The 114,964-nt window shown below is 74.4% G+C and carries 102 protein-coding genes, 1 tRNA gene, 1 pseudogene and 1 riboswitch (2 of these 105 only partly in view); of the genes and pseudogenes, 44 read left to right on the top strand and 60 right to left on the bottom strand.

From position 1 onward, the window contains the following. Positions 1-1,811: the 5' portion of a diguanylate cyclase gene (locus tag ACFP6A_RS04115; RefSeq protein WP_379601766.1), read on the bottom strand. It extends 184 nt beyond the left edge of the window; the window shows 1,811 of its 1,995 coding nt (coding positions 1-1,811); it begins with the start codon at positions 1,809-1,811; the stop codon falls past the left edge of the window. 55 nt (positions 1,812-1,866) lie between these two features. On the opposite strand from ACFP6A_RS04115, the gene ACFP6A_RS04110 reads away from it, so the two are divergent. Further along, the gene (locus ACFP6A_RS04110) at positions 1,867-2,487 is read left to right on the top strand and encodes a 5-formyltetrahydrofolate cyclo-ligase (RefSeq protein WP_379601764.1); all 621 of its coding nucleotides are present in this window, start codon (positions 1,867-1,869) and stop codon (positions 2,485-2,487) included. Here ACFP6A_RS04110 and ACFP6A_RS04105 read toward each other — a convergent pair. Next, complete coding sequence (locus ACFP6A_RS04105) at positions 2,456-5,119, bottom strand: penicillin acylase family protein (RefSeq protein ID WP_379601763.1); 2,664 nt, start codon at positions 5,117-5,119, stop codon at positions 2,456-2,458. The two genes, ACFP6A_RS04110 and ACFP6A_RS04105, sit on opposite strands and share 32 nt — an antisense overlap. Positions 5,120-5,280: 161 nt before the next feature. Here ACFP6A_RS04105 and ACFP6A_RS04100 point away from each other — a divergent pair. Next, positions 5,281-5,454 (top strand): annotated as a pseudogene (locus ACFP6A_RS04100) (FmdB family zinc ribbon protein); the annotation flags it as partial. Positions 5,455-5,468: 14 nt separating this feature from the next. On the opposite strand, the gene ACFP6A_RS04095 reads toward ACFP6A_RS04100, so the two are convergent. Beyond that, positions 5,469-5,780 carry a hypothetical protein gene (locus ACFP6A_RS04095; RefSeq protein WP_379602183.1) on the bottom strand — a complete coding sequence of 104 codons (312 nt, stop codon included), beginning with the start codon at positions 5,778-5,780 and terminating at the stop codon, positions 5,469-5,471. On the opposite strand from ACFP6A_RS04095, the gene ACFP6A_RS04090 reads away from it, so the two are divergent. The 3 genes from ACFP6A_RS04090 (at position 5,779) to mscL (ending at position 7,722) form a co-directional block, all read left to right on the top strand. Beyond that, positions 5,779-6,615: an S-methyl-5'-thioadenosine phosphorylase gene (locus tag ACFP6A_RS04090; protein WP_379601761.1), complete on the top strand. Its 837-nt coding sequence runs from the start codon at positions 5,779-5,781 to the stop codon at positions 6,613-6,615. The two genes, ACFP6A_RS04095 and ACFP6A_RS04090, sit on opposite strands and share 2 nt — an antisense overlap. A 7-nt stretch (positions 6,616-6,622) precedes the next feature. Further along, positions 6,623-7,276 (top strand): SAF domain-containing protein, encoded by a 654-nt coding sequence (locus ACFP6A_RS04085; RefSeq protein WP_379601760.1) that lies wholly within the window; start codon positions 6,623-6,625, stop codon positions 7,274-7,276. 62 nt (positions 7,277-7,338) lie between these two features. Then, the gene (gene mscL, locus ACFP6A_RS04080; RefSeq protein ID WP_379601758.1) at positions 7,339-7,722 is read left to right on the top strand and encodes a large conductance mechanosensitive channel protein MscL; all 384 of its coding nucleotides are present in this window, start codon (positions 7,339-7,341) and stop codon (positions 7,720-7,722) included. 15 nt (positions 7,723-7,737) lie between these two features. Here mscL and ACFP6A_RS04075 read toward each other — a convergent pair whose 3' ends face one another. Beyond that, positions 7,738-7,893 (bottom strand): hypothetical protein, encoded by a 156-nt coding sequence (locus ACFP6A_RS04075; RefSeq protein ID WP_379601756.1) that lies wholly within the window; start codon positions 7,891-7,893, stop codon positions 7,738-7,740. A gap of 61 nt (positions 7,894-7,954) precedes the next feature. After that, complete coding sequence (locus tag ACFP6A_RS04070; protein ID WP_379601755.1) at positions 7,955-11,596, bottom strand: DUF4011 domain-containing protein; 3,642 nt, start codon at positions 11,594-11,596, stop codon at positions 7,955-7,957. A 132-nt stretch (positions 11,597-11,728) separates the two neighbouring features. Between ACFP6A_RS04070 and ACFP6A_RS04065 the strand changes: the two genes are divergently transcribed. Further along, positions 11,729-11,801 (top strand) — tRNA-Arg (locus ACFP6A_RS04065). 97 nt (positions 11,802-11,898) lie between these two features. Here the strand turns inward: ACFP6A_RS04065 and ACFP6A_RS04060 are convergent. The 8 genes from ACFP6A_RS04060 to ACFP6A_RS04025 all read right to left on the bottom strand — a co-directional run bounded on the left by ACFP6A_RS04060 (position 11,899) and on the right by ACFP6A_RS04025 (position 20,637). Then, entirely contained in the window at positions 11,899-12,015 is a 117-nt protein-coding gene (locus tag ACFP6A_RS04060) for a MetS family NSS transporter small subunit (protein ID WP_379601754.1), read from the bottom strand. 3 nt (positions 12,016-12,018) lie between these two features. Next, positions 12,019-13,548, bottom strand: coding sequence for a sodium-dependent transporter (locus ACFP6A_RS04055; protein ID WP_379601752.1), 1,530 nt, complete (start codon positions 13,546-13,548; stop codon positions 12,019-12,021). Between the two features lie 118 nt (positions 13,549-13,666). Then, positions 13,667-15,040, bottom strand: coding sequence for an S-layer homology domain-containing protein (locus ACFP6A_RS04050; protein ID WP_379602156.1), 1,374 nt, complete (start codon positions 15,038-15,040; stop codon positions 13,667-13,669). Between the two features lie 329 nt (positions 15,041-15,369). Then, a complete protein-coding gene (rocD, locus tag ACFP6A_RS04045) occupies positions 15,370-16,587 on the bottom strand; it encodes an ornithine--oxo-acid transaminase (RefSeq protein WP_379601751.1) in 1,218 nt (405 codons plus the stop codon). Between the two features lie 18 nt (positions 16,588-16,605). Further along, entirely contained in the window at positions 16,606-17,781 is a 1,176-nt protein-coding gene (locus ACFP6A_RS04040) for an amidohydrolase (RefSeq protein WP_379601750.1), read from the bottom strand. A gap of 176 nt (positions 17,782-17,957) precedes the next feature. After that, entirely contained in the window at positions 17,958-19,043 is a 1,086-nt protein-coding gene (locus ACFP6A_RS04035) for an NAD(P)/FAD-dependent oxidoreductase (protein ID WP_379601748.1), read from the bottom strand. Next, on the bottom strand, positions 19,040-19,564 hold the full coding sequence (locus ACFP6A_RS04030; RefSeq protein ID WP_379601747.1) for an isoprenylcysteine carboxyl methyltransferase family protein: 525 nt from the start codon (positions 19,562-19,564) through the stop codon (positions 19,040-19,042). The genes ACFP6A_RS04035 and ACFP6A_RS04030 overlap by 4 nt, the downstream gene beginning before the upstream one ends. Further along, on the bottom strand, positions 19,561-20,637 hold the full coding sequence (locus ACFP6A_RS04025) for a type III polyketide synthase (protein WP_379601745.1): 1,077 nt from the start codon (positions 20,635-20,637) through the stop codon (positions 19,561-19,563). The genes ACFP6A_RS04030 and ACFP6A_RS04025 overlap by 4 nt, the downstream gene beginning before the upstream one ends. Before the next feature lie 70 nt (positions 20,638-20,707). Here ACFP6A_RS04025 and ACFP6A_RS04020 point away from each other — a divergent pair, with 70 nt between their 5' ends. Continuing rightward, positions 20,708-21,511: an alpha/beta hydrolase family esterase gene (locus tag ACFP6A_RS04020; protein WP_379601744.1), complete on the top strand. Its 804-nt coding sequence runs from the start codon at positions 20,708-20,710 to the stop codon at positions 21,509-21,511. Positions 21,512-21,603: 92 nt separating this feature from the next. On the opposite strand, the gene ACFP6A_RS04015 is transcribed toward ACFP6A_RS04020, so the two are convergent. Beyond that, positions 21,604-22,605 carry a Ku protein gene (locus tag ACFP6A_RS04015; RefSeq protein ID WP_379601742.1) on the bottom strand — a complete coding sequence of 334 codons (1,002 nt, stop codon included), beginning with the start codon at positions 22,603-22,605 and terminating at the stop codon, positions 21,604-21,606. A 62-nt stretch (positions 22,606-22,667) separates the two neighbouring features. On the opposite strand from ACFP6A_RS04015, the gene ligD (ACFP6A_RS04010) reads away from it, so the two are divergent. Together ligD (ACFP6A_RS04010) and ligD (ACFP6A_RS04005) are read left to right on the top strand one after the other, a co-directional pair. Beyond that, positions 22,668-23,600 (top strand): non-homologous end-joining DNA ligase, encoded by a 933-nt coding sequence (ligD, locus tag ACFP6A_RS04010; protein ID WP_379602155.1) that lies wholly within the window; start codon positions 22,668-22,670, stop codon positions 23,598-23,600. After that, positions 23,597-24,502, top strand: coding sequence for a non-homologous end-joining DNA ligase (ligD, locus tag ACFP6A_RS04005; protein WP_379601741.1), 906 nt, complete (start codon positions 23,597-23,599; stop codon positions 24,500-24,502). The genes ligD (ACFP6A_RS04010) and ligD (ACFP6A_RS04005) overlap by 4 nt, the downstream gene beginning before the upstream one ends. Here ligD (ACFP6A_RS04005) and ACFP6A_RS04000 read toward each other — a convergent pair. The 7 genes from ACFP6A_RS04000 to ACFP6A_RS03970 all read right to left on the bottom strand — a co-directional run bounded on the left by ACFP6A_RS04000 (position 24,466) and on the right by ACFP6A_RS03970 (position 31,598). Further along, positions 24,466-24,789 (bottom strand): hypothetical protein, encoded by a 324-nt coding sequence (locus ACFP6A_RS04000; protein ID WP_379601739.1) that lies wholly within the window; start codon positions 24,787-24,789, stop codon positions 24,466-24,468. The two genes, ligD (ACFP6A_RS04005) and ACFP6A_RS04000, sit on opposite strands and share 37 nt — an antisense overlap. Continuing rightward, positions 24,786-25,733, bottom strand: coding sequence for a universal stress protein (locus tag ACFP6A_RS03995; RefSeq protein ID WP_379601737.1), 948 nt, complete (start codon positions 25,731-25,733; stop codon positions 24,786-24,788). The genes ACFP6A_RS04000 and ACFP6A_RS03995 overlap by 4 nt, the downstream gene beginning before the upstream one ends. 102 nt (positions 25,734-25,835) lie before the next feature. After that, positions 25,836-27,671 carry a gamma-glutamyltransferase family protein gene (locus ACFP6A_RS03990; protein WP_379601735.1) on the bottom strand — a complete coding sequence of 612 codons (1,836 nt, stop codon included), beginning with the start codon at positions 27,669-27,671 and terminating at the stop codon, positions 25,836-25,838. A gap of 197 nt (positions 27,672-27,868) precedes the next feature. Further along, entirely contained in the window at positions 27,869-28,369 is a 501-nt protein-coding gene (locus ACFP6A_RS03985) for an HNH endonuclease (RefSeq protein WP_379601734.1), read from the bottom strand. 137 nt (positions 28,370-28,506) lie between these two features. Then, positions 28,507-29,313: a C40 family peptidase gene (locus tag ACFP6A_RS03980; RefSeq protein WP_379601732.1), complete on the bottom strand. Its 807-nt coding sequence runs from the start codon at positions 29,311-29,313 to the stop codon at positions 28,507-28,509. Between the two features lie 42 nt (positions 29,314-29,355). Beyond that, a riboswitch (cyclic di-AMP (ydaO/yuaA leader) is annotated at positions 29,356-29,501 on the bottom strand. 314 nt (positions 29,502-29,815) lie between these two features. Then, on the bottom strand, positions 29,816-30,910 hold the full coding sequence (locus ACFP6A_RS03975) for a hypothetical protein (RefSeq protein ID WP_379601730.1): 1,095 nt from the start codon (positions 30,908-30,910) through the stop codon (positions 29,816-29,818). Then, positions 30,897-31,598 (bottom strand): metal-dependent transcriptional regulator, encoded by a 702-nt coding sequence (locus ACFP6A_RS03970; protein WP_379601728.1) that lies wholly within the window; start codon positions 31,596-31,598, stop codon positions 30,897-30,899. The genes ACFP6A_RS03975 and ACFP6A_RS03970 overlap by 14 nt, the downstream gene beginning before the upstream one ends. A 75-nt stretch (positions 31,599-31,673) precedes the next feature. Between ACFP6A_RS03970 and ACFP6A_RS03965 the strand changes: the two genes are divergently transcribed. Then, positions 31,674-32,411 (top strand): hypothetical protein, encoded by a 738-nt coding sequence (locus tag ACFP6A_RS03965; protein ID WP_379601726.1) that lies wholly within the window; start codon positions 31,674-31,676, stop codon positions 32,409-32,411. Positions 32,412-32,821: 410 nt separating this feature from the next. Here ACFP6A_RS03965 and ACFP6A_RS03960 read toward each other — a convergent pair whose 3' ends face one another. The 3 genes from ACFP6A_RS03960 to pdxH form a co-directional block, all read right to left on the bottom strand. Then, positions 32,822-34,087, bottom strand: a complete 1,266-nt coding sequence (locus ACFP6A_RS03960) for an MFS transporter (RefSeq protein ID WP_379601724.1) — start codon at positions 34,085-34,087, stop codon at positions 32,822-32,824. A gap of 295 nt (positions 34,088-34,382) precedes the next feature. Next, positions 34,383-35,513 carry a VIT1/CCC1 transporter family protein gene (locus ACFP6A_RS03955; protein ID WP_379601722.1) on the bottom strand — a complete coding sequence of 377 codons (1,131 nt, stop codon included), beginning with the start codon at positions 35,511-35,513 and terminating at the stop codon, positions 34,383-34,385. Positions 35,514-35,621: 108 nt separating this feature from the next. Beyond that, entirely contained in the window at positions 35,622-36,320 is a 699-nt protein-coding gene (gene pdxH / locus ACFP6A_RS03950) for a pyridoxamine 5'-phosphate oxidase (RefSeq protein ID WP_379601720.1), read from the bottom strand. Positions 36,321-36,384: 64 nt separating this feature from the next. Here pdxH and ACFP6A_RS03945 point away from each other — a divergent pair, with 64 nt between their 5' ends. The 3 genes from ACFP6A_RS03945 to ACFP6A_RS03935 are packed head-to-tail and all read left to right on the top strand — an operon-like array spanning position 36,385 to position 39,889. Beyond that, entirely contained in the window at positions 36,385-37,509 is a 1,125-nt protein-coding gene (locus tag ACFP6A_RS03945) for a citrate synthase 2 (RefSeq protein WP_379601718.1), read from the top strand. Continuing rightward, a complete protein-coding gene (gene serC, locus ACFP6A_RS03940) occupies positions 37,506-38,666 on the top strand; it encodes a phosphoserine transaminase (RefSeq protein ID WP_379601716.1) in 1,161 nt (386 codons plus the stop codon). The genes ACFP6A_RS03945 and serC overlap by 4 nt, the downstream gene beginning before the upstream one ends. Then, positions 38,633-39,889 (top strand): MFS transporter, encoded by a 1,257-nt coding sequence (locus ACFP6A_RS03935; RefSeq protein ID WP_379601714.1) that lies wholly within the window; start codon positions 38,633-38,635, stop codon positions 39,887-39,889. The genes serC and ACFP6A_RS03935 overlap by 34 nt, the downstream gene beginning before the upstream one ends. On the opposite strand, the gene ACFP6A_RS03930 is transcribed toward ACFP6A_RS03935, so the two are convergent. The 4 genes from ACFP6A_RS03930 to ACFP6A_RS03915 all read right to left on the bottom strand — a co-directional run bounded on the left by ACFP6A_RS03930 (position 39,831) and on the right by ACFP6A_RS03915 (position 44,919). Continuing rightward, complete coding sequence (locus tag ACFP6A_RS03930; RefSeq protein WP_379601712.1) at positions 39,831-41,024, bottom strand: methyltransferase; 1,194 nt, start codon at positions 41,022-41,024, stop codon at positions 39,831-39,833. The two genes, ACFP6A_RS03935 and ACFP6A_RS03930, sit on opposite strands and share 59 nt — an antisense overlap. A 224-nt stretch (positions 41,025-41,248) precedes the next feature. Beyond that, positions 41,249-42,583, bottom strand: a complete 1,335-nt coding sequence (locus ACFP6A_RS03925) for an MFS transporter (RefSeq protein ID WP_379601710.1) — start codon at positions 42,581-42,583, stop codon at positions 41,249-41,251. Further along, a complete protein-coding gene (locus ACFP6A_RS03920; protein ID WP_379601708.1) occupies positions 42,580-43,032 on the bottom strand; it encodes a MarR family winged helix-turn-helix transcriptional regulator in 453 nt (150 codons plus the stop codon). Before ACFP6A_RS03920 ends, ACFP6A_RS03925 begins: the two co-directional genes overlap by 4 nt. A gap of 408 nt (positions 43,033-43,440) precedes the next feature. Further along, positions 43,441-44,919, bottom strand: a complete 1,479-nt coding sequence (locus ACFP6A_RS03915; RefSeq protein WP_379601706.1) for an NCS2 family permease — start codon at positions 44,917-44,919, stop codon at positions 43,441-43,443. Positions 44,920-45,017: 98 nt separating this feature from the next. Here ACFP6A_RS03915 and ACFP6A_RS03910 point away from each other — a divergent pair, with 98 nt between their 5' ends. The 3 genes from ACFP6A_RS03910 (at position 45,018) to ACFP6A_RS03900 (ending at position 47,408) form a co-directional block, all read left to right on the top strand. After that, positions 45,018-46,466 (top strand): FAD-dependent oxidoreductase, encoded by a 1,449-nt coding sequence (locus tag ACFP6A_RS03910; RefSeq protein WP_379601704.1) that lies wholly within the window; start codon positions 45,018-45,020, stop codon positions 46,464-46,466. Positions 46,467-46,686: 220 nt separating this feature from the next. Next, positions 46,687-47,001 (top strand): DUF2530 domain-containing protein, encoded by a 315-nt coding sequence (locus tag ACFP6A_RS03905; RefSeq protein ID WP_379601703.1) that lies wholly within the window; start codon positions 46,687-46,689, stop codon positions 46,999-47,001. A 71-nt stretch (positions 47,002-47,072) separates the two neighbouring features. Then, the gene (locus ACFP6A_RS03900) at positions 47,073-47,408 is read left to right on the top strand and encodes a hypothetical protein (RefSeq protein ID WP_379601701.1); all 336 of its coding nucleotides are present in this window, start codon (positions 47,073-47,075) and stop codon (positions 47,406-47,408) included. Positions 47,409-47,458: 50 nt separating this feature from the next. On the opposite strand, the gene ACFP6A_RS03895 is transcribed toward ACFP6A_RS03900, so the two are convergent. From ACFP6A_RS03895 to ACFP6A_RS03875, 5 genes are all read right to left on the bottom strand, one after another. Continuing rightward, the gene (locus ACFP6A_RS03895) at positions 47,459-47,902 is read right to left on the bottom strand and encodes a DUF5956 family protein (protein WP_379601699.1); all 444 of its coding nucleotides are present in this window, start codon (positions 47,900-47,902) and stop codon (positions 47,459-47,461) included. A 6-nt stretch (positions 47,903-47,908) separates the two neighbouring features. Continuing rightward, entirely contained in the window at positions 47,909-50,890 is a 2,982-nt protein-coding gene (locus tag ACFP6A_RS03890) for a sacsin N-terminal ATP-binding-like domain-containing protein (protein WP_379601697.1), read from the bottom strand. A gap of 5 nt (positions 50,891-50,895) precedes the next feature. Beyond that, positions 50,896-51,723 (bottom strand): DUF3027 domain-containing protein, encoded by an 828-nt coding sequence (locus ACFP6A_RS03885; protein WP_379601695.1) that lies wholly within the window; start codon positions 51,721-51,723, stop codon positions 50,896-50,898. Further along, positions 51,723-52,106, bottom strand: a complete 384-nt coding sequence (locus ACFP6A_RS03880) for a cold-shock protein (protein ID WP_379601693.1) — start codon at positions 52,104-52,106, stop codon at positions 51,723-51,725. The genes ACFP6A_RS03885 and ACFP6A_RS03880 overlap by 1 nt, the downstream gene beginning before the upstream one ends. 87 nt (positions 52,107-52,193) lie before the next feature. Beyond that, the gene (locus ACFP6A_RS03875; protein ID WP_379601691.1) at positions 52,194-52,820 is read right to left on the bottom strand and encodes an HAD family hydrolase; all 627 of its coding nucleotides are present in this window, start codon (positions 52,818-52,820) and stop codon (positions 52,194-52,196) included. A 189-nt stretch (positions 52,821-53,009) separates the two neighbouring features. Between ACFP6A_RS03875 and ACFP6A_RS03870 the strand changes: the two genes are divergently transcribed. Continuing rightward, complete coding sequence (locus ACFP6A_RS03870; protein WP_379601689.1) at positions 53,010-56,006, top strand: S8 family peptidase; 2,997 nt, start codon at positions 53,010-53,012, stop codon at positions 56,004-56,006. Positions 56,007-56,121: 115 nt separating this feature from the next. Here ACFP6A_RS03870 and ACFP6A_RS03865 read toward each other — a convergent pair whose 3' ends face one another. Further along, positions 56,122-57,006 (bottom strand): LLM class flavin-dependent oxidoreductase, encoded by an 885-nt coding sequence (locus ACFP6A_RS03865; protein WP_379601688.1) that lies wholly within the window; start codon positions 57,004-57,006, stop codon positions 56,122-56,124. A 39-nt stretch (positions 57,007-57,045) separates the two neighbouring features. Between ACFP6A_RS03865 and ACFP6A_RS03860 the strand changes: the two genes are divergently transcribed. The 10 genes from ACFP6A_RS03860 (at position 57,046) to ACFP6A_RS03815 (ending at position 69,565) form a co-directional block, all read left to right on the top strand. Next, complete coding sequence (locus ACFP6A_RS03860; RefSeq protein ID WP_379601686.1) at positions 57,046-59,430, top strand: helicase-associated domain-containing protein; 2,385 nt, start codon at positions 57,046-57,048, stop codon at positions 59,428-59,430. A 9-nt stretch (positions 59,431-59,439) separates the two neighbouring features. Next, on the top strand, positions 59,440-60,078 hold the full coding sequence (locus ACFP6A_RS03855; protein ID WP_379601684.1) for a hypothetical protein: 639 nt from the start codon (positions 59,440-59,442) through the stop codon (positions 60,076-60,078). 108 nt (positions 60,079-60,186) lie between these two features. After that, positions 60,187-61,839: a DNA repair helicase XPB gene (locus tag ACFP6A_RS03850; protein WP_379601682.1), complete on the top strand. Its 1,653-nt coding sequence runs from the start codon at positions 60,187-60,189 to the stop codon at positions 61,837-61,839. Between the two features lie 407 nt (positions 61,840-62,246). After that, entirely contained in the window at positions 62,247-62,480 is a 234-nt protein-coding gene (locus ACFP6A_RS03845) for a pentapeptide repeat-containing protein (protein WP_379601680.1), read from the top strand. Between the two features lie 172 nt (positions 62,481-62,652). Beyond that, entirely contained in the window at positions 62,653-64,980 is a 2,328-nt protein-coding gene (locus ACFP6A_RS03840) for a putative bifunctional diguanylate cyclase/phosphodiesterase (protein WP_379601678.1), read from the top strand. A 70-nt stretch (positions 64,981-65,050) separates the two neighbouring features. Continuing rightward, positions 65,051-65,776, top strand: coding sequence for a response regulator transcription factor (locus ACFP6A_RS03835; protein ID WP_379601676.1), 726 nt, complete (start codon positions 65,051-65,053; stop codon positions 65,774-65,776). Continuing rightward, positions 65,776-67,242, top strand: coding sequence for an ATP-binding protein (locus ACFP6A_RS03830; RefSeq protein WP_379601674.1), 1,467 nt, complete (start codon positions 65,776-65,778; stop codon positions 67,240-67,242). Before ACFP6A_RS03835 ends, ACFP6A_RS03830 begins: the two co-directional genes overlap by 1 nt. Positions 67,243-67,294: 52 nt before the next feature. Then, positions 67,295-68,515, top strand: coding sequence for a S1C family serine protease (locus ACFP6A_RS03825; protein ID WP_379601673.1), 1,221 nt, complete (start codon positions 67,295-67,297; stop codon positions 68,513-68,515). 18 nt (positions 68,516-68,533) lie between these two features. Then, positions 68,534-69,202, top strand: coding sequence for a metal-dependent phosphohydrolase (locus ACFP6A_RS03820; protein ID WP_379601672.1), 669 nt, complete (start codon positions 68,534-68,536; stop codon positions 69,200-69,202). A gap of 72 nt (positions 69,203-69,274) precedes the next feature. Next, the gene (locus ACFP6A_RS03815) at positions 69,275-69,565 is read left to right on the top strand and encodes a WXG100 family type VII secretion target (protein ID WP_379601670.1); all 291 of its coding nucleotides are present in this window, start codon (positions 69,275-69,277) and stop codon (positions 69,563-69,565) included. A gap of 104 nt (positions 69,566-69,669) precedes the next feature. On the opposite strand, the gene ACFP6A_RS03810 is transcribed toward ACFP6A_RS03815, so the two are convergent. The 11 genes from ACFP6A_RS03810 to ACFP6A_RS03760 form a co-directional block, all read right to left on the bottom strand. Beyond that, positions 69,670-70,377 (bottom strand): PIG-L family deacetylase, encoded by a 708-nt coding sequence (locus ACFP6A_RS03810; protein WP_379601669.1) that lies wholly within the window; start codon positions 70,375-70,377, stop codon positions 69,670-69,672. Then, on the bottom strand, positions 70,377-71,054 hold the full coding sequence (locus ACFP6A_RS03805; protein ID WP_379601667.1) for an ArsR/SmtB family transcription factor: 678 nt from the start codon (positions 71,052-71,054) through the stop codon (positions 70,377-70,379). The genes ACFP6A_RS03810 and ACFP6A_RS03805 overlap by 1 nt, the downstream gene beginning before the upstream one ends. After that, the gene (locus ACFP6A_RS03800) at positions 71,047-72,336 is read right to left on the bottom strand and encodes an MFS transporter (protein ID WP_379601665.1); all 1,290 of its coding nucleotides are present in this window, start codon (positions 72,334-72,336) and stop codon (positions 71,047-71,049) included. Before ACFP6A_RS03800 ends, ACFP6A_RS03805 begins: the two co-directional genes overlap by 8 nt. 77 nt (positions 72,337-72,413) lie before the next feature. Next, entirely contained in the window at positions 72,414-72,755 is a 342-nt protein-coding gene (locus ACFP6A_RS03795; protein ID WP_379601663.1) for a transposase, read from the bottom strand. A 550-nt stretch (positions 72,756-73,305) separates the two neighbouring features. Further along, complete coding sequence (locus ACFP6A_RS03790) at positions 73,306-74,082, bottom strand: SRPBCC family protein (protein WP_379601662.1); 777 nt, start codon at positions 74,080-74,082, stop codon at positions 73,306-73,308. 4 nt (positions 74,083-74,086) lie between these two features. Then, positions 74,087-74,950, bottom strand: a complete 864-nt coding sequence (locus ACFP6A_RS03785; protein WP_379601661.1) for an FAD binding domain-containing protein — start codon at positions 74,948-74,950, stop codon at positions 74,087-74,089. Next, the gene (locus ACFP6A_RS03780) at positions 74,947-77,451 is read right to left on the bottom strand and encodes a xanthine dehydrogenase family protein molybdopterin-binding subunit (protein WP_379601660.1); all 2,505 of its coding nucleotides are present in this window, start codon (positions 77,449-77,451) and stop codon (positions 74,947-74,949) included. The genes ACFP6A_RS03785 and ACFP6A_RS03780 overlap by 4 nt, the downstream gene beginning before the upstream one ends. After that, positions 77,448-77,945, bottom strand: coding sequence for a (2Fe-2S)-binding protein (locus ACFP6A_RS03775; protein ID WP_379601658.1), 498 nt, complete (start codon positions 77,943-77,945; stop codon positions 77,448-77,450). Before ACFP6A_RS03775 ends, ACFP6A_RS03780 begins: the two co-directional genes overlap by 4 nt. A gap of 130 nt (positions 77,946-78,075) precedes the next feature. Beyond that, positions 78,076-79,206: an XdhC family protein gene (locus tag ACFP6A_RS03770; RefSeq protein ID WP_379601657.1), complete on the bottom strand. Its 1,131-nt coding sequence runs from the start codon at positions 79,204-79,206 to the stop codon at positions 78,076-78,078. Beyond that, complete coding sequence (locus ACFP6A_RS03765) at positions 79,199-80,305, bottom strand: VWA domain-containing protein (protein WP_379601656.1); 1,107 nt, start codon at positions 80,303-80,305, stop codon at positions 79,199-79,201. Before ACFP6A_RS03765 ends, ACFP6A_RS03770 begins: the two co-directional genes overlap by 8 nt. 8 nt (positions 80,306-80,313) lie before the next feature. Next, positions 80,314-81,207 (bottom strand): AAA family ATPase, encoded by an 894-nt coding sequence (locus tag ACFP6A_RS03760; protein ID WP_379601654.1) that lies wholly within the window; start codon positions 81,205-81,207, stop codon positions 80,314-80,316. Positions 81,208-81,304: 97 nt separating this feature from the next. Between ACFP6A_RS03760 and moaA the strand changes: the two genes are divergently transcribed. Continuing rightward, positions 81,305-82,372: a GTP 3',8-cyclase MoaA gene (gene moaA, locus ACFP6A_RS03755; protein ID WP_379602153.1), complete on the top strand. Its 1,068-nt coding sequence runs from the start codon at positions 81,305-81,307 to the stop codon at positions 82,370-82,372. A gap of 31 nt (positions 82,373-82,403) precedes the next feature. Continuing rightward, the gene (locus ACFP6A_RS03750) at positions 82,404-82,652 is read left to right on the top strand and encodes a MoaD/ThiS family protein (protein ID WP_379601653.1); all 249 of its coding nucleotides are present in this window, start codon (positions 82,404-82,406) and stop codon (positions 82,650-82,652) included. Between the two features lie 30 nt (positions 82,653-82,682). On the opposite strand, the gene ACFP6A_RS03745 is transcribed toward ACFP6A_RS03750, so the two are convergent. The 3 genes from ACFP6A_RS03745 to ACFP6A_RS03735 form a co-directional block, all read right to left on the bottom strand. Continuing rightward, positions 82,683-83,096, bottom strand: coding sequence for a molybdenum cofactor biosynthesis protein MoaE (locus ACFP6A_RS03745; RefSeq protein ID WP_379602151.1), 414 nt, complete (start codon positions 83,094-83,096; stop codon positions 82,683-82,685). Between the two features lie 100 nt (positions 83,097-83,196). Beyond that, positions 83,197-85,419 (bottom strand): glycogen debranching N-terminal domain-containing protein, encoded by a 2,223-nt coding sequence (locus ACFP6A_RS03740; RefSeq protein ID WP_379601652.1) that lies wholly within the window; start codon positions 85,417-85,419, stop codon positions 83,197-83,199. A 1-nt stretch (position 85,420) separates the two neighbouring features. Next, positions 85,421-86,596, bottom strand: a complete 1,176-nt coding sequence (locus ACFP6A_RS03735) for a glycosyltransferase family 4 protein (protein ID WP_379601650.1) — start codon at positions 86,594-86,596, stop codon at positions 85,421-85,423. Positions 86,597-86,826: 230 nt separating this feature from the next. On the opposite strand from ACFP6A_RS03735, the gene ACFP6A_RS03730 reads away from it, so the two are divergent. Together ACFP6A_RS03730 and ACFP6A_RS03725 are read left to right on the top strand one after the other, a co-directional pair. Next, positions 86,827-88,197, top strand: coding sequence for a hypothetical protein (locus ACFP6A_RS03730; RefSeq protein ID WP_379601649.1), 1,371 nt, complete (start codon positions 86,827-86,829; stop codon positions 88,195-88,197). Positions 88,198-88,207: 10 nt separating this feature from the next. Further along, the gene (locus ACFP6A_RS03725; protein ID WP_379601648.1) at positions 88,208-89,305 is read left to right on the top strand and encodes a hypothetical protein; all 1,098 of its coding nucleotides are present in this window, start codon (positions 88,208-88,210) and stop codon (positions 89,303-89,305) included. A 90-nt stretch (positions 89,306-89,395) separates the two neighbouring features. On the opposite strand, the gene ACFP6A_RS03720 is transcribed toward ACFP6A_RS03725, so the two are convergent. The 3 genes from ACFP6A_RS03720 to groL all read right to left on the bottom strand — a co-directional run bounded on the left by ACFP6A_RS03720 (position 89,396) and on the right by groL (position 92,441). Then, positions 89,396-89,977 (bottom strand): NTP transferase domain-containing protein, encoded by a 582-nt coding sequence (locus ACFP6A_RS03720; RefSeq protein WP_379601646.1) that lies wholly within the window; start codon positions 89,975-89,977, stop codon positions 89,396-89,398. Further along, positions 89,974-90,741, bottom strand: coding sequence for a DUF4031 domain-containing protein (locus tag ACFP6A_RS03715; RefSeq protein ID WP_379601645.1), 768 nt, complete (start codon positions 90,739-90,741; stop codon positions 89,974-89,976). The genes ACFP6A_RS03720 and ACFP6A_RS03715 overlap by 4 nt, the downstream gene beginning before the upstream one ends. 77 nt (positions 90,742-90,818) lie before the next feature. Further along, the gene (gene groL, locus ACFP6A_RS03710) at positions 90,819-92,441 is read right to left on the bottom strand and encodes a chaperonin GroEL (RefSeq protein WP_379601644.1); all 1,623 of its coding nucleotides are present in this window, start codon (positions 92,439-92,441) and stop codon (positions 90,819-90,821) included. A gap of 330 nt (positions 92,442-92,771) precedes the next feature. Between groL and ACFP6A_RS03705 the strand changes: the two genes are divergently transcribed. Next, on the top strand, positions 92,772-93,215 hold the full coding sequence (locus ACFP6A_RS03705; protein WP_379601642.1) for a hypothetical protein: 444 nt from the start codon (positions 92,772-92,774) through the stop codon (positions 93,213-93,215). Here the strand turns inward: ACFP6A_RS03705 and ACFP6A_RS03700 are convergent. Both ACFP6A_RS03700 and ACFP6A_RS03695 read right to left on the bottom strand, forming a co-directional pair. Next, positions 93,154-93,810, bottom strand: coding sequence for a LytR C-terminal domain-containing protein (locus tag ACFP6A_RS03700; protein ID WP_379601640.1), 657 nt, complete (start codon positions 93,808-93,810; stop codon positions 93,154-93,156). The two genes, ACFP6A_RS03705 and ACFP6A_RS03700, sit on opposite strands and share 62 nt — an antisense overlap. A gap of 19 nt (positions 93,811-93,829) precedes the next feature. Continuing rightward, positions 93,830-94,114 (bottom strand): DUF3263 domain-containing protein, encoded by a 285-nt coding sequence (locus ACFP6A_RS03695; RefSeq protein ID WP_379601639.1) that lies wholly within the window; start codon positions 94,112-94,114, stop codon positions 93,830-93,832. A 208-nt stretch (positions 94,115-94,322) separates the two neighbouring features. Between ACFP6A_RS03695 and ACFP6A_RS03690 the strand changes: the two genes are divergently transcribed. Beyond that, positions 94,323-95,012 (top strand): uracil-DNA glycosylase, encoded by a 690-nt coding sequence (locus ACFP6A_RS03690; protein ID WP_379601638.1) that lies wholly within the window; start codon positions 94,323-94,325, stop codon positions 95,010-95,012. Positions 95,013-95,319: 307 nt separating this feature from the next. On the opposite strand, the gene ACFP6A_RS03685 is transcribed toward ACFP6A_RS03690, so the two are convergent. Continuing rightward, positions 95,320-96,540 (bottom strand): amidohydrolase, encoded by a 1,221-nt coding sequence (locus ACFP6A_RS03685; RefSeq protein WP_379601637.1) that lies wholly within the window; start codon positions 96,538-96,540, stop codon positions 95,320-95,322. 123 nt (positions 96,541-96,663) lie between these two features. On the opposite strand from ACFP6A_RS03685, the gene ACFP6A_RS03680 reads away from it, so the two are divergent. Further along, positions 96,664-98,058: a threonine/serine exporter ThrE family protein gene (locus ACFP6A_RS03680; RefSeq protein WP_379601635.1), complete on the top strand. Its 1,395-nt coding sequence runs from the start codon at positions 96,664-96,666 to the stop codon at positions 98,056-98,058. Between the two features lie 30 nt (positions 98,059-98,088). Continuing rightward, positions 98,089-98,946, top strand: coding sequence for an SGNH/GDSL hydrolase family protein (locus tag ACFP6A_RS03675; RefSeq protein ID WP_379602150.1), 858 nt, complete (start codon positions 98,089-98,091; stop codon positions 98,944-98,946). Between the two features lie 608 nt (positions 98,947-99,554). On the opposite strand, the gene ACFP6A_RS03670 is transcribed toward ACFP6A_RS03675, so the two are convergent. Both ACFP6A_RS03670 and ACFP6A_RS03665 read right to left on the bottom strand, forming a co-directional pair. Next, positions 99,555-100,943 carry a DNA polymerase IV gene (locus ACFP6A_RS03670; RefSeq protein WP_379601633.1) on the bottom strand — a complete coding sequence of 463 codons (1,389 nt, stop codon included), beginning with the start codon at positions 100,941-100,943 and terminating at the stop codon, positions 99,555-99,557. Continuing rightward, on the bottom strand, positions 100,943-102,697 hold the full coding sequence (locus ACFP6A_RS03665) for an alpha/beta hydrolase (RefSeq protein ID WP_379601631.1): 1,755 nt from the start codon (positions 102,695-102,697) through the stop codon (positions 100,943-100,945). Before ACFP6A_RS03665 ends, ACFP6A_RS03670 begins: the two co-directional genes overlap by 1 nt. Before the next feature lie 193 nt (positions 102,698-102,890). Between ACFP6A_RS03665 and ACFP6A_RS03660 the strand changes: the two genes are divergently transcribed. The 5 genes from ACFP6A_RS03660 (at position 102,891) to ACFP6A_RS03640 (ending at position 107,428) form a co-directional block, all read left to right on the top strand. Continuing rightward, complete coding sequence (locus tag ACFP6A_RS03660) at positions 102,891-104,072, top strand: acyl-CoA dehydrogenase family protein (protein WP_379601629.1); 1,182 nt, start codon at positions 102,891-102,893, stop codon at positions 104,070-104,072. Next, positions 104,072-104,830, top strand: coding sequence for an SDR family NAD(P)-dependent oxidoreductase (locus ACFP6A_RS03655; RefSeq protein WP_379601628.1), 759 nt, complete (start codon positions 104,072-104,074; stop codon positions 104,828-104,830). Before ACFP6A_RS03660 ends, ACFP6A_RS03655 begins: the two co-directional genes overlap by 1 nt. Further along, positions 104,827-105,261 (top strand): fluoride efflux transporter FluC, encoded by a 435-nt coding sequence (locus ACFP6A_RS03650; protein WP_379602148.1) that lies wholly within the window; start codon positions 104,827-104,829, stop codon positions 105,259-105,261. Before ACFP6A_RS03655 ends, ACFP6A_RS03650 begins: the two co-directional genes overlap by 4 nt. Next, positions 105,258-105,632, top strand: a complete 375-nt coding sequence (locus ACFP6A_RS03645) for a fluoride efflux transporter FluC (protein ID WP_379601626.1) — start codon at positions 105,258-105,260, stop codon at positions 105,630-105,632. The genes ACFP6A_RS03650 and ACFP6A_RS03645 overlap by 4 nt, the downstream gene beginning before the upstream one ends. A gap of 353 nt (positions 105,633-105,985) precedes the next feature. Further along, positions 105,986-107,428: a dicarboxylate/amino acid:cation symporter gene (locus ACFP6A_RS03640; RefSeq protein WP_379601624.1), complete on the top strand. Its 1,443-nt coding sequence runs from the start codon at positions 105,986-105,988 to the stop codon at positions 107,426-107,428. A 102-nt stretch (positions 107,429-107,530) separates the two neighbouring features. Here ACFP6A_RS03640 and ACFP6A_RS03635 read toward each other — a convergent pair whose 3' ends face one another. Further along, positions 107,531-108,148 carry a LysE/ArgO family amino acid transporter gene (locus ACFP6A_RS03635; protein WP_379601623.1) on the bottom strand — a complete coding sequence of 206 codons (618 nt, stop codon included), beginning with the start codon at positions 108,146-108,148 and terminating at the stop codon, positions 107,531-107,533. Positions 108,149-108,302: 154 nt separating this feature from the next. Between ACFP6A_RS03635 and ACFP6A_RS03630 the strand changes: the two genes are divergently transcribed. Both ACFP6A_RS03630 and ACFP6A_RS03625 read left to right on the top strand, forming a co-directional pair. Then, complete coding sequence (locus tag ACFP6A_RS03630) at positions 108,303-108,767, top strand: DUF4383 domain-containing protein (protein ID WP_379601621.1); 465 nt, start codon at positions 108,303-108,305, stop codon at positions 108,765-108,767. Between the two features lie 37 nt (positions 108,768-108,804). Then, positions 108,805-109,581, top strand: coding sequence for a YqjF family protein (locus tag ACFP6A_RS03625; RefSeq protein ID WP_379601620.1), 777 nt, complete (start codon positions 108,805-108,807; stop codon positions 109,579-109,581). Here the strand turns inward: ACFP6A_RS03625 and ACFP6A_RS03620 are convergent. The 3 genes from ACFP6A_RS03620 to ACFP6A_RS03610 all read right to left on the bottom strand — a co-directional run bounded on the left by ACFP6A_RS03620 (position 109,568) and on the right by ACFP6A_RS03610 (position 112,890). After that, positions 109,568-111,064, bottom strand: coding sequence for a PP2C family protein-serine/threonine phosphatase (locus ACFP6A_RS03620; protein ID WP_379601619.1), 1,497 nt, complete (start codon positions 111,062-111,064; stop codon positions 109,568-109,570). The genes ACFP6A_RS03625 and ACFP6A_RS03620 overlap by 14 nt on opposite strands. Next, positions 111,064-111,780, bottom strand: a complete 717-nt coding sequence (locus ACFP6A_RS03615) for a GAF and ANTAR domain-containing protein (protein ID WP_379601617.1) — start codon at positions 111,778-111,780, stop codon at positions 111,064-111,066. Before ACFP6A_RS03615 ends, ACFP6A_RS03620 begins: the two co-directional genes overlap by 1 nt. 219 nt (positions 111,781-111,999) lie before the next feature. Continuing rightward, on the bottom strand, positions 112,000-112,890 hold the full coding sequence (locus ACFP6A_RS03610; RefSeq protein WP_379601616.1) for an amino acid-binding protein: 891 nt from the start codon (positions 112,888-112,890) through the stop codon (positions 112,000-112,002). Positions 112,891-113,137: 247 nt separating this feature from the next. On the opposite strand from ACFP6A_RS03610, the gene ACFP6A_RS03605 reads away from it, so the two are divergent. After that, a complete protein-coding gene (locus ACFP6A_RS03605) occupies positions 113,138-113,464 on the top strand; it encodes a hypothetical protein (RefSeq protein ID WP_379601615.1) in 327 nt (108 codons plus the stop codon). Further along, positions 113,461-114,964, top strand: partial view of a DNA/RNA non-specific endonuclease gene (locus ACFP6A_RS03600; protein WP_379601614.1) — the 5' portion only. It continues 74 nt past the right edge of the window; only the first 1,504 of its 1,578 coding nucleotides appear in the window; it begins with the start codon at positions 113,461-113,463; the stop codon falls past the right edge of the window. The genes ACFP6A_RS03605 and ACFP6A_RS03600 overlap by 4 nt, the downstream gene beginning before the upstream one ends.

The following is a 114,964-nucleotide window of genomic DNA, read 5'->3' as shown; positions in this document are numbered from 1 at the left end:
GGCTCTCGGCGCACCGCCTCGACGACGCGCCGGGCGACCTCCGTGGCGCCGGCGGCGGCGGTCTCGGGGAGCAGCACGACGAACTCCTCGCCGCCATAGCGGGCGACGGTGTCGACCTCGCGGACCAGGCCGCGCAGCCGATCGGCGAGGGCGCGCAGCACCCGGTCGCCGACCGCGTGGCCCCACGTGTCGTTGACGGTCTTGAAGTGGTCGAGGTCGACCGTGAGCACGGACAGCGGACGGCCGAAGCGGGTGGCCCGCTCGACCTCCCGGGTCAGGGTGTCGGTGAGCGAGCGCGCGTTCGCCAACCCGGTGAGCGGGTCGGTGACGGACATCCGCGCGGTCTCCTCGTGCACGATGACGTTGTGCACGGCGGTCCCGGCCGGGCGGACCAGCGAGCGGGCGGCGGCCAGCTGGTCCTCCTCCAGCCGGCGGCGACCGGCCAGGACGATGACACCGAGGACGACGCACCCCTCCCCGGGAGCGGCCTCGTGCAGCAGCGGCAGCGCGACGACGCTCGTGCCCGGCGCGGAGCGGTCGGTGACCTCGGCCGCCGCGGCAACGGCGCGGGCGGCCACCTCTCGCAGCCGGTCCCGGGTCTGCGGGCTGTGCACCTCCAGGTCGACGACGGCACGCTCGACCAGCCGGACGCCGCCGGCGGGCGCGCCGCCGACGGGCACCGCCGGCTCGGTGACGTAGACGACGCAGGTGTCGGCGCCGGCCTCGGTGGCGGCCGCCTCGGCGACGGTCTGCAGCAGCCCGCCGAGGTCGTGGGTGCGCGCCAGCGCCTCCCCGAACCGCTCGAGGGTCTCGGCGAGCGCGGCGCGACCCTCGTCGGCGTCGGCCAGCGAGCGCTCGAGGGCGTCGGCCATCGCGTTGACGGCGGCCCCGAGCCGGCCCACCTCGTCGTGCCCGCGCACGGTGCTGCGGGTGGACAGGTCGCCGTGCCCGAGCCGGTCCACGGTGGCGGTGAGCTCCTCGAGCGGCGCGGTGAGCCGTCGGGCGACGAGCCAGGTCCCGGCGAGGGCGAGCGCGGCGGCCAGCAGGAGCAGCACCGGCACGGCGCGGGAGAGGAACGACGCGCGCGGCGCCTCCACCGCGACGACGGTGCCGCCGACCGCCGGGGCACCGGCCGCGACCGCCCAGCGCAGGTCGTCGGTCGACCCGACCCGGAGGCCGGACGCCGGGGGGTCAGGCACGGACGCCGCGAGCCGGTCGAGCTGCAGGCCGGTGCTGCCGAGGCCGGCGACGTCCGCGGCGACGACCCGGCCGTCGGCGACCAGGACGAGCCCGGCCGGTAGTCCGAGCCGCCCGCGCAGCTGCTGCACTGCCTCGTCGTCGACGGTGACCGCGGCCACGGCCCACCCGACGAGCCGGCCCTGGCCGTCGCGGACCGGCACCGTCTCCACCTGCCGGTCCGCGGGGGTGCTGCCCTGGGAGCAGGAGGCGCCGCGCAGACCGGCCAGGTCGGCGTCCCCGGTGGCGGCCAGGACGGTGCCGTCGGCGTCGAGCAGGCCGGCGGAGACCCCCTCGAGCGAGCCCACCGCCGCCTGCGCCGCCGACGGCGGGACGTCGTCGCCGGCGGCGAGCCGCGGGGCGGCGTCCAGGGCCAGCGAGCGGGCGGCCAGCCCGAGCGTGGTGCACTGGCGGGTCAGGGTCGCGGTCGCCGCTCGGGCCGTCGCCTCGAGCCGCTCGGTGGAGGCGTCCGCCGCCACGCGGGGGACCAGGACACCGACGACGACGCCGGCGGCGGCCAGCGGGAGGAGCACGGTGACGGTGAGCACCACCGCCAGCCGGACGCGCAGCGACACGGCGCTCCTCCCTCGCTCCTGGGGCAGGATCCGCATCGTAGGCGGGAGGACGGGCGTGGACACGAAGGCGGCACTGCGGGCGCAGGTGCGTCACCGGCGGGCGGCCCGCCCGGACGACGAGCGGGACCGGGCGGCCGAGCGGCTCGCTGCCGTGGTCACGGCGGTGCCGGCGGTGCGCGCCGCCCGCCGGGTGGCCTGCTACCGCTCGCGGCCGGCCGAGCCCGGCACCGGGCCGCTGCTGCGGGCACTGCACGCCGCCGGTGCCGTCGTCCTGCTGCCGGTCGTCACCGGGCCCGGGCGGCCGCTGGACTGGGCGGTGGACGACGGCGCCGACGTCCCCGGACCTCTCGGGCTGAGCCAGCCGGCCGGTCCGCGGCTGGGGCCGCGGGCCGTGGCCGGGTGCGACGTGCTCGTCGTCCCGGCCCTGGCCGTGGACCGCTCCGGCGCCCGGCTGGGGCAGGGCGGCGGCTACTACGACCGCACGCTGGCCCGGTTGGGACCAGGCCGCCCACCGGTCGTCGCGCTCGTCCACGACGACGAGCTGCTGGCCGCCGGCGAGGTGCCGGCCGGTCCGCACGACGTCCCGGTGGACGCCGCGGCGACGCCGTCCGGCTGGGTACCGCTCGCCGGCTGGGCCGCGCGGGCTACGGCCCGCCGTCCCGGGGCCGCAGGGTGAGCTCGTGCTCGGCCGCGGCGCGCACAGCGTCCGGGCTGAACGCCCAGGGGAGCTGCTCGCCGTCCGCCCACAGGTCGAGCTGGTCGGTGTAGTGGCCGGACCAGGGGTGCCCGCTGACACCGGTGAGGTCGATCCACGTCGAGCGGTCGAGGTCACCCAGGTCGACCACCATCCGCATCGAGGGCACCCAGGTCACGCGGTAGTCCTCGGCGGAGGCGTCCCAGCCGGTGGCGTTGACGATGGAGCTGCCACCGCCGAGCTGGACGGGATCAGGGTTGAAGAGGTCGCGGACCGGGCCGGGGACGGCCGACCCGCCGAGCGGGTTGTGCTGCAGCTGCAGCGTGTGCAGCCGGCCCCACTGCCACTCCTCGGGGTCCTTGCCGAGCCGGGCGGTCAGCTCGGCACGGGCGGCGTGCAGGGACTGCTCGATGATCGTGTCCCGGTTCTCCAGGATGGTCGGGGTGGTCTGGTCGTCCCACCAGGTGCTGTCCCGCTCCTGCAGAAGGGCGCCGACGACCTCGAACCAGCGGTCGCCGCCGTCGGGCCGGACGCCGCCGGGCAGCTCGTCGGCGAACGTGCGCTCGAGGAGCTGGCGCCAGACAGCGTTGAAGTAGGCGGCCGCGGCGGAGTCGGCGTCCTGGGAGTAGTCCCAGTCCCGCAGCAGGTCGACCGCCTCGCGGGTGAAGTTGCGCTGCTCGACGCTCATCGAGTCGCTGACCGGCAGCGTGGCGGCGAGCAGCGCGGGCACCAGGACCGGCGCGAAGCCGTTCCGGGTGTCCAGCTGCAGGGCCTGCATGTCGGTGACGCCGAGGCGGCGTCCGGAGCCGATCGCCTCCTCGATCGCCGCACGGATCCGCTGGGAGCGGTAGCCGTAGGCCCAGTCGTCGGTGAGGTGGTACGGGTACTCGGGGCCGACGACGGCCTGGTTGGCCGTGACGATGAAGCCCTCAGGCGGGTTGAGCACCGAGGGCAGCTCGTCGAAGGGGATGTAGCCGGTCCAGTCCCACGAGCTGTCCCAGCCGGGGCGCGGCCACGTGCCGTCGGCCTTGCCGAGCTCGCTGCCGGAGGGCCGGATCGGGATCCGCCCGGGCGCCTGGTAGCCGATGTTGCCCTCGGTGTCGGCGTACACGAGGTTCTGCGACGGCACCTCGAAGAGCTCTGCGGCGGCGCGGAACTCCTCCCAGGTGGTCGCGGCGTTGAGGGCGAACACCGCCTGGGCGGTGCGACCGGGCTCCAGCGCGGTCCACTGCAGCGCCACCTCGAAACCGGTGCCCTGCACCGGGGAGTCCTCCGGCAGCGGGGCACGGGTGCCGAGCGCCGCGACGTCCTGCAGGACGTCGGAGATGATCGGGCCGTGCCCGGTCGAGCGCACCTCGAGCTCGACGTCGTCCGCACCCGCCACCTTGATGACCTCGGTGCGGGTCTGCACGGGCAGCTGCTGGCCGTCTCGCAGGTAGGTGTCACCGGCCACCCGCTCCAGCCAGAAGTCGGTGACGTCGGGGCCGAGGTTGGTGAAGCCCCAGGCGATCTCGGCGGTGTGCCCGATGATCACACCGGGCAGGCCGGAGAACGAGTAGCCCGAGACGTCGAACGGGCACTGCTCGTCGACCTGGGTGCAGTGCAGGCCGACCTGGTACCAGGTGCTCGGCACACTCGGCCCCAGGTGCGGGTCGTTCGCCAGCAGCGGGGCGCCGGTCTCGGTGTGCTCACCGGAGACGACCCACGAGTTCGAGCCGATGCCGTCGCCGGTGCCGACCAGCGCCGGGACGGCGTCCAGGGCCTCGGAGGCGGCCTGCAGGGCCGGCTGGGCGGCGGCGAGCGCGGCGGCCTGGGCGGCGGCCGTGTCCGCCCGGGCCGCCGGACCGGTGGCCGCGGCGTCGTCGTCGGCATCGTCGTCGTCGGCATCGTCGTCGGCGACACCGGCGTCCGGCAGGATCGGGGCGTGCCGGTCGGTCGGGTACGGCGGCCACAGCTCCTCGACCCTGGCGACGTCCCCGATCGCTCCGAAGGCGAGAGCCCGGCCCATCTCGTCGTCGTAGTTGCCGCGCAGGTCCCAGGCCATCGCCTTGAGCCAGGCCAGGGAGTCCACGACGTCCCACTCCTCGACGCGGGGCAGGTCGACCTGGGCGCCGAGCACCGTGTACTCGACCGACAGCTCACTGGGCGACCGGTCGCGCAGGTAGGCGTTCACGCCGTCCGCGTAGGCCTGCAGGTAGCGGCGGGAGTCCGGGTCGAGCAGCGCCTCCTCCTGCTCGGCGACGTGCCGCCAGCCGAGCGTGCGGATCACCCGGTCGGCGGCGAGCGCGTCCGGGTTGGCGCCGACGAGCTCGGACAGCCGCCCGGCGGTGATGTGCCGTCGCAGGTCCATCTCGAAGAACCGGTCCTGCGCGTGCACGTAGCCCTGCCCGGCGAAGAGGTCCTCGGCGGTGTCGGCGTAGACGTGCGGGACGCCGTTGGCGTCCCGCAGCACGGTCACCTCGCGGTCGAGGCCGCTGACGTCGGCCTCCCCCGACCACGACGGCAGCGGCCGGCGCACCATGACGACCACGGTGACGAGGGAGACGACGAGGACGACGGCGAGCACGGCGGCGACGACGACGCCGACGGTGCGCAGGGAGCGAGCACGGGCCACGCCGCGAGAGTAGCCACCGCGGCCGACCGTCCCGGGGCGGACGCGCGGCGGAGGGCGGCGGGGGCACGGCGGACGGGTAGCGGACGCGTGGCGGACCGGTGGCGGACGCGGCACCTTCGGCGCAGGCGCTAGACTTGGCACTCTCGCCCTTGGAGTGCCAGATGCGGGGGCGCCGTCCTGCCAGGAGGTCCATCGTGCCGACCTACGCGTACGCGTGCACCGACTGCGAGCACCGGTTCGAGGTGCGCCAGTCGTTCTCCGACCCCGCGCTCACCGAGTGCCCCGAGTGCGCGGGCACCGTGCGCAAGCTGTTCAACACCGTGGGCATCGTGTTCAAGGGCTCCGGGTTCTACGCGACCGACTCGCGCGCCGACCGGACCTCCACTGGTGGCGGCGGCTCCCGGAACGGCTCCTCGAACGGGAACGGCTCCTCGGCTGAGGCGAAGTCCGGGTCGGGGGCATCGTCGTCCGGGGCGTCGTCGTCGTCCGGGGCCTCGTCGTCCGGGGCGTCGTCGTCCGGCTCGGCCGCCTGACCACCCCCGGCGGCCCACCGCTCGTCCCACCGCTCTCCACAACCGGCGCGGCCCGTCCCCGCGTCGTCCACAGCGCGGGTGGGCGCGCCCTTGGGCGGTCCTGCCGCGGCGCTACCGTCCGGGTCCATGACGGAACCTCGCGCGGACGTCGGCGTCATCGGCGGCTCCGGCTTCTACTCCTTTCTCGACGACGCCCGCCCCGTCGAGGTGACGACCCCGTTCGGTGAGCCCGCCGAGCAGCCGGTCGTGGGCACCCTCGCGGGCCGGGCGGTGGCGTTCCTGCCCCGGCACGGCCGGGACCACCGGCTGCCGCCGCACCTCGTCAACTACCGGGCGAACCTGTGGGCGCTGCGCGCGGTCGGGGTCCGCCAGGTCCTCGCGCCGAGCGCCGTCGGGTCGCTGCGCCCGGAGCTCGGTCCGGGGACCGTCGTCGTCCCGGACCAGGTCGTGGACCGCACCCACGGCCGGGCGGCCACGATCTACGACGCCCCGGGCACCGTCGTGCACGCCCCGATGGCGGACCCGTACTGCCCGGTCGGACGGCGCGCCGTGCTCGACGCCGGCGCCCACGACCAGGAGACGGGGCCGCAGCCGCCGCTGGACGTCGTGGACGGCGGCACCCTCGTCGTCGTCAACGGTCCACGGTTCTCCACCCGAGCGGAGTCCCGCTGGCACGCGGCGGCGGGGTGGTCGGTCGTCGGTATGACCGGGATGCCCGAGGCGGCCGTCGCCCGCGAGCTCGCGATGTGCTTCACCACCGTCTCCCTCGTCACGGACCTGGACGCCGGCGTCGAGCAGGGCGAGGGCGTCACCCACGCCGAGGTGCTCGAGGTGTTCGGGCGCAACGTCGAACGGCTCAAGCACCTCGTCGCCGCGGCGATCGCCCGGCTGCCCGGCCCGGAGGCCGACTGCACCTGCCGGCACGCGCTGGACGGCCAGCCGCTCCCCTTCGACCTGCCCTGACAGCGCGGTGCGTGCCCTGCGCGTCGCGCTGCGCCGTCCCCGGGGGCGTCGGCTGCCGCCTCGTCGCACCGCCCGCGCCCGGCGGCTCGTCGCCGGGCTCCTGCTGGCCGCCGCGGTCGCGGTCGGTGTCGATGCGCTGGCACCGTCCGCGGACCCGGGCGAACCGGTGGCCGCGACGACCCGGGACCTGCCCGCCGGGCACGTGCTCGCCGCCGCCGACGTGACCACCGTCCGGCTGCCGGCGGCCGCGGTGCCGACCGGGGCGCTGGCGCCCGGCCGGGCGCAGGGCGCCCGGCTCAGCGCCGCCGTGCGTGCCGGCGAGGTGCTCACCGACGCACGGGTACGTGCCCCGGGGCTGCTCACCGGTGCCCCGCCCGGCAGCTGGGCGGTGCCGGTGCGGGTCGAGGGCGAGGCCCTCGCCCTGGTCTCCCCCGGTGACCCGGTCGCCGTGCTGGCCGGGGCCGACCTCACCGCACCGGAGGCCCACGGTGAGGTGATCGTCGAGGACGCGACGGTGCTGCACGTCCCGGTGGCGGACAGCGGCCTGCTGGGGGCGGAGGACACCGGCCGCACCGTCGTCCTGGCCCTGGACCGCGCGGAGGCGACACGGGTGGCCGCCACTGCGGGACGACGTCCGCTGCTGCTCGCCGTGCTCCCCTAGCGTGAGCACCGGCGCCACCGACCGCGGTGGTCCGTCACCAGGGTCACCAGGAAGGAGCGGTCATGCTCAAGGGTTTCAAGGACTTCCTGCTGCGCGGCAACGTCGTCGACCTCGCCGTCGCGGTCGTCGTCGGGGCCTCCTTCGGCGCCGTCGTCAGCGCATTCGCCGACGACTTCATCGGCGGACTGATCGCGGCGCTCGGCGGCGTCCCGGACGTCAGCGACGTGGGCTGGGGCCCGGTCGTCATCGGCACGACGATCACCGCCCTGATCAACTTCGTGATCGTCGCGGCGGTGGTCTACTTCGCGGTCGTCGTCCCGGTGAACCGGCTCATGGAGCGCCGGCGGCGCGGCGAGGAGCCCGAGGTCCAGGCGCCGCCGGAGGACGTCCTGCTGCTCCGGGAGATCCGGGACCTGCTGCGCGCGCGCCAGGGCGACGCACCCTGACCTCTCATCAGTGCGTCACCAGTGCGGCGGCCGCTCCCGCAGGATCCGGTCGTCGTCCTCGGGGTCGGGGGGCTCACCCCAACCCTCGTCCCGGTCGTCGTCGGCACGCTCCGGCAACACCGGCTCGTCGCCCTCGCCGCCCCCACCCCCACCCCCCTCCTCGGTGATCATGCAATCCCGCCACCCTCCGCCTGCCCGCCCTCGGTGATCAGCCGACATCCCCTCGTCGTGATCATGCAATCCCGCCACCCTCGGTGCCGAGCACCCGGTCCACCTGGGCCTCGGGGTCGGTGAACAGACCCACGGCGCCCACCCGCACGACCCGCCAGCCGAACCGGCGCAGCTGGTCCGGCAGCAGCAGGTGACGGACGACGAGGGCGTCGCTGAGGGCCTCCTCCGGTACGTCGGCCGGGTGCAGGTCGGTGACCACCGCGGTCGGCCGCTCGCCGTCGGCGTCGACGACCAGGTCCGGGACGCCGCCGGGCCCGACCCGGGCGTCGTGGCCGCGGGCGGCGAGCCGGTCGGCGAGATCGGCGAGCAGAGGGTCGGCGAGCAGAGGGTCGGCGAGCCGGTGCCCGGCTGCCGCCGCCCCGTCGTCCGGCGCCTCTGACGCCTCCAGCGCCTCGAGCAGCGACCGCAGGCCCCGCGCGCCCGGCGTCCGGAGCCGGTCGGGGTCCAGGTCGGCGGCGGTGAGACAGGAGACGACGGTCAGGTGCCGCCGGGCCCGGCTGGCGACGACGGCGAGCCGCCGGTCACCACCGTCGGCGTCCAACCGGCCGAACCGGTGCAGCACCCGCCCGTGCGGCGTCCGGGCGAACCCGACGCTCAGCACGACCGAGTCCCGGACGGCGTCCTCGCAGCGGTCGGTGTCGGTGACGACGAACGGCTCCCAGGTCTGCGCGGCCAGCCAACGGGCGACGTCCGGGTGGTCGGGCAGGTCGGCGCGCAGGGCGTCCGCGACACGCCGGGCGTGCCGCGGGCCGAGGGTCAGCACGGCAAGGGACTCCTGCGGCCGGGTCCGGGCGTGCTCGAGCACGAGCGCGACGACGCGGTCGACCTCGGCCTGGACGCTCTCCACCCCGCCGTCGGCGTCCGGGGACCCCACGCCGTCCGGCACGAGCACGAGGTCCGCGGACGCCAGCCGCGGCGGCGCCGGGACCCGCGCCGTCGCCGGGACGTCCCCTCCGCGGGGGCGGACGGCGTCCGCGACCCGGACGACGGCGGCCGGCATCCGGTGCTGGTGGCGCAGCCGGTGGGTCGGCAGGACGTCGACGAGCAGGTCCAGGACGCCAGGTCGCGGTGGGGCGTCCGCCGCCGACGCCCCGGTGCGGCTCGGGTTCTCCCCGGCGACGACCACCGGCGTCGGCGGCAGTCCGGCGGGGTCGCCGAGGACGACGACCTGCGGCGCCCGGGCCAGGGCGAGCACGGCCTCGGCGGTCCCGACCCGGTGCCCACCGGCGAGGACGACGACGTCGAACCGGGCGTCGGCGCCGACCTCCTGGGGCAGGGCCATCGGGGTCGTGGCCACGACGGGTGCAGCACCGGCGACGGCGACGGCGTCGCGCACCGAGCGGACCACGGCGCCCTGCCGCCGCAGCTCCGCCGACCGGACGGCCTCCAGCGCCGCTGCGTGCGCGGCCGCGTCGGCGGCGGCCAGGTCCGGGTCACCGGCGAGCAGCAGCTGCAGCAGCGACCGCCACCAGGCCAGGTCGAGCTCGGCAGCCACGGTCTGCGCGGGGACGGCGCGGGCGATGAGGTCGGCGACCAGGGCGTCCAGGCCGAGGTCCCCCAGAGCGTCCAGGGCGGCGGTGCGCCGCGCCACCAGCGGCACGTCGCCGGCGTCGGCGGCGAGGCGCTCGAGACGGCGCTGCAGGTCACCGAGCGGGACGTCGAGCAGCCGCCCGCCCTCCTCGGTCCCGGCCAGGACGGTCTCCAGCCGGCGCAGCTGCTCGACGACGGCGGCATGGACGGCGTCCACCTCGGCGAGCCCGAACGGCACCCGGGGCCAGCCGCCGCCGCGGGAGGCCCGCTGCCACTGCTCGCGCTGGGCCTGGGCGGCGACGAGCGCCGCATGCAGGTCGGGCACGGCGACGCCGGGCCGGACCAGCTCACGGGCCTGCTTCTCCCAGCGCCGCCGCTGCAGGACGCCCATCTGGACGCCGTGCTCGGCGCGCCACCGGGACGACGCGGTCGCGGCCACCATCTGGGTGACCGGCCGCTCGTAGACGGCGGGAGTGAACAGGTCCAGGGTGTCCCGGACGCCGAGCAGCAGCTCCAGCTGGTCGCTCCAGGCGCCGACGCTGCCGGCCGGGGCCAGCCCGGCGTCCGCGGCGACCCGGTCCATCGCCGCGCGCAGGGCGGGCAGCCGCTGCTCGGCGAGGTCCCGGACGACGGTCAGGACCTGCTCGGCCTCGGCGTCGTCGGTGAGCCGGGCGCCGTACCAGGGGCTGCTGCGGGCGGACCGCTCGAAGACACCCAGGTCGGCGGCCTCCCGCAGGGCTGCGGCCGCCCGCGCCCGGGCCGGCCCGTCGAGGCGACGCAGCACAGGCTCCTGGAGCTGGACGGTGGTCCGCGGCGCCGGCCGGCGCGCGGTGAGGGCGGTCAGCTCGTGCAGGGCCTGCAGGGCGCTGACCCCCCACGGGTCCCGTCGTGCGTGCAGGGCCTGGTGCTGGCGGCGCAGCAGGGCCATCGGGTCCCCGGCGTGACCGCTGCGCGGCTCCTCCGGGACGCCGGACGCCGGCGGTGGGGCGACGTCGCCGGGGACCTGGACGATGTCCTGGAGACCGACCGCGGCGAGCCGGGCCACGACGTCGGCGAGCTCGGCCCGCTGCGCGGCGACGAGCAGCACCCGCCGCCGGCCGACGGCCAGCGCGGCCAGCAGACCGGCCAGCAGCTGGGTGGCACCGGTGCCCGGCGGCGTCTCCACCCGCACCGACCGCCCCGAGACGACGGCCTGCAGGACGGCGCGCTGGTCGGCGTCCAGGGGCAGGGCGCGGACGTCGTCCGTGCCGTCGGCGACCCGAGGGCCGCGGGACCTCGCCGCGGCGGCCAGCCGGCTGCGGGCCTCGGTGTCGCCGGCGAGCGCGGCGACGACGTCGTGGCCGGCCAGTCCCGGCGCCAGTCGGTCGAGCTCGGCGACGAGGGCGGGGGCCAGGTCGACGAACGTGCCGACGACGAGCCGCTGCCGCACGACCAGGCCCGGCAGGCCGCCGGCGACGTCGGCGAGCCGGTCGAACGCCGGGGTGGGGTCGAAACCGGGCCCGCGGGTGGCCAGGGACTCCAGCTCGCGCGGGTCCAGCGGGTGACCGGCCGCGGCGAGCAGCCGGACGAGCGCCGGGTTCGTGCGCACGGGTCCGCCGAGGGAGAGGTCGTAGTCGCTCTGCCCCACCCCGCGGGGTCGCAGGGTGAGCGGCCGCAGGAGGACGGGTCCGGTCACGGTGTCGTCCCCGTCGCGCCAGCTGACCATGCCGACGGCGAGGTGCGCGGCGCGCAGCCCGTGCTCGTCGGCCAGGGCGGTCGCGGCCAGTCGGACGGCGCGGGCCCGGCGGCGCGCGTCGGACAGCGCGGCCGGCTCGCGGAACAGGCTCGACAGCAGCGTCGGGCGACCGGCGAGAAACCCCGCCAGCCCGGAGGGGTGCGCGCTGCCCAGGTCCAGCGTGCCGTCGGGCAGGTCGCGGTAACGGGTCAGCGGGTCCGTGCCGCCGACGGCAGCAAGGTCGGCCCGCCACGAGGCGACCGCGCCCGCCAGCCCGGCGACCGCGCCCGCCAGCCCGGTGACCGCGCCCGCCTGCCCGGCGGCAGGCGCCCGGTCGGCGGCGGGAGTCACCGCCGGCTGCGGCGCGGCGGCCTGGGTCGGCTGCGGGCTGTCGGGCACGCGGCAACGCTAACCGGCGCGGCGCCGTCCCGGCCCACCACCACGTCGTGCAGGCATGCCGTGGCCCGGGGCAGCGGGTCTGCGAAGATGTCGCCGCCACCAGGCTCCCGGCCCACAACGACGGCCGGGCACGCCCCCGTAGCTCAGGGGATAGAGCAACGGTTTCCTAAACCGTGTGTCGCAGGTTCGAATCCTGCCGGGGGCACGGTCGCTCCGTCGACGCTGGGCCAGCGTGCCCCGTGGCGCACCGGTTCGCCGCCGGCGCCGGTCGCAGAACACGCCCCGACCAGCGGCCGGAGCCGTCACGTGCCGCCGCCGTCCCGTCTGGACGCCCGCCAGTAGTGCACCGCAGCAACGGCGAACCCACCCCAGAGCAGCACCGCCCCGATCAGGAGCATCACGATCGCGGACCCGTCCACGGCTCAGCCCTCCAACCTCATCTCGCGGTCCTTGCGGATCTGGCTGAGCAGCAGCGCGATGACCAGGGTGAGCGCCACCACACCCCAGCCCACGACCAGCAGCCCACTCGCCGGGTAACCGGCGTACGGCTCGTTGACCTCGGTCCAGACGTTGTAGACCGTCATGAAACCGAGGAGCACCGGGGTGATCACAGACAGGGACACCGTCCACCACGCCCCCACCCGGATGTACGAGATCTCATTGACGTGCCGGCGCAGCGCGGCGAGCTCGCGGCCCACCCAGGCCACGAGGACCACCTCGAGCAGCCCGGACACCACCAGACCGAAGTTGTTGAGGAAGCGGTCGGCGGTGTCGAGGTAGAACAGCCCGCCGCGCGTGGTGTAGACGAGGCTGACGACGAAGGCGGCGCCGCACAGGATGTTCACCGCCGCCGTCCGGGACAGGTGGAACTTCTCCCGGACCGCCGCGATGCCGGGCTCGAGGATGGACACCATCGAGGACAGACCGGCGAAGAACAAGGTCAGGAAGAACACGATCCCGATGAGGCTGTTGAGGCCCGGAAGCGTGTTGATGATCTGAGGGAAGGCGATGAACGCCAACCCCACACCCCCGCTACCCGCGACGTCGGTAACCGCCGAGCCGGACGCTACGGCGAGGAAGCCGAGGACCGAGAACACGCCGATGGCGGCGAGGAACTCGAAGCTCGAGTTGGCCAGACCCACGACGAACGCGCTGTTCGTCAGATCGGTGCGCCGTGGCAGGTAGCTCGCGTACGCGATCATGATCGAGAACGCGATGCTCATGGAGAAGAACACCTGACCGTACGCGGCGATCCACACGCCCGGGTCGGCCAGCGCCCCGAAGTCCGGAGTGAAGAGCACGTTGAGGCCCTCGCCTGCCCCCTCGAGGGTGACACCGCGGATCACGAGCACGAGCAGCAGGACGACGAGGAGCGGCATGAGCACGCGGGACGCCCGTTCGATCCCGCGCCGCACGCCACCTCGCAGGATCGTGTAGATCATCGCCCAGGCGATGAGCACGGGCACCAGGACCGCCAGCACCGGGCCACCGACCTGCCAGAACCCCTCTGGCGCCCCACCCTCGGAGGTCTGCAGGAAGTCACCGATGAAGAACGCGCCCGTGTCCTCGCCCCACTGCTGGCCGACCGAGTACCACACGAACGCGAGGCACCAGCCGAGGATGACCACGTAGTAGGTGGCGATGAAGAACGCGACCGCGACCTGCCACCAGCCGAGCCACTCCCACCCGCGACGCACCTGTCGGAAGGCGTGCGGTGCGCTGGACCGGTGCAGGTGCCCGAGGGCGTACTCCAGGATGAGGATCGGTAGCGCCGCCGTGAGGATGGCGACGAAGTACGGGATGAGGAATGCGCCGCCACCGTTCTCGTACACGACGTACGGGAACCGCCAGATGTTGCCCAGGCCGATGGCCGACCCCATGGCGGCCAGCAGGAAGCCGACCTTTGTCGCCCACTGGTCCCGGCCCACGACCTCCGTCTGAGACGTCGCCATGGGTTAACCGTGGTCCGCCGCCGCCGTCAGGTCAACGACCCGGGTGCCATGACCCAGGTGCCGTCCTGCCGCCGGCGTCGTCCGACGGCGTCCGGGTCGGCGGCGTCCGGGCCGGCGGTCAGCCGATCGAGGCCCGGTAGAGGAACGCCGCCATCTGGCCCCGCGTCACCGGGTCCTCCCCCTGGAAGACCGTCCCGTCACCGGACCCGGTGGTGATCCCGCTGGCGGCCAGCCACACGACGTCCTCGTACCAGTTGCTCGTGGGCGGGACGTCGGCGAACACGACCGTCGGCGTGGCAGTCACGTAGTCGTCCTGCGCTCCGAGCGCCCGGTGCAGGAACGCCGCCATCTGGTGACGGGTCACCGTGCCGCGCGGGTCGAAGGCACTGCCGTCCCCGACTCCACGGCTGATGCCCTGCTCGGCGAGCCAGCCGATCTCGGTAGCGAACGGGTGGTCCAGGGGGACGTCGGTGAACCGCTGCTCGGTGGACGCCGGGTACCAGGACGGGCGGGCGTGCCGGTACAGGAACGCGGCCATCTCAGCGCGGGTGATGGTGTCCGTGACCCCGAACGAGCCGTCGGCCCGGCCCTCGGTGATCTTCTGGTCGGCCAGCCACTCGATCTCGGTGAAGAAGGAGTGGTGCTGCGGCACGTCCCAGAACCGCAACCGGACCGGCGCCGGGCAGCGCTCGAGGTTCGGCGCGGTGTACGGGGGCGCGAGCTGACCCTCGACCGCGACGCACGGTCCGTAGTCGGTGGCGGCGACCCGGCCGGTCCAGAACGAGGTGCGCTGCATCGCGCCGGCCCAGCTCAGCGACACGTGCACGTGGTCGGTGTGCGGACTGGAGCCGGTGTAGGCCAGCAGCCCCTGGTCGGCCTTGTACGACGACCAGGTCTGGCGGTTCCAGATCACGTACATGACGCCGAGCCGGCGGGCGTTCCAGCCCGGCTTGCCGTCGGGGCCGTCGGCCATGAGCCAGGCGACGAACTCGTCCGCGGCCGCCTTGTGCGCAGGGTTGTTGACGTCGAGCGCCCAGTCCCAGGCCCGGCCCTCCTTGTGCTCGCTGCGGCCGCCCTGCTCGCAGGCGCGGGCGATACCACTGGAGCGGCCCTGGCCGTAGTGGGCCAGGACGACCTCGGACAGCGCGACCGTGCCGGGCTTGGGCGTCGGGTCGCAGCTGACCTGGCCCAGGTAGGGGCTGTAGTCCTCCACCGCCGCCGGGACCGGGTACGCGGACACCGGGCCGGTCGCCGGGGGTGAGGTGGGCTCCGGCGGGACGACCGGGTCCACGGGGTCCGTCGGGTCGACGTCCGTGGGGTCAGCCGCCGTCACCGGTCCGGACGACGTCACCGGGCCGGACGACGTCAGCGGGCCAGCGGTGACGGCCGCGGCCGGACCGCTCAGCAGACCGAGGGCAACCCCGGCCAGCGCGGCGCCGGACACGCAGCGGCGAAGCCAGCTGCCGGGGGCGGCGGGGCGGGAGCGAGACATCTGCGGCACGAGGAGTCCTTCGACGACCGACGGAACCCTCCGTGCATCGGCCGTTGCCCGCGGTGCCTTGAGCCCTCAACACCCAGCGCCAAGCCCCCCTCCCCCAGCGCCCCCTCTTCACCCCCAGCCGCCCACTCTTCCCCCCCAGCGTCACCCCCAGCGCAGAATGCTGGGTTGTAGACGCAACACGCCGCGAGACGCGGGCGAAATCCAGCATTTTGCGAGGGGCCGGGCGCGGGCCGGCGGGCGAGGGGCCGGCGCGAGGGGCCGGCGCGAGGGGCTGGCGCGAGGGGCTGGCGCGCGCGAGCGCAGCGGCACCTCGGCTGGGCTCAGCCGCGCGGCCGCAGCTCCTCGATGGTCTCCGCGAGCGCGTCGAGCCCGCGATCCAGGTCGGCCTGGTCGATGACGAGCGGCGGGGCGATCCGCACCGTCCACTCGTGGGTCTCCTTGACGAGCACGCCGCGAGCCTGCATCGCCTCGGACACCTGCCGCGCCCGGCCGGCCTCGGGCCGCAGCTGGACACCGGCCCACAGCCCGATGCTGCGCACCTCGGCCACGGCGTCCGCGGGGAGCTCCTTGAGTCGCTGGGCGAGGTGCTCGCCGAGCACTCGGGAGCGCTCCTGCAGCTCGCCGGTGCGCAGCATCGCGACGACCTCGCGTCCGATCGCGGTGGCGAGCGGGTTGCCGCCGAAGGTGGACCCATGGGTGCCGGGTGCGAACAGCCCGAGCACCTCCTCGTCGGCGACCACCGCCGACAGCGGCACGATGCCACCGCCCAGCGCCTTGCCGAGGATGTACACGTCCGGGACGACGCCCTCGTGCTCCACGGCGAACGTCGTCCCGGTGCGGCCCAGGCCGGACTGGATCTCGTCGGCGACCAGCAGGACGTTCTCCCGCGTGCACAGCTCACGCAGTCCCGACAGGTACCCCGTCGGGGGGATGACGACACCGGCCTCCCCCTGCACGGGCTCGATGAGCACGGCGACCGTCGTGTCGTCGACGGCCTGCTCCATCGCGGCGAGGTCGCCGTACGGCACGACCCGGAACCCGGGGGTGTACGGGCCGTAGTCCTCGCGGGCGGACTCGTCGGTCGAGAACGACACGATCGTGACCGTGCGCCCGTGGAAGTTGTCGGACGCCACGACGATGGTCGCCTCGTCGTGGGGCACGCCCTTGACCCGGTAGCCCCACTTCCGGGCGGCCTTGATCGCCGTCTCGACGGCCTCGGCGCCGGTGTTCATCGGCAGCACCATGTCCTTGCCGCACAGCTGCGCGAGATCCCGGCAGAACGGGCCGAACGTCTCGTGGTCGAACGCCCGGCTGACGAGGGTGACCCGGTCGAGCTGCTCGTGGGCCACCCGGAGCAGGCGCGGGTGGCGGTGGCCGAAGTTCATCGCCGAGTACGCCGAGAGGAAGTCGAGGTAGCGGCGTCCGTCGACGTCGGTGACCCAGGCCCCGGAGGCCTCCGAGATCACCACGGGCAGCGGGTGGTAGTTGTGGGCGCTCCAGCGCTCGGACATCGACCGAAGGTCGTCGGTACGGGTCATCTCCGGTGCGGACCTCTCTCAGCTCGTGGGGTCGGGGTCGTGCAGGACGCCGGGGTCGCCGGCGACGGCGAGGGCGGTGAGCGCGAGGGCACCGGCCGACTGCAGCAGGGTCTCATCCGCCTGCGGGGTGACACAGTGCGCGGCGAACTCGTGCTGGTGGTTGACCGCCGGCCAGGAGTGGACGGCGACGTAGGCGTGCAGACCGGGCAGCCGCTGGCTGACGTTGCCGAAGTCGGTGGACCCGCCGAGGCCGTCGCCCTGCGGGTCCGGGGTGTACGGCCGGCCAAGAGCCGCGCAGGCGTCGGTGAACGCGCCGACCAGGCCCGCGTGGGGTCGCAGCGGCAGGTAGGTGTGCCCGACCGGGGTGATCTCGACGGACGTCCCGGTCGCGGTCGCCGCGCCCTGCAGGCAGGCCCGGACCCGCTCGCGCAGGTCGGCCAGGTCGTCCGGCGTCCGGGCACGCAGGTAGAACAGCCCCTCGGTGCGCTCCGGGACGACGTTCGGGGCGTCGCCGCCGTGGGTGATGATCCCGTGCACCTGCTGCTGGGGGCGCAGGTGCTGGCGCAGCATCGCGACGGCCTGGTAGCCGGCGACGAGGCCGTCCAAGGCGTTGCGGCCCTGCTCGGGGGCGGCGCTGGCGTGTGACGCGCGGCCGGTGTAGACCACCTGCCACTCCTCGATGCCGAGGCTGCGCGGACCGTACTCGTCGTACGGGGTCGGGTGCACCATGAGCGCCGCGTCGGCGTCGTCGAACGCACCCGCGTCCAGCAGGTCCACCTTGCCGCCGAACCTCTCCTCGGCGGGGGTGCCGAGCACGGTCACCCGCAGCCCGGCGGCCTCCGCCAGCGGCGCCAGGACGAGTCCGGCACCGACCGCGGCCGCCGCGATGACGTTGTGGCCGCAGGCGTGTCCGACCTCGGGCAGGGCGTCGTACTCGGCGCACAGGACGACGTGGGTGTCGCCGGAGCCGAAGCGGGCGGCGAAGGCGGTGGGCAGTCCGTAGGCGCCGCGCTCGACCTCGATCCCGGCCTGCTCGAGGACGCCCGCGCACCGGTCCATGGCGCGGTGCTCCTCGTGGGCCAGCTCCGGGTCGGCGGCGATCGCGTGGGAGAGGCCGACGACGGTGTGACGGTGCTGCTCGAGGGTGTCGGCCACCTGCCGCAGAAGGCCCTCGTCGACCGGGGATGCGCTCACATGGTGGACATTAGACGCCTTCCTGCCGGTGCAGGCGCCGCCCCGCCCGGGTGGCGGGATTGCATGATCACGGCGGGGGTGAGGGGTGGCGGGATTGCATGATCACGGGGAAGTCGTGGGTGAGGGTGGCGGGATTGCATGATCACGGGGAAGTCGTGGGTGAGGGTGGCGGGGGGTCAGGTGGCGAGGGTGTCGACGGCGGCGGCGAACAGGCGCGGCGCCCTGGCCGCGGCCGGGACCAGGGCCCGGCGCGCCGGGGCGGCCCGGGTCGCGGTCACCAGGGCGCCGGTCAGCCAGCGGTAGGAGCGGGTGACCTCGCGCCACGCCGCCTCGTAGTCCTGCGGCCGGCCGGCGGCCACGGCGGCCACCGCCGCCTCCGCGGACGCCAGCCCTACCCGCAGCCCCTCCCCGGTCAGCGCGTCGACGTAGCCCGCGGCGTCCCCGACGAGCAGCACCCGCCCGGCGACCCGGCCGCGCACCCGCCGGCGCAGCGGCCCGGCGCCCCGCACGGACGTCGTCCACGCTGCCCCGGCGAGCCGGTCGGCCAGCGCCGGGAACGCGGTCAGCGCGCTCGCGTGGTCCGTCCCACGGGGGCCCAGGACGGCGACCCCGACCTCCCCTGCCGCGACCGGGGTCACGTACGCCTCGGCGTCCGCGGACCAGTGCACCTCGACGTGGTCGGTCCAGGGCCGGACGGCGACGTGCCGCCGGACGCCGTAGCGCCGCCCGTCCGTCCCGGCGTCCAGGCCGAGGCGCCGCCGCAGCACCGAGTGCAGCCCGTCGCAGGCCAGCGCCCACCGGGCCTCCACCGTCCCGCCGGCACCGGAGCCGGCGGGGCGGGTGCCAGCAGCGACCACGACCCGCACCCGCGCGCCGTCCTGCTGGACGTCGTCCACTCGGCCGGTCAGCACGGTGACGCCCACCTCGTCGGCGCGGCGCCGCAGCGCGGCGTGCAGCGTGGTCCGACGCACCCCGCGCCCCGGTCCGGCCCGGAACCGGTGGGCCGCGCTCGTCACGCCGTCCGGGCCGACGTACCGGATCCCCACGAACGGCGCGCCGCCGACGTCCCGGTCGACGTCCACGCCGAGGTCGGCGAGCGCGCGCAGGGTGCCGGGCATGAGCCCCTCCCCGCACGCCTTGTCGACCGGGCCGGTCCGCTGCTCGACCACGACGCTGCGCAGCCCGCGCCGGGCGGCTGCGACCGCAGCGGCGAGCCCGACCGGGCCTCCGCCGACGACGACGAGGTCCCAGCGTCCGGTCACCGGGACGCCTGGGCCAGGGCGCGCTCCTCCACCGGGATGCGGACCCCGAGCAGCAGCGCCGCGTTGAGCGCCGTGAACACCACCGCGGTGAGCCAGGCGGTGTGCACCAGCGGTAGGGCGAGGATCTCCAGGGCGACCGCGAGGTAGTTGGGATGACGCAGCCAGCGGTACGGGCCCCGGGTCACCAGCGGCTCACCGGGCAGGACGACGACACGCGTGGTCCAGCGTCTCCCCAGGGCGGCGACGCACCACCACCGCAGCGCGTGCGCGGCGAGGAGGACGGCGAGCGCGGGCCAGGCGAGCCAGGGCAGGAACGGCCGGTCCAGCAGGACCACCTCGACCAGGCAGGCCACGAGGAAGGCGGTGTGCAGCAGCACCATCACCGGGTAGTGCCCGGCGCCGTGCTCGACCCCGCCACGGTCGACGGCCCACCGCAGGTGCCGCCGGGCGACGGCAAGCTCGGCGACGCGGGCGGCGACCACGAGGGCGACGAGGACGGCGAACCACGCCTCGCTGCTCACGGGCCCTCCCAGCGCAGCAGCACGAGCTCGGCGCAGAAGCCGGGGCCCATCGCGAGCAGGACCCCGGCGGAGCCCGGTGGAGGCGGTTCGTCGGCGAGGGTCGCCGCGAGCACGTGCAGCACCGAGGACGACGACAGGTTGCCGACCTCGGCGAGGGACTGCCAGGCCGGCCGCAGTGCGTCGTCCGGGAGGTGCAGGGACGCCTGCACGGCCTGGAGCACCTTCGGCCCGCCCGGGTGCGAGATCCACCGTGCCACGTCGGCGGTCTCCAGGCCGGCGTCGGCGAGGAACGCCTTCATGTCCTCGGCCAGGTGGGCCTCGACGACGTCCGCGACGCTGGCGGCCAGCACGATCCGGAAGCCGGTGCCGCCGACGTCCCAGCCCATGACGTCCTCGGTGTCGGGGTAGAACCGGCTGCGGGTGGCGACCACCTGGGGGGCGGCCTCGAGCCCGAGCCGGCGGGCGCGGTCCTCCCCGACCAGGACGACGGCGGCGGCGCCGTCACCGAACAGCCCGCTGGCGACGAGGTTGGCCGTCGAGGTGTCGTCGCGCTGCACGGTGAGCGAGCACAGCTCGACGCTGAGCAGCACGGCGACGCCGTCCGGGTCGCCGCGCAGGTGGTCGTGCAGGCGGGCGATCCCCGCGGCGCCGGCGACGCAGCCGAGGCCGAAGACCGGGATGCGCTTGACGTCGTGGCGCAGCCCGAGCCGGGTGACCAGACGGGCCTCCAGCGACGGCGCGGCGATGCCGGTGACGCTCGTGGCCAGGACGACGTCCACGTCCCGGGCGCTCAGCCCCGCGGCCTCGAGTGCGACCGAGATGGCCTGGGCGCCGAGGTCGGTGCCGACGGCGATGAACACGTCGTTGGCCTCGCCGAACCCGCTGAGGGTCCGGTAGCGCTCCAGCGGCATCGCCAGGTGCCGGTGGTGGACGCCGGCCGAGGAGTGCAGCCGCTCCAGCAGGGCGCGCCTGTCCCCGGTGGGGGTGACGAGCCCGGCGAACAGCGCGGTGATGTCCTCCTGGGCGTACCGGTGCTCCGGCAGGACGGGGGCCACCGCGGCGATCCGGGTCACGTCGGCATCCTCACCCACCCGGTGGCGCCCCGCTACCGGCAGCACCGGACCGGTGCCGCATCCTGGTGCGGTGAGCACCCCGCTCAGCCGCCGCCGGCTGCTGCCCCGCGCCGCTGCGGCCGCCGTGGCGCTCGCGGTGGTCGTGCTGGCAGGGGCCGAGGTCGTCGGCGGCGCGCCCGCCGAGTCGACCTCGGCGCCGGCTCCGGTCCTGCAGCCGGACCCGCTGATCCCGGCGGTGCCGGACGCCGAGCGCCCGCTGCTCGTCGTCCCCGCCGACGAGCCGGTGCGTGAGCGCGTGGTGCTGGCCCTGCACGGGTACACGGCCGGTCCCGAGCAGCTGCGCCGCGACCTCGACGCGGACGAGTGGGCCCAGGAGCTCGACGCCACCGTGGTGTACCCGACGGGTCTGGGTCGGCGCACGTCCTGGAACGCCGGCGGCTGCTGCGGGTCGGCCGCGCGCTCCGGTGTCGACGACGTCGGCTTCCTCGCCCGGACGCTGACCCGGCTGCGCGCCGAGGGCGCCTCCCAGGTCGCGGTCGTCGGCTACTCCAACGGCGGCATGCTCGCCTACCGCCTCGCCTGCGAGCGGCCCGAGCTCGTCGACGCCATCGCCGTCGTCAACGCGACCATCACGACGTCGACCTGCGACGGGGCGTTCGAGGCGCTGCACCTGCACGGGGAGCTGGACCGTTCGGTCCCGGTCCAGGGCGCGGACGTCGTCCCGCACCTGTTCACCGGCTTCCGCCCGCTCGTCGACCTGCCGGACGTCGCCCCGCACGCGGACCTCGACGTCCGGGTCCTGCCCGGCGTCGGGCACGAGATCGCCCCCGAGGTCCACGGCATCGTCACCACCTGGCTCCGCGCCCACCTCTGACCGATCTCTGCCCGCCTCTGACCGATCTCTGGAGACTTTCCGGGGTCTCGACCGGGCCGGAGACCCCGGAAGGCCTCCAGAGATCGCGGGGGTCAGGCGGTCTTGCGGGGCGCCTTCTTGGCCGGCGCCTTCGTCGTGGCCGCCTTCTTGGCCGGCGCCTGCTTCGTGGCCGCCTTCTTGGCCGGCGCCTTCTTGGCCGGTGCCTTCTTCGTGGCCGCCTTCTTGGCCGGCGCCTTCTTCGCCGCCGACTTTCGCGCGGCAGCCTTCGCCGCCGGCGGCTCCTCCGCGGCCGGCTCGGCGTCACCACCACGCCCGGCCCGGGCCCGTTCGACGCTGCGCTGCAGGGCAGTGAGCAGGTCGACGACCTGCCCGCCGGCGCCCTCCTCCTCGACCTCGGCCTGGGGACGGCGCACCTCGCCGGCACCCACCTTGGCCTCGATGAGCTCGCGCAGCGCCTCGGCGTACTGGTCGGAGAACTGCTCCGGCTGGAAGTCTCCGGCGAGGGACTCCACGAGCGACGCCGCCATCTTCAGCTCCTGGGGCCGCAGCTCGACGTCGGACTCGAGGATCTCGAAGTCCGCGGCCCGCACCTCGTCCGGCCACAGCATGGTCTGCAGGCAGATGACGTTGTCCCGGACCCGCAGCACCGCCAGCGTCTCGCGCTGGCGCAGCGCCACCTTGACCACGGCCATCCGGTCGGTCTCCACCAGCGCCTCACGCAGCAGCGCGTAGGGCTTGAGGGCCGACTTCTCCGGCTCCAGGTAGTAGGTCTTGGCGAACAGGATCGGGTCCACCTGCTCTGCCGGCACGAACTCGACGACGTCGATCTCGCGGCTGGTCTTCAGCGGCAGCTGGGCGAAGTCCTCGTCGGTCAGCGTGACGAGCTCGCCGTCGTCCGTCTCGTACCCCTTGGCGATCTCGCCGTAGGGCACCTCCTCGCCGTCCAGGCTGCACACCCGCTTGTAGCGGATCCGGCCGCCGTCCACGACGTGCACCTGGTGGAACGTGATGTCCTTCTCCCCGGTCGCCGCGTACAGCCGCACCGGCACGTTGACGAGGCCGAACGAGACCGCACCCTTCCAGATCGCCCTCACGACGCGACACCTCTCATCCGGCCGATGATCTCCCTGCCCGGCAGGATGGCCCCGTGCAGCCCATGCTCGCCACTCCGAGCCCCGAACCCGGCCGGCTGCCGACCGGCGCCGACTGGGTGTTCGAGGTGAAGTGGGACGGGATCCGGGTCCTCGCGGACGCCTCGGACGGCGACCTGCGGCTGCTCAGCCGCACCGGCCGACCGGTGACGGCCGCGTTCCCCGAGCTGGCGTGCCTGGCCGAGCTGCCCGACGTCCTGCTCGACGGCGAGGTCGTCGCCCTGGACGACGCCGGCCGGCCCTCCTTCCCCGCGCTGCAGGAGCGGATCCACGTCCGGGACGCCGCCCGCGCCCGCCGGCTCGCCCGCACCCGACCGGTCAGCTACGTCGTCTTCGACGTCCTGCGGCTCTACGGGGTGGACCTCACCGGCCGGCCGCTGACCGAGCGACGTGCGACCCTCGAGCGGCTGCCCCTGCCGGACGGCCCGGTGCAGCTGTCCCCGCTCTACGAGGACGGCCCGGCGCTGCTCGCCGCCACCCGCGAGCAGGGACTCGAGGGCGTCGTCGCCAAGCGGCGCACCTCGGTGTACGAACCGGGGCGGCGCAGCCCGCACTGGGTGAAGGTGCCCCACCGCCCGACCCGGACCGTCGTCGTCGGCGGCTGGCGGCCGCAGACCGACACCACCCGGACCGTCGGCGCGCTGCTCGTCGGCGCACCGGACGCCGGCGGCGCCCTGCGCTACCTCGGGCGGGTCGGCAGCGGCATCGGGCGCACCGCCCAGCGCGACCTCGCCGAGCGCCTCTCCCCGCTGGCCCGGGCGGACTGCCCGTTCGCGGACCCGGTGCCACGGGTGGACGCCGCGGGGGCCACCTGGTGCGAGCCGGTGCTCGCCGTCGAGGTGGTGCACCTCGGCTGGACGACGGCCGGCCGGCTGCGCCAGCCGGCCTACCTCGGCGTGCGCACCGACGCCGAGGCCGACCCCGTGGAGGAGCGGTGAACCCGGCGGCCGACGAGGTCACCCACGTCGAGGTCGGCGGGCGCCGGCTACGGCTGACGAACCTGCAGAAGGTGCTCTACCCGGCCACCGGGACGACGAAGGCCGAGGTGATCGACTACCTGGTGCGGGTCAGCGGGCCGCTGCTGGCCCAGCTCCACGAGCGGCCGGTGACCCGGATCCGGTGGCCGCACGGCGTCGGCGACCCCCAGCGGTTCTTCGAGAAGAACGTGCCGGCCGGGACGCCGTCCTGGGTCCGGACCGTGCGCGTCGCGGCGTCCGACGGGTTCATCGAGTACCCGCTCGTCGAGGACGTCGCGACCCTGGCCTGGCTCGGCAACCTCTCCGCCCTCGAGCTGCACACCCCGCAGTGGACGGTCGGTCGACGCGGCGCGGTGCGCCACCCCGACCGCCTCGTCGTCGACCTGGACCCCGGGGAGGGAGCCGGCCTGGAGCAGTGCGCGGCGGTCGCGCACCTGGTCGCCGAGCGCCTCGCCGACGACGGGCTGGAGGCGGTGCCGGTGACCAGCGGGGGCAAGGGCCTGCAGCTGTACGCGCCGCTGGCCGCCACGGACGCGGCGGACGCCGTGCGTGGCTACGCCGAGCGGCTCGCCCGGGGACTCGCCCGCGACCACAAGGACCTCGTCACCGCGACGATGACGAAGTCGCTGCGCCGCGGCAAGGTGCTGCTCGACTGGAGCCAGAACACCGCGGCGAAGACGACCATCACGCCGTACTCGCTGCGCGGCCGGGACCGACCCACGGTGGCGGCCCCCCGACGGTGGGACGAGATCGGTCCGGGGCTGCGCCAGCTGACCTACGACGAGGTGCTCGACCGGCTCGCGACCGAGGGCGACCTGATGGAGCCCTACTCCCGCTCCCACCCCGGGCCCCAGCTGCCCTGATCCTCGCCCTCGCCGAGGCCGCCGGTGTCCCGGACCTCCTCGCGCGCCTCGCGCACCTCGCGTGAGGTGTCCTCGGCCCGGTCGCTCGCGTCGGGCGGATTCTGCGGCACCTCGGGCGCCGGCTCGTGGGGGTGACCGGCCGGGTCGACCTGCTCGGCGGTGGCCTCCGCCGACGGGTCGCCGGCACCGATGGTGCCGCCGGCCACGGTGGCCGGGTCGGCGATGCCGGCGCCGGGCTCCTCGCCGGGGGTCGCCTGCCCGAGGTCCCTGCGCTGCGGTTCACTCATACCGCAGGCCTACCCGCGTCCCCGTCGGCCCGCAAGCCGGCGTCGTCCGGCTCACGGTGCGGGACGACGAGCACCGGGCCCTGGGCGTGCTGGAGGACCGCTTGGCTCACCGAGCCCAGGAGCATCCCGGTGAACCCGCCGTGCCCGCGGGCCCCGACCGCGACGAGCCCCGCGGTCGCCGACGCGTCGGTCAGCGCCCGGGCCGGAGAGTCGTGCTCGACCGCGGTCGTCACCTCCAGGCCGGGGTGGTTCGCCCGGACGGCGTCCGCGTCGGCGGCCAGCTCGGCCCGCACCTCCGCGATCAGGGGGTCGGGGTCCAGCGCGGTCGGCACCCACGCCAGCGTCGGGACGGCGAGCGGGACGGCGGCGAGCAGGCGCAGCGGCCAGCCGCGGCGCTCGGCGAACGCTGCTGCGACGTCCGCGGCCCGGGCGGCGGCCGGTGAGCCGTCGACGCCGACGACCACGCCGGACCGCTCCTGGACGCCGGCCTCGTCGTCCACGGAGCGTGGCAACGGGACGACCACGGTCGGGCAGGCGGCGTGGGCGGGCAGCGCGCTGGACACCCCGCCGAGGAGCCGACGGGCGAACCCGCCGCGGCCCCGCTTGCCGATGACCGCGAGACCGGCACCCTCGGATGCGTCGACGAGGACGCCGGCGGCGTCGCCGTAGACGACGTCGGTGCGCACCGGCGGCGCCTGCGGGTGGGCCGCGACCCGCCGGGCGGCGTCCGCGCACGTCGCCTCGGCGGCGGCCCGGACCGACTCGTCGTCGATGAGCGGCGTGGTGATCTCCCCGGCGATGCCCGCGGTGACCGGGATCGTGTACGCGCAGACGAGGTGCAGCGACCAGCCGAGCCGGACCGCCTCCTCCACCGCCCAGTCCAGGGCGTAGTTGCCCGCCTCGGAGCCGTCGACACCGACCAGCACGACCTGCGCGTCCGTCATGCGGTCAGTCTGTCGGTCCGCCCCGTCGCCGGTCCAGGGCCCCAGCTCGGCACTCCCCGCCGCGGCCCCGGCGCCCCTCACGGCACGCCCGCACGCCGTAGGTCAGCGGCCCACGGCGTACCCCTGGGCGCCCCGGGGGTTGGCAGCCGCCCGCAGCCACCCGCCGTCCCGGGCGACGGCCGACAACCGCCCCAGCGACCAGCCGTCGACGGCCTGCACGTCGTGCCCGCGGCGGGCGAGCTCGTCGAGCACCGGGCGGGGCACGCGGTCCTCGACGGTGAGCCTTGCCGGGAAGGTCTGCCGCGGGAAGAACGAGGACGGCATGTGGTCGTGGTGGAACATCGGGGCGTCCACGGCCGCCTGCAGGCCGGTCCACACCGGCTCGCCGCGCCGCCGCGACGCCTCGGCGGCGTGCACCATCCGCAGCAGCAGCACGAGACTCCACTGGTCCTGCTGGTCGCCGCCGGGGGTGCCGAAGGCGATCCACGGCTCGCCGTCGCGCAGGGCCAGGGACGGCGACAGGGTGGTCCGCGGCCGGACGCCGGGAGCGAGGGTCGTCGGCAGGCCCTCGGTGAGCCAGAACATCTGCGCCCGGGTCCCCAGCGGGAAGCCGAGGTCGGGCACGACCGGGGAGGACTGCAGCCACGCGCCGCTCGGGGTGGCGGCGACCATGTTCCCCCACCGGTCGACGACGTCGACGTGGCAGGTGTCCCCGGCTGTGCGACCGTCGCGACGGACGGTCGGCTCGCCGACCGAGGCGTCCCGGGTGCCGCCGAGGCCCTCGAGGGGGACGTCGGGCAGCCGGGGGGTCCGCCCGTCCGGGGACCCGGGGCGCAGCTCCCGGTCGGCGCGGGCCGGGTCGATGAGCCGGCGCCGCTCGGCGGCGTAGTCCTGCGACAGCAGGGTGGCGAGCGGGACGTCGACGTGCTCGGGGTCGCCGTACCAGGCCTCACGGTCGGCGAACGCCAGCTTGGAGGCCTCGGTGGTGAGGTGGATCCAGTCCGGGTCGTCGTCCGCCAGGTCCCCGTCCGGGCCGGCGAGGTCGAGTCCGTCGAGGATGTGCAGTGCCTGCAGCATCACCGGCCCCTGGCCCCAGGGACCGGTCTTGAGCACCTCCACGTCGCGGTAGCGGCCCGACAGCGGCTCCTCGACGGTCGGCTGCCAGCGGGCCAGGTCGTCGGCGCTCAGCAGCCCGCCGTGCCGCCGTCCCGAGGTGTCCAGCCAGGTCGTCGTCCGGGCGAAGGTGTCGACCGCCTCGGCGACGAAGCCGCGGTACCAGACGTCGCGGGCGGCCTCGATCTGGGCGTCCCGGTCACTCGAGGCGGCCTCGGCCTCGGTGAGCACGCGCTCGTAGGTGTCCGCGAGCCGGGTGAGCCGCCACCGGGACCAGGGCGCCGGGGCCCGGCCGCCGTCCAGGTAGGTCTGGGCGGACGTCGTCCACTCGTCGGTGAACAGCGCCGAGACCGCGTCGATCGTGCGGGAGACCCGCGGCAGCACCGGCGCCCCGTGCCGGGCGTAGCCGATGGCCGGCTCCAGGACGTCGCGCAGCCGCCAGGTCCCCCAGCGCTGCAGCATCAGGGTCCAGGCCCCGAAGGCCCCCGGGACGGTGGCGGCGAGCAGGCCGGTGCCCGGCACGGCGTCCAGGCCCAGGTCGGCGAACGCCTGCAGCGTCGCGGCCTGCGGGGACGGGCCCTGCCCGCAGACGACGTGCGCGCGCTGGTCCGTACCGCTCCACAGGACGATCGGCAGGTCGCCGGCGGGGCCGTTGAGGTGGGGCTCGACGACCTGCAGGACGAAGCCCGCGGCCGCGGCGGCGTCGAAGGCGTTGCCGCCGCGCTCCAGCACCCCCATCCCGGTCTGCGACGCCAGCCAGTGGGTGGAGGCCACCATGCCGAAGGTGCCGGCGAGCTCAGGACGGGTCAGCGGGACGTCAGCCATGACGCCACTGTGCCCGACCACTCCTCCTCCCCCAGCACCCCACCCCCCCCCCCCCCCCCCCCACCGTGATCATGCAATCCCGCCACCCTCGCGCCCCCTCCGCCCTCCGCAGAATGCTGGGTTGGTGGCGCGACACGCCGGGGAACGCGTGCCCGATCCAGCATTCTGTGGCGAAGGGGCGAAGAGGAGCGTCGAGGTCAGGCGGCGGCGGGTAGGTAGTCCACCCACAACGGGTGGAGCGGCTCGGCGTGCCGGAGGGTCCAGGCGGGGCCGTGCGGCGGGCGCGGGACGACGTGCAGGGTCCAGCCGAGCTCCTCCGGCGTCCGGTTGCCCTTGACGTTGTTGCACCGCACGCAGCAGGCCACGAGGTTCTCCCAGGAGTCCGGCCCGCCCCGGCTGCGCGGCAGCACGTGGTCGACGGTGGTCGCCGGCCCACGGCAGTAGGCGCAGCGCTGCGCGTCACGGCGCAGCACGCCCTGGCGCGACACCGGCATCGTCCGGGCTCGTGGCACCCGGACGTAGCGGGACAGCAGGATCACCGACGGCCGGTCCAGGACGACGGAGCTCGAGCGGACGCCGGGGCCGTCCGTCGCGAGCACGACCGCCTTCCCGGTGAGGACGAGGACGATCGCCCGCCGCAGGGACACCACGGCGAGTGGCTCGAAGCCCGCATTGAGGACGAGCGTGCGGGGGCGCACAGGGGCAGGGTACGGCCCGTCCGGCCCGCCGGCCCAGCACCCTGAGTCATCGACCCGTCGCCGGAAGGCGGCCACGAACGCCATCGGCCCGGCACCGCGGCGTGCGGTACCGGGCCGACGGCTCGGACGACGACGGATCAGTGCGTGTAGGTCACGAAGATCGGGTTGAACCAGATGCTGCGCTTCTGCACGGTCTTGCCACTGCGCGGGGCGTCGTACATCATCCCGCCGCCGGCGTAGATGCCGATGTGGCCGCTGCCGCTCCAGACCAGGTCGCCGGGACGGGCCTCGCTGGCCGAGATCCGGCGTCCGCCGGAACCCTGGCCACCGGACGTGCGGGGCAGGGAGATGCCCGCCTGGCCGTACACGTACTGGGTGTAGCCGGAGCAGTCGAAGCCGGACGGCGAGGCGCCGCCGTAGCTGTACGGCGTGCCGACGTAGCGGGCAGCGATCGCGAGGATCGCGCTGTTGGAACCCGAGGCGGAGGTGACTGGTGCAGCAGCGGACGCGGACCCCTCCGACGACCCGGACGACGAGCTGCCGGTCGACTCGCGCGTGGTGCTGCGGGACGCCGTCTGGCGACGCTGCTCGTCCTGCACGGCGGGCTCGGGCTCCGGCGGCGGTGGCGGCGGCGCTTCGGCCGTGCTGACGTGCGGCAGCTTGATACGCAGCTCGGAGTCGTCGGCAGCGGCGACGACCTGGACGGCGGCAGCAGCCGGGGCGGCCTTCTCACCAGCCTGCTCGGGCACGGCCGCGACGGCCTCGGTCGTGCCGGCGTCCGGTCGACCCGCGGTGTCGGTGCCGGTGGTGGCACCGGCGGCCGGCAGGCCCATGGTGACGACGAGCCCACTGGAGGCGGCAAGAACGGCAGACCGGCGGCCCATCGTCGCCGCGTTCGCGCTGACCGCCTCGGACAGCGTCGACAGCGGGGTCTTCGGACGCACCTCAGCGCGGTAGCGCCCACGGGGACGTGTGCTCACAGTTGCAGTGCCTCTCCCACGCCTACGAGGTGAGCTGTCGGGTTCGGGTGGGAAAGTCACCCGGCCGCTCGTGCGGCTTCACCCCGAGGGACCCATGGGTCCCGGGAAACGTGTGGTTCCCCCGCCCCTGCCTGCGGTGTCGTTCTGGACCTCCGTCGGTGGCAGGGCTCGGCGTTCCGACGTCGGGCTCCGGGGAGGGGGTCCCGGAAGCGAGGGCGACAGTAGCGAGCCGCCCTGGCAATGTCACGTCCAGGTCACGACGCCGTCCGGCCCTGACCGCTGACCCGTCTGGACCAGCCCAGGACCAGCGAAAACGGGCTCCCGTGTCGGGCCAAGCCTTGGTCAAGAGATGGTCACGGCGTCCGGCTCACTGCCCGAAATTGTCACTCACCGCACTAAGACACCACGCAACGTGTTGTGAGCATCATCACATCACGTGGACGCGGTTGAGCGGCAGGCCGGCTGCTCATCCCGCCAGCACGTCGTCCAGGACGGCGGTGACCTCCCGGCGCAGACGGTCCAGCACCGTCGTCGGACGGATCGGCTGCCCCGCCACCACAGTGAGGACCCCGGCCAGACCGGGCAGCGCCTCGGGCCGCCGCTCGCCGCCGTCGACGTCGGCCACGTCGGCCAGCACGAGGTTCCGGTCCTCCCCGGCCCCGTCCTCCCACGGGCGTCCCATGCGCTCCAGGGTCTCCGCCCACGCGGCCTGGACGTCGTCCGGACCGGGGACGCCGAAGAAGTGGCCGACCGGGGCGCTGTGCCGCAGGGCGACCACCGGCGACGACGCGAAGGCGGCGGCCAGCGTCATCCGGTCGGCCAGGTTCTCCAGCACCTCACCGGGCAGGACCGTGACCACCCCGCAAGCCCGGTCGCACCCGGCGTCGCCGGGGTCGGGCCGGCCATGTCCAGGACGCAGCGCGCACTGGCGCAGACCCGCAGCAACGCGGGCGTGCCACCGGTCGAGGTACGCCCGCCACTGCTCCGGCGGGACGGGGCCGGAGTCCTCGCCCGGTCGCATCGCCAGGACCCGCTCCGCCGCGGACCGCCGGTGCCTCGGCATCGGGCAGTCCTCGGTGCCCCACATCGTCCCGGTCACGTGGTCCCGAAGGCGGGGCGGGTCGGCGGCGTGGCCGAGCACCGACTCCCACGCCAGCACGGGCAGGTACTCGGCCATGAGGTGCAGGACGAGGACGACGAACGCGGTCTCCTGGCGGGACCAGTGGGTCTCCAGCACCTCGAGCATGAGCCCGTACAGCGGGACCAACGACGCGAGCGACCCACGGTCGGGGTCGTCGTAGGTGTCGGGGAACCGCATCGCCCGGACCTGCGCGGCCAGGTCGGCCGGCACGCCGTCCACCTCGTCGAAGCCGACCGCGTCGAGCTGGACCAGCCGCGCGCCGGCCCGGCACAGGGCCAGCGCCCGGCGGCGCTGGGCACCGCTGAGCTGCTCGACGCTGCGCAGAGCCTCGCCGAGCTCGGCGAACCGGGCGTCGTCGATCAGCGAGCGCAGGACGGCGGCCAGGTCCTCGGCGCAGTCCGGCTCGTCAGCGGGTGTCACCGGGGACCACGAAGACGTGCGCGGCGACCGGACCGGGCAGGGTGAGGGCGCCGCCGACGAGCACCTGCCCGCCGTCGCCCGCGCGCACGACGACCCGGCCGCCCGGGCGCACACCGCCGACGGCGAGGCGGTGCATCAGCTCGGGGTCGGTCTGCAGCGGTTCGCCCAGCCGCCGCACCACGACGTCCACCGGCTCCCCGCCGGCCCGCCGGGCGGCGTCCGCCAGGGTCGTCAGCGCAGCCACCGGCTGCGCCCCGGACGCGCCGGGGTGGCCGAGCTCGTCCAGGCCGGGGATCGGGTTGCCGTAGGGCGACTCGGCCGGGGAGCCGATCATGGCGAGGATCTTGCGCTCGACCCGCTCGCTCATGACGTGCTCCCAGCGGCAGGCCTCCTCGTGGACGTACTCCCACTCCAGGCCGATGACGTCGACGAGCAGCCGCTCGGCGAGCCGGTGCTTGCGCATCACCCGGGTGGCCTTGCGGCGGCCCTCCTCGGTCAGCTCGAGGTGCCGGTCACCGGCGACGACGACGAGGCCGTCACGCTCCATTCGGGCGACGGTCTGGGAGACGGTGGGGCCGCTCTGCTGCAGGCGCTCGGCGATCCGGGCGCGCAGCGGGACGATGCCCTCCTCCTCCAGCTCGTAGATCGTGCGGAGGTACATCTCCGTGGTGTCGATGAGGTCGCTCACCGTGCTCCGTCCTTCGTCCCGGCCCGGTCCGCCGGACCCGAGCACACGGTAGCCCGGACCGCTACCGTCACGGGCATGCCCGATCTCGTCGTCCCCGCTCGGTTCAACGGTCCGCCCGCCTCGGCAAACGGCGGCTGGTCGGCCGGGGCACTGGCGGCGCTGCTGCTGCCGCCGGAGGCGTCCGCTCGCCCGGTGTCGGTCCGCTTGCACCGGCCACCGCCGCTCGACGTCCCGATGAGCGTCGAGGTCGCGGACGACGCGGCCACCGCCCGGATCGACGGCGACGTCGTCCTGACCGCGGCCGTCGCGACCGAGGAGGCGCTGGGTCCCGACCTGCCGGCGGTCGACCTGGAGACGGCGACCGCGGCGACGGTCCGGTACGCGGGCCGGCAGGACCACCCGTTCCCGACCTGCTTCGTGTGCGGCACGCAGCGCCCCGACGGGTTGCGGCTCGAGCCGGGCCACCTGCTGTTCCGGGAGGAGATGACCGCCTGCCCGTGGACGCCGCCGGAGGACCTGGACGCCGGGGACGGACGCGTCGCGCTGCCGGTCGTCTGGGCCGCGCTGGACTGCCCGGGTGGGTGGTCGGCAGACCTCGTCGGGCGGCCGATGGTGCTCGGCACGATCACTGCCGCCGTCCCGGAGCGGCCCCGGGTAGGCGAGCCGTGCGTCGTCGTCGGGACCGTCCTGGGGCGATCCGGACGCCGCACGCTCACGGCCACCGCCCTGCGCCGGGCCGCGGACGGCGCGCTGCTGGCCCGGGCCGCCCACATCTGGGTCGAGGTCGACCCGACCGCCTTCTCCGCCCCGTGAACCCCTCTCCTCGTGATCATGCAATCCCGCCACCCTGCACGGCGCACCGGCCCGCCCCCCAACCTTTCGTGATCATGCAATCCCGCCACCCTGCGCGACCCGCCGACCCCACCCCCACCCCCTCGTGATCATGCAATCCCGCCACCTGCACGACCCGCCGCCGCTCCCGAAAAGTGCTGGCTTGGCGGCACGACACGCCAGTAGGCCGGTGCCGGCGGCAGCACTCTGTGACCACCGCAACGACCACTCGTCCACCCGGGTGGCGGGATTGCATGATCACGAAAAGGGGGTGGGGGTGGCGGGATTGCATGATCACGAGCAGGGCGGGCGGGGGTGGCGGGATTGCATGATCACGAAAAGGGGGTGGGGGCGGTGCGCCTGGTGCTGCTGGGGTGGGCCGAGACCAGGGGTCAGGGCTCGGGGTGGCGGGCGTCGTAACGACGGAAGCGCGGGTTGCGGCGAGCGAGCCAGCCGATCCCGAGGACACAGACGACCCCGCCCGCAACCGCCGCCATACCCTCGCCAACCGCCTGCGCCACCCCGCTCGTCGCGAGCTCGCCCAGTCGCGGCCCGCCGGCGACGACGACCACGAACACCCCCTGGAGCCGCCCCCGCATCGCGTCGGGCGTGGCCGACTGGAGGATCGTCTGCCGGTACACCGCACTGACCGCGTCCGACGCGCCGGCCAGCACGAGGAACCCCAGCCCCGCAGCGAGGGCCCACGTCCCCGGCCCGACCACCTCCGCGAGCAGGACGACGACCCCGAACCCGATGATCGAGGTCCCCCAGGCCGTGATCGCCCACAGCACCGCCAGGCCCTGCCGGTTCACCCGTCCCAGTGGCCCGGACAGCACACCGGCCAGCCCCGACCCGACGGCGATCGCGCCGGACAGCAGGCCCACGGTCGTCGGACCGGCCCCGAACGCCCCGATGGCCACCGCGGGGAACAGCGCCCGGGGGAACGAGGAGACCATCGCCAGGACGTCGACGACGAAGGTCATCCGGACGTTCGGCTGAGTGCGTAGGTAGCGCAGCCCTTCGACGACCGAGGAGAACCCGGCGCGGCGGACGCCGCCCTGCGGGGGCAACGACGGCAGCCGCACGAGTGCCCACAGCGCAGCGAGGTAGGTGAGCACGTCGACCGAGTAGGCGACGCCGTAGCCCAGCTGCCCGACGAGGACGCCGGCGAGCACCGGGCCGAGGGTGAACCCCACCGGGAAGACAGCTGCCTGCAGGGCGTTCGCGGCGGGGAGCAGACGCAGTGGGAGCAGCCGCGGCAGGATCGCGGCCCGAGCCGGTTGGACGACGGCGAACGCGGCGCTGTGCAGGGACGTCAGCAGGTACAGCACCCACACCTGCTCCAGCCCCGCCCACGCCTGTCCCGCGGTGGCGAGGGAGACCACCCACAACGCCACGGACGCGCCCAGGGCCACCGTGCGACGGTCGTAGGCGTCGACGATCGCCCCGCCGTACAGACCGAGGACGACGAGGGGGACGAGCGCGAACAGGCCGACGAGCCCGACGGCGAGGGTGGAGCCGGTCAGGTCGTACACCTGCAGGCCGAGCGCTGTGATCGCCAGCTGCTGGCCCACGTTCGCCAGCGCGTTGCCGACGAGCAGCCGCCGGTAGTCGGCGCTGACCCGCAGCGGGGTCAGGTCGGCGAACAGGCGCGGCACTCGCCAGATTGTGGTCCCGCCTGGACAGGGAACAGCCCGCGGGCTCCCTCCTCACCGAGGAGGACGCCGCACTGGACGAGGTGCGGCACCCGCGGGCTGCGGTGACTGCCGTGGACTCGCCGGCCGCCACGAGCGGGCCGGAGGACCGGGGGCAGTCCGTCCGAAGTGCTTCGGGCGGCTAGCTGGCAGCCACCTCACGCGTCCGTCTGTCACTCACTGGTCGGACCACCTCCTTTCCCGTGTACCGCAGACGCTACGTCGTCGCGGCGGCTCGTGGCCAGCCCCTTTTCGCCACTCAGATGACGGTCACGCCGAACACGGTGCCGAACAGGTACGTCGCGCCGGCGGCCAGTGCGCCGACCGTCATCTGGCGCAGGACGCCGCGCACCACCGGCCGGCCGGTGAGCCGGGCCATCCCGCCACCGACCACGGCCAGCGCCAGCAGAGCCATCCCGATCGCGAGTCCGAGGGCGAGACCGCCACCGGTGAAGAGGTAGGGGATGACGACCACGATCGCACCGAGGGAGAAGAAGAGGAAGCTCCACAGCGCCGCCCGCCACGGCGAGCCCAAGTCGTCCGGGTCGAGCCCCAGCTCCTCGCGGGCCATCGTCTCGAGAGCGACGTCCTTGTCCGACATCACCTGCTCGGCGACCTCGCGTGCCGTCTCCGGGTCGATCCCCTTGGCCTCGTAGATCAGCTGCAGCTCACGCTTCTCGTCCTCGGGGTGCGCCTCGATCTCCTGGCGCTCGATCTCGAGCTCGCGCTCGAACGCCTCGCGCTGGTTCTGCATCGAGATGAACTCCCCGGCCCCCATCGAGAACGCGCCGGCCAACCACCCGGCGAGCCCGGCCAGCAGCACCACCTGCTGGTCGACGGCCGCGCCGGCGAAGCCCATCACCAGGGCGGTGTTGCTGACCAGTCCGTCGTTGACCCCGAAGATCGCCGCCCGCAGGGTCCCGGACTTGTCGGCCCGGTGCCACCCCTCGGAGACGGGAGGGGACGACGTCCCGCCCCTGGCCTCCGCCATCAGCCCCTGCAGCGCCCGGGCGTGCCCGGCTTCGTCCTCCAGCATGGACGGCGGCGCCTCGGGCTCGTCGGCGTACTCGTCGGCGGCATCGCGCTCGCCCTGCTCCACGATCGGCAGGATCACGTCCGTGGACTCCGCCCGGGCCCGAGCGAGCAGCTCACGGGTGCGCTGGGAGGGGCGGAAGGCCGCACGATCGGGCGCCGTACCGCCGTGCTCGACCATCTTGGCCGCCCAGAAGGCGGCGTGCTTCTCCTCGATCGCCGCCAGCTCCTCGAGCACCTCGCGGCGCCGGCCCTGGCTGAGCTCGGCGAGCCCGCGGTACAGCGCGGCGGCGTCCCACTCCGCGGCCAGGTAGCCCGCGTACCGGTCGAGGTCGGCCTGGATGGGCCTGGTGCTCATGGTCCCTCCTTCGTCAGGTCGAGGCCATTGTCCTCCCTGTCACCGGGGCGCTGAGCGCCGATCGGGTGTGGTGCCCCCGGTCAGGGCCGCACGGTGAGGGCTGCACGGTCACGGCTGCAGCCGCTGCACCCTCCACGCCGCCGGGTCGTCGAGCGGCGCAGGCACCCCGTCCACGGCAGCGAACCGGACCCGGTCGTGCAGCCGGTCGGCGTGCCCGACCCAGAGCTCGACCTCGACCGGGTGCACCCGGTACCCGCCCCAGAACGGCGGCAGCGGGACGTCGTCCGAGCCCTCGAAGCGAGCGGTCACCGCAGCGACGGCGGCGTCCAGCTCGGCCCGGGACCCGATCGGCTCGGACTGCCGGGACGCCCACGCCCCCAGCTGCGAGGCCCGCGGGCGCGAGGCGAAGTACGCGGCCGCCTGCTCGCGGGGGACGACGGACACCGGTCCGCGCACCCGCACCTGCCGGAACATCGCGTGCCACAGCAGCACGAGCGCCGCCCGTGGACGGTGCTCCAGGTGGCGGGCCTTGGCCGAACGCAGGTTCGTGAAGAACGTCAGCCCGTCGGCGTCCATCCCCTTGAGCAGGACGGTGCGAGCGTCGGGGTCGCCGGCGGCGTCCACCGTCGCGAGCACCATCGCGCCGGGCTCGGTGACCCGCTGGTCGGCGGCCGCCTCGGCGTACCACTGCTCGAGCACGGCGAGCGGGCCGGCGGCACGCAGCGCCTCGACGGCGGCGTCGTCCAGGCCCTCCCCGGTGTAGAGCACCCGGGCCGCCGGGTCGACGACCGGTCGCACGGCGTCCATACCGGCGAGAGTAGGACCGCGCTCCCCCGGCGGCGGCCGCGGGCCCGCCTGGCACCATGACGGCATGACCGACACCACGTTCGTCCCCGGCCTGGAGGGCGTCGTGGCCTTCGAGACGCGCATCGCCGAGCCCGACAAGGACGGCGGGTCGCTGCGGTACCGGGGCGTCGACATCACCGACCTGGTCGGCCGGGTCTCCTTCGGCAACGTCTGGGGCCTGCTCGTCGACAACCGGTTCAACCCTGGCCTGCCGCCGGCCGAGCCGTTCCCGCTGCCGGTGCACACCGGCGACGTGCGGGTCGACGTGCAGTCGGCGCTGGCCCAGCTCGCCCCGGTGTGGGGCTTCCGCCCGCTGCTCGACATCGACGTCGAGCAGGCCCGCGAGGACCTCGCCCGCGCCTCGGTGATGGCGCTGAGCTTCATCGCCCAGTCGGCCCGCGGTCAGGAGCTGCCGATGGTCCCGCAGCGGGAGGTGGACCGGGCCTCGACGATCGTCGAGCGGTTCATGATCCGCTGGCGCGGCGAGCCCGACCCCCGCCACGTCGAGGCCGTCGACGCGTACTGGGTCTCCGCCGCCGAGCACGGGATGAACGCCTCGACGTTCACCGCCCGGGTCATCGCCTCGACCGGGGCGGACGTCGCCGCCTGCCTGTCCGGGGCGGTCGGGGCGATGAGCGGACCGCTGCACGGCGGAGCGCCGTCCCGGGTGCTGCACATGCTCGAGGCGGTCGAACGGTCTGGGGACGCCGGCGCCTACGTGCGGGCGGTGCTGGACGGCGGTCAGCGGCTGATGGGCTTCGGGCACCGCGTCTACCGGGCCGAGGACCCGCGGGCCCGGGTGCTGCGGGACACCGCCCGACGTCTCGGGGCTCCCCGCTACGAGGTGGCCCGCGCGCTGGAGGAGGCGGCCCTCGCCGAGCTGCACGCCCGCCGCCCGGACCGGGTGCTGGCGACGAACGTCGAGTTCTGGGCCGCCGTCGTCCTGGACTTCGCCGAGGTCCCGCCGGCCATGTTCACGCCGATGTTCACCTGCGCCCGGACGGCAGGCTGGGCCGCGCACGTGCTGGAGCAGAAGGCGACGGGCCGTCTCGTACGTCCGTCCGCCCGCTACGTCGGGCCCGGTCCGCGCCGTCCGGAACAGGTCGACGGCTGGTCCGACAACCTGTCCCCGGCGCACCGCACCGCATGAGCGCCGTGCCCCCGACCGGCGCCGTCCCGGACATCCGGATCCCGGCCGACCTGCTGCCCACCGACGGACGGTTCGGCTCCGGGCCCTCGAAGGTGCGCCCCGAGCAGGTCCGCGCGCTCGCCGCTGCCGCCACCGACTTGCTCGGCACCTCCCACCGGCAGGCTCCGGTGCGCTCCCTGGTCCGCCGAGTCCGCCGCGGCCTGGCCGAGCTGCTCGGTGCACCTGAGGACTACGAGGTCGTCCTCGGCAACGGCGGCGCCACCGCGTTCTGGGACGTCGCCGCGCTCGGTCTGGTCCGCGAACGCTCCCAGCACGTCGTCCACGGGGAGTTCTCGGCCAAGTTCGCCGCGGTGACGGCCGCAGCGCCGTTCCTGGCCGAGCCGTCCGTCGTCCGCGCCGACCCGGGCAGCCTGGCCCTGCCCCACGCGCAGGACGGGGTCGACGTCCACGCCCTGGTGCACAACGAGACGAGCACCGGGGTGATGGCCCCCGTGCACCGGGTGCCGGGCACCGCCCCGGCGGCGGACGGCGGACCGCTGGTCGTCGTGGACGCCACCTCCGCGGCCGGCGGCCTACCGGTGGACCTCGCCGAGTGCGACGTCTACTACCTCGCCCCGCAGAAGGTGCTCGGCTCGGACGGCGGGCTGTGGCTCGCGCTGCTCTCCCCGGCCGCCGTCGAGCGCGCCGGTGAGCTGGCCGCGACCGGACGGTGGGTGCCGACGTCGCTGTCGCTCACCGCGGCGCTGGACAGCTCCCGCCGGGACGAGACCGTGAACACCCCGGCGATCGCGACGCTCGTCATGGCCGCCGAGCAGCTCGACTGGCTGCTCGGGCGGGGCGGGCTGGCGTGGGCGACGGCCCGGACGGCGGACTCGGCCTCGCGGCTCTACGGCTGGGCGCAGGCCCGGGAGTGGGCGACGCCGTTCGTCGCCGACCCGGCGGCCCGCTCGCACGTCGTGGGCACGATCGACCTCGACCCCTCGGTCGACGCAGCGACGGTGTCCGCGGTGCTGCGCGCCCACGGCGTCGTCGACACCGAGCCGTACCGGCGGCTGGGCCGCAACCAGCTGCGGATCGCGATGTTCCCGGCGATCGACCCGGACGACGTGACGGCGCTGACCCGGTGCGTCGACCACGTCGTCGAGAGGCTGCTCTGAGCGCCGGGGCGGGTCGGCTGACGCTGCGGCGCGACGGCCTGACCTGGACCCTCTACGGCTGGCTCGGCACCTGGGGCTGGTTCGTGTTCGGCTTCAGCCCCGCGGTGCCGCTGCTGCGGGCCGAGCAGGGCACGAGCCGGTCGGTGGCCGCGCTGCACGGCACGATGCTGGCCCTGGGTGCGGTCCTGGCCGGCTGGTTCGGGGTGGCGCTGACCAGGCGGTTCGGCCGCCGGGCAGTCATCTCCGGGGGTGCGCTGACCCTCGCCCTCGGCGTCCTGCTGCTCGTCTCCGGCGGTGGGCTGGAGGTGACGCTGCCCGGCGCCCTGCTCGCCGGCACCGGCGGGTCCACCGCGCTCAACGCGACCTCCCCGGCGCTGGCCGACCACCACGGTCCGGCAGGGGCGGCCGCCATCTCCGAGGCCAACGCCGGCGCGGCGCTCGTCGGTGTGCTGGCGCCGCTCGCGCTCGGCGCCTCGGTGGCCGCAGGGCTCGGCTGGCGGCCGGCCGTCGGAGTCGCCGCCGCGCTCGGCGTCGCGGCCTTCCTCGCCGTCCGCCGCCTGCCCCCGGACCCGGCCCTCGACCGCCCGGGCCCAGCCCCCGACCGCCCGGACCAGGCCCTCGACCGCTCGGGCCCGCCCGCGCCGCCGGCCGGGACCCCCCGGCTGGGGCTGCGGTTCTGGAGCCTGGTCGGCGTCCTCGCCCTCGGCGTCGGAGTCGAGTTCTCGACCACGTTCTGGGCCGGGGACCTGCTCCAGGTGCGGCTCGGTGCGGCGCCCGGCACGGCCGCCGCGGCGGTCACCGGCTTCGTCGCCGGGATGGCCGTCGGCCGGCTGCTGGCGGGCCGGCTCGCGCTGCGCTTCTCACCTGCCCGTCTCCTGCTCGCCGGCCTGCTCACCGCCGGCGCGGGCTGGCTCGTGCTGTGGACGGCGCCCACCGTGCCGGCGGCCGTCGTCGGGCTCGTCGTCGCCGGCGGCGGGGTGGCGCTGCTGTTCCCGCTGTCCGTGTCGCTGGTGATGGCGGCCAGCGGAGGGCGGCCCGACCTGGGGTCGGCGGCCGGGTCGGTGGGCGCCGGGGTCGCCATCGGGTCCGCCCCGTTCGCGCTGGGTGCGCTGGCGGACGCCGTCGGACCGCACCAGGGCTTCCTCCTGGTGCCGGTGCTGCTGCTCAGCGCGGCAGCGCTGCTGCTGACGGCGGTAGGCGCAGGCCGGCGAGCTCGGGTGTGAGCATCCGGGCCAGCGCCGGGACGACGTCCCACTGCTCGACGAGGTCGGTGTACTCCCGGACGACGTCGGGGCCGGGTGGGGCACCGGTGCGCACCGCCCGGATCATCGCGTTGCGGGGGGTGTGCCGGGAGTCGATGAACTCCACGACGTCGACGCGGTAGCCGACCATCCGCAGGAGCAGGGCCCGTAGGGCGTCGGTCAGCACGTCGGCGAACCGCTCGCGCAGGATCGGCTGGCGGGTCAGCGCCCCGTAGGGGTGGGGGGCTGCGCCGAGCTGGCGGTGCAGGTCGCGGTGGCAGCAGGGGGCGGCCAGCACGACCGGCGCCCGCCAGCGCACGGCACGTGCCAGCGCCTCGTCGGTGGCGGTGTCGCAGGCGTGCAGGGCCAGGACGACGTCGACACCGCCCAGGCCGGGGTCCGCCTGCGCGATCGTGCCGGGGACGAACGACAGGCCGTCCAGCCCGACAGCGGCGGCGCGCTCGGCCGACCGGGCGACGAGGTCCTCGCGCAGCTCGACCCCGACGGTGCGCACGCCGCCCCGTCTGTTGGACAGGTAGCGGTGGGCCGCCATCGTCAGGTACGCGTTGCCGCAGCCGAGGTCGACGACCCGCAGCGGGGCGGCGTCCAGCCGGCGCACGACCGGCTCCAGCAGCCGGAGGAAGGCGTCGACCTGGCGACGTTTGTCGGCGTCCGCCCCGAGCACGGTGAACAGCGGGTCGTCCGGTTCGATGAGTCGCGGCTTGATCCGGTCGTGGGCGTGCAGCGCGGACGGCGCGACGGTGCGGCGGCTCGTCGCCGCCCGGTGCACCTGCGCCTCCCCCTTCTTCGTCACCCGGATCTGGAGGGTCTGCTCGAGGGTCTCCACGTGCCAGTTGCCGAACGGCTCGGTGAGCAGGACGTCGACCGCGCCGGCGACGTCCGCCGGCTCGAGGTTTCGGGTGGTCGCGCCGGTCTCGGTGTGCTCGACGACCTGCAGACGCCGACCCGCCTTGAGGTCCACCGGTCGCAGCTCGACCCGCCGCCAGCGCGGCCGGGCCCCGCGCCGGCGCCCGGCCCCCACGGCGCGGACGAGCCGGTCGACGTCGGTCAGCGCGGCCCGCACCTCGGCGAGGGCCTCGGGCAGCGGGGTCGGCATGAGGTCATCGTCCCAGCCTCACCACCGTCCACCCCTCCCCCCACCCCTCGGTGATCATGCAATCCCGCCACCCCGCGCCCGCACCCACCCGTGAGCGGTCCAGCGTCCCTCGTTCGTGATCATGCAATCCCGCCACCCTGCGCGTGCCACAGAGTGCTGGATTCAGCTCACTCCTGCCGGCGTGTCGCGCCACCAACCCAGCACTCTGCGCGGACGGCGGAGCGTCAGGCGGCGCTGGCGGCGTCCCGGGACTGCTGCGCGGCGAGCTCGCTGCGGGCCGCCGCGCGGTCCCGCGGCGCCGCTCCCACCTGAACGAACAGCCGCGGCCGATCGTCCCGCCGGTACCGGACGACGACCTGGTGCGTCCGCAGCAGGTAGGCGACGGCCACGCCGGCGACGGCCAGGGAGACCAGGCCGCCGACCGCGATGGTCCACCGGGCGCCGAAGACCTCACCGACCCAGCCGACGATCGGCGCGCCGACAGGAGTGCCGCCCATGAAAATGGCCATGTAGAGCGCCATCACCCGCCCGCGCATCTCCGGCGCGGTACTCATCTGGACGGTGGCGTTGGCTGCGGTCATGAGGGTGAGCGAGGCCAGGCCGACCGGGATGAGGGACAGCGCGAACAGCTCGTAGGTAGGCATGACGGACGCCGCGGTGGCGGCGACGCCGAAGGCTGCGGTGGCCCCGACGACGAGCCGGAGACGGGGACGCTCCCGGCGGGCGGCGATCAGCGCACCAGCGAGTGACCCGATGGCCATGATCGAGCCGAGCAGGCCGTAACCGCCGGCGTCCTTGTCGAACTCCAGCCGAGCCATCAGAGCAGTCGTCAGCTGGAAGTTGAGGCCGAACGTGCCCACCATGCCGACGATGAACATGATCAGCATGATGTCCGGGCGACCGCGCACGTAGCGGAGACCCTCCCGGATGGCACCGCGGCCCTTGGACGCGCGCTCCATCGGGAAGAGCTCTGCCGGACGCATGAGCATCAAGGCGACCACGGTGGCGGCGAACGAGACGGCGTTGATGAGGAACACGGGGCCGGTGCTGCCGAGGGCGGCGATGAGGGCGCCGGCCAGGGCCGGACCGATGAGACGGCCGGCATGGAACGAGGCGCTGTTGAGCCCCACAGCGTTGGGCAGCATCTCCTTCGGCACCATGGCGGCGACGAAGGTCTGGCGGGCGGGGGAGTCGATGGCCGACGTGACACCGAGCAGGGTGGCGAGCACGTACACGTGCCACAGCTGAGCTGTGTCGGTGATGACGAGCAGGCCGAGCAGCAAGCCCCACAGGCCCATCAGCGCCTGCGTGGCCATGAGCAGACGACGTTGCGGCAGACGGTCGGCGAGCAGTCCGGCGACCGGGCTCAGCAGCAGCATCGGGAGGAACTGCAGTCCGGTCGTGATGCCGACTGCGACCCCAGAGTTCTGGGTCAGCACGGTGAGCACCAGCCAGTCCTGGGCGACGCGCTGCATCCAGGTGCCGGTGTTCGACACGATGGCCCCGCTGGCCCACAGCCGGTAGTTGTAGACGTGCAGGGAGCGGAAGGTGGGACTCACCGGGCCACCACCTCGCGCAGCACGAGCGCCGCGCGGGCGAGGACCTCACGGTCCTCGGCACTGAGCTCGGCAAGCCGCCGGGTCAGCCAAGCGTCCCTGCGCTTGCGGGTCTCGGCCACCTCGCGGGCACCGGCCTCACTGATCGAGATGAGCACCTGGCGGCCGTCGTCCGGATGGTCCGTGCGCTCCACCAGGCCGGCGTCGACGAGAACGTTGAGGGTGCGAGTCATCGACGGAGGCTGCACGTTCTCGTGAGCGGCGAGCTCCCGGGGTGTCATCGGCCCGTGCTTGTCGAGGACGGAAAGTACGGCGTACTGACCGTCGCTGATCGCCTCGCTGCTCTTCTCCTGGCGCAGCCGGCGCACCGAGCGCATGAGCGCGACGCGCAGGTCGGCCGCCAGCGGCGCAGGACGGCACTGGCTCGCGGAGGGCATGGGGGCGGACGGCATGCCGTTAGCATAACTCATTACTCCGGCTAACGAAAATGCCAGGCCTCAGTGGTTGTGCCCTCCCATCGCCCCTCCCCTCCCCCTCCCCTCCCCTCCTCGTGATCATGCAGTCCCGCCACCCGGGCGTCGGGCTGGCGCGAGGCAGGTACGGCCTCACGTCACATGACCGCCGTCCCGGACGGCCCGAACGACCGAGGTGCCCGCCGGGCGCTCAGATCCTCAGCCCCACGAGCAGAGCGCCGAGCAGAGCGCCGAGTCCGTCACAGCGGCATCGGCGTGCGTGCCACCACCGCAGCACTTTGCGCGCCCGGCGTGCGGGGGTGGCGGGATTGCATGATCACGGGGACGACGGGGGCTGGGGGTGGCGGAATTGCATGATCACGGGGACGACGGCGAGGTGGGTCGGGGTCACGCGACGCCGAGGGCCTGCTTCACGGGGTCGATGGCGAAGTAGAGGACGAACAGCGCGGCCACGGCCCACATCAGAGGGTGCACCTGGCAGGCCCGGCCGCGCGCCACCTTGAGCACGACGTACGCGACAAAACCCGCACCGATGCCCGCGGTGATCGAGTACGTGAAGGGCATGAGCACGATGGTGAGGAACGCCGGGAGCGCGATCTCGAAGTCGTCCCAGTCGATCCCCTTGACCTGGGTCATCATGAGGAACCCGACGACGACGAGGGCCGGGGTCGCCGCTTCGTAGGGGACGATCGCGACGGCCGGGGCGAGGAACGTCGCCAGCAGGAACGCGACGCCGGTGACGACGGACGCCAGCCCGGTGCGGGCACCCTCCCCGACGCCGGTCGCGGACTCGATGTAGCTCGTGTTGCTCGACACGCCGGCGGCACCGCCGGCAGCCGCGGCGACGGAGTCGACGACGAGGATCCGCCGAGCGTTGGGCGGGTTGCCGTCCGCGTCGAGCAGGTCCCCCTCCTTGCCGATGGCCACCATCGTGCCCATCGTGTCGAAGAAGTCGGCAAGCATGAGGGTGAAGACGAGCAGGACGACGCTGACGATGCCGATCTTCTCGATCGACCCGAGCAGGCTGAACTGACCGAGCAGACCGAAGTTCGGCGTCGACACCCACTGCTCGGGCGGCGCGGGCACGTTGAGGCCCCACGCACGCGGGTTGCGGACCTCACCGTCCGCACCGATCTGCGGACCGAGGTTCGCGACGGTCTCGACGAGGACGGCGAGGGCGGTCGCAGCGACGATGCCGCCGAGGATGGCGCCCTTCATCCCGCGGGCCATCATGACGACGATGAGCAGCAGGCCGACGACGAACACCACCGTCGGCCAGCCCGCGAGGAACCCGCCGATGCCGAGCTCGACCGGGGTGGGCCCAGCCGGCTTGCGGACGAAGCCGGCGTCGAAGAGACCGATGATCGTGATGAACAGCCCGATGCCGACGCTGATCGCCGTCTTCAGCTGAGCGGGCACCGCCCGGAACACCGCCTCGCGGAACCCGGTCAGGACCAGGACGAGGATGATGAGGCCCTCGAGGACGACGAGCCCCATCGCGTCCGCCCAGGTCATCTCCGGCAGTCCGGCGATCCCGAACGCCACGAACGCGTTGAGCCCCAGGCCCGCGGCCAGGGCCAGGGGGTAGTTCGCGACAAGCCCCATGAGGATGGACATCAGCCCGGCGACGAGGGCCGTGGCCGCCGCGATCATCTCGAGGTTGGGGCCGTCGCCGCCACCGAGGAAGCCGCCGCTGCCGTCCGGAACCGTGCCGAGGATGAGCGGGTTGAGCACGATGATGTAGGCCATCGTGAAGAAGGTCGCCAGCCCGCCGCGGATCTCGCGGCCCACGGTGGAGCCACGCTCGGTGATCCGGAAGAACCGGTCGACGGCGGACGGGGTGCCGGAGGAGGTCTGCGTCGCCACGGGTGCGCATGGTGCCAGACACCCGCCAGTCGAGCGTGGTCCATGGAAGCTACCGGGTGAGACCGAGGTGCTTGGCGCGCGTACGGTGCGACGGGGAGATGACCGGGCGCACCCGGATGGGCGAGGATGCCAGCGTGACGGTTAGGCGCGACCTCGTGGTCCAGCCCGCGGATAGTCCCCTGCGGGTGGCGATCGTTGGCGCGGGGCCAGCCGGGATCTACGCGGCCCAGGCGCTGGCCGAGCAGGACGCCGTCCCTGTTGCAGTCGACATCATCGACCGCTTGCCGACGCCCTTCGGGCTGGTGCGGTACGGCATCGCCCCCGACCACCTGAAGATGAGGGGTCTGCGGAGCACGCTGCAGCGCGCCCTCGAACACCCGCGGGTACGGTTCCTCGGCAATGTCGAGGTCGGCGTCGCCCTCCCCTTGGCACAGCTCCGCGCTCATGTTGACGCGGTGATCTACGCATACGGCGCCGCCGACGCCGGACGGCTCGGTATCGAGGGGGAGGAGCTGCCCGGGAGCCTGACCGCCCTTGACCTCGTGTCCTGGTACTGCGGACATCCCGACGCCGACCGCGCCACCGTGGAGGAGGCACTGTCCCACGCTCGTTCGGTGGCGGTCATTGGCGTGGGCAACGTCGCCCTGGACGTCGCCCGGGTGCTCGCGAGGGCACCCGAGGAGCTTCAGCCCACCGAGATGCCGCAGCATGTTCTTGAAGCGCTCGCGGACGCGCCGGTCGAGCAGGTCACCGTCGTCGGACGACGGGGTCCGGCCATGGCCAGCTTCAGCACCCCGGAACTGCGCGAGCTCGGCCAGCTGCGGTCCGCGGTCGTACTGGTGGACCCTCGCGACCTGGAACTGGTGGGGGCGGCGGAGGAGCGCGCCGCCGCCGAGTCGGCCGTGGCCCGTAACCTGGCGGTACTGCGCAGCTGGGTCGAGCACGAGCCTTCCCCGGGAACCGTCCGGCTGAACCTGCGTTTCCGCTGGCGGCCGGTACGCATCCTCGGACCCCACAGGGTGCGTGCGGTGGAGCTGGAGCGGACGGCCTCGGACGCTGACGGACAGACGGTGGGCACCGGCGAGCTTGAGCTGCTGCCCGCCGACCTGGTGGTCCAGTCGATCGGTTACCGCGGGACCTCCCTGCCGGGTCTGCCCGTCGACGAGCGCACGGGGACGGTGGCCCACACCGCGGGGCGGGTGCTGCGCGACGGACGGCCCTCGCCCGGCGAGTACGTGGCGGGCTGGATCAAGCGGGGCCCGACCGGGGTGGTCGGCACCAACAAGCACGACGCAAAGGAGACTGTCTCGAGCCTCCTTGAAGATGCCGCCGCCGGAGCGCTTGGATCGCGCCGGCAACCGGAGGACCTGCTCGCTGTGCTGATGAGGCAGGGCCTGCACCCCGTCCTGCTCGAGGACTGGAGGGCCATCGACGCAGCCGAGGAAGCCCTCGGCGCCACCCACGGGCGCGACCGGACGACGCTGCACGACCGCAACGCGCTCCTCGCCGCGGCCCGGCTTGCGGCGGCCAGCAGGGAAGAAGCCTGACTGTCCCTGGGCGGGGTGGTCGGGACGTTCTTCACAGCAGATGCCCCTGTTCCGGCAGCGCTGGTTCTGGAACGCACACGCCCGTGCCATGGGCCTCGACGCGGAGTCACGCTCGATCGTGGTGCGGTCCGCGACCGGTTGACGACGACGAGCGCGGCCACCGCGCCGCACACTGCGCCGACGCCGTTCGCCTGTCCATCCGCTGCTGGCCTCCGTCGCGGTGCCGGTCGCCATCGCCGGCGCCTACACTGCGCCGGTGCGGTTCTACCTGCGACCCGAGGAACGCCACCCGGACCCCGAGCCGCTGCACACGGACGACCGCAAGGCGGTCCTCGTCGGCACCGTCATCTGGCTCCTCGGCCTGGCCGCCACGCTGATCCAGCGCGAGGACCTCGCCGCGGCGGGCCGGTCCTGGTGGGTGTGGACCTGCGCAGCGGGCGCCGGCCTGGGACTGCTTGGCCTCTCCTATCTGCACCACCGCGAGCTGCGCGGCCGGCACAAGGACGATGCCGGCCGCCCAACACGCGCCAGCTGAGAGGCGCTCGACATGTCGGAGAGAACCAGCCCGCGACCCACCGGGGCCGTGCTGGGTGAGGGTGTGAGCCGATGCGCGTAGTTCCCGTGGCGGACGCCGACGTCGTCGGTGTCGCGAGCGAGCCGGTGTACCGAGTGCGGGTGTGGACGCCCGGCGGGCGCCCCGGTGCGGCGTGGATGGTGGACGAGTACGACGTGCACGAGGCGGACGACGTTCTCTCGGTGCTGTCCTGGGCCAGGAGCAAGAGTCACGACGGCAGCTTCGAGGTGTTTGTGCCGTGCACCGAACGTGCTCGCGCTCGAGACGGGCACTGGGAGGACGTCAAGACGTTCGTCCGCGTGTTCGGCCAGCCGGCCGACGAGGGCGGAACAACAGAGGTCGTGCTCCTCCACGCCGACGAGGACTGACTGTCCAGGCGTCCCACAGCAGCGGCGGCTGCGGGATTGAGGGTGCACGGTTACCTGAGAATGCTCGCCAGCACGCGTTCTAGGCAGATCCTGGTGTCTCTCGGTAGTCGCGCCTCGGGGCAGTCTGCCTCCATAGCGGCGTACACCCTGGACCAGAACGCCTCTGCACTCAAACCGCCGGGCCCCCGCACAGCCCACACCGTGCTGCGAGGAGGGGGTGGGACGTCAGCGGCAGCAAGGAACTGCGCGATGTCATCGTCGATCGACTCCTGGTCCAGAGGACCACGGGGGCACTGGTAACGGACCACGCCCTCCCGAGAGACGACGTCTGTCCTTACGTCGGGGACGTCGTGACGGCGAAGGGGCCCAGCCCACTGCGGCCCGGCAAGCCAGGCAATCAGAGCACCCCACCCTGACTCCGGGAGGGGGATCGCCGTCCCCTCGTCGACTGGCGGATTTGCGCTGATCCGCTGCCATCGTTCGTCGTCAACCATGACGGCTCACCCGAATGCCTCCTCCGCGGCGACCGCGGCGGCCCGGTCCGGTGCCGTCAGCACCTCCTCGACGGCCTGCCGCCGCCCCCAGCGCCCGGCTGCCTGCGCCAGGCCACGGGCCAGCCCGGCCAGGGTGGTGGCGTGGACGACGGCGTCCGGACCGCTCCCGTCCACCCACCACTCGACCGGCTCGCCGTCCACGCTGAGGTCCTCGTGCTCGCACCAGGACGGCGGCGCCTGCGCCAGCAGCAGCCGCACTCCCGCAGGGACGTCGCCGGCACCGTCGTCGGGGCACTCGCCGTCGACGCGGCCGCGGGCCCGCTCGGACGCCAGGTCGAGGTCGAGCAGGTCGGCCAGGGCGGTCGCGGTCCCCGCGGGGGCGGGCAGCAGGGGCCCGAGGTCCGTGCGCTGCCACCACATCGGTGCGTCGGCGACGGCGACGTCGCCCGCCGCGGCGGTGACGGCGGCGCCGTCGGCCTGCGGGACGCGCAACCGGGACGGCGGCTCAAGGTCGCCGATCGCGCCGTCCGCCGCGGCACGGGCGAGAACCGCCAGGACGTCGAGCACGGTCCCCGCGGACGCGTCCCGCTCGACCAGGGCTGCGAGCATCCGGGCCCAGCCGTCGGCGTCCAGGTCGCCCAGGTCGCGGACGAGCCCGAGGGCGCGGCGGGTGCCCGGGTCGAGTCCCTGGGCCAGCTCGGGGGCGGGTGGTAGCGCGGCGGCCACCGCGCTGTCGGCGTCCGGGTCGGCGTGCCCGGCCAGGCCGAGACGACGGCGCAGCCACCACGCGGTGTACGCCGGCACCCGGGCGGTCGACCCGTCGGGCCGGCGGACGACGACGGGGTCGACGAGGGCCGCCCGCAGGTCGGGTGAGGCGGCCAGGTGCCGTAGGGCGTCGGCCCAGGCGTCCTCGCGGACGAGGTCGAGGTCCCGGACGGCGAGCACCTCCTCGGCGCTGCCCGGTCCGACGTCCTGGGCCCAGCGGTCGGCGTCGTCGAGGTCGGCGAGCGCGTCCGGCAGGTCCTCGAGGTCCACCTGGCCGACCCGCAGCAGCGGCAGCGAGCCGGCGACACCGACCGCCTCGAGCACCTCGGCGCCCCACCGGCGCAGCGTCTCCGCCGAGACCTCCAGGACGTCGTCGGGGTGGAGCAGACCGGCGACGGTCGACCCGGGCAGGACGAGCGCGCCGGCCGGCGCCGGCTCGCCGTCCGCCGCGGGCAGCGGCAAGTCAGCCAGCCAGTCCGGCCACGGCCCGGCCGACCCGTCGCGCACCGCGGCTGCGACGAGGGACAGCGCGGCCTCGGTGGCCGCCCCGTCCTCGTCGTCCGCGACCGCGCGGGCAACTGCCGGGTCCTCCAGCACCGCGACCGGCCCGACGGCTCGGGCGCCGAGCCGCTCCAGCAGCCCGGCGGCCTGCTCGTCGGCGACGACGTCGGGGTGGACGACGCGCAGCCCCGCGGCGGACAGCCCGGCCAGCGCCTCACCTGCCACCCCGGGACCGGGCAGCAGCAGACCCCGGACGCCGCGGACCACCCGGCCGTCGGCGAGGGGGACGGGCAGGGCGGCCAGCGCCTCACGGGCCGCCGGGTCGGCGGCCAGGTGCGCCAGGGCCGCGTACCGTCGGCGCCACGCTGCGGGGTCGGGGTCGGCGGGCAGCTGGTCGACGAGGTCGGCCAGGGCGATCCGCGGCACGCCGAGCGCGGCGATCGCCGGGCCCGCGGCTCGGGGGGCGCGCACGAGCCCGGCGAGGACCTGACCGAGGACCCGCAGCACCTGCTCGTCGTCCCCGGCCGGTGCCTCGAGGGCCACGGCGTCCCGGGGGCGCACGAGCGCCCCGTCCTCGACCGTGCGCAGCACCGCCGCAGTGGGCAGCAGGGCGAGGACCTGCTCGCGTAGAGCGGCGTCGAGACGGCCGGCGGGCAACCCGGTGGGCACGAGCCGGAGCACGTCGGCGCCGGCTGCGGCCTGCTCGCGCAGCAGGTCGGTGTAGGCGGCGGCGCACGCGGCGACGAGGGCCTCGCTGGCAGGGCCGTCCGCGACGTGCCGGCGGGTGTGCTCGAGCGGGAAGGTGGCGACGAGCAGAGCCGGCCACGCCATCGGCTCGTCGGTGGGGGTGGGGGCGTGCAGGACGGCGGGGACGGTCGTGGCCGGGTCACGGGGCAGGGCCCAGGTGATGCTCCAGCCGGTGCGCGAACGCTCCTCGGTGGGCCGGTCGGCGAGCAGCTCCGGGTCGTGGGATCCGCTGCGCCGCAACGTGATCCAGCGCGCGGAAGGGTCGGTGATCGTGCGAGCCGGCTGGCCGGGGACGTCGACGACGACCTCGCTGAGCGCAGGTAGCGCCAAGAGCAGCGGGTCGTCGACCTCGGCGAGCAGCCGCTCGACGAGGTCGCGGGCGGCGCCGTCGCGCAGCGGGAGCAGGACGGCGGTGTCGTACCCGGCGGGGGCGGATCCGTCGGCCTCGAACGGCAGCCGCAGCGCGGGCACGTGCCCGTCCCGGCGCTCCATCTCGACGGCCAGGCCCGGCACGTCGGCGGCGGCCTCGCGCAGCAGCGCCCGGGTGTCGCCGCGGGAGAACCGGACGCCGCGCCCGTGGGAGACGACCACCGGCTCGTCGGTGACCGCGAGGACGGCGGCGAAGCCGACGCCGAAACGGCCCACGTCGGGGACGTCACCGCGCTTGGCGGAGGCGCGCAGCGAGGCGAGGGCCCGGACGCCGGCCGCGTCCAGCGGGGCGCCGGTGTTGGCGGCGACGAGGGTGGCGCCGTCCGGGCCTTCGGCGAGCCGGAGCAGCAACCGGCCGGGCGCCGCGGCCCGGGCCGCGGCGTCCGCGGCGTTCTGGGCGAGCTCGACGACGAGCCGGTCCCGGTAGCCGCCGAGGGCCAGCTCCTCCTCGGCGTTGGCGTCCTCACGGAACCGGTCGGGGGCGGCCCGCCAGCCGGCCAGCACGCGCTCGCGCAGGACGGCCGTGCCGAACGGGTCCCCGGCCACGGCGCTCAGCGCGGGACGACGACCGCGACGTGCCCTGTCTCGTCGAGGATCGGTTCCGGTAGCGGGTCGACGTTGCGCTCGACGTCGGTCTCGGAGTGGGCGCCGCAGCCGTGGTCGTAGGACACGACCAGGCCGTCGGACGGGGACCACTCGTTGGCGCACACCCCGAACACCTGGCGCAGCGCGCCGGGCAGCTGAAGGTAGAACCCGCAGGTCAGGCACGGCTCGTCGGCACCCGGCAGCCGCCGGTCGGCACGCTCGGACCGCCGCCCCCGGCCCTCCGCGGTCACCGGGACCGGACGGGGACCGTGGTCGACGGAGGCGTACCACCGCTGCGCGGCCTGGTCGCGGCCCTCCCGGGAGAGCACCCGGCGCCGGCCGAGCCCGAGCTCCCACAGGGCGACCTGGTCGACGTCCTCGTTACCGGTGGCCTCGAACCCGGGCTCCAGCCGCTCGTCGTCCTCCCGGTAGGGCAGGACGTCGCCGTGGCCGACGTCGCCGGGGGCCAGCCGCTCGGACCACGGCACCCACGGCGGGGGCAGCAACGCGTCGTCGCCGGGCAGCAGCGCGGCCTCGGCGACGGTGGCCACCCGGGCGCGCGCCGCACGGGCCACGGTGACCGACCACACCCAGCCGCGGTAGCCGCGGGCGGTGCTGGCGAACCGGTGGGTGACGAGCCGGTCGCCGTCAGCGGTGACGCCGAGGTGCTCGCCGACCGTCCCCGGGTCGGCGATCTCCTCGGCCGCCGCACGGGCGAGGTCAACGGCCGCCGCGCACACGGCGTCCGGGGCCTTGCTGCGGGGGCGGGTCGTCGTCCGGGGGGCGGCGGGCACTAGGCCTCCAGGTCGTCGGCGACGGCGCGCAGCACGGAGGCCACCTTGGCGGCCTGGCGGCGGTCGGGGTAGCGACCGCGGCGCAGACCGTTGCCGATGCTGTCGAGCAGTCTGATGAGGTCCTCCACGATGACGCCGAGGTCCTCGGCCGGCTTGCGGTGGGCGGCGGCGACGGACGGCGTGGGGTCCATGACGCGCACGGAGAGGGCCTGCTTGCCCTTGCGCCCGTCGGCGACGCCGAAGTCGATCCGGGTCCCCGGCTTAAGCGTGGTCGTGCCGGCGGGCAGCGCGGACGTGTGGAGGAAGACCTCCTCGCCGTCGTCCGTCTGCGCGAAGCCGAAGCCGCGTTCGGCGTCGAACCACTTCACCTTGCCAGTGGGCACTTGTGCGACCTCGTCGTCCTCGTCAGGGCTGAGCACCCCGCGGGACTCGCGGGGCGGGTACCAGGCTAACGCCCGGCGCGCAGGTCCTCAGGCGCGCAGTGCGGCCTGGTGGCCGGCCAGCCAGGTGGGGAACGCCCGCAGGTCGGCGAGCAGGACGTCGGGGTGCTCGGCCCGCAGCTCGGCGGCCGTGTGCGGACCGGTGGCGACGGCGACCGCCACGGCGCCCGCGGTGCGGGCCGCGACGACGTCCCCCGGGTGGTCGCCGACGTACCCGGTCGCACCGCGAGCCGCCAGCACCTCCCCCTTGGCGCCGGCGAACCGGCCGCCGACCGCCTCGTCGACGAGACCGGCCAGCCCGGTGTCGGCGAGCACCTTCTCCAGTGCGGGCTGGATCTTGGCGCTGACGACGAGGGTGCGGCCGCCGGCGTCCCGGACGGCGGCGAGGGCCTCGGTGGCGCCGGGGAGGACGGTCACCGGCGGGGCGTCGGGCAGGTCGTGGCGGCGCCGGTACTCCGCGGCGAGGGCCGGGACGTCCTGGCCGGGCGCGAGGTCGGCCAGGGTGGTCTCCAGCGGCACCCCGATGTACCGCCACACCTGGTGGGCGCTGACCTCGATCCCGGCGTCAGCGAGGGTGGAGGCCAGGCAGGAGACGATCCGCTCCCGGGAGTCGACGAGGGTCATGTCGAGGTCGAACCCGACGACGGGAGCGTGCACCGGCCCACCCTACGCGTGTCCGGTTTCGTTGGTTTCGGGTTGGTAACAACTTGACGGTCCGGGATACCGGAGGTTGCCCGGCTATTGACGTGCCCTGCGTCGCGGGCTGGGATGTCGGCCGGTGCGTCTGTCTCGGGTTCCGACGCTCGGCGCGCCGATCGAACCAGTCCCTCTCAAGGAGGCACGTCCGTGTCGAGTTCCCGCTGGGCGAGGGCGCGCAAGCGCAGCCTCGCCGCCGTCGCGGGTGCCGGGATGGTGGCAGCGACCCTGTCCACCGCCGGCGCCGCGACCGCCGCACCGCCACAACCCACCGACGACCGGCTTGAGGCGCCGGCCTCGACCACCGACTTCAAGACCGGTCGCTACGTCGTCGTGATGAAGGACCGCCCGGTCATCGGATACCAGGGTGGGATTCCCGGATACGAGGCCACCAAGCCAGCTGCCGGGGAGAAGCTCGACGCTGACAGCCCTGCGGCCAACCGCTACCGAGGGCTCCTCAAGGCCAACCAGGACAAGGCGCTCCAGCGGGCGGGGGGCCCCGCCGTCCTGTACCGGTACACGAACGCGATCAGCGGATTCGCGGCGGATCTCACCGGAGAGCAGGCCGAGGCCCTGGCGAAGGACCCGGGCGTCCTGTCGGTGAGCGAGAACGAGCTCATGCAGCCCGACACGAGCATCTCCCCCGACTTCCTGGGCCTGACCGGCGAGGAGGGCACGTGGGCGAAGCTCGGTGGCACGTCCGACCTCAAGAAGGGAGCCGGTTCCGGCGTCATCGTCGGAGTCGTCGACACCGGCATCCGCCCGGAGAACCCGTCCTTCGCCGACAACGGGATGCCTCGCCCGAAGGGCTGGAGCGGGGAGTGCGAGACCGGGCCGGACTTTCCGGCCTCGAGCTGCACCAACAAGCTCGTCGGCGCCCGCTACTACGTCGACGGCTTCGGGACTGCCCGGCTGGCCGAGTACGAGAACATGTCGCCTCTAGACAACGACGGTCATGGCAGTCACACGGCCGGCACTGCAGCGGGCAACTACGGCGTCGAGGCTGTCATCCCCGGAGTCGCCACGGAGACCATCTCGGGCATGGCACCCGCGGCGCACGTGGCCGCCTACAAGGTGTGCTGGGACGACAACAGCGGAGGCGGCGGCTGCGCGACAGCAGACAGCGTCGCGGCCATCGACCAGGCGGTCGCCGACGGAGTGGACGTCCTGAACTTCTCCATCTCCGGGACCACGAGCAACTACCTCGCCCCAGTCGAGCTCGCCTTCATGTTCGCCGCCGACGCCGGCGTGTTCGTCGCCGCCTCCTCCGGCAACAGCGGCCCAGGGGCCTCCACGACAAACCACCCGTCACCGTGGCTCACCACGGTTGCCGCGTCGACACACGCGATCCGCGAGCAGACGCTCGTCACCGGAGACGGCTCGCGGTACATCGGCGCCTCCATCACCGAGCCGCTGGAGACCAGCACGCCGATGGTGCTCGCCGAGGACATCCCGGCGGAGGGCGCGACGTCCGAGGACGCGGCGCTCTGCTTCCCCGGCACCCTCGACCCGACCGCCGCCGCAGACAAGATCGTCGTCTGTGACCGGGGCGTCAGCGCACGCGTGGAGAAGAGCGCCGTCGTGGCCGACGCCGGGGGCGTCGGCATGGTGCTGGTGAACGTCACCGAGGGTTCGCTGGACACGGACCTGCACTCCGTGCCGACCGTGCACCTGTCCCACGAGTACCGGGACGCGCTGCGCGCCTACGTGAGGGACGCAGAGTCGCCGACCGGCCAGATCCTGCCCACGAACGAGGGCACGACCACGCAGGTGCCCGAGGTGGCCGGGTTCTCCTCCCGCGGCCCGTCGCTCGGGGCCGGTGGCGACATCCTCAAGCCGGACATCTCCGCCCCAGGCGTCGGCGTCCTTGCCGCGTACAGTCCGCGCTCCGAGGGGCGGAACTTCGACTTCCTCTCCGGGACGTCGATGTCGTCGCCGCACATCGCGGGCCTGGCAGCCCTGGTCAAGCAGGCGAACCCCAAGTGGTCTCCCATGGAGATCAAGTCGGCCATGATGACGACTGCGCGCGACCACGCCTCCGAGGCCAGCAACGACCTGTTCGCCTCCGGCGCCGGGTTCGTCGAGCCTCGCCGGTTCCTTAACCCGGGCCTGGTGTACGACACCGACCAGAGCGACTGGTGGGACTTCCTGGCCGGTCAGGGTGTCACCTACTCCGACGGCACTCCGGTGTCCGACAACCCGATCGACGCCTCGGACCTCAACCAGGCCTCGATCGCCATCGGCTCGCTCGCCGGCAGCCAGACGGTGACGCGCACGGTCACGAACGTCGCACCGAAGGGCAAGGGCGGCCTGGCCACCTACACAGCCAAGGTGTCCGGGATGGACGGTATCGACGTCACGGTGACCCCGTCGACCCTCCAGCTGCGGCCGGGCGAGTCGGCGGACTTCACGGTGACGTTCCGCACGGACGGTGCCGCACTCAACCAGTACGCCAAGGGGTACCTCACGTGGACAGGCGCCACCGGCGACGTCCGCAGCCCGATCGCAGTCCGTCCGGTTGCTGCGGCGACCCCGGGCTCGGTGAACGTCCCGGTCGACGCCGACACGGTCGACCTCGAGGTCACCCCCGGCTACACGGGCACGCTCACCACGCAGGTGCTCGGGCTCGCCGCGGGTTCCGTCACCGAGGGCACGGCCCTCAACACGAGCGGCGCCGACTTCGACCCGACCGACGAGCGCAACCACCACCAGGACCTCAGCGTCCCGGCGGGAACGTTCGCCACGCGGATCGAGCTGCAAGCGAACGATCCCCAGAACGACGACCTGGACATGTTCGTCGAGCGCAAGTCGGACGGCGTCATCGTCGCGGCAGCGGCGACCGGTGCGGCGAACGAGGTGGCGACGGTGACTCTGCCTGAGGGTGAGTACACCTTGCACGTTCAGGCGTGGGCGGTGGCGGACGCCGCCGAGTCGACGACCTTCGGCATCCGAACCTTCAACGTGCCCACAACCGACAACGGCACGCTGGTCTTCGACCCCGCCACCCAGAACGTCACCCAGGGTGTGCCGACGACGTTCAGCGGCACGCTGAACACGGACCGCACCACGCCCTACTTCGGGTTCGTGGTCTTCCGCGACGGGAATGGGGCGCAGGCCGGCGGGCTGACCTTCGTGTCGGTCGGCTGACGCAGCACCGCACGACGACGGGCCCCGCCGGTTCTCCGGCGGGGCCCGTCGCACGTCTGAGGTCGCACGTCTGAGTGCCGTCACCGGCCCGGTCCGTCACGTCCACTGCCCCGGCTCAGTCGGCGCGCAGGGCCGGCAGCCGGCCGGCCACCTCCTCGAGCACGGCCTCGCTGCCGGCGTAGACGCCCTCACCTCGCGGCCAGTGGGTGACGACGTCGGTGAAGCCGAGCTCAGCGGCCCGCCCGACGGCGTCCTCGAACGCGCCGACCGACTCCAGCGCGTACCCGCCGGCGTCCAGCGACAGGTAGCGGTCGACCTCCGCAGGGTCCCGGCCCGCGGCGCCGAGCACGTCCTCGAACCTGCGCACCAGCCCGGCCACGCCGTCCCACCAGCCGGCAGCCCCCTCGGCACCGCCCTGCTCAGCGCCCGTGGTGGCCCAGCCCTGGCCGAAGCGGGCCGCGACCCGCATCGCCCGCGGACCGTTGGCGGCGACGACGAACGGCAACCGCGGCTGCTGCACGCAGCCGGGGGCCATCCGCGCCGCCACGGCCGTGTACCGGTCCCCCCGGTAGGTGGTGCTGGGCGCGGTGAGCAGTCGGTCGAGCAGGTCGACGAACTCGGCGAGTCGGTCCACCCGCTCGCGGGGCGCCAGCACCGGCCTCCCGAGCACCTCGGCGTCGAACCCGGTCCCGCCGGCACCGACCCCGAGGGTGAACCGGCCGTCGGACAGGTCGTCGAGGGTCATCAGCTCCTTGGCGAACGGCACCGGGTGCCGGTAGTTCGGCGAGGCGACCCACGTGCCGAGCCGGATCCGCTCGGTGACGAGCGCGGCCGCGGCCAGCACCGGCACCGCGGCGAACCACGGCTCGTCGGCGAGCGAGCGCCAGGCCAGGTGGTCGTAGGTCCACGCGTGGTCGAAGCCGAGTTGCTCGGCGCCCCGCCAGCGGTCGGCGTCCACCCGCCACCGGCCCTGGGGCAGGACGACGATCCCGATCCGCACGGACGGGGACGCTACGCCAGGGCGCGTACCGTGGTGCGGATGCCTGCCGCCCGCGCTCCCCGCAGCCTCGCGGACGACCTGCGGTCCCGGGACGACGACGCCCTGGCCGAGCTATTGCGCACCCGGCCGGACCTGGCCACCCCGCCCCCGGCGGACCTGTCGTCGCTGGCGGCGCGGGCCTCGACCCGTTCCAGCGTCCAGCGGGCCGTCGACCGGCTCGACCGACCCGCCCTGCAGGTGCTCGAGGTGCTGACGGTCCTCGACGAGCCGGTGGCCCTGGCCGACCTGGCCCGCGCCTGCGGCGCCCCGCGGGCGGTCGTGGCCCGGCAGGTGCACCGGCTGCGGGGCCAGGCCCTGGTGTGGGGTCCGGACGGCGCGCTGCGCGTCGTCCGGACGGTCGAGGAGGTCCTCGGCCCGGGGGTCGCGGGTCTGGGCCCCCGTCTGAGCGACCTGCTCGCCGTCCGCACCTCCGGCCGGCTCGCCGAGCTGGCCGAGGACGTCGGTCTCGTCCCGGCCGGTGACGCGGCGACGGACCTGGCCGCGGTGGTCGCCCGGCTGGCCGACCCGGCGGCCGTCGCCGCACTCCTGCAGGACGCCCCCGCCGCGGCCCGTGACCTGCTCGCCCACCTCGCACCCGGTCCGCCGGTCGGCAGCGTCGAGCACGCCCAGCGCCAGGTCCGCGCCGCCACCGCGCACAGCGCCGTCGACTGGCTGCTCGCCCGGGGGCTGCTCGTCGCGGTCGGCGCCGACCGGGTGGTCCTGCCGCGCGAGGTCGCGGTGGCGCTGCGCGGCGGTCGGGTCATCGACGGCGTCGACGAGCAGCCGCCACCGGTGAGCACGACGCAGCGACGCCCGGACCTCGTGGACTCCGCCGCGACCGGTCAGGCCGTCGAGGCGGTCCGGCTCACCGAGCACCTGCTCGAGGTGCTGGGCGCCTCCCCGGCACCGCAGCTGCGGGCCGGCGGGCTCGGCGTCCGGTCGCTGCGCCGGGTCGCCGACGAGCTCGGCATCGACGTCGACCAGGCCGCCTTCGTCGTCGAGACCGCCTGGGCGGCGGGCCTGCTGGCCTCGGACGGCGAGCTGGACCCGGCCTGGGCGCCGACCCCGGCGTACGACACCTGGCGGGCCCTGGGCACCGCCGGGCGCTGGGCTGGGCTGGCCACCGCCTGGCGGGCCACCTCCCGGACGCCCTCGCTCGTCGGCAGCCGGGACGGCCGGGACGCCGTCCGGGCCGCACTGTCCCCGGACCTGGACCGGCCCGCCGCGGTCGCCGTCCGCCGGGACGTGCTCACCGAGCTGGCCGCGCTGGCACCCGGGCACGCCCCGACCGAGGACGGGCTCGCCGAACGGCTGGCGTGGCGGGCGCCCCGACGCAGCGGCGGCACCGTCCGGCAGCTGCTGGCCGCCACCCTGCGGGAGGCGGCGTGGCTCGGTGTGACCGGCCTGGGCGCCCTCGCCACCGCGGGACGGGCCCTGGCCGAGGGCGGGGACGCCGAGCAGGTCGCCGCCGCACTCGAGGCCGCGCTGCCCGAGCCGGTCGACCACGTGCTGCTGCAGGCGGACCTCACCGCCGTGGCCCCCGGCCCGCTCGAGCCCGGGCTCGCCGCCGAGCTCGCCCTCGTCGCGGACGTCGACAGTCGCGGCGGGGCGACGGTCTACCGGTTCAGTGCCGCGTCGGTGCGTCGTGCCCTGGACGCCGGGCGGGGCGCCGAGGAGGTCCTCGACCTGCTCGCGAGCCGATCCCGGACGCCGGTCCCCCAGCCGCTGGAGTACCTGGTCCGCGACGTCGCCCAACGGCACGGCCGGATCCGGGTCGGCGCGGCCAGCGCGTACCTGCGCACGGACGACGAGCACGTCCTGGCCGAGGTGCTCGCCGACCGCAGGACGGCGCCGTTGCGGCTGCGGCGGCTCGCGCCGACCGTGCTGGCCGCCCAGGCGGACCCGACGACCGTGCTGGAGACGCTGCGCGGCATCGGGCTGGCCCCGACGGCCGAGGGACCCGGCGGGGACGTCGTGCTGCACCGGCCGGACGTGCACCGCACCCCGCCGCGTGAGCGGCCGCGCCCGGTCACCGGGGACCCGCCGGCCCCGTCCGACGCGCTCGTGCACGCCCTCGTCGCCTCCCTGCGCAGCGGAGAGGTTCGGGCCGGCGAGGGCGACCGGCGGCGGGCGGCGTCCGCCGGGCTGCCGCCGGTGCCGGTGATGGAACCGGCCCTCAGCCTGGCCGCGCTGCGCGAGGCCGCCGCCGACCGGCGGCCGGTCTGGGTGGGAGTCGCCGACCCGGGGGGACGAACAGCGCGGCTGCGGGTCGAGCCGATCCGGGTCGACGGCGGCCGGGTCACGGTGCTGGACACCGCGGTCGGGCAGCTGCGCACCCTGTCGGTGCACCGGATCACCGGCGTCGCCGTCGCCGAGGCGGAGTAGGTTCGGTCCATGAGCCAGCCACCGTCCGGCGACGCCCCCGACCGGTCCGGTGACCGCCGGCCCGGCGACCCGCCGTCCTACCCCTACCCGCCGGGCCCGTGGCAGGCGCCGGAGGAGGCCACCCGCCCGATCCCGAGCGACCCCAGCAACCCCAGCAACCCCAGCGGCACAGCCTCTGGGTCTCCGGAGTCACCTGCGCACGGCACCGGCGGCTACCCCCCGCCCCCCGGGTACCCCCCGGGCCAGCCGGGGTACCCCTCCGGGCAGCAGGGGTACCCCGCCCCGCCGCCGTCCCCGCCGCCGGGCTACCCGGGCGGGTACAGCGGTGGGTACACCGGCGGCTACACCGGTGCCGGGACGTCTCCGGAGCAGCAGTCGGTCCGCACCCAGGCCGTGGTGTCCCTCGTCCTCAACGTCCTGTCGCTGCTGGCCATGGCCAACGTGTTCGGCATCGCCGGCGGGATCCTCGCGGGTGTGGCGCTCGGGCGGGTCGACACCGACCTCGGCTCGGCGCGGAACCTCGTCCGCTGGTCGTGGATCGTGCTCGTCGGCGGGCTCGCCCTCCTGCTGCTCGCCGTCGTCGCCGTCGTCGCGTTCCTGTTCATCGGCGGCTTCGCGGCGATGTCGGGCGGGTTCTCAGCGCGGTAGGCCCGGACCTGCGCCCTGGACCGTCGTCCAAGGCGGCCCGCGGCGCAGGGAAGGTCCCGGGCCCGGTCGGACGTTGTGGCAGCCAGTGCCCCCTGCGGAAGGACCCGCGTGAACGACGGACCGCTCATCGTCCAGAGCGACAAGACGCTGCTGCTCGAGGTCGACCACCCGGCAGCTGAGGCGTGCCGCCGGGCGATCGCGCCGTTCGCCGAGCTGGAACGCGCCCCCGAGCACGTGCACACCTACCGGCTGACCCCGCTGGGACTGTGGAACGCCCGGGCCGCCGGCCACGACGCCGAGCAGGTCGTCGACGTCCTGCTCGAGCACTCCCGCTACCCGGTGCCGCACGCCCTGCTCGTCGACGTCGCCGAGACGATGTCCCGGTTCGGCCGGCTCCAGCTCGCCAACCACCCGGCGCACGGGCTCGTCCTGCGCGCCCTCGACGTCCCGGTGCTCGAGGAGGTGCTGCGCAGCGCGAAGGTGAAGCCGCTCGTCGGCGCCCGCGTCGAGCCGGACACCGTCGTCGTGCACCCCAGCGAGCGTGGTCACCTCAAGCAGGTGCTGCTCAAGCTGGGCTGGCCCGCCGAGGACCTCGCCGGCTACGTGGACGGGGAGGCCCACCCCATCGACCTGGTCGAGGACGGCTGGGCACTGCGGCCCTACCAGGAGCAGGCCGTCGACGGCTTCTGGCACGGCGGGTCCGGCGTCGTCGTCCTGCCCTGCGGGGCCGGCAAGACGATCGTCGGCGCGGCCGCGATGGCCCGCGCTCGGTCGACGACCCTCATTCTGGTGACGAACACCGTCTCGGCCCGGCAGTGGAAGCAGGAGCTGCTCCGGCGCACGTCCCTCACCGAGGACGAGATCGGCGAGTACTCCGGCGCCCGCAAGGAGATCCGCCCCGTCACCATCGCCACCTACCAGGTGATGACGACCCGACGGAAGGGCGCCTACACGCACCTGGAGCTCTTCGACGCCCGGGACTGGGGGCTCGTCATCTACGACGAGGTGCACCTGCTGCCCGCCCCCATCTTCCGGATGACCGCGGACCTGCAGGCCCGCCGCCGGCTCGGGCTCACCGCGACCCTCGTGCGCGAGGACGGCCGGGAGGGTGAGGTGTTCTCCCTCATCGGTCCGAAACGGTTCGACGCCCCGTGGAAGGAGATCGAGTCCCAGGGGTACATCGCCCCGGCGGACTGCGTGGAGGTGCGGGTGACCCTGCCGGACGGCGAGCGGCTCGCCTACGCCACCGCCGAGCCGGAGGAGCGTTACCGGCTGTGCTCGACGTCGGCGGTCAAGCTGCGGGTCGTCGAGGACCTGGTCCGACGGCACGCCGGGGAGCAGACCCTCGTCATCGGCCAGTACATCGACCAGCTCGACGAGCTGGCCGACCGGCTCGACGTCCCGCTCATCAAGGGCGAGACGACGGTCCGGGAGCGGCAGCGGCTCTTCGACGCCTTCCGCGCCGGTGAGGTCCAGACGCTCGTGGTGAGCAAGGTCGCGAACTTCTCCGTGGACCTGCCCGAGGCCTCGGTCGCCGTCCAGGTGTCCGGCTCGTTCGGCTCCCGGCAGGAGGAGGCCCAGCGCCTCGGCCGGCTGCTACGGCCCAAGGGGGACGGGCGCTCCGCCCGGTTCTACGCGGTCGTCGCCCGCGACACCCTGGACCAGGAGTTCGCCGCCCACCGGCAGCGCTTCCTGGCCGAGCAGGGGTACGCCTACCGGATCGTCGACGCCGACGACCTGCTCACCGGCACCCACGAGTAGCCCCACCCCACGCCCCCCACTCGGTGATCATGCAATCCCGCCACCCCCCCGACCCCTTCGTGATCATGCAATCCCGCCACCCCCCGGCCACCTCAGCGCGCCACGTCGACTAGCGGACCGAGTGCTCCGGGACCTTCCTGGCAGCTGGCGTAGGCACAGAATGCTGCGTTCGGCACAGCTCAGCCGGCGTGTCGCGCCACCAACCCAGCATTCTGTGGACTGGACAGTGGGCCTACCGGTCGGCGACGCGGACGACGTGCGGGCGGACACGACCGGGGTCTGATCCGGTACCGTCCGAGGCGTTAGCCCAGTGGAGTGCCTGCCGCGACGGACCGTAGAGCACCGCTTTACGGATTGTCACGAACGTCCGACACTGAGTAGGTCCGCCCGACGACAAGGAGAATGCCATGAAGTCCCCGCTCAAGGTGCTCGCCGCGGCCGGCCTCGGCCTCGCGCTCGTGGTCACCGCTGCCCCCGCTCAGGCCGCCCCCAAGGTCACGGCGGGCGCCCAGCTCACCGGCGCCCAGCTCACCGGCGCCCAGCTCACCGGCGCCCAGCTCACCGGCGCCCAGCTCACCGGCGCTCAACTGACCGGCGCCCAGCTCACCGGCGCCCAGCTCACCGGCGCCCAGCTGACCTGACGACGCCGCCTCACCGGGCACATCCACCGATCCGGTCGCCGCCGCCGTGCCGACCGTGCGCCGTCCCCGCCACCCGTCCACGCTCCTCGCGGTGGGCGGGTTGGCGCTTGCCCTGATCGGCGCGCTCCTCCTGGCACGACTGCCTCCCTTTGAGGTTGACCCGGTCCTCGGGGTGACGGCGACCGTGCTCGTCGTTGCTGCCCTCTACGTGCTCGCCGAGGGCAGCCTGTTCCACCTCGAGGTACGCGGCCATGCCCTGTCTGTCAGCCTGAGCGACCTCGCGCTCGTCGTCGGGCTGTTCCTGCTCCCCCCGCACTGGCTGCTGGTGGCGCGGCTGGCCCCCGCCGTGGTCCTGTTCGTCGTCCGGCGGACGGCGCTGGTCAAGGCGGTGTTCAACCTCGGCTTGTTCACCGCCGAGATCGGGGTCGCCTTCACGCTGCTCCAGGTCCTCGCCCCCGACCGGGGGCTGGGGGTGGGCACCTGGCTGGCCACCTACCTGACCGTGGCGGTCGTCGACCTGCTCGGCGGGTTCGCCGTCGTGCTGGCGATGCGGCTGCTCGGCAGCGCGGTACCCCGTCGGGACGTCGTCCCCATGATCGGCGCCGTCGTCGTCTCCGGGTTCCTCAGCACAACCCTGGCGCTGATGGCCATCGTCGTCCTCGACACCTCGGTCGCCGGGTTGCTCCTGCTCGCGGCGCTGGCCGCGGTCGTCGCCGTCGCTCACCACGCCTACTACCGCCTGCTGCGCCGCCACCAGGACCTCAACCGGCTCTTCGCGTTCACCCAGACCGTCGGCGCGGCCCGGGACGCCGACGGCGTCATCGCCAACCTGCTGGACCACGCTCGAGAGCTGCTCAACGCCGAGAGCGCGGTGCTCCGCCTGCTGCCAGGACTCGGTGGCACGGCCACCGACAGCGACCCGCTGCTCTCCGAACCTCATCCACGACTCATCCCCCGCGGATCACGGGACCCGCTGGAGCGGCAGTGGCTCGCCCGCAACGGGCTACGGGACGCGCTGCTGGTGCCGGTCCGGGACGAGACCCACGTCGTCGCGGTGCTCCAGGTCGGCAACCGACTGGGCGCTGCCGGCACCTTCACGCGGGACGACCTCAAGCTGCTGCAGACCCTCGTCGCCCACGTCGAGGTGCTCTGGCACAACGGCCGACTCGTCGACCAGCTGCGCCACGACGCGACTCACGACGCCCTGACCGGCCTGGGCAACCGCACCCTGTTCAACGACGGGCTGCAGGCCCTCATCGACGGCGGCGGCCACGGCGCGACCCTGCTGCTCGACCTCGACCGGTTCAAGGAGGTCAACGACGCCCTCGGTCACCCGGTCGGTGACGTGCTGCTCGAGAAGGTCGCCGCCCGGCTCCTGGACCACGTCCCGACCGGCTCACAGGTGGCCCGGCTCGGCGGCGACGAGTTCGCCGTCCTGCTGCGCGGGCTCACCTCACCGGAGGAGGCCCTGGCCACCGCCCGGGCCGCCCGGGCCGCCCTCACCGGAGCGTTCGAGGTCACCGGCACCTTCCTCGAGGTCGGCGTCTCCGTCGGCGTCGCCATGGTGCCTGCGGACGGCGAGGACGCCGCCACGGTGCTGCGCCGGGCCGACCTGGCCATGTACGAGGCGAAGCGGACGGGGGCCGGCGTCGTCCGCTACAGCCCGGTCCTCGACCACCGCAGCACCGGCCTGCTCGAGCTGGCCGGCGAGCTGCGCTCGGCGGTGGAGCAGGACCAGATCGTCATGTACTTCCAGCCCAAGGAGAGCCTGCGCACCGGCCGGATCGTCGGCTTCGAGGCCCTCGCCCGCTGGATGCACCCCGAACGCGGGGTCGTCATGCCCGAGGTGTTCGTGCCGCTGTCCGAGCAGACCGGCCTGGTCGGGCTCCTCGGCGAGGCGGCTGCCAGCCAGGCGCTCGAGCAGTGCCGGACCTGGCTGAGCCGCCGGCCGGGTGTCGGCGTCGCCGTCAACCTCTCCCCTCGCCGGCTGCTCGAGCCGGGTCTGGCCGCCTCGCTGGACCGGTTGCTCGCCGAGCACGAGGTCCCGGCAGAGCTGCTGACGCTGGAGATCACGGAGAGCACCGTGATGGCCGACCCGGACGCCGCGGTCCGGGCCATGCACCAGCTGCGGGACCTCGGCGTGCGGTTGTCGGTCGACGACTTCGGGACCGGCTACTCGTCACTGAACTACCTGCACCGGCTCCCGGTGCAGGAGGTGAAGATCGACAAGTCGTTCGTGCTGCCGATGCACCGGGACGTCGGGGCGACCGCCATCGTGCGCTCGATCGTCGAGCTCGCCCACACCCTGGAGCTCACCGTCGTCGCCGAGGGGGTGGAGAACGAGCCCACCCGGCAGGCCCTCGTCGAGCTGGGCTGTGACGTCGGCCAAGGCTACGGTCTGGCCTACCCGATGCCCCCCGAGGACGTGCAGGACTGGCTCGTCCGGCACGACGCCACCCGGCGCGACCGGCGCGCAGGAGGGCGCCCCCGGGCCGTGTGAGCCCGCCCCGGCGGAGCCGACGCCGGACGACGTCCAGCCGACTCCCAGGTTCCTGCCCGACACTGGTCCGGTGGCACGACCGGACACCCCCGAGGCCAGGCTGCTCGTCGTCGACGACGAGCCGAGCATCCGCGACCTGCTAGCGGCCGCCCTGCGGTTCGCCGGCTTCGAGGTCCACACCGCGGCCGACGGCCAGGAGGCGCTGCGACAGGCCGAGCTGACCCGCCCCGACCTCGTCGTCCTCGACGTCATGCTCCCCGACCTCGACGGGTTCGCCGTCACCCGCCGGCTGCGCGAGCGCGGCCGGGACGTGCCGGTGCTGTTCCTCACGGCGCGGGACGACGTCCAGGACAGGGTGACCGGTCTGACCGTGGGCGGCGACGACTACGTGACGAAGCCGTTCTCGCTGGAGGAGGTCGTCGCCCGGATCCGCGCGGTGCTGCGACGCACCGGCGCGGGCGCCGACCCGGCCGCCGGCCGGCTCGTGTTCGCCGACCTCGAGCTCGACGAGGACGCCCACGAGGTCCGCCGCGGGGAGCGCACGATCGAGCTGTCCCCTACCGAGTTCAAGCTGCTGCGCTACCTCATGCTCAACCCCAACCGGGTGCTGTCGAAGACCCAGATCCTCGACCACGTCTGGCACTACGACTTCGACGGTGAGGCCTCGATCGTCGAGTCGTACATCTCCTACCTGCGGCGCAAGGTCGACCACGCCCCCGACGGGTCGCCGCTGACTCCGCTGATCCACACCCGGCGCGGGGTCGGCTACGTGCTGCGGCTCCCGCCGGAGGAGTGATGCGCCCGCTCGCGTCGTCCTCGCTACGGACCCGGCTCGTCGCCATCGTCTCCGGGCTCGTCATGCTGTCGCTGCTCGCGGTGACCGCGGCCACCCTCGCCGTCATGCGCCCGGCGCTCGTCGCCGACCTCGACGACCGGCTGGCCGCCACGGTCGCCGACCCACGGGCCCTGGAGTCGCTGGTCAACGACGCCGGCCTGGGCCGCCGGTTGCGCGGCCGGCTGCCGACGGACTACGTCGTCCGCGTCAACGACGCCGGCGGCGAGCAGGTGTTCCTGGACGCCGGGGTCACCCCGGTCGAGGACCTGCCGGACCTGTCGGCGGTCACCCTGGACCGGGTCCGCGCCACCGACGGCGACCCGTACACGGTCGACGGGTGGCGGGCGATCTCCCGCCCGGTCTCGGTGGCCACCCTGGCGGGCCGCGAGGCCGGGTCGGTCACCGTCGCCCTGCCGCTGGCCCCTGTCGACGCGACGCTGACGGCGCTGGCCGCCCGGGTCGCCGTCCTCGGGCTCGTGGTGCTGGCGGCCAGCGTGCTCGCAGGCTGGTTGGCGGTGCGGAGGGCGTTCCGGCCGCTGCGGGACGTCGAGACGGTCACCGCCGCGTTCGCCGACGGCGACACCTCCCGGCGGGTGCCGCCGGCGCCGGCCGGCACCGAGGTCGCGCGACTGGGCGCCGCGGTCAACGAGATGCTGGACCGGATCGAGGCCGACCTCGCCGCCCGGGAGGCCAACGAGCGGCGGATGCGTCAGTTCGTCAGCGACGCCGGCCACGAGCTGCGCACCCCGCTGGCCGCCGTCCGCGGTTTCGCCGAGCTGCACCGCCAGGGCGCCGTCCGGGACCCGGAGGACGTCGCGCGGACCATGGGACGGATCGAGCAGGAGGCGGTCAGGATGAGCGGCCTCGTCGAGGACCTGCTCACCCTGGCCCGGCTGGACGAGCAGCGGCCGCTGCGGCGCGAGCCGGTCGACCTGCTGGTGCTGGCCGCCGACGCGGCGGAGAGCCTGCGCGCGCTCGCCCCGGACCGGCAGGTGCGGCTGACGGGCATGGACGGCGCCGGGCCGGCCGCCACCCCGGTCGTCGGCGACGACGCCCGGCTGCGGCAGGTGCTGACGAACCTGGTCGCCAACGCGGCCCGGCACACCCCGGCCGGCTCCCCGGTGGAGATCGAGGTGGGCACTCGGCAGGGGTGGGCGCTGTGCCGGGTCGTGGACCACGGGCCCGGGGTTCCGGCCGAGGACGCCGAGCGGGTCTTCGAACGGTTCTGGCGGCGGGACGAGTCCCGCTCCCGCGGCGCGGGCGGCGGGTCGGGTCTCGGGCTGGCGATCGTGGCCGCCCTCGTGCGCGCCCACGACGGCGCCGTGCGCGTCGTCCCCACCCCCGGCGGCGGGGCGACGTTCGAGGTCGCTCTGCCCGCGGCGTCCTCAGGTTTCTCCCAGGAAGGGCCCAGCCCGGCCGCAGGCTGAGGGGTTCTCCTGGTGCGACACCGACGAACCGGAGGCACGATTGACCACTGAGATGACCACGCCCCCGCACGACCCGTGGGCACAGCGCCCCCCGACCGAGCCACCCGGGCCGCAGCAGCCGGCCGAGGAGCGCCGGCGGGGACCGGGCTGGGGCGGCACCATCGCCGCCGCCGTCCTGTCCGCGCTGCTCGCGGCCGGTGGCACGGCCGGCCTCGTCACCGCCCTGGACGACGACCCTTCCCCGGCTCCGCCGGCGGCGGGTACCGAGTCCGACCAGGGGACCACCGACCAGCCCGACGCGGCGTCGTCCGCACCCGCTCCCGCCGGCCAGGTCGACTGGACGCCGGTCGCCGAGCGGGTCGCGCCGAGCGTCGTGAGCATCGACGTGCGGGGCCGCACGGGCGCCGGACAGGGGTCCGGTGTGGTCATCGACGACGCGGGGCACGTGCTGACGAACAACCACGTCGTGGCCGGCGGCGGCAGCGGTGCACAGGTCCGGATCTCCCTCGACGACGGGCGGGTGCTCGACGCAGAGGTGCTCGGCACCGACCCCACCACGGACCTCGCCGTACTGGCGGTCCCCGACATGCCGGACGACGTCCCGGCGATCGACGTCGGGGACTCCGGCGCGGTGCAGGTGGGCCAGCCGGTGATGGCGCTCGGCAACCCGCTCGGGCTGTCGCAGACGATCACCACGGGCATCGTCAGCGCCGTGGACCGCCCGGTGACGACGCAGAGCGTGGGCGGTCAGCCGTTCGAGCCCGGCGTGCCCGTGGTGACGAACGCGATCCAGACCGACGCGGCGATCAACCCGGGCAACTCCGGCGGTGCGCTCGTGGACGCCGCCGGGCGCCTCATCGGGATCAACTCCTCGATCGCGTCCCTCGGCCAGGGCGGTCAGGCCGGTTCGATCGGGCTCGGTTTCGCCATCCCCGTCGACCAGGCGCGGTGGGTGGCGCAGTCGCTCATCGAGACGGGCGCCGTCGAGCACGCCTACCTCGGCGTCTCCCTGGAGGACGGCGTGGTGGAGGTGGACGGCGTGCCGCGGGAGGCCGCCGGGATCGCCACCGTCGTGCCGGGGACCCCGGCCGAGCAGGCCGGGCTGAGCGCCGGCGAGGCGGTCGTCGCGGTGGACGGCGAGCCCGTGCCCGGTGCCGAGTCGCTCGTCGCCCAGGTCCGCGAGCGGCAGCCGGGCACGGAGGTGACCCTGTCGGTGGTCGGCCGGGACGGTGAGGTCCGTGAGGTGACGGTGGAGTTCGGCGTCCGGCCCTGAGCCGGGGACGGAGTGGTCGTGGAGCACCTGCTGGAGCGGTTCACCGCCGCGGTCGGCGCCGCCGGGGGCAGCGCCCCGGCGGCCGACGTGGAGGCGGCCGGGATGGACGTGCTGCGCCGGTGGTCCGAGCCGCACCGCGGCTACCACGACGTCGAGCACCTCACCGAGGTCCTGCGCCGGCTCGACGAGCTTGCCGACCACGGGGTGCCGGTGCCCGTCGAGGCCTACCTCGGGGCCTGGTTCCACGACGCCGTCCACGAGGGCCGGGCCGGGGACGACGAGCGCGAGTCCGCCGAGCTGGCGGCCAGGGAGCTCGCGGCGCTCGGTGTGCCGGACGACGTGGCCCGGCGGGTCGCCGCCGTCGTCCTCGTCACCGCCGGCCACCGGGTGCCGCCCGGTGACGAGGCGGCGGCGGCGCTCTGCGACGCGGACCTCGCCGTCCTCGCCGCGGACGCCGAGCGGTACGCCCGCTACGTCGACGGGGTGCGCCGCGAGTACCCCGGCGTGGACGACGCCACCTTCGCTGCCGGACGCGCGGCCGTGCTGCGAGACCTGCTCGACCGGCCGGCCCTGTTCAGCACCGCGGTCGGGCGGGAGCGGTGGGAGGCCCGGGCCCGCCGCAACGTCGCGCTCGAGCTCGCTGCCCTCGACGGGCCGGGGACGCCTGTGGACAACGCCGGCGGGTGAGCGGCGTCTGCGCCTAGCGTCGTACCGAGAGGTCGACCACAGGCACAGGACAGGCACAGGGAGGAGCACGAGATGAGCCGTTTCGAGGTGGACAGCGCCCGGGTGGCGGCGGCGAGCGCCGCAGTCAACGGGTCGGTGGGGGCGATCTCCACCGAGGTGGACCGGATGATGCGCAACCTGCTGGACCTGCAGAACAGCTGGCGCGGGACGGCGGCCACGCAGTTCCAGGGACTCGTCACCGACTGGCGCGGCACCCAGGAGCGGGTGCGGCAGTCGCTCGAGGACATCTCCCGGGCGCTGCAGGCGGCCGGTCAGCAGTACGCGGAGGTGGAGCAGGCCAACACGCGGATGTTCACCCGCTGAGGCGTCGTCCTGGCGCTCCGCCATGACCGGAGCGCCAGGACGACCCCCACCCCCCCACCCCCCACCGTGATCATGCAATCCCGCCACCCCACCCCCACTCGTGATCATGCAATCCCGCCACCCGGCGCACGCGCCCCTTCCGGCCGACCGCGGACCTGCCAGCGCAGGTACTCGTGCTCACCGAGGAGCTCGAGCCGGCGCCACAGCACGCTGCCCGGGACCGCCTGGCTGGGGTGGCAGGCGACGGCCCGGCGCTGCAGGGTCCGTTCCACCGTCAGGACGACGTCGATGTCGGCGTCGTCGTGCCCGACGAACGGGGCGCCGTACTCGACCCGCAGCCGCTCGGCCACCGTGCGAGGGACCGTCCAGCCCAGGACCGGCAGGTCGAGCCGGACGGCCGCGCGCACGGCTGCCGCCGTGGCGGCGGCGTGGTCGGCGTGACCGGTGACGCCGGTGAGGTCGAAGCCGACCAGTCCGTCGGCGTCCGCGGCCCGGACGGCGCGCTGGACGTCGTCCGCAAGGCGGTCGGCCGGTACGTCCTGGAGTGCGCCGTCGGGGTGGTCGAGCAGGGTCACGGCGTCCAGGCCGAGCACCTCGGCGGCGTCGGCAAGCTCCCGGGCCCGCAGCTCGGCGAGGTCACCGGCGACGCCGTGCAGAGTCGAGGCCTCCCCGCGGGTCAGGCACAGCACCGACACTCGGGCGCCGGCGGCGGCGGAGGACGCGAGGACCGCACCCAGGGCGAAGGACTCGTCGTCCGGGTGGGCGACGACGGCCAGCACGGACCGCCAGGACGGCAGGGTGGTCACGGGCATCACGCGGCTCCGGGGTCGGAGGTCTCCAGCGGGCGGCCGGCGACCCGCCACTCCAGCAGGCCGTCGCGGCTTCGGCGGGCGGGCCGGCCGCGGGCGGCAAGCAGCCGGAGGGCGTCGTGGGCCAGAGCGCAGTACCGGCCACGGCAGTAGACGAGGACCTCCCGGTCCGCCGGCAGCTCGGCGAGCCGGTCGGCGAGCTGCTCGAGCGGGATGCCCAGTGCCCCGGGCAGGTGACCGGCGGCGTACTCGACCTCGGGTCGGACGTCGAGGAGGACGGCGTCCCCGGTCTGCACGGCGGCGAGCAGTTCATCGACGCCGACGGCGGCGGCGTCATCCGCCGCTCCCAGGTAGGCGCGGCCAGCCGCGTCCACACTCGGACGGTGCGCGGCCGCCACCCTGCGCAGCGCCTCCCACAGCGCGGCGACGTCGTCCCCGGCCAGAGTGTAGCGCACCCGCTTGCCGTCGCGCCGGGAGACGACCAGGCCCGACTCGCGCAGGACCTGCAGGTGAGCCGAGCACGTGCTCAGCCCGAGCCCCGCGGCACGAGCCAGGTCGTCCACGCTCCGGGGCCCCTGCGCCAGCAGGTCCAGCAGCTCCAGGCGCTTCGGACTGCCCAACGCCTTGCCGACGGCCGCGAACTCCGCGAACAAGGCGTCCTTGGTGGCACGGTCAGCCATCGGCGACCTCCACGGCCCTGCGCGCACCCACCGGGTCGTGCGTCTCGTACATCCGCACCGCGACGACCAGGGCGGACAGCAGGCTGACCGCCGCGGCCGCCCACACCGCGGCACGCAGGTCCCACAGGTCCGCCACGACACCACCGGCGACAGCGCCGACGGCGTAGCCCAGGTCCCGCCAGACCCGGTACACGCCGACGGCCCGGCCCCGCCAGACGGGATGAGCCACGTCCCCGACGACGGCCAGCAAGGTCGGGTAGACCATCGCCGTCCCGGCCCCGAGGACGACGGTCCCCACCGCCCAGGGCGCGAACGCGTCGGCAGAGGCGATGACGCCGAGCGCGGCGGCCTGCGTGGCCATCCCGGCGGTGACGAGGTGCTTGCGGCCCCACCGGTCGGACAGCGCGCCGGTGAGCAGCTGCCCCACCCCCCACACCGCCGGGTACAGCGCGAAGAGCAGGCCGACCCGGTCGACCGGCAGACCCGACCCGGCGAACAGCAGCGGGAACAGGCCCCAGGACAGACCGAAGTTGAGGTTGTTGACCAGGCCGGCCTGGCTGGCCGAGGACAGCGCCGGTTCGCGCAGGCTCGTCTGCAGCACGACCTCGCGACCGGTGAGGTCTCCGTGCAGGTGGTCGTGGCGACCGTCGGCTCGCGGGACGTGACGGGACGCCTCCAGCGTGGCGTGCCCGCGGGTCTCCCGGACGACGAGGGTGGACAGGCCGAGGGCCAGGCCGGTGTAGGCCAGGCCGAGCAGGAACGGCGCCGGCCGCAAGCCGTACTCCGCAGCCAGGTAGCCGGCGGCGACCGAGGTCACGGCGACCGCGCCGTAGCCGGCGGCCTCGTTGAGGCCCATCGCCAGCCCCCGCCGCCGCGGGCCGACGAGGTCGATCTTCATGATGACGGTGGTCGACCAGGTCAGTCCCTGGCTCAGGCCGAGCAGGACGTTCGCCGCCACCACCCAGCCCCAGTCCGGCGCCCAGATGAGCAGCAGCGGCACCGGGACGGCGAGCAGCCAGCCACCGACGAGCACGGGCTTGCGCCCGTGGCGGTCCGACAGCTCGCCAGCCGCGTAGTTGGCGGCAGCCTTGGCCACGCCGAACGCGGCGACGTAGCTGAAGATGAACGTGTAGCCGGTGACGCCGAGCTCACGCTCGGCGAGCAGCGGCAGGACCGTCTGCTGCTGGCCGACCATCCCGCCGACGAGGGCGTTGACGGCCACGAGCAGCGTGAACTGAGCGGCGTTCGCGCGCAGGCCGAGGACGGGCCGAGTCTCGGACACCCGCCCGACGCTACATCATTCCATTGAGCATTGGAATGATTGAGTGTCGGCAATGACGCGACGACCACCACGACGGCTCAGTCGCAACCTCGCCGGGTCAGCCACCACGTGACCAGGGCAGTGATGAGGACGGCGACCGCTGTCGTGCCGTACCGCTCCACCACCCCGGGGCCGAGGGCCGTCCCCAGGTCGAGGTCGGCGCTCCTCGTCCGGACCGCACTGTCCGCTGGTGGACGACCTGCTGGGCTGGTCGACGTCCCCTCCCTGGGCCCGGTGTCCCTTCCGTCCTGGTTCAACCAGCGACGCAGACCAGACTCGCTGATCCCGAGGTCCTTGGCGACCCGGGCGACGGAAGCGCCCGGCTGACGAGCCAGGTCGACAGCCCTCCGGCGGAACTCCGGCGGGTACGGTGCGGGCATCCCGGACTCCTCCAAGCAACGGATCAGACGTGCGCCTCAGCGTGCGTGGCTCTTCAGTTCGCCAATCTTCCGGACGGGCTGACTCGTTGCTGGACACACCCACCAGGCGTCGTTGTCAATGACGCGTGGGTCCAGCGGATGCGCCCGGGGGTGCATCGGACACTCGGGAACGCCAACTCGTAGTGTCTCGATCACGGCGTCTTGCACGCCGCTCGCGACGGCAGCTAGGCGCTCATGGTCAGGCTGAGCCGCATCTACCCCGAACCCGGTGACGACGTCGCCAACCACGACCTCGACTATCTCCTGCCCCGGCGCACCTGCACGTACTGACATGGTGAACTGGCAAGAGTCGACCATCCCCCAACATTCGTGATCATGCAATCCCGCCACCTCTTCCTGCCGCAGAATGCTGGATTCTGCACGACTCTTACGGCGTGTCGCGCCACCAACCCAGCATTCTGCGAGCCAGACGGTGGCCGCAGGGTGGCGGGATTGCATGATCACGGGGGCCAGGGGGTGCAGGGTGGCGGGATTGCATGATCACGGGGGGTTAGGGGCGGGGGTGGCGGCGGCGGGCGAGCCACCAGGTGATGACCGCGGTGACGACGACGGCGACGACCGTCGTGCCGTACCGGCTCACCAGCGCCGGCCCGACGACCGACCCCAGGTCGAGCTCGGCACTGGTCCTGCGGGCCGCCGGCGGGGCCAGCGGTCGGGGCGGCGGCGTGCTCGGTGCGGGCTTGGCCGCGGGCTCACCCGCGGGCTCGGCCGCAGGGGCGCCGCCGGCCGCAGGCCGCTCGGCAGCTGGCTGCTCGGCCGCCGCAGGCTGCTCGGCCGCCGCCCGCTCGGCAGCTGGCTGCTCGGCCTGGGCCTCCGCCGGGGCAGGGGCGCCCAGCGTCTCGGACAGGCAGGTCGCGAACTGCCCGAGCAGCTTGTCCCCGACGTCGGAGATCACGCCACGGCCGAACTGGGCCGGCCGGCCGGTGATCCGCAGGTCGGTGTCCACGACGCACCGGGTGCCCTCGCCCTCGGGCTCGAGCCGGGCGGTGATGGTGGCGGACGCCGTCCCGTTGCCACGCCTGTCCTTGCCGCTGGCCTCGATGACCGCGCGGTAGGCGTCCCGGTCCCGCTCGAGGAACCGCCCGGTCCCGGTGTAGTGCAGCGAGATCGGCCCGAGCCGCACCTTCGCCAGCCCGGTGAAGTCGTCGCCGTCCATGCTGGTCACCTCGGCGCCCGGCAGGCACGGGGCGATCCGCGGCAGGTCGTTGAACGCCTCCCACGCAGCCTCGACGGGCAGCGGGACGGTGAACGTGTGCTGAAGCTCCATCCGCTCAGGCTCCCGCAGCGGCCAGGACGGCGCGAGCGGTGAGCACCCCGGCGAGGTGGCGGCGGTACTCGGCGTCGCCGTTGGCGTCCTCAGGCGGCTGGGCGCCGTCCGCGGCGGCCGCCGAGGCCTCCTTGACCGCCTCGGCCGTGACGGGCCGGCCGATCAGCGCCTGCTCCGCCGCGGTGGCCCGCACCGGCGTGGACCCCATGTTGGTCAGGCCGATCCGCGCCTCGGCGATGGTGCCGCCCTCGACCCGGACGGCGGCGGCGACCCCGACGATCGCCCACGCCTGCGCCACCCGGGAGAACTTCTCGTAGTGCGCGCCCCACCCGGTGTACTTCGGGACCCGCACCTCGACGAGCAGCTCGTCCTCCCCGACGGCCGTGGTGAACACGTCGATGAAGAAGTCCCGCGCCGGGACGGTGCGGCGTCCGCCCGGACCGGCGATGACCATCTCGGCGTCCAGGGCCAGCGCCGGGGCGGGCAGGTCCCCGGCCGGGTCGGCGTGCACGAGGGCGCCCCCGAACGTGCCGCGGTGACGCACCTGCGGGTCGGCCACGGTCTCGGTGGCCAGCGCGACGAGCAGCGCGTGCTCGCGGACCAGCGGGTCGCGGACGACGTCCGCGTGCGTGGTCATGGCGCCGATGACGAGGGCGTCCCCGTCGTCCCGGACGCCGGACAGGTCGGCGGCCCGGGACAGGTCGACGACGACCTCGGGGGCGGCCAGGCGCATCCGCATCACCGGCAGCAGGCTCTGCCCGCCGCCGAGGACCTTGACGTCGGCCCCGGACGACGAGAGGTCACCGAGCAGCTGCACGGCGGCCTCGGCGGACTCCGGGGCGTGGTAGTCGAACCGGGCCGGGATCACCGGGCACCTCCCTGCGCGTCGTGGGCGTCGTCCTGGGCCCCGCTGACGGACTGCGAGGACTGGACCGGCTGCGCCCAGTGCTCGTCCTGGCGGGAGGTCTCCCCGCCGCCGGCGCCGTGCACCGCCCGCCACACCCGTTGCGGGGTCATCGGCATCTCGACGTCCTGCACCCCGTACGGGCGCAAGGCGTCGACGACGGCGTTGACCACCGCCGGGGTCGACGCGATCGTCCCGGCCTCCCCGACGCCCTTGACACCCAACGGGTTCGTCGTCGACGGGGTCTCGGTGCGGTCCAGGGTGAAGTGCGGCAGGTCCGGGGCACCCGGCAGGAGGTAGTCGACGAACGTCGCGGTCGTCAGCGTGCCCTGCTCGTCGTAGACGGCCTCCTCGTACAGCGCCTGCGCGATGCCCTGGGCCAGGCCGCCGTGCACCTGCCCCTCGACGATGAGCGGGTTCACCACCCGGCCGACGTCGTCCACCGCGACGTACCGGCGGATGGTGACCCGGCCGGTCTCGGTGTCGACCTCGGTTGCGCACAGGTGGGTGCCGTGCGGGTAGGAGAAGTTGTCCGGGTCGTAGGTGGCGTCGGAGTCCAGGCTCGGCTCGACGCCGTCCGGCAGGTCGTGGGCGGCGAACACGGCGAAGGCGACGTCGGCCATGCTCGTGCCCTTGTCGGTGCCGCGGACGGAGAACCGGCCGCCGGAGAACTCCAGGTCGTCGGGGTCGGCCTCGAGCATGTGGGCCGCGACGACTTTCGCCTTCTGGACGACCTTCTCGGCCGCCTTGACCACGGCGATCCCACCGACGACGAGGGACCGCGAGCCGTAGGTGTCCATGCCCTTGTGGGCGATCTGGGTGTCGCCGTGCAGCACCTCGACGTCCTCGAACGGGACGCCGAGCTGGTCGGCGACGATCTGGCTCCACGCCGTCTCGTGGCCCTGGCCGTGCGCGCTCGAGCCGGTGAGGACCTCGACCTTGCCGGTGGGCAGCATCCGGATGCTCGCGGACTCCCAGCCGCCGGCGCTGTAGGACAGGGCGCCGAGCACCCGGGACGGCGCCAGCCCGCACATCTCGGTGAACGTCGAGACACCGATGCCGAGCTGGACCGGGTCGCGGCGCTCGCGCCGCTCGGCCTGCTCGCGGCGCAGCTCGTCGTAGCCGAACAGCTCCTTGGCCCGGGCGGTGGCGGCCTCGTAGTTGCCGGAGTCGTACTCGAGCCCGGCGACCGTCGTGAACGGGAACTCCTCGTGCCGGATCCAGTTCCGCTCCCGGACGACGAGGGGGTCCTCGCCGAGCTCGGCGGCGAGCTCGTCCATGAGCCGCTCGATCGCGAACGTGGCCTCGGGTCGGCCGGCGCCGCGGTAGGCGTCGGTCCACGCCTTGTTGGTGAACACGTTCGTGCAGGTGAACCGGTAGGCGGGGAACTTGTAGATGGCGTTGAACATGAACGCGCCGAGGATCGGCACGCCCGGGGTGACCAGACCGAGGTAGGCGCCCATGTCGGCAAGCAGGTCGACCTTGAGGCCGGTGACCCGCCCGTCCTTGGTCGCCGCCAGCGTGAGCCGCTGCACCTGGTCGCGGCCGTGGTGGGCGGTGAGGATGGACTCGGTGCGGGTCTCGGTGTACTTCACCGGCTTGCCGAGCCGCTTGGCGACGAGCAGGGTCGCGACCTCCTCGGGGGTCACCTGCAGCTTGCCGCCGAACCCGCCGCCGACGTCGGGGGCGATGACCCGCAGCTTGCTCTCCGGCGTCCCGGTGGTCAGCGCGAGCATGACCCGCAGGATGTGCGGCACCTGGGTCGCCGACCACATCGTGATCTGCTCGCCGGTCGGGTCGACGATGACCGAGCGGGGCTCCATGAACGCCGGGACCAGCCGCTGCTGGCGGAACCGTCGCTCGATGACGACGCCCTCGCGCCGGGCGGTCTCGATGGCCGCGTCGACGTCGTCGCCGGTGCCGGCCTCGGCGGAGTCGAACACCCACGTCGCCGAGGCGTTCGTGCCGAGGTCCGGGTGGGCCAGGTCGGCGCCGTCCTGCACGGCCGCCTCGATGTCGAGGACGACGGGCAGCTCCTCGTACTCGACGTCGACGAGCTCGAGGGCGTCCCGGGCGGCGGCCGCGCTGCGGGCGACGACGACCGCGACGGCCTCCCCGGCGAACGCCACCCGGTCCACGGCGAGGGCGGGGTGACGGGGCGACTTCATGTCCGGGGTGATCGGCCACGCGCACGGCAGGCTGCCCTGCTCGTCGTCCAGGTCCTGCCCGGTGAGCACGGCCACGACGCCCTCGGCCGCCCGCGCGGCCGACACGTCGATGCTGGTGATCCGGGCGTGGGCGAACGGGCTGCGCACGAACGCCGCGTGCAGCATCCCGGGCAGCACGATGTTGTCGGTCCAGCGGGTCCGGCCGGTGATGAGCCGGCGGTCCTCCTTGCGCCGCCGGGCGCGGCCGAGCTCGGCCCCCGAGCCGTCGGTGGCGGGGCGGTCCTCCAGGGTCGTCACAGCGCGCCCTCCTTCGTCCGGTCGTCGGCCGACCCGTTGGCGGCGGCGAGCACGGCGGCGACGATGTTCTGGTAGCCGGTGCAGCGGCACAGGTTGCCCTCGAGGCCCTCACGGACCTCGGTCTCGGTCGGTGACGGGTTCTCCTGGAGCAGCGCGGTCGCCGCCATGATCATCCCGGGCGTGCAGAACCCGCACTGCAGGGCGTGGTTCTCGTGGAAGGCCCGCTGGACGGGGTGCAGGTCGCCGTCCGGGGCCAGCCCCTCGATGGTCGTCACCTCGCAGCCGTCGGCCTGGACGGCGAGCACGTTGCAGGACTTCACGCTGCGCCCGTCCAGGTGCACTGTGCAGGCCCCGCAGTTCGAGGTGTCGCAGCCGACCACCGTCCCCACCTTGCCGAGCGTCTCGCGCAGGTAGTGCACGAGCAGCGTGCGGGGCTCTACGTCGTCGGTGTACGAGACCCCGTCCACTGTCACGTTGATCCGTCGTGTCGTCACCGATCCGCCTCCACTGTGTGTGATCCGGGTTACGGCGATCCAACGCGGTCCGGTGGCCTGCGCGCAAGGGGTCGGGCCACGTGGATCGGACGTTCGGTCCGGACTGTGGGCACCGGCCCCGGCCAGTGGGTCAGTGCCGGTGGATGGCCCCGGCCGTCTCGGTGAGCCGGTCGCCGGTGCCACCCCACTCGGTGGAGATGATCTCGGCGGCGATGGAGACGGCGGTCTCCTCGGGGGTGCGGGCTCCGAGGTCGAGCCCGATCGGGGAGGACAGGCGGGCCAGCTCGTCGTCGGTGAGGCCGGCGTCGCGCAGCCGGGCGAGCCGGTCCTCGTGGGTGCGCCGGGACCCCATCGCCCCGATGTAGCCGACCTCGGGCAGTCGCAGGGCGACCTGCAGGACGGGGACGTCGAACTTGGGGTCGTGGGTGAGGACGGCGAGGACGGTGCGCCGGTCGATGCGGCCGGCCTCGGCCTCGGCGGCGAGGTAGCGGTGGGGCCAGGACACGACGACCTCGTCGGCGTCGGGGAACCGTGACCGGGTGGCGAACACCGGCCGGGCGTCGCAGACCGTGACCCGGTAGCCGAGGAAGGTCCCGATCCGGGCCAGGGCTGCGGCGAAGTCGATGGCGCCGAAGACGATCATCCGCGGCCGAGGCGCGTACGACGAGACGAAGACCCGGGCGCCCTCCCCGCGGCGTTCGCCGTCCGGGCCGTAGCCGAGCGTCTCGGTGCGCCCGGCGGCCAGCAGGCCGCGGGCGTCGTCGGTGACGGCGGCGTCGAACCGGGGGGAGCCGAGACTGCCCCGGGTCGGGGTGCCGGCGTCCTGCGGCCGGACGACGATCCGGGCCCCGACCCGGTCGGGGTCGGGGTGCTCCACGAGGGTGGCGACCGCGACCGGTCGACCCGCCTCGACGTCGTCCGCGACCTCGTCGAGGTCGGGGAACGTCGCCGGGTCGACCTGCTCGACGAACACGTCGAGGATCCCGCCGCAGGTCAGGCCGACGGCGAAGGCGTCGTCGTCGCTGACGCCGTAGCGCTGCAGGACCGGCCGGCCGCCGCCGAGCACCTGCTCGCCCAGCTCGTAGACGGCTCCCTCGACGCACCCGCCGGAGACCGAGCCGACCGCCTCGCCGTCCGGTCCGACGAGCATCGCCGCCCCCGCCTGCCGGGGCGCGGACTTCCAGGTCGCGACGACCGTTCCCATCGCGACCGGACGGCCCTCGCGCCACCAGGCGAGGAGCTGCGGCAGGACGTCACGCACGGCGGACCACCTCCAGGACGTGCTCGAACGCGGCCATCGAGTGACCGGCCACGAAGTCGTCAACGTGGGGAAGCACCGCGGTGATCCCCTGCTGCACCGGCAGGTAGCCGGCCTTGCCCCGGTGCGGGTTGACCCACACCAGCCGGCGGGACAGCCGCTGCAGCCGCTGCACCTGCTCGCCGAGCTGGGTGGCGTCGCCGCGCTCCCAGCCGTCGGAGAAGACCACGAGGACGGCGCCCCGGGCCAGGCCGCGTTGGCCCCACCGGTCCGCGAACGCCTGCAGCACCTCGCCGAGCCGGGTGCCGCCGGACCAGTCGGGGACGAGCCGGCCGGCCGCGGCGAGCGCCGCCTCCGGGTCGCGGTGGGCGCGCAGCGCCGGGGTGAGACGGGTGAGCCTGGTGCCGACGGTGAACACCTCGACCCGGCCGCCGCCGGCCATCCCGGAGCGCAGCACCCGGTGGGCGAGGCGCAGCAGGGCGTCGGCGTACGGGGACATCGACCCGGACACGTCGACGAGCAGCACCACCCGCCGCGGGCGGGTGGTCCGCCGGCGCCACCGCACCGGCCCGACCTCGCCGCCGCGGCGCATCTGCTCGCGCAGGGTGCGCCGGGCGTCCATCTCACCGTGGCCAGTGGGTCGGCGACGGGCCGCGCGCCGGTCGGGCAGGGTCACCGGCAGGGCGGCGAACAGCCGCGCCATCTGGGCCCGCTCGGCGGCGGACAGCTCGGCGACGTCACGGTGCCGCAGCACCTCCGAGTCGCTGGCCACGGCCCGGACGACGTCGCTGCGGCCGTCGCCGCTTCCCTCCCCCTCACCGGTGAGCGGCGCGGCAGGCACCACCCGGACCGGCGGCGCGCTGCGCCGTCCACCTCGTTCCAGGCGGCCGGAGAACCAGGCGTCGAAGACCTTGTCGTAGACCGCGACGTCCTCGGGCTCGGAGCACAACGTGGCCCGACCGGCCCAGTACACGCCGTCGCGCGTGTCGGCGCCCACCTCCGCGACCGCGGCCACGAACGCGGCCGTCCGGTCGGCGGTGACGGCCAGGTCGGCGGCCCGCAGCGCCCGGGCGAAGCCGACCAGGGTCGTCTCGACGTCCACGGGCACGGCTACCCGGCCATGAGCCGGTCGAGCTGGTTGCGCACCCGGTCGGCGTCCTCGCGGTACTTCAGCACCGCGCCCAGCGTCGTGGCCGCGACGTCCGGGTCCAGGTCGCTGCGCCCCAGGGCGTGCAGGGCGGCGGCCCAGTCGAGGGACTCGGCGACACCCGGCGGCTTGAGCAGGTCCTCGCCGCGCAGCCGGTGGACGGCGCGCGCCACCTGGTCGGCGAGCCGCTCCGGCAGCTCGGGCATCCGGGTCCGCAGGATCTCCACCTCACGCTCCAGGCCGGGGTGCTCGACCCAGTGGTAGAGGCAGCGCCGCTTGAGGGCGTCGTGCACCTCCCGGGTGCGGTTGGAGGTCAGGACGACGAGCGGCGGGGTCTTCGCGTGGATCGTGCCCACCTCGGGGATGGTGACCGCGTTCGTCGAGAGCACCTCAAGCAGGAACGCCTCGAACTCGTCGTCCGCCCGGTCGATCTCGTCGACGAGGAGTACCGAGGGGGCGGTGCGCAGCGCCTGCAGGACGGGCCGCTCGAGCAGGAACCGCTCGGCGAACAGGTCCTGCTCCACGGCGCCGATGTCCATCCCGTCGGGGCCGCTCGTCGCCTCCAGGGCGCGCAGGTGCAGGACCTGCCGGGGGAAGTCCCAGTCGTAGAGCGCCTGGGTGGCGTCGATGCCCTCGTAGCACTGCAACCGGATCAGCGTGGCGCCCAAGGTCTGCGCCAGCGCCTCGGCGAGCGCCGTCTTGCCGGTGCCGGGCTCTCCTTCGAGCAGGATCGGCCGGTGCAGTCGCAGGGCGAGCCAGGCGACGGTGGCCAGTCCCTCGTCGGCGAGGTAGCCGGTTTCGCGTAGCGCGTCGGCGAGCGCGGCCGGGGTCTGCAGCTGGTCGGTGCTGTGGCTCACCCCCGCAGCATCCCTCATCCGGACGCCGTCGGGGAGGGCGGTGCCTGACAACTGGGGGCCGCGGACTTACCCTGGCGGGGTGACGGTCCCACTCGGCATGCCGCGACTGCGTGGTGGCACTGCGCCCGGCCTGCCGGCCGACCGGCCTGCCGACCCACGGCTCGTCGACCAGTTCGGCCGCGCGGCGACCGACCTGCGGGTGTCGCTGACCGACCGGTGCAACCTGCGCTGCGCGTACTGCATGCCCGAGGAGGGACTGCAGTGGATGGCCGACGAGCGGGTCCTCACCGACGACGAGGTGGTGCGACTCGTCACTCTGGCGGTGCAGCGGTTCGGCGTCGACGAGGTGCGGTTCACCGGCGGTGAGCCGCTGCTGCGCCGCGGCCTGGAGGACATCATCGCGGCGACGTCCGCGCTGCGGACCGCTCAGGGGCGCGCCCCGGAGACGTCTCTGACGACGAACGGGCTGGGACTGGCCCGCCGGGCCGACCGGCTCGCCGCCGCGGGGCTGACCCGGCTCAACGTCTCCCTCGACACCCTGCGCGCCGACCGGTTCCGCACGATCACCCACCGGGACCGGCTCGACGACGTGCTCGACGGGGCCCGGGCCGCGGCGCGGGCGGGCCTGGCACCGGTGAAGATCAACACCGTGCTGCTGCGCGGCATCAACGACGACGAGGCACCGGACCTGCTGCGCTGGGCGCTGCGGGAGGGCTACCAGCTACGCTTCATCGAGCAGATGCCGCTGGACCCTCAGGGCGCCTGGGACCGCGACTCGATGGTGACCGCCGACGAGATCCTGGCCCACCTGGAGGCCGAGTTCGACCTGCACCACGACGACCCGGCGACCCGCGGCTCTGCCCCGGCGGAGACCTGGCACGTCACCGACGGGACGCACATCGGCACGGTCGGGATCATCGCGTCGGTGACCCGGCCGTTCTGCGGGGACTGCGACCGGACCCGGCTGACCGCCGACGGGCAGGTCCGGAACTGCCTGTTCGCGACGTCCGAGACCGACCTGCGGACGATGCTGCGCGACGGCGCCTCCGACGACGAGATCGCCGACGCGTGGCGGGCGGCGATGTGGGGCAAACGTCCCGGGCACGGGATCGACGACCCGTCGTTCCTGCACCCCACCCGCCCGATGTCTGCCATCGGCGGCTGAGACGGGTGCCGCTTCGAAGGAGCCTGCTGTCGTGATCGTCTCGGTGCGCTACTTCGCGGGCGCGGCGGCTGCGGCCGGCGTCCCGGAGGAGAAGGTGGAGGTCCCCTCGGGGACCACGGTGTCGGCGCTGTGCGAGCACCTGGCCGGCCGGCACCCGCGGCTGGCGCCGGTGCTCGAGGTCGCGAGCGTGCTCGTCGACGAGGTGAGCGTGCGCGACCGCGACGCCGTCGTGCCGGACGGCGCCGCGGTCGACGTCCTGCCCCCGTTCGCGGGCGGTTAGGGCCCGGTCAGGGCCCCTCGGCAGGCGCGGTCACGGACAGGCGACCCACTCCTGGGACCCGTCCGCGAGCTGCTGTTGCTTCCACACCGGCAGGCGACGCTTGACCTCCTCGACGACCGCCGAGCACGCGGCGAACGCCTCCTGGCGGTGTGCCGCGGACACTGCGACGACGAGCGCGGCGTCCCCGATCTCCAGCCGGCCGAGCCGGTGGGAGGCGGCGACGGCGTCCACCGGATGGTCCCGGACGACCTCGGCGAGCACCTCCTGCAGGACCTGCGGGGCGGCCGGGTGGCCGACGTACTCGATGCTCTCGACCCGGCGGCCGTGGTCGTGGTCGCGGACCACGCCGGCGAACGTCACCACCGCGCCCGCTGCCGCGTCGTCGACCTCGGCCGCGTGCTCCTCGACGTCCAGGGGTGCCTCGGTGACCACCGCGCGTACCACCCGCCGGGCCGGGGCGTCGACCCGGGAGGTGTCCGGGGTGTAGGCAGTGTCGCCGTGCAGGGCCGGGTGGTCCTCGGTCCGCGCTGGTCCAGTCACCGGGTCAGCGTACGGCCGGGGAGACACCGAGTGGGGCAGTGGCCTCACCGGTCCCAGCCGGGCTGGGTGCGGCGCTCCGGTCGGCCGGCCGAGCAGGAGGACGCCGTTCGGCCGCCGTGGCGGCACCCTTCAGCACCCAACCATCGGGCAGGCCCGAGACGCTAGCCGAGTCCTCGGTCGCGTCGATCCTGATCTGACCGTGTCCCACGTCAAGACCGTCCAGCTCGATGCGTCCCCACGCCACCGGCAACCGAGGCCGCAGCGTGAGGGTTCGCGAGGGGACGTCCAGGTCGAGCCCGAGGAGTGCCCGCACGAGCATCAGCGGTGCGGCGCTCGCCCAGGCCTGCGGCGAACAGGACGTCGGGTACGGCACCGGCTGGTCGAACCTGTCCCGGGAGAAGCCGCAGAACAGCTCGGGGAGCCGGCCCCCGAACGCCGCGGCCGCGTCGAGCAGCCCGTTGGCCAGCCGGTGCGCCAGCTCCACGGCTCCGGGCAGGTGGGCGTACCGCATGAGGCCGGCCACGGCGATCGCGGTGTCGTGCGGCCACACCGACCCGTTGTGGTAGCTCATCGGGTTGTAGGCGCCCATGTCCGAGGCCAGCGTGCGCAGGCCGTACCCGGAGTCCATGCGCGGGTCGGCCAGCCGCTCGACCAGCGCGGCCGCGTGCTCGTCGCTGACGATGCCGCTCCACAGGCAGTGACCGACGTTGCTGGTGAGGGCGTCGAGCGGTCGCTTGTCACGGTCCAGGGCCACGGCGAACCAGCCCTGGTCGGGCAGCCAGAAGGCCTCGGCGAACGCGGTGCGTAACTCAGTGGCGCGGGCCCGCAGGCGCGCAGCGGTGGCCTGGTCGCCGAAGGCCTCGGCGAGGTCGGCGCGGGCCAGGTACGCGGCGTAGGCGTACCCCTGCACCTCGCACAGCGCGATCGGTGCGACGCCGAGACGTCCGGCGGCGTCGTTGATCCCGTCGAAGCTGTCCTTCCAGCCCTGGTTGGCCAGTCCGCGGTCGGTGGCACGCCGGTACTCCACGAACCCGTCGCCGTCCCGGTCGCCGTACTCGTCCATCCACTTCACGGCGGCGTCGGCGGCCGGCAGCAGGTCATGGACCACCTGCTCGCGAAGACCCCACCTCCAGGCCTCGGCCAGGAGCACGACGAACAGCGGCGTGGCGTCGACGGTGCCGTAGTAGTGGCTGCCGCCCAGGGCGGTGTCCCGGTCGGGACCCAGCCGCAGCTCGTGCAGGATGCGCCCGGGTTCCTCCTCGGTGGGCGGGTCGACCCGCCGGCCCTGCCACCGGGCAAGCGTCTGCAGCGTGCCCTGCGCCAGCGACGTCTCCAGCGGCAGGGCCATGTAGCTGGTGAGCAGGCTGTCACGGCCGAACAGCGTCATGAACCACGGCGCTCCGGCCGCGACCACCGGTTGGTCGCCGGGCAGGTCGTGGATCTGGAGGACGCCGAGGTCGTCCTTGCTGCGCCGCAGGGTCTCGGCGAGCACCGGAAGGTCGGCGGTGATCGTCGTGCTGGTCTGGTGCCACTGGCGCAGCTGCCGGGCCGGTCGACTGGTCTCCACTGCTTTCCCGCGGTTGTCTCTGGGCGGCAGTCCGAGGCCGTCGAGCAGCGGCTGTGCGGTGATCTCGGTGGACCAGGTGGCGCGTGGTGGCACGACCACCCGCCAGGTGAAGCCTGCCGGGGTGACGGTGGGGCTCTCGGTAGCGGTCATCCGCAGTCCGCGTTCGCCGTCGGCCGCGGTCAGGACGAGCGAGTCGCCGTCGACCTGGACGTTCCCCTCCCCGGGGCCGGACCGGCCCTCCTTGACCGCGAACAGGTCGGCGAAGTCGGCACTCACCCACAGCGACAGGGTGGCCGTCGTGGCTTCCGCTCCCAGGTTCTCCACGGTCACGACCTCATGGAGGCCGTCGGCCACCAGCCGCTCCCGGACCAGCAGCAGGGTGCTGTCCGCCCGACCGGGGACGGGCGGCCGGCGCAGCAGGAACCGGGCTCTGTAGGCGTCCTGGCTCAGCACCGACAGGGGGGACGGCGGTGCACCGTCGAGGCGGAGCTCGAGTCGGGACAGCACTCGTGCGTCGCGGAAGAACAGGCCCTGCGCGCCACCGGGGACGACGTCCCCGGTGGCCTCGGACAGGCAGAACGTGGCACCCGCGACGAGCGTGACGAGCCCGCTGTCAGCTGACAGAACAACGGGTTCTGCGGCGTTCAGCGGCGCGGCCACGTCACCCCACCTCGGCGAGTGCAGTACCCGCGGCCGGGGTGGGCAGGTGACCGGCCACCTTCCCGGTGTACTCGGCCTTCCCGGTGTGCTCGGCGATGGCCCGCCGGTAGGCGGCGACGTAGCCCTCGGCCATCCGGTCGGCCGAGAACCGCTCGACGACACTGGCCCGGCACGCATGCGGGTTCAGCTGCGTCACCGCGGCAAGGGCGGCGGGCAGCTGGTCGGGGTGGTCGCAGACCAGGCCCGTAACACCGTCGGTGACCACCTCGGGCACCGCGCCGCCGCGCAGGGCCACCACGGGCGTACCGCAGGCCATGGCCTCGATCATGACCATGCCGAAGGGCTCCTCCCACTGGATGGGGAAGAGCAGGCACCGGGCCCCGGAGAGCAGCTCCCGCTTGGTCACCGCGTCTGCCACGCCCACGAGCCGGTCGCTGCTGCGCAGCCGGGGGCGTACCTCGCGGTCGAAGTACTCCTGCTCGATGGGCTCGCTGCACTTGCCCGCCAGCACCAGCGGCACACCTGCCGCGTGTGCGGCGTCCAGGGCCAGGTGCGGTGCCTTCTGCGGGTGGAACCGGCCGAGGAACAACGCGTAGTCGCCCTTCTCCGCCCGGAAGGGCCAGTCCTGCGGGCGCAGGGCGTTGTGCACGACACCGAGCCAGTTCAGGTCTGGTGCCAGCTCGCGCTGCCGGTGGCTGATGCCGACCAGGCCGACGTCGGCGCCGAGATCCCGGTAGTAGCGGTGCATGTCGACGTCGACGGGGCCGTGCACGGTGACCACCGTCGGGATGCCACGCTGCCGCAGCACGGCAGCGTTGAGTGGACCGGCCAGGGTGTGGTCGTGCACGACGTCCAGTTCTCCGGCGTCGGCGAGGCGAAGGAGTGCCTTGCGTGCCGCGGCGGCGTGCACCATCTCCGGCGCGGGCTCGCCCAGGCGCTGCGGCACCGGCTCAGGCCACAACGGCACGAACTCCGCTCGGCTCGTCGAGTGACCGGCGCCGAGCAGCGTGACGTGGTGGCCCTGAGCGACCAGGCTGTCGGCCAGGTCGGCCACGACGGCCTCCACCCCGCCATAGCCACTCGGCGGGACCTCGAAGTAGGGCGGGGCCACCAGCGCGACCCGCAGCGACGGGACACCGCGGTGGGGGGCGGTGCTCCGTTGCCCGGAGAGTTGCATGGGGCGGGCCCATCGGTCGGGAGACTGCTTGTTCAGGTCAACCAGCACAGCGATCCTCCGCGAAGGACATCTGAACCAGAAGACGGACGGCACCGTCCAGGGGGCAGATGAGCCTGCAAGCAGCAGGGTACGCCTCACCCGGACACCTGTTGATGTAGCAACCGAGCGGTCGGTCAGCAAGTCGACCGCGTCCTGTTCCCGACCTCCACCCCCACCGATAAGTTGGTGATATGGACCCGGCCACCCGCGAGACCTCGCCGGGCGTGGACGAGGCCGTGCACCTGCTCACCCTGGCCCAGCAGTACTCCGACGCCCTGCGCGCTGAGGCGGAGCAGCTGCGCGCCGAGGCCGCCCGCCTGCAGGAGGAGGCCGCCGAGGCGCACCGAGCGGCGACCGCCCGGCTCGCGGAGGCCCAGGAGGAGGCCGCACAGCTCGTCGGGGACGCCGGGGAGCAGGCGACCCTGGTCGTGGACGCCGCCGGGCGCACCGGGGACCAGCTGCTCGCCCAGGCCGAGTCCGAGGCCGCCGAGCTGCGGGCCGCGGCCGAGGCCGTGGCCCGCGAAGCCCGCGAGGAGGCCGAGCGGCTCGTGGCCGGGGCACGAGCACACGCCGAGCGGCTGACCGCCGAGACCGAGGACGTCGTCCGGCGTCGGACGACGCAGCTCGAGCAGACCGAGGAGCGGATCCGGACGGCAGCGGCCGAGGAGGCCGAACGGGTCCTGGCAGCGGCGCGGGCCGAGGCGCAGGAGCTGCTCACCCGCAGCCGGGAGGACGCCGAGCAGAGCCACCGGTCCGCGCTCGAGGAGCTCGAGCAGGCGCGAGCCACTGCCGCCGCCGAGGTGCAGGCCGCTCAGGAGCACGCCCGCCAGCTCCGGGACGCCGCACGGGCCGCCGCGGACGCCGAGCTCGCCGAGGCCGAGGAGCAGACCGCCTGGACGCGGCGCACCGTCGACGAGCTGCTCGCCACGGCCAAGGAGGAGGCTCAGCGCAGCCGGGACCGTGGTCACGCGGAGGCGGCGGAGATCGTCCGGTCGGTGCGGGGCCGGCTGCACCGGGTGCTGGGCGCCAGCGCCCAACGGCTGCGGGACCGGATCGAGGCGGCGAACGCCGAGGTCGCGGCAGTCCGCGCCGAGGCCGAGGAGGTGCTCCGCCGTGCCCGACAGGACGCCGAGGCCGAGCAGGCTCGGGCACGCGAGGCCGCCGAGCACCTCCTGGCGGACGCCGAGGTGCAGGCCGAGGCGAAGATCCAGCGGGCCGAGCGCCGCCTCGGGGAGGCGGAGAGCGGTGCGCGGATGCTGCGCGAGCGCGTCGCGGAGCAGGTCGCGACCGCCCAGCGCGAGGCGCAGGACCTGCGGCGCCAGGCCCGGGCGGAGGCCACCCAGATCGTCGCCGACGCGCGGGCGGAGGCCGACGAGCTGCGGGCCCAGGCCCGGGAGGTGCTCGACCGCACCCGGGCCGAGGTGGCCGCGCTGAGCCGCCGCCGTGACCAGATCGCTGCGGAGCTGGGACAGCTCTCCGGCGTGATCGACGCCCTCGCCGTCCCCGAGCCGGCGACGTCCGACCCCCACTCCCCCACCGACCCCGACCACGACGAGAGATGACGAAGGTCCCATGAACGAGACCACCTTCCGCACCGTGCTGCGTGGCTACGAGCCGGCGCAGGTCGACAAGCGCATCCACGAGCTCACCGAGGCGCTGCACGCCGCGCGTCAGCAGGCCGAGGAGCTCTCACGCCGCGTCGAGGCCCTCGAGGCGGCCGAGGCCGAGCGGCTCGCCCAGCCGGCACCCGAGCCTGAGACCCCGCCCGCGACGTCCGCGACCTACGCCGACCTCGGCGCCCGGGTCGGCCAGATCCTCGAGCTCGCCGAGGAGGAGGCCGCGGACCTGGCCCGCCGCGCCCGCGAGGACGCCGAGGCGTACCGCCGGGACGTCGAGGAGTCCAGCGCCGTCGTCCGCGCGGAGGCCGACCGGTACGCCGAGCAGACCCGCAGCGACGCGGACGCCGAGGCCGCCCGGGTGCTGCTGGACGCCCGGCGCCGGGCCGACGAGATCCTCGACGAGGCCGACCGGGAGGCGACCGCCCGGCGCGAAGAGGCAGAGGCCGTGTACGAGCGTCAGCGCGCCAAGGCCGCGCAGGCAGCGGCCGACTTCGAGACCACGCTGGCGCAGCGCCGCGAGCGCGCCGAGCAGGACTTCGTCCAGCGGACCGCCGCCGCCGAGCAGCAGCTGGCCGCGGCGCAGGAGCGCGCCCAGTCGGTCAGCGCCGAGGCCGAGCGCCTGCACGCGGACGCCTCGCTGAAGGCCCGCCGGATCGTGGAGGAGGCCGAGCAGCAGGCCCAGGAGCTCGTCCGCGAGGCCAGGGCCCATGCCGAGCGGATCCGGGCCGAGTCCGACCGGGAGCTGGCCGCGGCCACCCAGCGTCGCGACAGCATCAACGCCCAGCTGGCCAACGTGCGTCAGATGCTCGCCACCCTCGGCGGCGGAGCCGTCGCGATGAACCTGGCCGACGACGAGCCGGTTGCGTCGCAGCAGGCGGCGCAGGAGGCGGTGGCCCAGCAGGCTTCCGACGACGAGGTCGGCGGGGGCGAGGCCCCCGACGCCCTGCCGGAAGACGCCGAGCCGGAGGACGCCCTGCCCGAGGACGCCGAGCCCGAGGACGCCGAGCCGCTCGACGAGGACCACGAGCAGGTCGACTCCCCGACGCGCTGAGGTCGCCAGCCCCGCCGGGTGCGTGATCACCCGCGGGCGCCGCGGGTGGCGGGATTGCATGATCACGAACAGAGGTTCTCGACTGGTTGCTCAGCGGAACCCGGCGGGGGTGTCGACGTCCTCGCCGTGGCCGACGTCCCCGCACTCGACCGTCGTCACCTCGTGGGCGCGCAGGTAGTCCCGGGCGCCCCGGTCCCCCCGGGCTGCCTCGGCCGCACCGGCCCAGTGGGCGCGCCCGAGCACGACCGGGTGCCCCGGCCGCCCGGCGTACGCCGCTTGTACCAGGGCCTCGCCGGGTGAGCCGGTCCCTACCGTGGCCCGCAGGCGCGCGACGACCGCGGGCGTCAGGCCGGGGGTGTCCACGAGCGCGACGAGGACAGCGTCCGGCACCGGGTCGAGAACCCGGACGGCGCCAAGGCCGGCGCGCAGGGACGCCCCCATCCCCTCGGCCCAGTCCGGCGCGACGACGACGTCCACGCCGTCCGGGACGAGAACCCGGGCCTGGTCGGCCGCGGCGCCGAGGACGACGAGCACCGGGTCGCAGCCGCCGGCCGCGAGCGCGGCGCACCGGTCGGCCAGCCAGCCGGGCACGAGCGCCTTGGGCATCCCGTACCGGCGTCCCGCGCCGGCGGCCAGCACGAGCCCGGCGACGCGACCGGCCCGCTCGCTCACCCCTGCAGCAGCTCCTCGGCCAGCGGCCACCAGCGGCGGTGCCCGACGACGTCCCGGGCGTCCCCGACGTCCAGGAGCCGGGCCTCGGCGCCCGGGGCAGGGCGCACGGCGGCGCCGGCGGCCAGGTCCAGGCAGTACAGCGCCTGGTAGGACCACGGCGCGGGGAACGGCCAGCCGGCCGGGGCCGGGCCCAGCAGGCGCAGCCGCTGGTAGCCGACGGGCCTCAGCTCACCCGGGTCGACGTCCAGGCCGCTCTGGCGGGCCATCGCCCGGGCGACGGACGCCGTGGCGGGCTCCCCCGGCCGGCGCGCCGTCCCGGGCAGGCCCCACTCGCGGCCGCTGGCGCGGGTGACGAGAAGCCGCCGAGCGGCGTCCCGGACGACGACCCAGCCGCCGATCGTCACGTCGTCCGGCAGGTCCCGGGGCGAGGCCAGGACGTCGACGCGGTGCGGCCCCGCCTGGGGTCCCCACCGGTCGTCCTCGCCGGAGGACAGCACGCGCTCGCTGCGCAGCGAGGGCACCCGCAGGCCGGAGTCGACGAGCCGGCGCAGCAGCTCGCGTCCCCCGACCGGCTCGGCCCCGGCCGCGACGAGGTCGTCGTAGCGCTCCTGCGGGACGTCGTAGTGGTCACCGCCGAACGCCCGCTCGGGCAGCCCGGCGCGCCGGGCGAACACGTGCAGCTCCGTCAGGGAGGTGTCGCTGACGAGGTGGGACCACAACCGGCCGTGGGCGGGCCAGGCGGGCGGGTCGATGAGCACGGCCACGACCGGTCAGCCTAGGCGGACGACGAAGGGCGGCACCCCTGCGGGTGCCGCCCTCCGTCAGGCGTGGCTGGCGTGGGTCAGAAGTCCATGCCGCCCATGTCACCACCGGCCGGGGCCGCGGGGGCCTTCTCCGGCTTGTCGGCGATGACGGCCTCGGTGGTGAGGAAGAGCGCCGCGATGGAGGCGGCGTTCTGCAGCGCCGACCGAGTCACCTTGGCGGGGTCGATGATCCCGCTTGCGACCATGTCGACGTACTCGCCGGTGGCGGCGTCCAGGCCGTGACCCGTCTCCAGGTTGCGGACCTTCTCCGCCACGACGCCGCCCTCGAGGCCGGCGTTGATGGCGATCTGCTTGAGCGGGGCCTCGATCGCGACCTTGACGATGTTCGCCCCGGTCGCCTCGTCACCCTCCAGCTCGAGCTTGTCGAACGCGGTGGCACCGGCCTGGATGAGGGCGACGCCACCACCGGCGACGATGCCCTCCTCGACGGCCGCCTTCGCGTTGCGGACGGCGTCCTCGATCCGGTGCTTGCGCTCCTTGAGCTCGACCTCGGTGGCCGCGCCGGCCTTGATGACGGCGACGCCGCCGGCCAGCTTGGCGAGCCGCTCCTGCAGCTTCTCGCGGTCGTAGTCGGAGTCGCTCTTCTCGATCTCGGCGCGGATCTGGTTGACCCGGCCGGCGATCTGGTCGGCGTCCCCGGCGCCCTCGACGATCGTCGTCTCGTCCTTGGTGACGACGACCTTGCGGGCCCGGCCGAGCATGTCGAGGCCGGTGTTCTCCAGCTTGAGGCCGACCTCCTCGGAGATGACCTGTCCGCCGGTGAGGATCGCAATGTCCTGCAGCATCGCCTTGCGGCGGTCACCGAAGCCGGGGGCCTTGACGGCGACCGACTTGAAGATGCCGCGGATCTTGTTGACGACGAGGGTGGCCAGGGCCTCGCCCTCGACGTCCTCGGCGATGATCGCCAGCGGCTTGCCGGACTGGGTGACCTTCTCCAGCAGCGGCAGCAGGTCCTTGATCGCGGAGATCTTGGAGTTGACGACGAGGATGTACGGGTCCTCGAGGACGGTCTCCATCCGCTCGGCGTCGGTGACGAAGTAGGGCGAGATGTAGCCCTTGTCGAAGCGCATGCCCTCGGTGAGCTCGAGCTCGAGGCCGAAGGTCTGGCTCTCCTCGACGGTGATGACGCCTTCCTTGCCGACCTTGTCCATCGCCTCGGCGATGAGCTCGCCGATCTGCGGGTCAGCGGCGGAGATGGACGCGGTCGCGGCGATCTGCTCCTTGGTCTCGACCTCCTTGGCCGAGTTCAGCAGCTGCTCGGCGACGGCCTCGACCGCCTTCTCGATGCCCTTCTTCAGCGCCATCGGGTTCGCGCCGGCGGCCACGTTGCGCAGGCCCTCGCGGACCATCGCCTGGGCGAGCACGGTCGCGGTGGTGGTGCCGTCGCCGGCGACGTCGTCGGTCTTCTTCGCGACCTCCTTGACGAGCTCGGCGCCGATCTTCTCGTAGGGGTCCTCGAGCTCGATCTCCTTGGCGATGCTCACACCATCGTTGGTGATGGTCGGAGCACCCCACTTCTTCTCGAGGACGACGTTGCGGCCCTTCGGACCGAGGGTGACCTTGACGGCGTCGGCCAGCGTGTTCATGCCACGCTCGAGTCCGCGCCGGGCCTCCTCGTTGAAGGAGATCATCTTGGCCATTCGGGGATTCCTCCCGGTGACGGGTGGTGGGGGGGTGGCCGGGCGGTGCCCGCGACGGACGCCGCCGCCCACGCAGTCACGTCCCGCGTGCGCGCCGACTCACCGGTCCGGCCGGAAGCGTGTGCTCCCTGGGTTGTCCTGTCACTCTCGTGCCGAGAGTGCCAGTCACATGATTAGCACTCCCACCCCCCGAGTGCAAATGCCTCCCGGCCCGGGGACCCGATCCCGGCCCCGGGGGCCCGATCTCTGGAGGCTTTCCGGGGTCATGGACGCGGGCGAGACCCCGGAAGGCCTCCAGAGATCGGGCGCGGCGGGTGGCAGGGTGGGTGGGTGCGCAGGGTGCTCAACTTCCTCAACGGGTCGACGGCGCTCGGACTGGCGCTCGCCCGGGCGGGTGGAGCGGACGTCGTCCCCGGCCCGCACGGGCTGCGGCTGGCGCCCGGGTACCGCGCCTGGTTCCCGGCGCCGCGGGCCGCGGCGGTCACCGTCGGTGACGTCGTCCTGCTGCGCATGACGCTCGAGCAGGCGCTGCTGCGGCCCCGGCTGCTCGCCCACGAGGCCGGGCACGCAGCCCAGTGGGCGACGTTCCTCGGGCCGCTCGGCTTCCTGCCCGCCTACGGCCTCGCCGCGGCCTGGTCGTGGCTGCGCTGCCGGGACACCGCCCTGGCCAACTGGTTCGAGGTGCGCGCGGGCCTGGCGGACGGCGGCTACCTCAGGACTGGTAGTCCTCCCCCAGGACGACGGTCAGCCCGCCGCCGCCGAACGCGTCGCTGAGCTCGGTGGCGGCACCGCCGAGCGCGTCCGCCAGCGCCTCCGCCGTCGCGGCCAGCGTCTCGTCGGCGTAGTAGACCGTGGTCGGCGGGGTCGGGCCGGCCCGGTAGTTGTCCACCTCGGTCACGGTCCAGCCGTCGACGCCCAGCACCTCGGCGGCGCCCCCGGCCAGGCCGGCGGTCGTCGTCCCGTTGAGCACCCGGACGCCGACGGACCGGTCGACCGGAGCAGGTTCCTCGGCGGGGGGCTCCGGCTCGGGCTGGGCGTCGGTCGGCGTGCCGGTCTGCGCGTCGGTGGGAGCGTCGGTCGCGGTAGGAGCAGGGGTGCCCGGCGTCGTGGTTCCGCCCTCGGACGTCGGCGACCCCGCCGTCTCGGTGCTCGTGCCGGTGGGCTCGGAGACCCGGGTGGCGACGTCCGGACCGTTCCCGCCGAGCAGCGTCATCGCACCGACGACGAGGGCCACGACGGCGACGACGACGAGCAGGACGGGCACCATCGCGAGGACGGGGTTCGGTCGCGCCCGGTGCGCGCCCCGCCGTCCGTCGCCCGGCTGGACGTCGTCGAACTCGTCGCGGGGGTACCGGCTCTGCTCGCTCATCGGCGGCGAGCCTAGGCGCTCAGACCTGCAGGCCGAGGCGACGGGCCGAGCGGGCGCGCTGGCGGGACGCGCGCATCCGGCGCAGCCGCTTGACGAGCATCGGGTCGAACGCCAAGGCCTCGGGGGAGTCGATGAGCGCGTTGAGCACCTGGTAGTAGCGGGTTGCCGACATGTCGAACAGCTCGCGGACGGCCTGCTCCTTGGCCCCGGCGTACTTCCACCACTGCCGCTCGAAGGCGAGGATCTCCCGGTCGCGCGCGGACAGGCCCGACGGCTCGTCGTCCCGTGACTCTGCGGCGTCCACGCTGCGCCCTCCTTGCTCGCTGGTGCTGTGCGGTCCGTGCGTCACCGTCACTGTAGGCCGCGTCCCCGCCACTGTAGGCCGCGAACCACAGCCGTGTCATTTGTCGCGGCGTGTCGCCGTGGCCGCTGGCAGCCGGCCGGCGGCAGGCCGGCGGCAGGCCGGTTCGTGCGCTTGCACCGGCGCCTCGCCCTGCCGTAGGCACTGGTCCGTGACCCAGCCCGCTCCCGCCGTCCGGACGAAGGTCGTGCACCCCTCGTGGCTGCCTGTCCTCGACCGCGTCGCCCCGGCGCTCCGCGACGTCGGAGCGCACCTGGCGGCCGAGGCGGCCGCCGGCCACGCGGTGCTGCCGGCCCCCGACCGAGTGCTCCGCGCGCTCGCGACCCCGCTGGACGACGTCCGGGTGGTCATCGTCGGGCAGGACCCCTACCCGACCCCGGGGCACCCGGTCGGCTTGGCGTTCGCCGTCGACCGGGCGGTCACCGTGCTGCCCGGGAGCCTGCACAACATCTACCGGGAGCTGCACGCCGACACCGGGATGCCGGTGCCCGGGCACGGGGACCTGTCCGCGTGGACCGGGCGCGGGGTGCTGCTGCTCAACCGGGTTCTCACGGTCCGGGCCGGAGCGCCGGGCTCGCACCGGCAGCGTGGCTGGGAACAGGTGACGGACGCCGTGCTGCGGGCGCTGGTGCACCGTGGCGGACCGCTCGTCGCCGTGCTGTGGGGCCGGCAGGCGCAGACCCTGCGCCCGGCGCTCGGCGACGTCCCCGTCGTGACCGGCGCCCACCCGAGTCCGCTGTCGGCGTCCCGCGGCTTCCTCGGCTCACGGCCGTTCAGCCGCGTCGACGAGCTGCTGACCGCCCAGGGCGCCGACCCCGTCGACTGGTCCCTCCCTCGGTGATCAGCCGAGAAGACCCTGTTCGTGATCATGCAGTCCCGCCACCCCACACGCACCCCCGATCGCCCGCAGAATGCGGGGTTGGTGGCGGGACACGCCGCAAAATCTGTGCCAGAGCCAGCATTCTGCGGACGGTCCATGAGCAGTCCCCGCCGCCCGATTGCGGATCATGCAGTCTCGCCATGTCCCACTCTCCGAGGGTGGCGGGATTGCATGATCACCGACAGGGGCGCAGTGGTGGGCAGGATTGCATGATCACCAACAAGGGGACGTGGGTGGCGGGATTGCATGATCACGGAGAGGGGACCGATCAGGGACGGGAAGGGGTGGGGTAGGGGCTGAGGTGGACGCCGTCGCCGGCCTCCTCGTCCCAGGTGTAGACCTGCCGGCCGCCGACGAACACCCGCAGCGCCCGGGAGAACACGTCGAGCGGGTCGCCGGACCAGACGACGACGTCGCCGTCCTTGCCGGGTGACAACGACCCGACGCGGTCGTCCAGCCCCATGATCGTCGCCGGGTTGATGGTGAGAGCGCGCAGCGCCTCGTCCCGGTCCAGGCCCTCCTTGACCGCCAGCGACGCCTGGTGGACGAGGAAGTTGATCGGGACGACGGGGTGGTCAGTGGTGATCGCGATCCGGACGCCGGCGCGGGCCAGCAGACCCGGGTTGCGCAGGTGCCGCTGACGCAGCTCCACCTTGCTCCGGGTGGTGAACAGCGGCCCGATGACGACCGGGATGCCGCGCTCGGCGATGACGTCGGCGAGCAGGTGGGCCTCGGTGCCGTGGTTGAGGATGAGCCGGTAGCCGAACTCCTCGGCCAGGCGCATCGCGGTCGCGATGTCGTCGGCCCGGTGACTGTGCTGCGACCACGGCAGCTCGCCGTCCAGGACCCGGACGAGCACCTCGGACGTCGGATCACGGTCGAACGGCTCGCCGTTGGCCGCCGCCCGGTCCCGGCGGGCGCGGTAGTCCTGCGCCCGGACCATCGCGTCGCGGATCACCGCGGCGACGCCCTGGCGGGTCGACGGCAGCTTCTTCTGGTCGCCGTACACCCGCTTGGGGTTCTCACCGAGCGCGCTCTTCACCGACACCGGCTGACGCAGCAGCATCTCGTCGACCATCCGTCCCCAGCACTTCAGCGCCACCGTCTGGCCCCCGATCGGGTTGCCGGACCCGGGCTTGACCACGGCGGTCGTCACGCCGCCGGCGATCGCGTCCCGGAAGCCCTCGTCCGCGGGATTGATGGCGTCCAGGGCGCGCATCCGGGCGCCGTTGGGGTCGGTCATCTCGTTGGTGTCCTGGCCGGCCCAGCCCTCGGCCTCCTCGTGGACGCCGAGGTGGGCGTGGGCCTCGACGAAGCCGGGCAGCACCCACGAGCCGGTCGCGTCGACGACCTCCGCGTCGTCCGGGACGTCGACGTCGGCGCCGACGGCAGCGATCCGGCCGTCGACGATCAGGACGGTCCCGCCCTCGATGGGCTCCCCCTCGACGGGGACCACCCGGCCCCCGGTGATGGCAACGGTCGTCGGCATGCGCTCCTCCTCCTGCATCGTGCGTCTGGTCTGGCAGTCGGTCCGGACGACGTCCCACCGTGCTGGTCCACCCGCACCGTGCGATTCGTCGGACGACCGACAGCCTCCCCTACCCTGGCGGACGTGCCGAAGCCGCCCCAGTACACGCGTCTGGCCGACCGGGCCCGCCGCGCGATCGCCGGCACGAGCCCGCCGACGATGCAGATCGGCCTGCGCACCTCGCGCAGCCAGATGGACGACCTCACCGCGCACTCGGCGCTCGAGCTCGCCCTGCGCATCGGTGAGGCCATGCTCGCCGTCGGCGTCCCGGCCGCCGACGTCACCGCGACCGTGCTGCGCGTGGCCGCCGCCTACGGCCTGTCCTCCTGCCAGGTCGACGTCACCTACACCTCCCTGACGGTGAGCTGGGACCGGGACGACGAGGTGCCGCTGACCGGGATGCGGATCGTCCGGGTCCGGGCCACCGACTACACCCGGCTGCACGCGGTGACGAACCTCGCGCGGGACGTCGTCACCGGTGACGGTCTGCCGCTGGAGGAGGCCCACCAGCGCCTCGACCGGGTGCTCGCCACCCCGCACCCCTACCGGCGCTGGATCGTCACCACGACGCTCGGGCTGGCCGCCGCGTCGGTCGGCCTGCTCCTCGGCGGGGGGTGGGCTGTCGCCGTCCTGGCCGGACTCACGACCGCCGCGATCGACGTGCTCATGCGTGCGCTGTCCCGCTGGGGTCTGCCGCAGTTCTTCCAGCACGCGGCCGGCGCCGCCCTCGCGACGTCCGTGGCCGTCGTCCTCGTCGTCCTGGAGACCGGCGTGCGGACCTCGCTCGTCGTCGGCGCCGGGATCGTCGTCCTGCTCATGGGCATGTCCCTGGTCGGCGCCGCGGAGGACGCCATCAGCGGCTTCCACGTCACCGCCGCGGCCCGGATGTTCGAGGTGCTCACCCTGACGGCGGGCATCGTCGTCGGCATCGCCTCGGTCCTGGACGTCGCGAACGCCGTGGGCGTGCCGCTGGCCGTCCTCGACCCGGTCGCCTACGCCGTCCCCGCGTGGCTGCAGCTCGCCGCCGCGGCCGGGATCGCGATGTTCTTCGCGGTCGCCTCGTACGCCCGACCCCGGTCGGCCGCCCTGGCCGCGGTCGCCGGCGCCCTGTCGTGGATCGTCTACTCGCTGACCCGCGACCTCGGCGCCGGGCCGGCGGTCGCCTCGGCGCTCGCCGCCGTCGTCGTCGGGTTCATCGGGGAGGCCACGACGGAACGGCTGCGGATCCCGCCGCTGGTCATCGCCGCGTCGGCGGTCGCACCGCTGCTACCAGGGCTGACCATCTACCGCGGCCTGTTCGCCATCGTCGTCGACCAGGACATCACCGCCGGGCTCGGCCTGCTCACCACGGCCGCCTCGATCGGACTCGGGCTGGCCGGCGGCATCACCCTCGGGGAGTTCCTCGCCACGCCGGTGCGCACCGAGCTCGACCGGTGGGACCGCAAGGTCCGCCGCCGGGCGAGCGGTGCCCGGACCTGAGTCATCCTGGACGTCGTGAACGACACCCCCATGTCACCTGAACCCGTCACCCCAGCACCGGACGTCGTCCCGCGCTGGCACCGGTACGTCGCCCTCGGGGACTCCTTCACCGAGGGGATGGCAGACCCCGACCCCAGGACGCCGGGTGAGTACCGGGGGTGGGCCGACCGGCTCGCCGAGGCGCTGCACGTCCGGCGCGTCGCGGACGGCGCGCAGGGGCTCGAGTACGCCAACCTCGCCGTCCGGGGTCGGCTGCTCGACCAGATCCTGGCGGAGCAGCTCCCGGTCGCCCTGGACTCCGGTGCCGACCTCGTCAGCATCGTCGGCGGCGGCAACGACGTCCTGCGGCCCGGTACCGATCCCGACGACCTGGCCGCCCGGCTCGAGGACGCCGTCCGCCTCCTACGAGGGACCGGCGCTGACGTGCTCATGGCCACCGGCGTCGACCCGCGCAACGCCCCGCTGATCCAACGGACCCGCGGCAAGGTGGCGACGTACAACTCCCACATCTGGTCGATCGCGTCCCGGCACGGCGCCCGCGTCATCGACCTGTGGGGGCTGCGGGCGCTGCGCGACTGGCGGCTGTGGGCCGACGACCGGATCCACCTGTCCGCCGAGGGGCACCGGCGGGTCGCTGGCCTGGCCCTGCACACGCTCGGCCTGGCCACGGGTGGCGAGCACGCCGTGCCGCTCGATCCGGAGCCGCCGCGGCCACGTCTGGACGTGCTGCGGGACGACGCCGCCTGGGTCCGCGGGCACGTCGCGCCGTGGCTGGGGCGCCGGTTGCGCGGCCGCTCGTCCGGGGACGGGCGGACGGCGAAGCGGCCTCACCCGGCGCCGGTCGAGCCCGTCCCGCTGGACCCCGCACCCCTCGACGTCCGAGACTGACCCGCCCCTCGGCGTCCGAGACTGACCGCCCCTCGGTGATCATGCAATCCCGCCACCCCGCGCCCCCTCTTCGTGATCATGCAATCCCGCCACCCCAGCCGGCCTGCACACCCTCTTCGTGATCATGCAATCCCGCCACCCCAGCCCCCACCGCCCGCTCACAGAATGCTGCGTTGGTGGCGCGACACGCCGGACAGACGGGGCCGCGCGCAGCATTCTGTGGTCGAGTCGCCTGGCCCGACGTGGCCCGCCATCGCCGCCACGGCCTGCTTCATCTTTCGGGGTGGCCGCGAACGGCCATGAGGCGTTCATGTGGTCCCGCCACTCCGCACGCCTATTCGTGATCAGGAACACGGCGTTTTCGGCTGGCCACCGGCAGGGGCGGGAGCAGGCAGTGCTAGGTCGGCGCAGGATCGCCGGCGTGTCAGCCCCGAACGCAGCACCGTTCGGGCGGGCAACGCGTCGTGAGGGGTGGCGGGATTGCATGATCACGGCTGGGGACAGGGGGTGGCGGGATTGCATGATCACGAAGAGGGGGTACGGGGTGGCGGGATTGCATGATCACGAACAAGGGGTTGTGGCGCGCCCAAGGGGGGTGGCACCCGGGCTCACGGGGGGTCGCCGACCGGCTCCCACACCGGCGGCTCGGCGGGCGCCAGGTCGGGGTCGTCGTCCGGGAACGTGCGCACCGGGCCGGGGCCGGTGCGGGGCCCCTCGAACCGCACGGTGACGCGGCGCAGCCCCGCGCCCCACACCCACCCCGGCCCGTGGACGGCGTGGACGACGTCCTGACCCGGTCGCCAGACCGGCCGGACGGCGGGAGCCGGGGACGACGCGGCCACCGGGGACGACGCGGCCACCGGGGCCGCGGGGGCGGACGTGGTCGACGCCAGCCCGAGACCCTCCGCCACGTCCACGCCATCGGGCGCCAGGTCGACGAACAGGTCCTGCTGGGCGAAGTCGGTGAGCCCGGAGACCCCGACGCCGAGCAGCCGGACGCCGCCACTGGTGTCGACGCCCTCGAGCAGCTGGGCCGCGACGGCGGCGATCTCCCGGACGGCGTCCGTCGGCTGGGGCAGCGTGACCGACCGGGTCAGGGTGGAGAAGTCGTAGCGCCTCAGCTTGAGGGTCACCGTCCGGCCGGACACGCCGTGCCCGACGAGCCGGGCGGCGACCCGGTCGGCGAGCCGCCGGACGTGCTCAGCCATCACCCGCCGGTCGGTGAGGTCGGTGGGGTAGGTCTCCTCCGCGGACACCGACTTGGCCTCCCTCTCCGGGACGACGGGCCGGTCGTCCAGGCCGCGGGAGGCGGCGTGCACGGCGGTGCCGTGGGCCTGCCCGAGCAGCTCGACGAGGTCGTCGACGCCGAGCGCGGCAAGCTGACCGACGGTCCGCACCCCCCGTCGGGCGAGCCGCTCCTCGCTGGCCGGCCCGATGCCCGGCAGCCGACGGACCGGCAGCGGGGCGAGTGTCGCGGCCTCCGTACCTGGGGCCACCACGCGCAGCCCGTCGGGCTTGTCGAGGTCGGAGGCGACCTTGGCGACGAGTTTGCTCGTGGCCGCACCCACCGACACGGTCAGCCCGGTCGCCGCCCGCACGTCCGCGCGCAGGCGCTCGGCGACCGCGCGCACGGTCTGGACGTCGAGGTCTGCCGCGACCGGGGCGAGGTCCACGTACGCCTCGTCGAGGGAGACCGCCTCGACCAGCGGCGACACCTCGTGCAGCAGGCCCATCACCGTGCGGGAGGCGGCCCGGTAGGCGGTGAACCGCCCGGCCAGGAAGGCGGCGTGGGGGCACCGGCGACGGGCCTCGGCGGTCGGCATCGCGCTGCCGACGCCGAACGCCCGCGCCTCGTACGAGGCCGTCGCCACCACCCCGCGCCCGCCCACGCCGCCGACGACGACCGGACGCCCGCGCAGGGACGGCTTGTCGCGCTGCTCAACGGCGGCGAAGAACGCGTCGAGGTCGACGTGCAGGATCTCGGGCCGCTCGCGCATCACCCTCCCGCAGGCGGCCACGGCGGGACGACAAGGTCCTCCAGCGCCTCGGTGTCCGCAGCGGTCCACGCCTGGGGAGCCAGCAGAGCGACCCAGGCGTGGACGATCTCCGGCTCGTAGCGGTGGCCGTGCCCGGGTGGCACCTCGGCCGCGAGGGCCAGGTCGACGGCGACCTGCCAGAACGTGACCACCGGGTACCACCGCATGGACGGCGAGACGTCCCGGCCCAGTTCGCCGTGCAGCCAGGCCGGTTGCTCCCACAGCAGGGACGGGTTCCACCACACGACCGGGTCCGAGGAGTTCTGCAGGTACACGACCTCGGGCACCACCGCATCGTCGGGGGGCGTCGGGTCAGGCAGGTCGGCCGGCGCGTCCGCCACGACGACCTGCGGGGCCCGGGCCGGCTCAGGCAGCCACACCGGGGAGCCGGGCTCCCGGCTTCGCAGCATCTCGTTCCACAGCGGGTTGGCGTTCGTCGGGCCGACGAGCAAGGCCGCGTCGGTGCGCCCCAGCAGCTCGTCGAGGTCGTCGAAGGCACCCTCCGCCCCGTACGAACCGAGGCTCTCGCCGTAGACGGCGAGCTGCGGCCGGGCGCCGGCCGGCAGCGCGGACCACCGCTCGTGCACGGCGTCGAACAGGGCCTGACCGGCGTGACTGGCCGTGCTCGGGTCGAGCAGCACCGAGACCCAGCTGGGCAGGTAGCCGTACTGCAGGCTGACGACGGCGCTGTCCCCGCCGGTGAGGTACTCCAGCGCGTCGACGGCCTCCGGGTTGACCCACCCGGTTCCGGTGGCCGTGGCGACGACGAGCACCGACCGGTCCCAGGCGCCGGTTCGGTCGAGCTCGGCCAGCGCCAGCGCCACCCTGTCCTCGAGCTCCTCGGCGGAGTCCACGCCGACGTACACCCGCACCGGGTCGACCGGGTCGACGTCGGCGAGCTCACCGATCTGCGCCGGAGACGGTCCGCCGGAGACGAACGCCTGCCCCTTGGCGCCCAGACTCTCCCACGGCACCAGTGAGCCGGGCCCGCCGGATCGGGTGGCGGCGTCCGGAGGTGCGACACCGTCCGGGACGGTCCGGTTGGCGGCCGCCGCGGACCGCTCGGCGAGGTCGAAGAACGAGCCGAGCAGCAGGCCCTGGACGACGCCGCCGACCACGAGGGCGGCGACGAGACCGGCCAGCGCCGACGCCACCCACGCCGGCGCCACCCGGTCGATCAGCCGGCGGACCAGTCGCGCGCCCAGGCGCACCGAGCGGGCGAGCAGGACGGCGAGGGCGACGATGAGCACCGCGACGGCCACGATCAAGGGGGTGTACCAGGGCTGGTCCTCCGCCATCCCGACGAGCGCGCGCGTCTCCCGCTGCTGCAGCCGGCCGGTCCACAGCGACACCACGACCACGACGGCGCTGACCCCGGCGACCACCGCCCAGGCGACCCGCTCGGACGGCGCCCGCCGTCCGGCGTCCAGCCGGCGCCGCAGCGGACGGCTGGCCATCTCGAGGAACGCACCCAGGCCGTACCCGATGGCCGCGGTGATCCCGCCGACAAGGCCCTGCAGCAACCAGGACCGCGGCAGCAGTGACGGCGTCTGGGCCAACGCGAAGAACAGCACGGCCACCACCACCGGGGTGCGGGACGGCCAGCGCCGGACCAGTGGGTCGGCAGGTTCCCCGGGGCGCGCGTGAAGGGCCCGGACGACGCCCGCGGCGGTGGGCGACCGGCGGTCCAGGCGCCGCCGCCGCGGTTCGGTCACCGTCACGTCCCTCCCACCGGTCCGTCCCCTGGCTCGCGCTGCCGGCACGGCACCGCGGCGCCATTCCATCGTCCCGGCCGGTACGGCACCGCACCGGGCACCGCGTCGGGCTCGGCGCGCCGCGTCTGGTAGACCTTCCAAGCACCCGGCGGCCGGTCCGCCCGTGCACGGCCGACGACACCCGGAGGTCCCGATGCCCGCGTCCCGCGTCCTGCCGACCCAGGAGGCGGCCGAGCTGCTCGCGCTGGTCCGCGAGCTGGCGACCCGGGAGCTCGCGACCCGGGCACCCGCCGCCGAGGCCGACGGGGTCTTCCCCAGGGAGATGTTCCGGCTGCTCGGCCGCGCCGGCGTCCTGGGGCTGCCCTACCCGCAGGAGCACGGCGGCGGTGGCCAGCCCTACGAGGTGTACCTGCAGGTGCTCGAGGAGATCGGGTACGCGTGGGCGACGGTGGGCGTCGGCACCAGCGTCCACGCGCTCGCCTGCTTCCCGCTGGTCACGCGCGGCACGCCCCAGCAGCAGGATCGCTGGCTGCCGGACCTGCTCGGCGGCGAGCTGCTCGGCGCGTACTGCCTGTCCGAGCCGCACGCCGGGTCCGACGTCGCGGCGATGACGACCAGGGCCCGCCGGGACGGCGACGAGTACGTCGTCACCGGGGCCAAGGCCTGGACGACGCACGGCGGGGAGGCCGACTTCTACACCGTGCTGGCCCGGACCGGGGACGCGCGCGCCGACATCACCTGCCTGCTCGTGCCCGGGGACGCCGAGGGGCTCTCCGCGGACCCGCCCGAACGGAAGATGGGGCTGACCGGCTCGACGACGGCGACGATGCGCTTCGACGACGTCCGGGTGCCGGTGGAGCGCCGGATCGGCGAGGAGGGCGAGGGGCTGCGGATCGCCCTCGCCGCCCTGGACGCCGGCCGGCTCGGCATCGCCGCGGTCGCCACCGGTGTCGCCCAGGCAGCGCTCGACACCGCGGTCGCCTACGCCAAGGAGCGGGAGGCGTTCGGACGGCGGATCATCGAGCACCAGGGGCTGGCGTTCCTGCTCGCGGACATGGCCGCGGCGGTGGACAGCGCCCGGGCGGCCTTCCTGCACGCCGCCCGGCTCAAGGACGCCGGCCTGCCGTACAGCCGGGCCGCGTCGGTCGCCAAGCTCGTCGCCACCGACAACGCGATGCGGGTGACGACGGACGCCGTCCAGGCGCTGGGCGGCTACGGCTACACCAAGGACTTCCCCGTCGAGCGCTGGATGCGCGAGACGAAGGTCATGCAGATCTTCGAGGGGACCAACCAGATCCAGCGGATGGTCATCGGCCGCCACCTCGACAAGGGCGACCCGGGCACCATCACGCACGTCACGAGGGAGACCAGCTGATGCAGCTCGACCGCACCGCCGCCGTCGTCACCGGAGGGGCGTCCGGCCTCGGGGCCGCGACCGCCGCCGCCCTCGCCGGGCGCGGGGTGTCGGTGTTCGTGCTCGACCTGCCGGCGGCGGTGGACGCCGCGGACCGGCTCGAGGGCGTGGAGTACCTGCCCACCGACGTCACCGACGCCGAGCAGGTGCGGGCCGCCGTGGGGGCCGCCGCCCAGTCCGGCGTCCCGCTGCGGACCGTGGTCAACTGCGCGGGCATCGGGCCGGCGGCACGGATCCTCGGAAAGTCGGGGGTGCACGACCTGGGCCTGTTCGCGAAGGTCGTCGAGGTCAACCTCGTCGGCACCTTCACCGTGCTGGCCCTTGCCGCCGAGCAGATCGCCCGCACCGAGCCCGACGAGCAGGGGCAGCGCGGCGTCGTCGTCAACACCGCGTCGGTCGCCGCGTTCGAGGGGCAGATCGGCCAGGTCGCCTACTCGGCGTCCAAGGGCGGCATCGTCGGGATGACCCTGCCCGCGGCGCGGGACCTCGCCCAGTACGGCATCCGCGTGTGCACCATCGCCCCCGGCATCGTCGAGACGCCGATGCTCTCCACGGTGAGCGAGGAGTTCCGCGCGTCGCTGGCCGCCGGCGTGCCGTTCCCCCCGCGGCTCGGCCGCCCCGACGAGTACGCCCAGCTGGCCCTGGCGATCATCGATCACGACTACCTCAACGGCGAGGTGATCCGGATGGACGGCGCGCTGCGGATGGCCCCGCGCTGAGCCGGTCCCGGCCGCGGCCCAGCCTGGACCCGGCCGTCCTGGGCGCCGTCGCCGCCGGCGGCGCCCTCGGCGCCTCGGCCCGGTACGCCCTGGCGCTCGCCGTCCCCTGGGGCGGCAGCGGCGTTCCCTGGGGCACGCTGACGGCGAACGTCCTGGGGTGCCTGCTGATCGGCGTCCTCATGGGACTGCTCGTGCGGCACGGCCCGCCGGGCCCCGAGCCGGCGGTGCACCGGCTGGTAAGGCCCTTCCTCGGGGTCGGCGTCCTCGGCGGGTTCACGACCTTCTCGACGACCCTGCTCGAGTCCGCCCGGCTGGCCGACGGCGGCGGGTCGTGGGAGGCCGCCGGGTACCTCGTCGGGACGACGGTGGCGGCGCTCCTCGCCGTGCACGTCGGGGTACGCGGGGCCCAGCGCGCGGGGCGTGGCCGGTGACCTGGCTGCTCGTCGTCCTGGGGGCCGCCGTGGGCGCCGTCCTGCGCTACCTGCTCGACGCGTGGGTGAACCCGGTGAGCGGGCGGGCCCTGCCGCTGGGGACGTTGCTCGCCAACGGCACCGGGACGCTGCTGGCGGGTGCCGTCGCCGGGGCCGCCCTCCCGAGCGCGGCGGCCGTCGCGGTGGGGGTCGGGGTCGCCGGGTCGCTGACGACGTACAGCACGTTCAGCTACGAGGCCTTCCGGCTGGACGCCGAGGGGGTCCGGCCGCTCGCCGTCGGGTACGTCCTGGTGACGCTCGCGGTCGGCGTCGCCGCGGTGCTCGCGGGGACGGCGCTCGGCGGCCTGCTCGGCGAGGCGGTCCGGGGCTGATCCGGACCGGCCGGGCGCCGAGCGGCTGAGGGAAGGCCGCAGCAGGCCGCCGAGCGCTGTCCGGTCATCGCGTCCGGCATCCGGACGGCGCTGCGCCCCGTGGTGAGCCGCCGCCTAGCGTTCCGCCAGCACGACGACACCCGGAGGACAGCACCGATGCGGATCTGCCAGTGCCAGCGGCAGAACCAGGTCCAGCGCAGGCACATCGACCTGCTGCGGACCTGCACCGCGCTGTGTCGTCTCGGCTGAGCCCCCAGCACTACCTGACCCGCCGGTGACCCCGGTGCCGGTCGCGCGCTCGAGCGCGGCCGACCGGCGTGCCGGCACCGCTCCGCCGAACCCGAGAGGTACCCATGACCCCCCGTCCCACCACGGACGGCGCGCCCGCGCGCCGCCGCTCCCGCAACCCCTTCACCGCCGTCCCGTTCGGCGTCCAGGTGCTCGTCGGCCTCGTGCTCGGCGTCGTCCTGGGCCTCGTCGCCCGCTCGATCGGCACAGTCGGCCCGGAGCAGGACCCGAACTGGCTCACGACGACGCTCGACACGGTCGGCGGCACGTTCGTCACCCTGCTGCGCGCCGTCGTCCCGCCGCTGGTGTTCCTCGCCATCGTGGCGAGCATCGCCAACCTGCGTCAGGTCACCGACGCCGCCCGCCTGGCCGGCCGGACCCTGCTGTGGTTCGCGATCACGGCCCTGTTCTCGGTCGGCATCGGCATCGCCCTCGGCCTGCTGACCAACCCCGGCCTCAACACCGGCGTGGACGCCGGCGCCGCCGACCAGCCGTCCAGGACCGGCTCCTGGTTGGACTTCCTCACCGGCATCGTGCCCGGCAACGTGCTCGGCCTGCAGGCCTCCACGTCGGCGGGCGCCGACGGGTCGCTGAGCACCGGCCTGTCGTTCAACGTCCTGCAGATCATCGTCGTGGCCGTGGCGGTCGGCGTCGCCGCGCTGAAGGTCGGCCGGGCCGCCGAGCCGTTCCTGACCCTCAGCCGCTCCGCGCTGGCCGTGGTGCAGAAGGTGCTGTGGTGGATCATCCGGCTGGCGCCGATCGGCACCGTCGGCCTGCTGGGCCGGGCGGTGGCCAGCTACGGGTGGGACGCCCTGGCGCCGCTCGGGGTCTTCGTCGCCGACGTGTACGTCGGCCTCGCGCTCGTGCTGTTCGTGCTCTACCCGGTCCTGCTGCGGCTCCACGGGCTCAGCCCGATCCGGTACTTCGCCGCCGCCTGGCCGGCCATCCAGCTCGGCTTCGTCTCCCGCTCCTCGATCGGCACGCTGCCGGTGACCGAGCGGGTGACCGAGCGGAACCTCGGCGTCCCGCGGGCCTACGCGTCCTTCGCCGTCCCGCTGGGCGCGACGACGAAGATGGACGGGTGCGCCGCGGTCTACCCGGCGCTGGCCGCGATCTTCGTCGCGCAGTTCTTCGGCGTGGAGCTCGGCGTCACCGACTACCTGCTGATCGCGTTCGTGTCGGTCATCGGCTCGGCCGCGACGGCCGGGGTGACCGGCGCGGTCGTCATGCTGACGCTCACCCTGTCGACGCTCGGCCTGCCGCTGGAGGGCGTCGGCCTGCTGCTCGCCGTGGACCCGATCCTCGACATGGGGCGGACGGCGGTGAACGTCGCCGGTCAGGCGCTGGTGCCGACGATCGTCGCCAAGCGCGAGGGCATCCTCGACGAGGCCGTCTACGCCGCGGCGAACGCCAAGGACCCGTTCGCCGACGAGCCGGTCGACCCGGACCTCGTGGAGCCGACGACCCGGTCGGACGAGCGGGCACCGGCGGGCGCGACCGGCGCCTGATCGCCACACCAGGAGGACCGGGACGCCGGAACCGGGCGGTTCGCCGTCCGGACCGCTCCCGGTCCTCCTGGGCCGGCGATCACGGGGCTGCTCCGTGATCGCTCACCGGGCCGAGCCCAGCAGGGAGACGGCCAGCGCCAGCATGACGACGGCGATGAGCCCGTCGAGCACGCGCCAGGCACGCGGTGAGGCGAACACCGGGCGCAGCAGTCGTGCCCCGTAGCCGAGCCCGACGAACCAGAGGACGCTGCCCGCCACCGCACCGCCGGCGAACCACCACTGCCGGCCGGGGTGGGTCTGGGCGATCGACCCGAGCAGGACGACGGTGTCGAGGTACACGTGCGGGTTCAGCCAGGTGAGTGCCAGCGCGGTGACGACCGTGGCCTGCCGGGACGGCGCCGAGGCCGCCGCGTCCGGGGTCAGCACGCCGGGCCGCAGGGCCCGGCGTGCGGCGAGCAGCCCGTAACCGGTGAGGAACACGGCCCCGGCGACCCGGACGACGTCGATCAGCCACGGCCGCGAGTCGATGACCGCGCCGGCACCGGCCACCCCGGCGGCGATGAGGACGGCATCCGAGGCCGCGCAGACCGCCACCACCACGCCCACGTGCTGCCGGCGCAGACCCTGCCGCAGCACGAACGCGTTCTGCGCCCCGATGGCGACGATGAGGGAGAGCCCGAGACCGAGTCCGGCCAGGGCCGCGACGAGGTCGGCGGGCACCGGGCAACGGTAATGCCGCGGGTGGGCTGCGGCCGCGAACGCCCGCCGCAAACCCCGAGGACGCATGAACGCCGAGGACGCATGAGATCCGGGGAAGAGGGGCAAGACCCCGTCGACCGGTGACACCACCACCTTCCAGAAGGAGCGCCAGGCGATGTCGAACACTCACCAGACCGGGCGAGCGGGACGGTCCACGCTGCAGACGGCCGCCGTGGTCGTCGGGGTGGTCTTCCTCCTCGTGGGAGTTCTCGGGTTCATCCCGGGGATCACGACCGACTACGACACGATGCAGTTCGCCGGCCACGAGTCCGAGGCCATGCTGCTGGGCGTCTTCCAGGTGTCGATCCTGCACAACATCGTCCACCTGCTGTTCGGGGTGGCCGGCGTCGCGATGGCACGGACCTGGTCCGGCGCCCGCTGGTTCCTCATTGGCGGCGGCGTGGTCTACCTCGTGCTGTGGATCTACGGTCTGCTCGTCGCCGAGGAGTCGGCGGCGAACTTCGTCCCGCTCAACGCAGCGGACGACTGGCTGCACCTGGTCCTCGGTGTCGGCATGGTGGGCCTCGGCGTCCTGCTGTCCCGGCGGGAGGAGGCGGCCACCTCCGCACCGGCGGTGTGAGACTGCCGAGCTGAGCCCTCGTGAGGACTGAGCCCTCGTGAGCGGACCGGTGCCGGACGCCCCGGTCCGGTTCCCCCTCACCGTGCAGGCGTGGGAGGACCTCACGTTCCTGCACTGGGCGTACCCGCCAGAGGTCGTGCAGCAGATCGTGCCCGCCGGTCTGACCGCGCAGGACGACGACGGGGTGGCATGGGTCGGCGTCTCGCCCTTCCGGATGGCCGACGTCCGGGTCCCCGGCCTGCCGCCACCGCCACGGTGGTCGGCCTTCGGTGAGCTCAACGTGCGGGTCTACGTCCGTGGTCCGGACGGGCGCGACGGGATCTGGTTCCCGCTCCTGCTGGCAGCCCGCCCGACCTTCGTCGCTGCCTTGCGGACCGCGGGACTGCGCTACCGGACGGCGCACGGCGAGGCCAGCGGGGACGGACCGGTACGGCGCTACTCCTTCCTGCCGGCGACCGGCGTGCCGTGGGGCAGCGCCGTGACGTTCGACGCGACCATCGACGTCACGCACCCGCCCGACGCAACGCCGCGCACGCCCCTGCTCGACAGCCTGACCGGCAGATGGGGGGCCTACCACTGGCGGGCAGGCGTCCTGTGGCGCACGCCGGTGGCGCACGAGCCGTGGACCCTGATGGCGGCCACCGCAGCAGGGGAGCTCACGGGCCCGCTGGCCGCGGCTGGCCTCCCGCTGCCCGACGGGGCGCCAGTGGTGCACGCGGCCGGCACCGTCCACGCCAGGCTGGGCGCTCCCCGGCCCGTCGCGGTGCGGCGTCCGGGTCAGGCGGCCAGGCGCTGGCACCTCACGTCGGGCTGAGACGGTCCTGAGGCTCGCCGCCGTTCGCGCCGGTCCACTGGGCGAGCACGACGGTGGCGTCGTCCTGCAGCACCCCGTGCTGGTGCGCCAGGACGGCGGCCATGAGTCGCCGCAGCGTCTCCGGCGGCGGGTGGTGCGTCGCCGCCTCCCGCTCGAGGAAGTCGACCAGCCGCAGCTCACCGAAGAACCCGCCGTCGGCGTCGCGGGCCTCGGTGACCCCGTCGGTGTAGAGGACCAGCCAGTCGTCGGGTTCCAGCTGCTCCGTCCCGATGGTGAGCTCGGAGGACTCGAGGCCGAGCAGGGGGCGCCGTCCCTGCGTCAGGGCCTTGACGACCTTGCCACGACGTAGCAGCAGCGGACTGGCGTGTCCGGCGTTGGCGTACCGGACCTGGCCGGTCGGCAGGTCCACCTCGAGCAGCACGGCGGTGACGAACCGTTCGGCTCCGAACGCCCCGGCGATGGTCTCGTCCACCAGCCGGACGGTGTCGTACAGGGAGGCGCCGTTCCGGCGGGCGCTGCGGTAGGCGCAGATGGCGGCGGCGGTCACGAGTCCGCCCGTCAGCGCGTGCCCGGTCCCGTCGAAGATCGCCACGTGCGCCGTATCGCCACGCACCGCGTAGTCGAAGGCGTCGCCGCCGACCTCGTACGCGGGTTCGACCGCACCGGACAGGACGACGGCGTCGGTGCCGAACGTCAGTGAGGGCAGCAGCTGCCACACCAGCTCGGCGGCCACCTCCCGGGGACGGGCCCGACGGACGGCGTCCAGGTCGTCGGTGTAGCGGTCCTGGACGACGACGAGGTGGCCGAGCAGCGCCGCGAGGTGGTCGAGCGAACGGCGTAGTCCGAGGTCGTGGGGATCCAGCGGCTCGGGGACCGTGACGTCGAGGACGCCCAGCCGCTCGGCGCCGTCCAGCAGCGGCATCCACAACCCGCGTCGCCCCCGCTCGTGCGGGGCGGGCTGGATCTGGCGGAACGCCCGCCCGGCCAGGGTCGTCTCCACCGGGAGCGGCTCACGCGGTGGCTTCCCGGGGACGGGCACCGGTCGTAGCACCCGCTGGTCGTAGTCGACGAGGTAGGCGACGATCTCCACGCCGAGGATGTGCCCGGCCTGGTCCATGACCTCGGGGAGGCGGCTGGGGTTGATCCGGGTGCCGTGCAGGAGTCGGGTGAGCGCCTGGAGGACCTTCGGCTCGTCCTCCCGCGGCGCCGGCAGGGGGGAGGCGTACGGCACCCGCTGAGTCCGCACCTGGTCGTCGAGGTACTCGTTGACGGCGTGGGCCAGGATGTCCCGCTGGTGCGACGCGAACGGCATCATCCCGTGGAGGTAGGCCTCGACCTCGACCATCCCGGCGTCACCACCGAGAGCGAAGTACCGCAGCCACAGGTCCTCCAGGGACAGCCCGGAGCGCTCCAGGGCGACCTGGAAGAGCCGTCGCTGCTCGTCGACGTCGGTGGTGAACGCCGTCGCTCTCCCGCGTGGCATCAGCGATCCTCGGTGACCGAGCGCACGACGTCCCGGGCCACGTCTCGCAGCTTGCGGTTCGAGTTGCGCGACGTGGCGACGAGCATCGCGAAGGCGCGCTGCTCGTCCACCCGCTCCCGCTCCATGAGGACGCCCTTGGCCTGGCCGATGACGTCCCGGCTGCGCAGCGCCTCCCGGAGCTGGTCCGAGACCCGTTGGGCCTTCTCGTAGGACTGCACGTTGGCGAGCAGGATCGCTGCCTGGGCGGCGAGCATGGTGGCGAGGTGCTCCGCATGCGTGTCGTACGCATGGGCCTGCCCGGCGTAGACCTTGAGGGCGCCCAGGCAGGAGTCTCCGGCGACCAGGGGCGTGCTGAGGCTCGACGCCAGGCCGAGAGCGGACGCGGCCGGGGACCACCGTGGGAAGCGCTCGTCTGTGCTGAGAGCGTCGACACGGACCTGCGACCGCTCCCGCCACGCCATGAGGCACGGTCCCTCGTCCAGCTCGTACTGCAACCGGTCCGCCTCCGCGACGACCTCGTCCGAGGAGCCGCGACTGGTCGGGCGGCCCCGGTCGTCGACCAGCGTGACCCCCGCACCCACCGTGCCCGGGACCATCTGCGCGGCCAGCGAGGTGACCAGCCGCAAGGCGGTCCCCACGGTCTCCTCGGACAGCGGCAACCCGGACATCCGGGCGTAGACCGCAGCCATCTCGTCCGCGAGGGGCAGCTCGCTCATGCCCCGCTCCGTCCTGTCAACGCGACAACGGAGAGGCGGGCGCCAGGAACCGAGGTGCGTGGGAGTCCGCCAACGGCTTGAGCGGTCGTCCACCAAGCCGGTGGACCCGCTCACCTTACGCCGCTCGGGAGCCGCCGCAACGGCTGCGGCGCGCACCGCGTGAGCGGCTGACGGCGACTGCGTGGCACGCGGACTGACCCGGCACCACGGAGGACGGCGTCAGCGGTCCACCCACGTGCGCAGATCCTTGTGCACGTCGCTCTCCCGGTGACCGGCCCCCCGGCTCGCGGCGGCCTCGGCCACCTCGGCGAGGCGGTTCGCCCGGGCCCGTTCTGCGGGGGTAAAGGGCTCACCCGGTCGGGTGAAGACGAACAGGCCGGTCCACGGTGAGGGGACACGCAGCGTCGTCGCCGCCTCGGAGACGGCGCCGGGTCCACGGGTGAGCGCCGTGATGCGGTCGACGACGAGGCGGGCGCGGAGCAGCTCACAGATCGCCAGCGGCAGCTCCGCGGCGTCGGCGGCGACACGAGCGGCGTACGACAGAGCAGTGGTCTGGCCGTCGACGAGGGCCAGCGCCGAGCTCGGCCACACCTGCACGTCAGCGCCCCCGGCTCTCTCGACGGCGGCACCGATCGCCGCGCTCTCCACCTCTTCGGGCGCCACGGCGATGATCTCGTCCAGCGCCCCGTTCTCGAGCGGGTGAATGTGGATGCTGAGGATGTTGGCGTCCAGCCGGGCGAGGCCCCTCGCGAGCTGCTCCAAGGCTCCTGGGTGGTCATCGACCCTCGCGCGGATCCTCCACAGGGCGGGCGCCGTCTCGACGCGCCGGCGCATGGCCAGGGCCGGGGCGTGCAGCCACGCCCGGAGCAGCCGCATGGCCGACGGCTCGACGACCCAGATCACGAGCACGGTCGTTGTCACGGTGAGCACCACGACCGTCGTCAGGTACGACAGGTGGTAGTGGACGACAAGGGCGTGCAGGGCAAGTTCTACCGGGAAGACGGCAAGGAGCTTGGCGAGGGTGAGCCGTGCCCGCCGGGGGTGCGGCTGGCGGCCGCACACGTCGCAGGCGTCTGCGCCGGTCACCGCCTGCGTCAGATGCTGGTCCATGCGCTCACCATGGCGCGACGGCGTTGCCGCCGAGTTCCGTCCACGTCCCGCGGAGGTTGCGGCTTCGACAAGGTTCAGTGCTGAGGATGCCGCGGTCGCCATCGCATGCTCGGCTACACGACGCCGTCCTGGCCCGGATGACGACGAATCGGGAACGGCACCAGGTGCGGCCTGTGGTTGCTGGCGACCTACCGCGAAGGCACACCCCGCGTTAGGCTTCACGTCGGAGCGGGCAAAAGGGGCCACCGTGGGGGGTTTTGACGCGTTCAGCGTTGATCTTGACGCGTTGCAGGACGCGGGTCGCGGGATCAGCGACGCCGTCGCCGAATTCGGCCGCACCGACGTCGTGGACCTGCTCCCGTCCGCGGCGGCCGTAGGGCACGACGGGCTGTCCGCGGCGCTCGCCGAGTTCGACGACCGATGGGAACGTGGCGTCAACCACCTCCTCGCGGACACCGAGGAGATCGGCGTCCGGCTCGCCGAGACCGTTGCGTGTTACGCCGAGACTGAGGCCAAGGTCACCGAGCGGTTCCTCGCGCTGGACAAGACGCTCACCGAGGGCACAGGGCCGTGACCGTCGACTTCCGGATCCCTGGGTCGCCGGAGCAGGTCCTGGCGGCCGCTGACCGGCTCGCCGCCGTCGGTGAACGCTTCCTGGCGACCGAGGCGGCCCTGCGAGCAGTGTCGACGGATGGGTGGACGGGCCCGGCCGCCGACGACTTCCGCGCAGCGTACGAGCACGAGCCGCGGCGATGGCTGGACGCTGGGCACGGATTCTCGCGGGCGGCTCGGGCGCTGGCCCGGTACGCGGTGGTCCTGGCCGAGGCGCAGGCGAGGGCTGACGCGGCCGCGGCGGCATACGCGGAAGCGGAGGCTACGACGACTGCGGCTCGGGCAGCGCACGAGGCCGAGCAGGAGCCGGCACGGTTCCGGGCGCGGGAGGCTGCGGCGGCCGGGCAGGTCGTGGTCGTCACCCCAACCGCGTTCGTCGACCCCGGCGCGGCTGCGCGTCAAGCCGCGTTGGCGGAGTTGGAGGCGGCGCGAGCGGCGGTACGGGCCGAGGGCGACGCGGCGGCTGCTGAGGTGCGGGCCGGGTGCGCGGGAGCCCCGCAGACCCGGTCGTGGCTCCGGACCGCGTGGGACAACACGGTCTCGGTGCTGGACGGCGCGTGGGACTCGGTCTACGACTTCGGCAAATTGATCTTGTGGGACGTGTCCCTGTCACACCGCTGGCGGCTCCTCAAGGTCGCGGTCGGCGCCCAGGACGCCGCCGAAGCCGACGCCGAGGTCGCCCTGATCCGCGAGGACGCCACCAACATCTGGAGTGCCGCGGTCGATGACCCGCTCGGCTTCGCCCAGGAACTCGGCAAGTCGGCGGTGGCGTGGGACGAGTGGGACGATAACGGTTTTCACGCGGCCGGGTCGTTCCTGCCTGACGTGATCGCTGGCGTCGCAACCGGCGGCGGGCTGTTCGCGTTGAAGGCGTCGGCCAGGTCCGCCGACGCGGTAGCCGACCTCAACGACCTCAAGCGCGCCGTCGACGACATCCCCGAGTCGCGGCTGCCCGACCCAGACAAGACCCCGCCTCTCAGAGCCGCCCCCACCACACGCATCGACATCCCAGAGGAGTACGCCCACCTGCCCGTACGGGACGAGACCGCAGGTTCCAAGGGAGCCTGGAACAGCGGCCTGTACGACCCAGAGCCGAACACGGTGTACCGCGTTGATGACCGGCACGTCTACGTGACCGACGACCTCGGTCGAGTGAGTCACGTCGAGTCCCAACTCGCCTACCGTGATCCTGAGACGGCAGCGCAGTACCGCCACGAGTACCGGCAAGGACTGGCCGGGGGCGAGTTCCGGTTGTCCACCGACCAGGGTGGCCACCTCATCGGGGCGAGCCTGGGCGGCCCTGGCGAGCCGATCAACCTCGTCGCGATGAATAGACACCTCAACGGCACCAGCGCCAATGACTCTTGGGGCGCAATGGAGGCGAATTGGCGGGCGCTTCTCAAGGCGAATCCAGATGCGGACATTCGGGTTCGCATCGACATCGACTACCCAGACGGCTCAC

It is taken from the genome of Quadrisphaera sp. GCM10027208 (genome assembly GCF_042658805.1).
GTDB lineage: Bacteria > Actinomycetota > Actinomycetes > Actinomycetales > SCSIO-59966 > SCSIO-59966.
The sequence above is the reverse complement of the archived record's forward strand: the minus strand, read 5'-3'. Positions and strand labels throughout refer to the sequence as shown.

Bases quoted from the DNA above. Each gene is read 5' to 3' on its own strand.
- ACFP6A_RS03620 (WP_379601619.1), bottom strand. From the start codon at position 111,064: ATGCCACGCGGGAGAGCGACGGCGTTCACCACCGACGTCGACGAGCAG.
- ACFP6A_RS03855 (WP_379601684.1), top strand. From the start codon at position 59,440: ATGAGCCAGCCACCGTCCGGCGACGCCCCCGACCGGTCCGGTGACCGC.
- ACFP6A_RS03640 (WP_379601624.1), top strand. From the start codon at position 105,986: ATGACCCCCCGTCCCACCACGGACGGCGCGCCCGCGCGCCGCCGCTCC.
- ACFP6A_RS03735 (WP_379601650.1), bottom strand. From the start codon at position 86,596: ATGCAACTCTCCGGGCAACGGAGCACCGCCCCCCACCGCGGTGTCCCG.
- ACFP6A_RS03805 (WP_379601667.1), bottom strand. From the start codon at position 71,054: ATGGCTGACCGTGCCACCAAGGACGCCTTGTTCGCGGAGTTCGCGGCC.
- ACFP6A_RS03830 (WP_379601674.1), top strand. From the start codon at position 65,776: ATGCGCCCGCTCGCGTCGTCCTCGCTACGGACCCGGCTCGTCGCCATC.
- ACFP6A_RS04055 (WP_379601752.1), bottom strand. From the start codon at position 13,548: ATGGCGACGTCTCAGACGGAGGTCGTGGGCCGGGACCAGTGGGCGACA.
- ACFP6A_RS04090 (WP_379601761.1), top strand. From the start codon at position 5,779: ATGACGGAACCTCGCGCGGACGTCGGCGTCATCGGCGGCTCCGGCTTC.
- ACFP6A_RS03670 (WP_379601633.1), bottom strand. From the start codon at position 100,943: ATGCGCGAGCGGCCCGAGATCCTGCACGTCGACCTCGACGCGTTCTTC.
- ACFP6A_RS03610 (WP_379601616.1), bottom strand. From the start codon at position 112,890: ATGGACCAGCATCTGACGCAGGCGGTGACCGGCGCAGACGCCTGCGAC.
- ACFP6A_RS03795 (WP_379601663.1), bottom strand. From the start codon at position 72,755: ATGCCCGCACCGTACCCGCCGGAGTTCCGCCGGAGGGCTGTCGACCTG.
- ACFP6A_RS03810 (WP_379601669.1), bottom strand. From the start codon at position 70,377: ATGCCCGTGACCACCCTGCCGTCCTGGCGGTCCGTGCTGGCCGTCGTC.
- ligD (WP_379602155.1), top strand. From the start codon at position 22,668: ATGCTCGCCACTCCGAGCCCCGAACCCGGCCGGCTGCCGACCGGCGCC.
- ACFP6A_RS03825 (WP_379601673.1), top strand. From the start codon at position 67,295: ATGACCACGCCCCCGCACGACCCGTGGGCACAGCGCCCCCCGACCGAG.
- ACFP6A_RS03860 (WP_379601686.1), top strand. From the start codon at position 57,046: ATGCCTGCCGCCCGCGCTCCCCGCAGCCTCGCGGACGACCTGCGGTCC.
- ACFP6A_RS03675 (WP_379602150.1), top strand. From the start codon at position 98,089: ATGTCACCTGAACCCGTCACCCCAGCACCGGACGTCGTCCCGCGCTGG.
- ACFP6A_RS03700 (WP_379601640.1), bottom strand. From the start codon at position 93,810: ATGAGCGAGCAGAGCCGGTACCCCCGCGACGAGTTCGACGACGTCCAG.
- ACFP6A_RS03730 (WP_379601649.1), top strand. From the start codon at position 86,827: ATGGACCCGGCCACCCGCGAGACCTCGCCGGGCGTGGACGAGGCCGTG.
- groL (WP_379601644.1), bottom strand. From the start codon at position 92,441: ATGGCCAAGATGATCTCCTTCAACGAGGAGGCCCGGCGCGGACTCGAG.
- ACFP6A_RS03920 (WP_379601708.1), bottom strand. From the start codon at position 43,032: ATGCCGTCCGCCCCCATGCCCTCCGCGAGCCAGTGCCGTCCTGCGCCG.
- ACFP6A_RS03845 (WP_379601680.1), top strand. From the start codon at position 62,247: ATGAAGTCCCCGCTCAAGGTGCTCGCCGCGGCCGGCCTCGGCCTCGCG.
- ACFP6A_RS03910 (WP_379601704.1), top strand. From the start codon at position 45,018: ATGACCGGGCGCACCCGGATGGGCGAGGATGCCAGCGTGACGGTTAGG.
- ACFP6A_RS03815 (WP_379601670.1), top strand. From the start codon at position 69,275: ATGAGCCGTTTCGAGGTGGACAGCGCCCGGGTGGCGGCGGCGAGCGCC.
- ACFP6A_RS04075 (WP_379601756.1), bottom strand. From the start codon at position 7,893: ATGATCACCGAGGAGGGGGGTGGGGGTGGGGGCGGCGAGGGCGACGAG.
- ACFP6A_RS03685 (WP_379601637.1), bottom strand. From the start codon at position 96,540: ATGCCGACGACCGTTGCCATCACCGGGGGCCGGGTGGTCCCCGTCGAG.
- ACFP6A_RS03660 (WP_379601629.1), top strand. From the start codon at position 102,891: ATGCCCGCGTCCCGCGTCCTGCCGACCCAGGAGGCGGCCGAGCTGCTC.
- ACFP6A_RS03965 (WP_379601726.1), top strand. From the start codon at position 31,674: ATGCCCGATCTCGTCGTCCCCGCTCGGTTCAACGGTCCGCCCGCCTCG.
- ACFP6A_RS03995 (WP_379601737.1), bottom strand. From the start codon at position 25,733: ATGACGGACGCGCAGGTCGTGCTGGTCGGTGTCGACGGCTCCGAGGCG.
- ACFP6A_RS03615 (WP_379601617.1), bottom strand. From the start codon at position 111,780: ATGAGCGAGCTGCCCCTCGCGGACGAGATGGCTGCGGTCTACGCCCGG.
- ACFP6A_RS03955 (WP_379601722.1), bottom strand. From the start codon at position 35,513: ATGAGCACCAGGCCCATCCAGGCCGACCTCGACCGGTACGCGGGCTAC.
- ACFP6A_RS03930 (WP_379601712.1), bottom strand. From the start codon at position 41,024: ATGCCGACCCCGCTGCCCGAGGCCCTCGCCGAGGTGCGGGCCGCGCTG.
- moaA (WP_379602153.1), top strand. From the start codon at position 81,305: ATGCCGCGACTGCGTGGTGGCACTGCGCCCGGCCTGCCGGCCGACCGG.
- ACFP6A_RS03900 (WP_379601701.1), top strand. From the start codon at position 47,073: ATGCGCGTAGTTCCCGTGGCGGACGCCGACGTCGTCGGTGTCGCGAGC.
- ACFP6A_RS03655 (WP_379601628.1), top strand. From the start codon at position 104,072: ATGCAGCTCGACCGCACCGCCGCCGTCGTCACCGGAGGGGCGTCCGGC.
- ACFP6A_RS03790 (WP_379601662.1), bottom strand. From the start codon at position 74,082: ATGGAGCTTCAGCACACGTTCACCGTCCCGCTGCCCGTCGAGGCTGCG.
- ACFP6A_RS03630 (WP_379601621.1), top strand. From the start codon at position 108,303: ATGTCGAACACTCACCAGACCGGGCGAGCGGGACGGTCCACGCTGCAG.
- ACFP6A_RS03725 (WP_379601648.1), top strand. From the start codon at position 88,208: ATGAACGAGACCACCTTCCGCACCGTGCTGCGTGGCTACGAGCCGGCG.
- mscL (WP_379601758.1), top strand. From the start codon at position 7,339: ATGCTCAAGGGTTTCAAGGACTTCCTGCTGCGCGGCAACGTCGTCGAC.
- rocD (WP_379601751.1), bottom strand. From the start codon at position 16,587: ATGACCCGTACCGACGACCTTCGGTCGATGTCCGAGCGCTGGAGCGCC.
- ACFP6A_RS04095 (WP_379602183.1), bottom strand. From the start codon at position 5,780: ATGGACCCGGACGGTAGCGCCGCGGCAGGACCGCCCAAGGGCGCGCCC.
- ACFP6A_RS03945 (WP_379601718.1), top strand. From the start codon at position 36,385: ATGACCGACACCACGTTCGTCCCCGGCCTGGAGGGCGTCGTGGCCTTC.
- serC (WP_379601716.1), top strand. From the start codon at position 37,506: ATGAGCGCCGTGCCCCCGACCGGCGCCGTCCCGGACATCCGGATCCCG.
- ACFP6A_RS03990 (WP_379601735.1), bottom strand. From the start codon at position 27,671: ATGGCTGACGTCCCGCTGACCCGTCCTGAGCTCGCCGGCACCTTCGGC.
- ACFP6A_RS04050 (WP_379602156.1), bottom strand. From the start codon at position 15,040: ATGTCTCGCTCCCGCCCCGCCGCCCCCGGCAGCTGGCTTCGCCGCTGC.
- pdxH (WP_379601720.1), bottom strand. From the start codon at position 36,320: ATGGACGCCGTGCGACCGGTCGTCGACCCGGCGGCCCGGGTGCTCTAC.
- ACFP6A_RS04000 (WP_379601739.1), bottom strand. From the start codon at position 24,789: ATGAGTGAACCGCAGCGCAGGGACCTCGGGCAGGCGACCCCCGGCGAG.
- ACFP6A_RS03895 (WP_379601699.1), bottom strand. From the start codon at position 47,902: ATGGTTGACGACGAACGATGGCAGCGGATCAGCGCAAATCCGCCAGTC.